113 protein-coding genes and 1 pseudogene (2 of these 114 only partly in view) are annotated in these 111,748 nt (G+C 69.9%); 33 read left to right on the top strand and 81 right to left on the bottom strand.

Annotation, left to right across the window (positions count from 1 at the left end; translation table 11 throughout):
* Both DT019_RS09185 and DT019_RS09180 read right to left on the bottom strand, forming a co-directional pair.
* A protein-coding gene (locus DT019_RS09185) for a helix-turn-helix domain-containing protein (RefSeq protein ID WP_114036211.1) crosses the window boundary here: on the bottom strand, window positions 1–62 show its 5' end (the start). The gene continues 199 nt to the left of window position 1, outside the view; 62 of the gene's 261 nt are visible here — the first part of the coding sequence; its start codon is at window positions 60–62; its stop codon lies off the left edge, out of view.
* Window positions 63–122: 60 nt separating this feature from the next.
* Window positions 123–632, bottom strand: coding sequence for a winged helix-turn-helix transcriptional regulator (locus tag DT019_RS09180; RefSeq protein ID WP_114036210.1), 510 nt, complete (start codon window positions 630–632; stop codon window positions 123–125).
* Window positions 633–741: 109 nt separating this feature from the next.
* On the opposite strand from DT019_RS09180, the gene DT019_RS09175 reads away from it, so the two are divergent.
* Window positions 742–1,911, top strand: a complete 1,170-nt coding sequence (locus DT019_RS09175) for a thiolase family protein (protein ID WP_114036209.1) — start codon at window positions 742–744, stop codon at window positions 1,909–1,911.
* Between the two features lie 58 nt (window positions 1,912–1,969).
* Window positions 1,970–2,737: a type I methionyl aminopeptidase gene (map, locus tag DT019_RS09170; protein WP_114036208.1), complete on the top strand. Its 768-nt coding sequence runs from the start codon at window positions 1,970–1,972 to the stop codon at window positions 2,735–2,737.
* Between the two features lie 86 nt (window positions 2,738–2,823).
* On the opposite strand, the gene DT019_RS09165 is transcribed toward map, so the two are convergent.
* Window positions 2,824–3,528: a glycoside hydrolase family 75 protein gene (locus DT019_RS09165; protein ID WP_114036207.1), complete on the bottom strand. Its 705-nt coding sequence runs from the start codon at window positions 3,526–3,528 to the stop codon at window positions 2,824–2,826.
* 154 nt (window positions 3,529–3,682) lie between these two features.
* Window positions 3,683–5,497 carry a gamma-glutamyltransferase gene (gene ggt, locus DT019_RS09160; protein WP_114036206.1) on the bottom strand — a complete coding sequence of 605 codons (1,815 nt, stop codon included), beginning with the start codon at window positions 5,495–5,497 and terminating at the stop codon, window positions 3,683–3,685.
* Window positions 5,498–5,600: 103 nt separating this feature from the next.
* On the opposite strand from ggt, the gene DT019_RS09155 reads away from it, so the two are divergent.
* Window positions 5,601–6,344: a hypothetical protein gene (locus tag DT019_RS09155; RefSeq protein WP_114036205.1), complete on the top strand. Its 744-nt coding sequence runs from the start codon at window positions 5,601–5,603 to the stop codon at window positions 6,342–6,344.
* On the opposite strand, the gene DT019_RS09150 is transcribed toward DT019_RS09155, so the two are convergent.
* From DT019_RS09150 to DT019_RS09115, 8 genes are all read right to left on the bottom strand, one after another.
* Window positions 6,341–7,612, bottom strand: a complete 1,272-nt coding sequence (locus DT019_RS09150) for a cytochrome P450 (RefSeq protein WP_114036525.1) — start codon at window positions 7,610–7,612, stop codon at window positions 6,341–6,343. The two genes, DT019_RS09155 and DT019_RS09150, sit on opposite strands and share 4 nt — an antisense overlap.
* 11 nt (window positions 7,613–7,623) lie before the next feature.
* Window positions 7,624–8,397, bottom strand: a complete 774-nt coding sequence (locus tag DT019_RS09145) for an alpha/beta fold hydrolase (protein WP_114036524.1) — start codon at window positions 8,395–8,397, stop codon at window positions 7,624–7,626.
* A gap of 116 nt (window positions 8,398–8,513) precedes the next feature.
* Window positions 8,514–9,116 carry a hypothetical protein gene (locus DT019_RS09140; protein ID WP_114036204.1) on the bottom strand — a complete coding sequence of 201 codons (603 nt, stop codon included), beginning with the start codon at window positions 9,114–9,116 and terminating at the stop codon, window positions 8,514–8,516.
* 97 nt (window positions 9,117–9,213) lie between these two features.
* Window positions 9,214–9,708, bottom strand: a complete 495-nt coding sequence (locus tag DT019_RS09135; RefSeq protein ID WP_114036203.1) for a hypothetical protein — start codon at window positions 9,706–9,708, stop codon at window positions 9,214–9,216.
* Window positions 9,705–11,171, bottom strand: a complete 1,467-nt coding sequence (locus tag DT019_RS09130; protein ID WP_114036202.1) for a sensor histidine kinase — start codon at window positions 11,169–11,171, stop codon at window positions 9,705–9,707. Before DT019_RS09130 ends, DT019_RS09135 begins: the two co-directional genes overlap by 4 nt.
* Window positions 11,168–11,860 carry a response regulator transcription factor gene (locus DT019_RS09125; RefSeq protein ID WP_114036201.1) on the bottom strand — a complete coding sequence of 231 codons (693 nt, stop codon included), beginning with the start codon at window positions 11,858–11,860 and terminating at the stop codon, window positions 11,168–11,170. Before DT019_RS09125 ends, DT019_RS09130 begins: the two co-directional genes overlap by 4 nt.
* Before the next feature lie 33 nt (window positions 11,861–11,893).
* The gene (gene murJ, locus DT019_RS09120) at window positions 11,894–13,534 is read right to left on the bottom strand and encodes a murein biosynthesis integral membrane protein MurJ (RefSeq protein ID WP_223279365.1); all 1,641 of its coding nucleotides are present in this window, start codon (window positions 13,532–13,534) and stop codon (window positions 11,894–11,896) included.
* Window positions 13,531–14,685: a lipid II:glycine glycyltransferase FemX gene (locus tag DT019_RS09115; protein ID WP_114036523.1), complete on the bottom strand. Its 1,155-nt coding sequence runs from the start codon at window positions 14,683–14,685 to the stop codon at window positions 13,531–13,533. Before DT019_RS09115 ends, murJ begins: the two co-directional genes overlap by 4 nt.
* A gap of 202 nt (window positions 14,686–14,887) precedes the next feature.
* On the opposite strand from DT019_RS09115, the gene DT019_RS09110 reads away from it, so the two are divergent.
* Both DT019_RS09110 and DT019_RS09105 read left to right on the top strand, forming a co-directional pair.
* On the top strand, window positions 14,888–16,132 hold the full coding sequence (locus DT019_RS09110; RefSeq protein WP_114036199.1) for an Ig-like domain-containing protein: 1,245 nt from the start codon (window positions 14,888–14,890) through the stop codon (window positions 16,130–16,132).
* Window positions 16,133–16,241: 109 nt separating this feature from the next.
* A complete protein-coding gene (locus DT019_RS09105) occupies window positions 16,242–17,849 on the top strand; it encodes an alpha/beta fold hydrolase (RefSeq protein ID WP_114036198.1) in 1,608 nt (535 codons plus the stop codon).
* A 55-nt stretch (window positions 17,850–17,904) separates the two neighbouring features.
* Here DT019_RS09105 and DT019_RS09100 read toward each other — a convergent pair whose 3' ends face one another.
* The 20 genes from DT019_RS09100 to DT019_RS09005 form a co-directional block, all read right to left on the bottom strand.
* The gene (locus DT019_RS09100; protein ID WP_114036197.1) at window positions 17,905–18,789 is read right to left on the bottom strand and encodes an amino acid ABC transporter permease; all 885 of its coding nucleotides are present in this window, start codon (window positions 18,787–18,789) and stop codon (window positions 17,905–17,907) included.
* The gene (locus DT019_RS09095) at window positions 18,786–19,430 is read right to left on the bottom strand and encodes an amino acid ABC transporter permease (RefSeq protein WP_114036196.1); all 645 of its coding nucleotides are present in this window, start codon (window positions 19,428–19,430) and stop codon (window positions 18,786–18,788) included. The genes DT019_RS09100 and DT019_RS09095 overlap by 4 nt, the downstream gene beginning before the upstream one ends.
* A gap of 7 nt (window positions 19,431–19,437) precedes the next feature.
* Complete coding sequence (locus tag DT019_RS09090; RefSeq protein WP_114036522.1) at window positions 19,438–20,343, bottom strand: glutamate ABC transporter substrate-binding protein; 906 nt, start codon at window positions 20,341–20,343, stop codon at window positions 19,438–19,440.
* 18 nt (window positions 20,344–20,361) lie between these two features.
* Window positions 20,362–21,105, bottom strand: a complete 744-nt coding sequence (locus tag DT019_RS09085) for an amino acid ABC transporter ATP-binding protein (protein WP_114036195.1) — start codon at window positions 21,103–21,105, stop codon at window positions 20,362–20,364.
* A gap of 148 nt (window positions 21,106–21,253) precedes the next feature.
* The gene (locus DT019_RS09080) at window positions 21,254–21,688 is read right to left on the bottom strand and encodes a DUF6278 family protein (RefSeq protein WP_114036194.1); all 435 of its coding nucleotides are present in this window, start codon (window positions 21,686–21,688) and stop codon (window positions 21,254–21,256) included.
* Window positions 21,689–21,771: 83 nt separating this feature from the next.
* Entirely contained in the window at window positions 21,772–22,551 is a 780-nt protein-coding gene (locus DT019_RS09075; protein WP_114036193.1) for an exodeoxyribonuclease III, read from the bottom strand.
* A gap of 30 nt (window positions 22,552–22,581) precedes the next feature.
* A complete protein-coding gene (locus DT019_RS09070; protein ID WP_114036192.1) occupies window positions 22,582–23,220 on the bottom strand; it encodes an MBL fold metallo-hydrolase in 639 nt (212 codons plus the stop codon).
* 44 nt (window positions 23,221–23,264) lie between these two features.
* On the bottom strand, window positions 23,265–24,569 hold the full coding sequence (locus DT019_RS09065) for an alpha/beta fold hydrolase (protein ID WP_189389351.1): 1,305 nt from the start codon (window positions 24,567–24,569) through the stop codon (window positions 23,265–23,267).
* Between the two features lie 102 nt (window positions 24,570–24,671).
* Entirely contained in the window at window positions 24,672–25,967 is a 1,296-nt protein-coding gene (locus tag DT019_RS09060; protein ID WP_114036190.1) for a DUF6177 family protein, read from the bottom strand.
* Window positions 25,968–26,443: 476 nt separating this feature from the next.
* A complete protein-coding gene (locus tag DT019_RS09055) occupies window positions 26,444–27,094 on the bottom strand; it encodes a hypothetical protein (protein ID WP_189389348.1) in 651 nt (216 codons plus the stop codon).
* Window positions 27,095–27,103: 9 nt separating this feature from the next.
* The gene (locus DT019_RS09050; RefSeq protein ID WP_114036189.1) at window positions 27,104–29,383 is read right to left on the bottom strand and encodes a hypothetical protein; all 2,280 of its coding nucleotides are present in this window, start codon (window positions 29,381–29,383) and stop codon (window positions 27,104–27,106) included.
* The gene (locus DT019_RS09045; RefSeq protein WP_223279364.1) at window positions 29,380–29,976 is read right to left on the bottom strand and encodes a DUF6507 family protein; all 597 of its coding nucleotides are present in this window, start codon (window positions 29,974–29,976) and stop codon (window positions 29,380–29,382) included. The genes DT019_RS09050 and DT019_RS09045 overlap by 4 nt, the downstream gene beginning before the upstream one ends.
* A gap of 434 nt (window positions 29,977–30,410) precedes the next feature.
* Window positions 30,411–31,145 (bottom strand): dienelactone hydrolase family protein, encoded by a 735-nt coding sequence (locus tag DT019_RS09040; protein WP_114036188.1) that lies wholly within the window; start codon window positions 31,143–31,145, stop codon window positions 30,411–30,413.
* A gap of 197 nt (window positions 31,146–31,342) precedes the next feature.
* Entirely contained in the window at window positions 31,343–31,930 is a 588-nt protein-coding gene (locus tag DT019_RS09035) for a hypothetical protein (protein ID WP_114036187.1), read from the bottom strand.
* Window positions 31,930–33,099, bottom strand: coding sequence for an ROK family glucokinase (locus DT019_RS09030; protein WP_114036186.1), 1,170 nt, complete (start codon window positions 33,097–33,099; stop codon window positions 31,930–31,932). The genes DT019_RS09035 and DT019_RS09030 overlap by 1 nt, the downstream gene beginning before the upstream one ends.
* A 76-nt stretch (window positions 33,100–33,175) precedes the next feature.
* A complete protein-coding gene (locus DT019_RS09025) occupies window positions 33,176–34,030 on the bottom strand; it encodes an ATP-binding cassette domain-containing protein (RefSeq protein ID WP_114036185.1) in 855 nt (284 codons plus the stop codon).
* Entirely contained in the window at window positions 34,027–35,064 is a 1,038-nt protein-coding gene (locus DT019_RS09020; RefSeq protein ID WP_114036184.1) for an ABC transporter permease, read from the bottom strand. The genes DT019_RS09025 and DT019_RS09020 overlap by 4 nt, the downstream gene beginning before the upstream one ends.
* Entirely contained in the window at window positions 35,061–36,074 is a 1,014-nt protein-coding gene (locus DT019_RS09015) for a sugar ABC transporter substrate-binding protein (RefSeq protein ID WP_388973804.1), read from the bottom strand. Before DT019_RS09015 ends, DT019_RS09020 begins: the two co-directional genes overlap by 4 nt.
* A 98-nt stretch (window positions 36,075–36,172) precedes the next feature.
* Window positions 36,173–37,177, bottom strand: a complete 1,005-nt coding sequence (locus tag DT019_RS09010; protein ID WP_114036182.1) for a sugar ABC transporter substrate-binding protein — start codon at window positions 37,175–37,177, stop codon at window positions 36,173–36,175.
* A 121-nt stretch (window positions 37,178–37,298) separates the two neighbouring features.
* Entirely contained in the window at window positions 37,299–38,018 is a 720-nt protein-coding gene (locus tag DT019_RS09005) for a GntR family transcriptional regulator (protein ID WP_114036519.1), read from the bottom strand.
* A gap of 155 nt (window positions 38,019–38,173) precedes the next feature.
* On the opposite strand from DT019_RS09005, the gene DT019_RS09000 reads away from it, so the two are divergent.
* Entirely contained in the window at window positions 38,174–39,175 is a 1,002-nt protein-coding gene (locus tag DT019_RS09000) for a Gfo/Idh/MocA family oxidoreductase (RefSeq protein ID WP_114036518.1), read from the top strand.
* Window position 39,176: 1 nt separating this feature from the next.
* Here the strand turns inward: DT019_RS09000 and DT019_RS08995 are convergent, their stop codons facing one another.
* Together DT019_RS08995 and DT019_RS08990 are read right to left on the bottom strand one after the other, a co-directional pair.
* Window positions 39,177–40,379 carry a cytochrome P450 family protein gene (locus DT019_RS08995; protein ID WP_114036181.1) on the bottom strand — a complete coding sequence of 401 codons (1,203 nt, stop codon included), beginning with the start codon at window positions 40,377–40,379 and terminating at the stop codon, window positions 39,177–39,179.
* Between the two features lie 11 nt (window positions 40,380–40,390).
* Window positions 40,391–40,846: a PaaI family thioesterase gene (locus DT019_RS08990; RefSeq protein ID WP_114036517.1), complete on the bottom strand. Its 456-nt coding sequence runs from the start codon at window positions 40,844–40,846 to the stop codon at window positions 40,391–40,393.
* An 88-nt stretch (window positions 40,847–40,934) separates the two neighbouring features.
* On the opposite strand from DT019_RS08990, the gene DT019_RS08985 reads away from it, so the two are divergent.
* Window positions 40,935–41,705, top strand: a complete 771-nt coding sequence (locus DT019_RS08985) for a hypothetical protein (RefSeq protein WP_147267290.1) — start codon at window positions 40,935–40,937, stop codon at window positions 41,703–41,705.
* A gap of 12 nt (window positions 41,706–41,717) precedes the next feature.
* Here DT019_RS08985 and DT019_RS08980 read toward each other — a convergent pair whose 3' ends face one another.
* Genes DT019_RS08980 through DT019_RS08970 form a run of 3 tightly spaced genes read right to left on the bottom strand, consistent with a single transcriptional unit; the run spans window position 41,718 to window position 44,834 of the window.
* Window positions 41,718–42,905, bottom strand: a complete 1,188-nt coding sequence (locus DT019_RS08980; protein ID WP_114036179.1) for a cytochrome P450 family protein — start codon at window positions 42,903–42,905, stop codon at window positions 41,718–41,720.
* A 25-nt stretch (window positions 42,906–42,930) separates the two neighbouring features.
* The gene (locus tag DT019_RS08975; RefSeq protein ID WP_189389345.1) at window positions 42,931–43,614 is read right to left on the bottom strand and encodes a response regulator transcription factor; all 684 of its coding nucleotides are present in this window, start codon (window positions 43,612–43,614) and stop codon (window positions 42,931–42,933) included.
* Window positions 43,611–44,834: a sensor histidine kinase gene (locus DT019_RS08970; protein WP_114036177.1), complete on the bottom strand. Its 1,224-nt coding sequence runs from the start codon at window positions 44,832–44,834 to the stop codon at window positions 43,611–43,613. The genes DT019_RS08975 and DT019_RS08970 overlap by 4 nt, the downstream gene beginning before the upstream one ends.
* A gap of 146 nt (window positions 44,835–44,980) precedes the next feature.
* Here DT019_RS08970 and DT019_RS08965 point away from each other — a divergent pair, with 146 nt between their 5' ends.
* On the top strand, window positions 44,981–45,187 hold the full coding sequence (locus DT019_RS08965) for a hypothetical protein (protein WP_114036176.1): 207 nt from the start codon (window positions 44,981–44,983) through the stop codon (window positions 45,185–45,187).
* On the opposite strand, the gene DT019_RS40715 is transcribed toward DT019_RS08965, so the two are convergent.
* From DT019_RS40715 to DT019_RS08950, 3 genes are all read right to left on the bottom strand, one after another.
* Window positions 45,188–45,427 carry a hypothetical protein gene (locus DT019_RS40715; RefSeq protein WP_262985319.1) on the bottom strand — a complete coding sequence of 80 codons (240 nt, stop codon included), beginning with the start codon at window positions 45,425–45,427 and terminating at the stop codon, window positions 45,188–45,190.
* A complete protein-coding gene (locus DT019_RS08955) occupies window positions 45,424–46,050 on the bottom strand; it encodes a dihydrofolate reductase family protein (protein WP_114036175.1) in 627 nt (208 codons plus the stop codon). The genes DT019_RS40715 and DT019_RS08955 overlap by 4 nt, the downstream gene beginning before the upstream one ends.
* A gap of 101 nt (window positions 46,051–46,151) precedes the next feature.
* Window positions 46,152–46,967, bottom strand: coding sequence for an AIM24 family protein (locus DT019_RS08950; protein WP_114036174.1), 816 nt, complete (start codon window positions 46,965–46,967; stop codon window positions 46,152–46,154).
* 189 nt (window positions 46,968–47,156) lie between these two features.
* On the opposite strand from DT019_RS08950, the gene DT019_RS08945 reads away from it, so the two are divergent.
* Window positions 47,157–47,897, top strand: coding sequence for an SDR family oxidoreductase (locus tag DT019_RS08945; protein ID WP_114036173.1), 741 nt, complete (start codon window positions 47,157–47,159; stop codon window positions 47,895–47,897).
* A 98-nt stretch (window positions 47,898–47,995) separates the two neighbouring features.
* Here DT019_RS08945 and alc read toward each other — a convergent pair whose 3' ends face one another.
* Window positions 47,996–49,111, bottom strand: coding sequence for an allantoicase (gene alc / locus DT019_RS08940; protein WP_114036172.1), 1,116 nt, complete (start codon window positions 49,109–49,111; stop codon window positions 47,996–47,998).
* Window positions 49,112–49,115: 4 nt separating this feature from the next.
* The gene (gene allB / locus DT019_RS08935; protein ID WP_114036171.1) at window positions 49,116–50,453 is read right to left on the bottom strand and encodes an allantoinase AllB; all 1,338 of its coding nucleotides are present in this window, start codon (window positions 50,451–50,453) and stop codon (window positions 49,116–49,118) included.
* A gap of 310 nt (window positions 50,454–50,763) precedes the next feature.
* Between allB and DT019_RS08930 the strand changes: the two genes are divergently transcribed.
* A complete protein-coding gene (locus DT019_RS08930) occupies window positions 50,764–51,567 on the top strand; it encodes an IclR family transcriptional regulator (protein ID WP_114036170.1) in 804 nt (267 codons plus the stop codon).
* A 53-nt stretch (window positions 51,568–51,620) separates the two neighbouring features.
* Here DT019_RS08930 and DT019_RS08925 read toward each other — a convergent pair whose 3' ends face one another.
* From DT019_RS08925 to DT019_RS08915, 3 genes are all read right to left on the bottom strand, one after another.
* Window positions 51,621–53,270: an alkaline phosphatase family protein gene (locus tag DT019_RS08925; RefSeq protein ID WP_223279363.1), complete on the bottom strand. Its 1,650-nt coding sequence runs from the start codon at window positions 53,268–53,270 to the stop codon at window positions 51,621–51,623.
* Between the two features lie 164 nt (window positions 53,271–53,434).
* Entirely contained in the window at window positions 53,435–54,130 is a 696-nt protein-coding gene (locus tag DT019_RS08920) for an ABC transporter ATP-binding protein (RefSeq protein WP_114036169.1), read from the bottom strand.
* Window positions 54,127–55,170: an ABC transporter permease gene (locus DT019_RS08915; protein ID WP_114036168.1), complete on the bottom strand. Its 1,044-nt coding sequence runs from the start codon at window positions 55,168–55,170 to the stop codon at window positions 54,127–54,129. Before DT019_RS08915 ends, DT019_RS08920 begins: the two co-directional genes overlap by 4 nt.
* A gap of 133 nt (window positions 55,171–55,303) precedes the next feature.
* Between DT019_RS08915 and DT019_RS08910 the strand changes: the two genes are divergently transcribed.
* Window positions 55,304–56,485 carry a sensor histidine kinase gene (locus DT019_RS08910; RefSeq protein ID WP_114036167.1) on the top strand — a complete coding sequence of 394 codons (1,182 nt, stop codon included), beginning with the start codon at window positions 55,304–55,306 and terminating at the stop codon, window positions 56,483–56,485.
* Window positions 56,482–57,123, top strand: coding sequence for a response regulator (locus DT019_RS08905; RefSeq protein WP_114036166.1), 642 nt, complete (start codon window positions 56,482–56,484; stop codon window positions 57,121–57,123). The genes DT019_RS08910 and DT019_RS08905 overlap by 4 nt, the downstream gene beginning before the upstream one ends.
* Window positions 57,124–57,213: 90 nt before the next feature.
* On the opposite strand, the gene DT019_RS08900 is transcribed toward DT019_RS08905, so the two are convergent.
* On the bottom strand, window positions 57,214–57,705 hold the full coding sequence (locus tag DT019_RS08900) for a universal stress protein (protein ID WP_189389342.1): 492 nt from the start codon (window positions 57,703–57,705) through the stop codon (window positions 57,214–57,216).
* A complete protein-coding gene (locus DT019_RS40710) occupies window positions 57,702–57,833 on the bottom strand; it encodes a hypothetical protein (protein WP_262985318.1) in 132 nt (43 codons plus the stop codon). The genes DT019_RS08900 and DT019_RS40710 overlap by 4 nt, the downstream gene beginning before the upstream one ends.
* 105 nt (window positions 57,834–57,938) lie before the next feature.
* Here DT019_RS40710 and DT019_RS08895 point away from each other — a divergent pair, with 105 nt between their 5' ends.
* On the top strand, window positions 57,939–59,426 hold the full coding sequence (locus DT019_RS08895) for a PLP-dependent aminotransferase family protein (RefSeq protein ID WP_114036164.1): 1,488 nt from the start codon (window positions 57,939–57,941) through the stop codon (window positions 59,424–59,426).
* A 49-nt stretch (window positions 59,427–59,475) separates the two neighbouring features.
* Here the strand turns inward: DT019_RS08895 and DT019_RS08890 are convergent, their stop codons facing one another.
* Window positions 59,476–59,793, bottom strand: coding sequence for a DUF5955 family protein (locus DT019_RS08890; RefSeq protein ID WP_114036163.1), 318 nt, complete (start codon window positions 59,791–59,793; stop codon window positions 59,476–59,478).
* 165 nt (window positions 59,794–59,958) lie between these two features.
* Here DT019_RS08890 and DT019_RS08885 point away from each other — a divergent pair, with 165 nt between their 5' ends.
* Window positions 59,959–60,573 carry an NTP transferase domain-containing protein gene (locus DT019_RS08885; protein ID WP_114036162.1) on the top strand — a complete coding sequence of 205 codons (615 nt, stop codon included), beginning with the start codon at window positions 59,959–59,961 and terminating at the stop codon, window positions 60,571–60,573.
* Between the two features lie 264 nt (window positions 60,574–60,837).
* Window positions 60,838–62,457: a malate synthase A gene (aceB, locus tag DT019_RS08880; RefSeq protein WP_114036161.1), complete on the top strand. Its 1,620-nt coding sequence runs from the start codon at window positions 60,838–60,840 to the stop codon at window positions 62,455–62,457.
* Window positions 62,458–62,520: 63 nt separating this feature from the next.
* On the opposite strand, the gene DT019_RS08875 is transcribed toward aceB, so the two are convergent.
* Both DT019_RS08875 and DT019_RS08870 read right to left on the bottom strand, forming a co-directional pair.
* Window positions 62,521–64,110, bottom strand: a complete 1,590-nt coding sequence (locus tag DT019_RS08875; protein WP_114036515.1) for a YfcC family protein — start codon at window positions 64,108–64,110, stop codon at window positions 62,521–62,523.
* A gap of 20 nt (window positions 64,111–64,130) precedes the next feature.
* Window positions 64,131–65,489: a M20/M25/M40 family metallo-hydrolase gene (locus DT019_RS08870; protein WP_114036160.1), complete on the bottom strand. Its 1,359-nt coding sequence runs from the start codon at window positions 65,487–65,489 to the stop codon at window positions 64,131–64,133.
* Window positions 65,490–65,655: 166 nt separating this feature from the next.
* Between DT019_RS08870 and DT019_RS08865 the strand changes: the two genes are divergently transcribed.
* Window positions 65,656–66,858: an FAD-dependent monooxygenase gene (locus DT019_RS08865; protein WP_114036159.1), complete on the top strand. Its 1,203-nt coding sequence runs from the start codon at window positions 65,656–65,658 to the stop codon at window positions 66,856–66,858.
* Between the two features lie 135 nt (window positions 66,859–66,993).
* Window positions 66,994–67,602, top strand: coding sequence for a TIGR03086 family metal-binding protein (locus DT019_RS08860; protein ID WP_114036158.1), 609 nt, complete (start codon window positions 66,994–66,996; stop codon window positions 67,600–67,602).
* A gap of 49 nt (window positions 67,603–67,651) precedes the next feature.
* Here DT019_RS08860 and DT019_RS08855 read toward each other — a convergent pair whose 3' ends face one another.
* Complete coding sequence (locus DT019_RS08855; RefSeq protein WP_114036157.1) at window positions 67,652–68,512, bottom strand: pentapeptide repeat-containing protein; 861 nt, start codon at window positions 68,510–68,512, stop codon at window positions 67,652–67,654.
* Between the two features lie 375 nt (window positions 68,513–68,887).
* On the opposite strand from DT019_RS08855, the gene DT019_RS08850 reads away from it, so the two are divergent.
* The gene (locus tag DT019_RS08850) at window positions 68,888–69,754 is read left to right on the top strand and encodes a chitosanase (RefSeq protein ID WP_114036514.1); all 867 of its coding nucleotides are present in this window, start codon (window positions 68,888–68,890) and stop codon (window positions 69,752–69,754) included.
* 187 nt (window positions 69,755–69,941) lie between these two features.
* The gene (locus DT019_RS39470) at window positions 69,942–70,361 is read left to right on the top strand and encodes an excalibur calcium-binding domain-containing protein (protein WP_189389336.1); all 420 of its coding nucleotides are present in this window, start codon (window positions 69,942–69,944) and stop codon (window positions 70,359–70,361) included.
* 5 nt (window positions 70,362–70,366) lie between these two features.
* On the opposite strand, the gene DT019_RS08835 is transcribed toward DT019_RS39470, so the two are convergent.
* The 11 genes from DT019_RS08835 to DT019_RS08785 all read right to left on the bottom strand — a co-directional run bounded on the left by DT019_RS08835 (window position 70,367) and on the right by DT019_RS08785 (window position 80,344).
* Window positions 70,367–70,615 (bottom strand): DeoR family transcriptional regulator, encoded by a 249-nt coding sequence (locus tag DT019_RS08835; RefSeq protein WP_147267289.1) that lies wholly within the window; start codon window positions 70,613–70,615, stop codon window positions 70,367–70,369.
* Window positions 70,609–71,538, bottom strand: coding sequence for a haloacid dehalogenase-like hydrolase (locus DT019_RS08830; RefSeq protein ID WP_114036153.1), 930 nt, complete (start codon window positions 71,536–71,538; stop codon window positions 70,609–70,611). The genes DT019_RS08835 and DT019_RS08830 overlap by 7 nt, the downstream gene beginning before the upstream one ends.
* A 2-nt stretch (window positions 71,539–71,540) precedes the next feature.
* Entirely contained in the window at window positions 71,541–72,809 is a 1,269-nt protein-coding gene (locus DT019_RS08825) for a PTS transporter subunit EIIC (RefSeq protein ID WP_114036152.1), read from the bottom strand.
* A gap of 205 nt (window positions 72,810–73,014) precedes the next feature.
* Window positions 73,015–74,424, bottom strand: a complete 1,410-nt coding sequence (locus DT019_RS08820) for a nucleobase:cation symporter-2 family protein (protein ID WP_223279362.1) — start codon at window positions 74,422–74,424, stop codon at window positions 73,015–73,017.
* Window positions 74,425–74,808: 384 nt separating this feature from the next.
* Complete coding sequence (locus tag DT019_RS08815) at window positions 74,809–76,200, bottom strand: 8-oxoguanine deaminase (RefSeq protein WP_114036151.1); 1,392 nt, start codon at window positions 76,198–76,200, stop codon at window positions 74,809–74,811.
* A gap of 51 nt (window positions 76,201–76,251) precedes the next feature.
* Complete coding sequence (locus DT019_RS08810) at window positions 76,252–77,652, bottom strand: nucleobase:cation symporter-2 family protein (RefSeq protein ID WP_114036150.1); 1,401 nt, start codon at window positions 77,650–77,652, stop codon at window positions 76,252–76,254.
* 68 nt (window positions 77,653–77,720) lie between these two features.
* Window positions 77,721–78,644, bottom strand: a complete 924-nt coding sequence (gene pucL, locus DT019_RS08805; protein WP_114036149.1) for a factor-independent urate hydroxylase — start codon at window positions 78,642–78,644, stop codon at window positions 77,721–77,723.
* Between the two features lie 5 nt (window positions 78,645–78,649).
* Window positions 78,650–79,039 (bottom strand): hydroxyisourate hydrolase, encoded by a 390-nt coding sequence (gene uraH, locus DT019_RS08800; RefSeq protein ID WP_114036148.1) that lies wholly within the window; start codon window positions 79,037–79,039, stop codon window positions 78,650–78,652.
* Complete coding sequence (uraD, locus tag DT019_RS08795) at window positions 79,039–79,551, bottom strand: 2-oxo-4-hydroxy-4-carboxy-5-ureidoimidazoline decarboxylase (RefSeq protein WP_189389333.1); 513 nt, start codon at window positions 79,549–79,551, stop codon at window positions 79,039–79,041. Before uraD ends, uraH begins: the two co-directional genes overlap by 1 nt.
* A gap of 167 nt (window positions 79,552–79,718) precedes the next feature.
* Window positions 79,719–80,096, bottom strand: coding sequence for a helix-turn-helix domain-containing protein (locus DT019_RS08790; RefSeq protein WP_114036146.1), 378 nt, complete (start codon window positions 80,094–80,096; stop codon window positions 79,719–79,721).
* Entirely contained in the window at window positions 80,093–80,344 is a 252-nt protein-coding gene (locus DT019_RS08785) for a hypothetical protein (protein ID WP_053725798.1), read from the bottom strand. Before DT019_RS08785 ends, DT019_RS08790 begins: the two co-directional genes overlap by 4 nt.
* Window positions 80,345–80,468: 124 nt before the next feature.
* On the opposite strand from DT019_RS08785, the gene DT019_RS08780 reads away from it, so the two are divergent.
* The 9 genes from DT019_RS08780 to DT019_RS08740 all read left to right on the top strand — a co-directional run bounded on the left by DT019_RS08780 (window position 80,469) and on the right by DT019_RS08740 (window position 88,694).
* Window positions 80,469–81,302 (top strand): TIM barrel protein, encoded by an 834-nt coding sequence (locus DT019_RS08780; RefSeq protein ID WP_114036145.1) that lies wholly within the window; start codon window positions 80,469–80,471, stop codon window positions 81,300–81,302.
* Between the two features lie 50 nt (window positions 81,303–81,352).
* The gene (locus DT019_RS08775) at window positions 81,353–82,243 is read left to right on the top strand and encodes a 2-hydroxy-3-oxopropionate reductase (RefSeq protein ID WP_114036144.1); all 891 of its coding nucleotides are present in this window, start codon (window positions 81,353–81,355) and stop codon (window positions 82,241–82,243) included.
* Window positions 82,244–82,446: 203 nt separating this feature from the next.
* The gene (locus DT019_RS08770) at window positions 82,447–83,913 is read left to right on the top strand and encodes a catalase (RefSeq protein ID WP_114036143.1); all 1,467 of its coding nucleotides are present in this window, start codon (window positions 82,447–82,449) and stop codon (window positions 83,911–83,913) included.
* Between the two features lie 505 nt (window positions 83,914–84,418).
* Window positions 84,419–85,159 (top strand): DUF6879 family protein, encoded by a 741-nt coding sequence (locus DT019_RS08765; protein WP_114036142.1) that lies wholly within the window; start codon window positions 84,419–84,421, stop codon window positions 85,157–85,159.
* Window positions 85,156–86,010, top strand: a complete 855-nt coding sequence (locus DT019_RS08760; RefSeq protein ID WP_114036141.1) for a helix-turn-helix domain-containing protein — start codon at window positions 85,156–85,158, stop codon at window positions 86,008–86,010. Before DT019_RS08765 ends, DT019_RS08760 begins: the two co-directional genes overlap by 4 nt.
* A 114-nt stretch (window positions 86,011–86,124) precedes the next feature.
* Window positions 86,125–86,634, top strand: coding sequence for a hypothetical protein (locus DT019_RS08755; protein WP_114036140.1), 510 nt, complete (start codon window positions 86,125–86,127; stop codon window positions 86,632–86,634).
* A 619-nt stretch (window positions 86,635–87,253) separates the two neighbouring features.
* Complete coding sequence (locus DT019_RS08750) at window positions 87,254–87,559, top strand: hypothetical protein (protein WP_114036139.1); 306 nt, start codon at window positions 87,254–87,256, stop codon at window positions 87,557–87,559.
* A 222-nt stretch (window positions 87,560–87,781) separates the two neighbouring features.
* Complete coding sequence (locus DT019_RS08745) at window positions 87,782–87,967, top strand: hypothetical protein (RefSeq protein WP_114036138.1); 186 nt, start codon at window positions 87,782–87,784, stop codon at window positions 87,965–87,967.
* Window positions 87,968–88,037: 70 nt separating this feature from the next.
* Complete coding sequence (locus DT019_RS08740) at window positions 88,038–88,694, top strand: HAD family hydrolase (protein WP_189389330.1); 657 nt, start codon at window positions 88,038–88,040, stop codon at window positions 88,692–88,694.
* 101 nt (window positions 88,695–88,795) lie between these two features.
* Here the strand turns inward: DT019_RS08740 and DT019_RS08735 are convergent, their stop codons facing one another.
* Window positions 88,796–89,974: an alpha/beta hydrolase family protein gene (locus DT019_RS08735; RefSeq protein WP_114036511.1), complete on the bottom strand. Its 1,179-nt coding sequence runs from the start codon at window positions 89,972–89,974 to the stop codon at window positions 88,796–88,798.
* Between the two features lie 257 nt (window positions 89,975–90,231).
* Window positions 90,232–90,453, bottom strand: a complete 222-nt coding sequence (locus DT019_RS08730; RefSeq protein ID WP_053725806.1) for a hypothetical protein — start codon at window positions 90,451–90,453, stop codon at window positions 90,232–90,234.
* Between the two features lie 185 nt (window positions 90,454–90,638).
* On the opposite strand from DT019_RS08730, the gene DT019_RS08725 reads away from it, so the two are divergent.
* Window positions 90,639–91,439: an ArsR/SmtB family transcription factor gene (locus tag DT019_RS08725; RefSeq protein ID WP_114036137.1), complete on the top strand. Its 801-nt coding sequence runs from the start codon at window positions 90,639–90,641 to the stop codon at window positions 91,437–91,439.
* Window positions 91,440–91,505: 66 nt separating this feature from the next.
* Here the strand turns inward: DT019_RS08725 and gcl are convergent, their stop codons facing one another.
* A complete protein-coding gene (gene gcl, locus DT019_RS08720; RefSeq protein WP_189389327.1) occupies window positions 91,506–93,293 on the bottom strand; it encodes a glyoxylate carboligase in 1,788 nt (595 codons plus the stop codon).
* Between the two features lie 285 nt (window positions 93,294–93,578).
* Here gcl and DT019_RS08715 point away from each other — a divergent pair, with 285 nt between their 5' ends.
* A complete protein-coding gene (locus DT019_RS08715) occupies window positions 93,579–94,310 on the top strand; it encodes a hypothetical protein (protein WP_114036135.1) in 732 nt (243 codons plus the stop codon).
* Here DT019_RS08715 and DT019_RS08710 read toward each other — a convergent pair.
* Window positions 94,298–95,200: pseudogene (locus DT019_RS08710) on the bottom strand (AMP-binding protein); the annotation flags it as partial. The gene DT019_RS08715 and the pseudogene DT019_RS08710 sit on opposite strands and share 13 nt — an antisense overlap.
* Here DT019_RS08710 and DT019_RS41035 point away from each other — a divergent pair.
* The 3 genes from DT019_RS41035 (at window position 95,200) to DT019_RS08695 (ending at window position 97,801) form a co-directional block, all read left to right on the top strand.
* Window positions 95,200–95,580 carry a DUF4429 domain-containing protein gene (locus DT019_RS41035; RefSeq protein ID WP_114036134.1) on the top strand — a complete coding sequence of 127 codons (381 nt, stop codon included), beginning with the start codon at window positions 95,200–95,202 and terminating at the stop codon, window positions 95,578–95,580. The pseudogene DT019_RS08710 and the gene DT019_RS41035 sit on opposite strands and share 1 nt — an antisense overlap.
* Before the next feature lie 1,202 nt (window positions 95,581–96,782).
* Complete coding sequence (locus DT019_RS08700) at window positions 96,783–97,613, top strand: helix-turn-helix domain-containing protein (protein WP_114036133.1); 831 nt, start codon at window positions 96,783–96,785, stop codon at window positions 97,611–97,613.
* Complete coding sequence (locus DT019_RS08695; protein WP_114036132.1) at window positions 97,610–97,801, top strand: DUF397 domain-containing protein; 192 nt, start codon at window positions 97,610–97,612, stop codon at window positions 97,799–97,801. The genes DT019_RS08700 and DT019_RS08695 overlap by 4 nt, the downstream gene beginning before the upstream one ends.
* Window positions 97,802–98,840: 1,039 nt before the next feature.
* Here the strand turns inward: DT019_RS08695 and DT019_RS08690 are convergent.
* From DT019_RS08690 to DT019_RS08620, 15 genes are all read right to left on the bottom strand, one after another.
* Complete coding sequence (locus tag DT019_RS08690) at window positions 98,841–99,047, bottom strand: hypothetical protein (RefSeq protein WP_114036131.1); 207 nt, start codon at window positions 99,045–99,047, stop codon at window positions 98,841–98,843.
* A 150-nt stretch (window positions 99,048–99,197) separates the two neighbouring features.
* Window positions 99,198–99,368 (bottom strand): hypothetical protein, encoded by a 171-nt coding sequence (locus DT019_RS39465; protein WP_189389320.1) that lies wholly within the window; start codon window positions 99,366–99,368, stop codon window positions 99,198–99,200.
* A 2-nt stretch (window positions 99,369–99,370) separates the two neighbouring features.
* Window positions 99,371–99,550, bottom strand: a complete 180-nt coding sequence (locus DT019_RS08685; RefSeq protein WP_114036130.1) for a hypothetical protein — start codon at window positions 99,548–99,550, stop codon at window positions 99,371–99,373.
* A complete protein-coding gene (locus tag DT019_RS41030; RefSeq protein ID WP_114036510.1) occupies window positions 99,547–99,753 on the bottom strand; it encodes an HNH endonuclease in 207 nt (68 codons plus the stop codon). The genes DT019_RS08685 and DT019_RS41030 overlap by 4 nt, the downstream gene beginning before the upstream one ends.
* Window positions 99,754–99,818: 65 nt before the next feature.
* Window positions 99,819–100,694, bottom strand: a complete 876-nt coding sequence (locus DT019_RS08675) for an RNA polymerase sigma factor (protein WP_114036129.1) — start codon at window positions 100,692–100,694, stop codon at window positions 99,819–99,821.
* 524 nt (window positions 100,695–101,218) lie between these two features.
* Entirely contained in the window at window positions 101,219–103,117 is a 1,899-nt protein-coding gene (locus DT019_RS08670) for a DNA polymerase (RefSeq protein WP_223279361.1), read from the bottom strand.
* Between the two features lie 20 nt (window positions 103,118–103,137).
* Complete coding sequence (locus DT019_RS08665) at window positions 103,138–105,300, bottom strand: phage/plasmid primase, P4 family (RefSeq protein ID WP_223279360.1); 2,163 nt, start codon at window positions 105,298–105,300, stop codon at window positions 103,138–103,140.
* A 307-nt stretch (window positions 105,301–105,607) separates the two neighbouring features.
* Entirely contained in the window at window positions 105,608–106,048 is a 441-nt protein-coding gene (locus tag DT019_RS08660; protein ID WP_114036126.1) for an HNH endonuclease, read from the bottom strand.
* A gap of 296 nt (window positions 106,049–106,344) precedes the next feature.
* Window positions 106,345–106,485 (bottom strand): hypothetical protein, encoded by a 141-nt coding sequence (locus tag DT019_RS39460; RefSeq protein ID WP_189389317.1) that lies wholly within the window; start codon window positions 106,483–106,485, stop codon window positions 106,345–106,347.
* Window positions 106,482–106,709: a hypothetical protein gene (locus DT019_RS08650; RefSeq protein ID WP_223279359.1), complete on the bottom strand. Its 228-nt coding sequence runs from the start codon at window positions 106,707–106,709 to the stop codon at window positions 106,482–106,484. Before DT019_RS08650 ends, DT019_RS39460 begins: the two co-directional genes overlap by 4 nt.
* 63 nt (window positions 106,710–106,772) lie before the next feature.
* Window positions 106,773–106,931 carry a hypothetical protein gene (locus tag DT019_RS39455; protein WP_189389313.1) on the bottom strand — a complete coding sequence of 53 codons (159 nt, stop codon included), beginning with the start codon at window positions 106,929–106,931 and terminating at the stop codon, window positions 106,773–106,775.
* 543 nt (window positions 106,932–107,474) lie between these two features.
* A complete protein-coding gene (locus DT019_RS08635; protein WP_114036121.1) occupies window positions 107,475–108,176 on the bottom strand; it encodes a hypothetical protein in 702 nt (233 codons plus the stop codon).
* Window positions 108,177–108,312: 136 nt separating this feature from the next.
* Window positions 108,313–108,927, bottom strand: a complete 615-nt coding sequence (locus DT019_RS08630) for an RNA ligase family protein (protein ID WP_189389310.1) — start codon at window positions 108,925–108,927, stop codon at window positions 108,313–108,315.
* A 120-nt stretch (window positions 108,928–109,047) separates the two neighbouring features.
* The gene (locus tag DT019_RS08625) at window positions 109,048–109,899 is read right to left on the bottom strand and encodes a hypothetical protein (RefSeq protein WP_114036119.1); all 852 of its coding nucleotides are present in this window, start codon (window positions 109,897–109,899) and stop codon (window positions 109,048–109,050) included.
* A gap of 577 nt (window positions 109,900–110,476) precedes the next feature.
* Window positions 110,477–111,748, bottom strand: partial view of a hypothetical protein gene (locus tag DT019_RS08620; protein ID WP_147267288.1) — the 3' portion only. It continues 21 nt past the right edge of the window; the window shows 1,272 of its 1,293 coding nt (coding positions 22–1,293); its start codon lies beyond the right edge, outside the window; the stop codon is at window positions 110,477–110,479.

Here is a 111,748-nt window from a genome sequence, read left to right as displayed (position 1 = left end):
AGCAACCGGCCGAGCCGCTCGCCGCGTTCGCGCTCTTCGGGGGTGAGTGGAGTGCGGACCATGCCGCGATTCTAGACCCGGCGCCTTGGACGGCACCCGGTCCGCCCAGCAGACCTGGGGCGTCACTCGGGGCCGAGGGCGGACCAGCCCGGGGCCTGGAACCGTACGGTCGTGTCCGCCCGGCGCACCTCCTCGCCGCAGCAGCGGCAGACCACCGTGGGGTCGAGGTCGGCCCCGCACTTGTGCCGCCACACCGTCGGCGGCACGTCCGCGAGGTGGCGGTCGCCCCAGTTCATCAGCATCAGCAGGACGGGGCGCAGCTCCTGGCCGGCCCGCGTCGCGCGGTACTCGTAGCGGGCCGGGCGCTCGCTGTAGAGGGTGCGCTCCAGGACGCCCGCGTCGACCAGGGTGCGCAGCCGGGTGGTGAGGATGTCGCGGGGCGCCCCGGTGTTCTTGGCGATCGCGTCGAAGCGGTGGACACCGAAGAAGACCTCGCGCAGCACGAGCAGGGAGTACTTCTCGCCGACCACCCCGAGGGCGTCGGCGATCGAGCAGGGCCGGGGGTTCTTGCCCCTCGGGGCACGGGCGGCGCTCGGGCGGGGCTGGTGCTGCGGCTGCTCGGACACGTTCATGCGCCCACGGTAATCGAGCCGGACGGGGTCCGTTGGATTTTCCTACTCACCGGGCTAGAGTGAGTCCAGTTTTCCAACCTACTCACGAGTAGAGCCGAGGGAGCGCATCATGCGTGACGCCGTGATCGCGGAAGCCGTACGCACACCGATCGGCAGGGGGAAGCCGGGCGGGGCCCTGTCGGGGACCCATCCGGTCGAGCTGCTGGCCCACACCCTGCGCGCCCTCGTGGAGCGCAGCGGCATCGACCCGGCCCTCGTCGACGACGTCATCGGCGGCACCGTCGACCAGGTCGGCGAGCAGGCCATGAACACCACGCGGTACGCCTGGCTGTCGGCCGGGTTCCCGGACTCCGTGCCCGCGACGACGGTCGACCGCCAGTGCGGCTCCTCGCAGCAGGCCGTGCACTTCGCCGCGCAGGGCGTGATGTCGGGCGCGTACGACCTGGTCGTGGCGTGCGGGGTCGAGTCGATGAGCCGGGTGCCGATGTGGTCCAACGTGCCCGCGGGCGCGGACCCGTTCGGGCCAGGCGTCACCGCGCGCTACCCCGAGGGGCTGGTGCCGCAGGGGATCAGCGCCGAACTCATCGCGGCCAAGTGGTCGATCGGGCGCGAGCGCATGGACGAGTTCGCCACCGCCTCGCACCACAAGGCCGCGCGCGCCTGGGAGGACGGCCTCTTCGCGGCGCAGACCGCGCCGATCGCCGGGCTCACTCGGGACGAGTCGGTGCGCCCGGCCACCAGCCCCGAGATCCTCGCGGGGCTCAGGCCCTCGTTCGTGGACCCGGCCTTCGCCGAGCGCTTCCCCCAGATCGAGTGGTCGGTGACGGCGGGCAACAGCAGCCCGGTCAACGACGGCGCGTCCGCGGTCCTCATCACCTCCAGCGAGACGGCGGCCCGTCTCGGGCTGCGCCCGGTCGCGCGGCTGCACAGCTTCGCCGTGACCGGCTCCGACCCCGTCCTGATGCTGACCGGGATCATCCCGGCGACCGAGAAGGTGCTGCGCAGGGCGGGCCTCGACCTCGGCGACATCGACCTCTTCGAGGTCAACGAGGCGTTCGCGAGCGTGGTCCTGGCCTGGCAGCAGGAGACCGGCGCCGACCCGGCCAAGGTCAACGTGCACGGCGGCGCGATCGCGCTGGGCCACCCGCTCGGCGCGAGCGGCACCCGGCTGATGACCACCCTGGTGCACGCGCTGCGCGAACGCGGCGCGCGCTACGGGCTGCAGACCATGTGCGAGGCGGGCGGCCTCGCCAACGCGACCGTTCTGGAGGCCCTCTGATCACCTCCGGACCCGCCCGCCGCACCGACCCCATTCAAATACCGGTATAGTAATTGGAATGGTGGAGATCAAGAGCGATACCCAGATGGATGCGATGCGCGAGGCGGGCCGTGTGGTCGCCCGGGCCCTGGCCGCGGCGAAGGAGGCGGCCGCCGTCGGCGTCAGCCTCACCGAACTCGACGCCGCGGCGCGGGAGATCCTGGTCGAGGCGGGCGCGACGTCGCCGTTCCTCGACTACCATCCCGAGTTCGCGCCCGTCCCCTTCCCGGCCACCGCCTGCGTCTCCGTCAACGACGCGATCGTGCACGGCATCCCGGACGGCTACCGGCTGCGCGACGGCGACCTGGTCAGCGTCGACTTCGGGGCCGTGCTCGACGGCTGGGCCGGCGACTCGGCGATCAGCTTCACGGTGGGCCGCGCCCGGCCCGAGGACGTACGGCTCGTCGAGACGGCGTTCCGGGCCCTGGACGCCGGGATCGCGGCCGCGGTCGTCGGCAACCGCATCGGCGACATCGCGCACGCGATCGGCCGGGTCTGCCGCGGCGCGGGCTACGGCATCCCCGACGGGTTCGCCGGCCACGGCATCGGCCGGCACATGCACGAGGACCCGGGCGTGCCCAACGAGGGGCGCGCCGGGCGGGGCATGGTGCTGCGGCACGGGATGGTGCTCGCGATCGAGCCGATGCTGATCGCCGACGGGAGCGACGAGTACTACGCGGCGGCCGACGGCTGGACGCTGTGCACATCCAGCGGCGCGCGGGCCGCGCACGCCGAGCACACGGTGGCCATCACCCACGCCGGTCCCCGCGTCCTGACCCGGGTCTAGCGCCGGGCCCGCCGGACGACCGGCCGCGACGCCCGCTCCCCCGGGGTACGGGCGCCGCGGCCCGTCACGCCCGTTGACGGGTACGTCTAGTTGCTCGCCAGGAACCGCTGGGCGAGGCCCGCGCCGAGGGCCGCCGCCGCGCTGTGGCTCTCGATCGGCTCGACCTGGGAGTTCTTGAACAGGATGTACGTGACGCCCGACTCGGCTCCGCCCGTCCTCGGATCGGGGTCCATGCCGAGCGACTTGGCGGTGGCGTACGACGCCTCGCCGATCACGGCGCTGGGGCCCGTGTCGCCGACCACCGCGTACTCGACCTTGTCGTTGTAGACGACGGCGACCACACCGCCCCCCTTGATGCCCGCCGAGGCGTAGTCCCAGATCGGGCTGGGGCTCGGCACCACCACGTACGGCAGCTTCTCCGCGCTCAGCGGCTTGCCGTTCGACTGGTGGAAGCGGGTCTCGGGCTGGAACCACGGGTCGGTGCTCCTGTTGCAGGCCGTGGTGATCTGCCCGTCGCAGTCGACGTCGAGGTCGGCCTTCCAGAACACGGCCCCGTTCGTGCCGCAGACCGGGACGGTGGCCGACGTCCCGGTGTGCGTCCTGTACCTGCCGTGGGAGATCTGGTCGCAGGTCTTCACCTTGGCGAGGAGCGCGGCCGCGCTGACCGAACCCTCGTCCGCCCTGGCGGGCGCGTGGGAGGCGTGGCCGCCCTGGGCGGTGGCGGGGAGCGCCACGGTGGCGAGCAGGGCGGCGCCGGACGAGGCGGCGAGGGCGAACGTTCTGGTACGCACAGGGGGACCCTTCTGTCAGGAAAAATCCCTTACCCGTTGTGCGGACGATCTTCCCTCTCGCCATGGCCGCATCACCCCCCGCGCGACAAGAGGCGCACGGTTCCCGGCCGTTCAGGCTGGGGTCCATGGGCCTCTTGGGCAACGTCGGCCGGGGCTACTGCTTTCCACTCGGATGGACCACCAGCGCCGAGCCGCCACCGCGCCGCACCTTCTCCGCCGCGGCGAGCCAGCGCCCGTCCGGCAGGCGCTGCACCCCGGTCGCCGCCCCGATCTCGGGGTTCAGCGAGAACGCGTGGCCGAGCGCCTCCAACCGGGCCCTCAAGGGGCTGCTGTAGAGAGCGGGTTCGAGCTCGGTCCTGGCCGCGTTGCGCTGGCTGGCGCGCGGCGCCGCGATCGCGTCGACCAGCGGCATCCCCCGGTCCAGATGGTTGATCAGGGTCTGGAGCACGGTGGTGATGATGGTCGCGCCGCCCGGCGACCCGAGGGCGAGCACCGGCTTGCCGTGCCGGTCGAGCACGATCGTCGGCGAGATGGAGGAGCGCGGCCGCTTGCCCGGGCCCGGCAGGTTCGGGTCGTGGACGGCCGGGTTCGCCGGGGCGAAGGAGAAGTCGGTCAGCTCATTGTTGAGCAGGAAGCCGCGGCCCGGCACGGTGATGGCGCTGCCGCCGGTCTGCTCGATGGTGAGGGTGTACGCGACGACGTTGCCCCACTTGTCGGCCACCGTGAGGTGCGTGGTGTTGTCGCCCTCGTACGTCGTCTCGGCCGCCGGGCCCGTTGTCCCGCACGCCGCCGGATGGCGCGGGTCGCCGGGCGCGAGCGGGCTGGTGAGGACCGCGTCGTCCTTGATCAGGCAGGCCCGCGAGTCGGCGAAGCGCTGCGAGAGGAGGCCCTTGACCGGCACGTTCTCGAAGTCCGGGTCGCCGACCCAGCGGCCCCGGTCCGCGAACGCGATACGGCTCGCCTCGATGTAGTGGTGCAGGAACTGCACGTCCGAGGCCTTGGACAGATCGGTGTTCTCCAGGATGTTGAGCGCCTCGCCGACCGCCGTGCCGCCGGAGGTGGAGGGGGCCATCCCGTAGACGTCGAGCCCGCGGTAGCCGACCTTGGTGGGGGCCTGGAACTTCGCCTCGTAGCCGCGCAGGTCCTTCTCGGTCAGGTCGCCCGCGCGCACCTTGCGGGTCGACTTCGGGTCGACCGGCGGCTTGCGGACCGTGCGGACGATGTCCTCGCCGAGGTCGCCGCGGTAGATCGCGTCGACGCCCTCGCGGCCCAACTCCTCGTACGTGCGCGCCAGATCGGGGTTCTTGAAGGTGGAGCCGACCACCGGGAGCTGCCCGCCGGGCAGGAACAGCTTGGCGGTGTCGGGGAAGTCGGCGAACCGGGCCTGGTTGTCCCTGGTCTGCGCGCGGAAGGTGTCGTCGACGGTGAACCCGTCGCGGGCGAGCCGCTCCGCCGGCTTCAGGAGCGTGCGCAGCGGCTTGCTGCCCCAGGCGTCGAGCGCACGGTCCCAGGTGGCCGGGGTGCCCGGGGTGCCGACGCCGAGCCCGCTGGTCACCGCGTCCGCGAAGGGCAGCGGCTTGCCGTTCTCCAGGAAGAGCGAGGAGGTGGCCGAGGCCGGCGCGGTCTCGCGGCCGTCGAGGGTGTGCACGGAGCGGGACGCGGCGTCGTAGTAGACGAAGTAGCCGCCTCCGCCGATGCCCGAGGAGTACGGCTCGGTGACGCCGAGGGCCGCCGCGGTGGCGACGGCCGCGTCCACCGCGTTGCCGCCGTTCTTGAGGACCTCCAGGCCCGCGGCGGACGCGTCCGCGTCCACGCTGGAGACCGCTCCCCCGTAGCCGACGGCCTCGGGCACCTTGGCGGGGGTGCGACCCGGGGGCGCGGCCGTGGTGGGCGGGGCGGCGGCGACCGAGGCAGCCACCGCGGCCGCCGCGGCGAGGAGGGACAGGGTGCGGGCGGCAGGACGACGCATGCATACCTCCGTAGGCGAAACTCCGCGCAGCGTAACGCCGTCCCCGGGCTCACGTCATGAGCACGTCGAACACGGGGGCGAACTCCCGCTAGCATGCCCGCCCATGAACGACGACGTACGCAACATCGTCCTCGGCGTGGTGGCCGCGGGCATAAGCGCCGCCTTCGGCTGGCTCACCCGCACCTACCTCTGGAAGCGCAGACTCCGCCGCAAGCAGGCGTTCTTCGGGCTGCCGACCCATTCCGAGTGCCTGCTGGTCGTCAACCGGGCCGCGGGGCACGAGGGGTCCGTGCACCGCTTCGACGTGTTCGCGCTGCTCGAACTCTCCTCGCTCATCAAGGACTGCGGAGCGCACGCCCAGATCATCCAGCACGACCTGGCACAGCAGGGCTTCGGCGAACGCACCGAGTTCTGCCTGGGCGGGCCCTACTCGAACCGCCGGATGGCGGCCCACCTCGCCTCGCTGCTGCCCGGTGTCACGATGAACGTGGACCCCGAGCCGACCCCCGACCGGGGCGCCTTCCAGATCGGCTCGGAGCGCTATCGGCTGGAGAACGGGGTGGTCGAGTACGTGATCCTGGCCCGGGTCACACCCGGCCGGGACTCCCGTCCCGTCTTCCTCTTCTGCGGCCAGTCCGCGATCACCAACCAGGCGGCCACCCGCTATCTGGCCCGCAACGCCGAGAAGCTCGCCCGCAAGCACGGGAACACGTCGTTCTGCCTGCTCCTCAAGGTCGTCAACTCGCAGGCGTACGGCCCCGATGTCGTGGAGGTCGTCGCCGATGTCACCCGGGCCGCCCAGGAACCGGCCCCCGTGGTCCGCACCTCCCACCGCGCGGGCGGCTAACCGACCCTCAACGGGAGGGACTTGACGCCGTTGATGAAGTTGGAGACGAGACGGCGCGGCGGGGCCGCGAGTTCGGCGGCGGGCAGGAGGCGCAGCGCCTCCTCGTGCAGGACCCGCAGTTGCAGCCGCGCGAAGTGGGCCCCGAGGCAGACGTGCGGCCCGTCGCCGAACGCGACGTGCGGATTGGGGCCGCGGGCCAGGTCCAGGCGGTCCGGCTCGGCGAAGACGCGCTCGTCGCGGTGGGCGGAGGCGTGGAAGACGACGACCTTGTCCCCGGCCGCGAGGAGCTGCCCGGCCAGGACGGTGGCGTGGCGGGCGGTCCGCCGGAAGCTCAGCACCGGCGGATGCCACCGCAGGAGCTCCTCGATCGCGGTGTCCACGGAAACCTGACGCCCTCTCAACCTGGCCTGCTCGCCGGGGTGTTCGGCGAGCGCGAGGAATCCGCCCGGCGCCGCCGCGCGCACGGTGTCGTTGCCCGCCACCGTCAGCAGGAAGAAGAACATCTCCAGCTCGGCGTCGGCGAGTTCGCAGTGGGCGAGCGAGGTCATGATGTCGTCCGCCGGACACGCGCGTTTGTACGCGGCGAGCTGCTGGGCGTACGCGAACATCTCCGCCAGCATCGCGGGCGAGCGCGGGTTGACCGGCCGCCCGTCGGGGCCGAGGACCGATGGTTCGTCCGGGTCCTGGTAGGCGATGACGCGCTCGGTCCACTCCAGCAGGAGGCCCCGGTCGCCGGGCGGCACCCCGAGCAGGTCGGTGAGGTTGAGCAGCGCGTAGTCGTCGGTGACGTCGGCGACCAGGTCGAACACGCCGTCCTCCGCGCCGTCGCGGGCCGCGCCGAGCAGGGCCCGGGCCCGCTCGCGCGCCAGCGCCTCGAAGCGGTCGACCCGGCCGGGCGTGAAGGCCCGGCTCACCAGTCGGCGCAGCCTCCCGTGATCCTGGCCTCCTCCCTCGCCGGGGCGCGGCCGCGCCTGCGCGGCGGGGTCCTGGTTGAGCATCATGCGGCGGATGAACGGCAGGTCGGCCGGGTCGGGGTCGCGGATCTGGGTGGCGCCGAGCGCCGAGGAGAAAGTGCCCGCGTCCTTGAGGACCCGTACGACGTCGGCGTGCCGGGTGACCGCCCAGAAGCCGGGTCCGGCCGGCCAGCCCAGCACCTCGGGCTCCGCCTGCCACGCGACCGGCCGGTGTTCGCGCAGCTCGCGGTAGGCGGCGTACGGGGGCCCGGCCGCGTACAGCCGGGGGTCGAAGACGTCGGGTGGTTCAGCCATGGTGGGCACGGTCAGACATGATCCGCCCGCAGGAAGTCCTCGACGGTGCGGATCAGGTCGAGCGGCGCCTCGTCCATGGCGTGGTGCCCGGCATGGGGCAGTTCCACGAGCTGTCCCGCCGGATACCAGCGCAGCCAGGTGGCGCGCAGGAACGTGGCGTTGAGGGCCGGGTCGAGCGCGCCGGTCACCGCGAGGGCGGGCACCGGCGAGCCCTCGGTCTCCTCGTGGAAGTCCTCGCCCGACCACGAGTCGAGCCAGGCGCGGAACGCCTTGGGGTCGCTGCGCTCCACCGAGCGCCGGGTCATCCGGTCCAGCCAGGCGTCGGGGCGCTCGCCCCCGGTGGTGAGGTCGATGATGGCCCGGCGCCGGGCGGGGTGCTCGGCGGCCTCGGTGAACAGTTCGCGGGTCGCCTCGTCCATCGGCATCCCGCTCGCCGGGACCGGCGAGATGCCGACCATGCGCCGCACCCGGTCGGGGGCGGCGGCCAGGACGCGCTGCACGACCGCGCCGCCCATCGAGTGCCCGATCAGCGAGAAGCGGTGCCAGCCGAGCCGGTCGGCGAGCGCCAGGACGTCCTCGGCGCCCTCGCTGGTGGTGTAGGCGCCGGGTGCGTCCCTGGCCTCGCCGTAGCCGCGCAGGTCGACGAAGGCGTAGGTGAAGGCGGCGGCGTCGAGATCGGGCAGGACGGCCGCGTAGTCGCCGCGGTCGGCGAGCCAGCCGTGCACGGCGACGACCCGGTGGGCGCCGTCGCCGTGCAGCGTATGGGGCAGCGTGAAGGGGGCCATGGGCACTCCGGTTCCGGGGCAGCGGTCGTCGGCGTACGGACTCGCGGTGGTGCTGTCGGCGTGCGAGACGTACGCGTACACGGTGGCGCTCGCCCTGCCACGAGGCAAGAAGCCGGTCAGAACTCCCAGGGACTGTCGGCCGGTTCCACCGTGCGGTTCTCGACGGCGACCTCGTCGGGCGCGAACGCGGCCACCACGCCGAGCAGTTCGGCCGCGTCGAAGTCGAAGACCTGCTCCTCGAAGCAGAGCCCGTGCGCGTGCTCGGCGCGGCCGAGCGCGGGCGCCAGGCGCCGGTACATCGACCGCGGGCGGCTGATGTAGGGAAGCGCGGGCGAGCGCAGGTCCACGACGAGGAAGCGGCGCACCCGGGTCCCGGTCCGCACCGCGAGGGCGGTCACGGCGGTGACGTCGTCCCAGTCGATGCGACCCGCGAGCCAGGTCGGCAGCCGCACGGTGAGGGCGTCGGCGTCCACGTCGATCCGCAGCGGGCGCACCAGATAGCCCGCGAAGGTGGCCGCGGCGACCAGGACGGCGACGCCCGAGACGGCCATCACCGGGCCCGCGAAGCCGCCGTTCGGCCCGTCGAAGACGGAGGCGGCGGCGACGCACCAGAGCACGGCCACCGCGATCGCGGCGAGCGGGACCCAGATCAGAGTGCGCCGCAGCCGCAGGACGACCGGGCGGGCCGCCGGCTGCGCTGGGCTGGCTGAATTCTCCACACGCAGAGCTTGGCCCGTCGCCGGGCCGCGCGCCAGAGTGTTACCCATGGGTTTACTGAATTGAAGTCAACAGTCCCGTGGACGCACCGACGCCTCCTCAGAGCGGGCAGCCCAGCGGGCTCAGCGAGCTCGGGCCGCCGGAGCCGGTGATCGTCACCCTCAGCCGCGCGCCCCGCGAAACCGCCTGGAGGACGGTGCAGGCGATCTGCCGCTGGGCGGTGGGGGTGAGCCCTGTGACGTCCTGGCCGAGCGCGACCGTCACCCCGCCCTCGGACACGCCCAGCTTCAACGCGCCCTTGGCCGGGGGCAGTTCGGTGCGGAGCCCGGCCGCCTGCTCGTCCTGGTCCGGGCCCGCGAAGAGCAGCGGCAGCGGCGGCCGGTGGCCGCCGGGGCGGACCACGGGCATCAGCCCGTCGGGGCCCGTGAAGTAGAGCACGGTGGAGCCGTCGTCGGGCGGAAACGCCTGCACGCTCGCGGGCCCGCCCACCGCGATGACATCGGTGGACTGGATGCCGCAGCCCGCGGCGAGCAGACCGGCCGACAGCAGGGCGAGCGCGGCCAGCGCACGGGGCCCGGTCGTCCTCGGTCTCATCGCGCCGCCTCCGCGGACGCCGGCGCGAGGAGACCGGTGGGCAGCTCGACCGTGAAGACGGCTCCGCCGTCCGGCGCGTTCGCCGCGCTCACGGTGCCGCCGTGCAGCCGGACGTTCTCCAGGGTGATCGCGAGGCCGAGGCCGCTGCCCGCCGAACGGGTACGGGCCGCGTCCGCCTTGAAGAAGCGGTCGAAGATGTGCGGCAGCACCGCCGCGTCGATGCCAGGACCGCGGTCGGCGACCTCCACGACCAGGGGCCCCTGCCCCGCGCCCGGGCGCAGCCGCACGGTCACCGGCTCCGCACCGTGCCGCAGCGCGTTGCCGACGAGGTTGGCCACCACGATGTCGAAGCGCCGGGGATCGATCATCGCCCGTACGCCGTCGGGGAGTTCGGTGATCACACGGTCCTCCCAGCGCCGCCGCTGGAGGGTCTTGCGGATGGTCTCGGCGACGTCGACCTCGTCGGTGTTGAGCTCGGCGGCCTTGGCGTCGAAGCGGGAGATCTCCATCAGGTCCTCGACGAGTGTGGCGAGCTTGCCGGTCTCGGCGGAGATGAGGCGCACGGCGCGCGCGGTGTCCGGGTCGAGCCCGTCGGCGTCCTCGTCGAGCACCTCGGTCACCGCGAGCATGCCGGCCAGCGGGGTGCGCAGCTCGTGCGAGACGTCGGCGGCGAAGCGCCGGGCGCGCGCCTCGGCCTTCTGCAACTCCTCGACGGAGCGCTCCAGTTCCTCGGCCGACTCGTTGAACGTCCAGGCCAGGTCGGCCAGTTCGTCCGAGCCCTTGACCTCGATCCGGGTGTCGAGCCTGCCCTTGCCCATGCTGCTCGCGGCCCGGCGCAGGTCGCGCACCGGCCGCAGCACGCTGCGCGCGGCGAGCAGGGCGGGCACCACGGCGACGGCGAGGGCGGGCAGCGCGCCGTTCTTGGCCGCCGAGACCATGGCCTGGATGGTGACGCCCTCGGGCCGGAGATCCATCACGGCGTACAGGTAGACCCCGGTGCGCTGCTGGACGCCGCTCCGCTCGAACATCACCGGCATGCCGATGGTCAGGTACGGGGTGCCGTCCTGCACGACCCGCTGGAACGAGCCGTGCGCGTTGGCGTGGGTCTGCCGGCGCAGGTCGTCGGTGATCACGGTGGAGGTGGGCCGCATGGTGGAGGACGCGCGCAGGCTGCCGTACTCGGCGAACACGTACCAGGGGCGCGGCTTGCCCGCCCGGGCCAGTGACTGGCAGACGTTCTTCATCGCCGCGGTGGAGGTGGGCAGCGCGAAGTACTGCTGGGCGATCTGTTCGCGGAACTGGTCGACGGCCTGGTCCTGGGCCTGCTGGAGGATGGCCGAGCGCGCCGACTGGTAGGTGAGGGCCGCCGTGGTGACCGCGCTGACCGCGGCCACCAGGAGGAACGCGGCGATCAGCCGGCCCCGCAACCCCAGGCGCGGGGTGCGGCGGGCCGGGAACCTCACAGCGGCCCGAACCGGTAGCCGAAGCCGCGTACGGTCTGGATGTAGCGGGGGGCTCCGTCAGGGCCCGAGGTGTCGCCGAGCTTCTGCCGCAGCCGCCGTACACAGGCGTCCACCAGGCGGGCGTCGCCGTGGTAGCTGTGCTCCCACACCGATTCGAGGAGTTGCTGGCGGCTGAAGACCTGCTCGGGCGAGGCCGCGAGGTGGAGCAGGAGCTTCAGTTCGGAGGGGGCCAGCGCGAGCCGTTCGCCGTTCTTGGCGGCGGTGAGCCCGGCCCGGTCGAGGGCGAGCTCGCCGTGGAACTCGGGGCCGGGACGGACCGCGGCCGGGTCGGCGAGGCGGCGCAGTACCGCCCGGATGCGGGCCTCGATGACCTCGGTGCGGGCGGGTTTGACGATGTAGTCGTCGGCGCCCGCCTCCAGGCCGACCACCACGTCGAAGTCGTCGCCGCGCGCGGTGAGCATGATGATCGGCAGCTGGCTGGTCTCGCGTATCCGGCGGCAGACCTGGACGCCGTTCATGCCGGGCAGCATCAGGTCGAGCAGCACCAGCTCGGGCTGGAAGGCCTTCAGCGAGGCGAGTCCGGCCTCGCCGGTCCCGGCCGCCCGCACCTCGTGGCCGCGTCGCCGCAGCCCGAGCTCGACCCCTTCGCGCACCGAGGGGTCGTCTTCTATGAGGAGCACGCGTGGCATGGCGTCAGTATCCCAACCGTCTCTTTTGTCCCGTCACCGGGCTCGGTGGCGGCCGCCGCGGCGCACCTTGCCGAGCACGGTGTTGATGTCGTCGAGGCCGAGCGGCCGGGCGAGCAGGGCGAGGGCCACGACGAGCGTGACGGCTCCGGCGCCGGCCGCCGCGACGCTGCCGAGCGGGTCGGCCGCGCGGGCCGCCGCGAAGCCGAGCGCCGCCGCGGGCAGGCAGCCCAGGAGCAGCCGCAGCTGCGCGCGCAGCGCGCGCGAGCGGAACAGCGGGCCGCCGCCGAGCCTGCGGTTGAGGGTGTACGCGGTGACGGCGAGACCGGCGAAGAGCGCCACGGTGTAGGCCCCGGCGATCCCGGTCACCGCCCAGCGCGCGGGCAGCACCAGGTAAGCGACCACGGTGAGGCCCGCGTTCGCCCCGGCGATGACGAGGTTGAGCAGGAACGGGGTGCGGGTGTCGCCGAGCGCGTAGAAGCCGCGGGACAGGACGTACTGTCCGGAGAGCGCGATCAGGCCCGGCGCGAACGCCATGAGCATGCCCGCCATCACCGTGATGTCGCCCGCGCCCGTCCTGCCGTACTCGTAGACCGAGCCGAGGATCCAGGGCGCGAGCGCGAACAGCGCGCAGGCGGCGGGGACGATCACCGCCGCGCAGGTCCGCAGCCCGTACGAGAGGTCCGCGCGCACCCCCGCGAGGTCGCCGTCGGCCGAGGCCCGGCTCATCCGCGGCATCAGGGCGGTGACCAGGGAGACGGTGACGATGCCGTGCGGCACCATCCACAGCACGTACGCGTTGGTGTACGCCGTGTATCCCGCTCCCCCGCCGACGCCCTCGGCCGCGGCCCGGGCCCCGGCGGTGGTGGAGAGCCGGGTGACCACCCAGTAGGCGAGCTGGTTGGAGACGACGAGCAGCACCGCCCAGCCCGCCGACCTGAGCGGGCGGCCGAGTCCGCTGCCGCGCCAGTCGAACCGGGGCCGCCAGCGGAATCCGGCCGAGCGCAGCGACGGGACCAGGGCGAGGGCCTGCACGGCGATGCCCGCGGTCGTGCCCCAGCCGAGCAGCCGGGCATCGCCCGCGCCGAGCGTGCCGCCGCCGCTCGCGGCCAGCGCGAGGTAGAGCCCGAACACCCCGATGACGACGAGGTTGTTGAGCACGGGGGTCCACATCATGGCCCCGAACCGGCCGCGCGCGTTGAGGACTTGGCCGAACAGCGTGAACAGCCCGTAGAAGAGGATCTGCGGCAGGCAGTAGCGGGCGAGGGCGATGGTCAGGTCGGCCTGGGCGCCGCTGTAGTCGGTGTACGCGCCGACGATCCAGGGCGCGGCGAACACCGCGAGCGCGGTGACGGCCACCAGCGCGGTGGCGCAGGCGGTCATGAGCCGGTCGGTGTAGGCCGCGCCGCCGTCGGCGTGCTCCTTGGCGGCGCGCACCAGCTCGGGCACGAAGACCGCGTTGAGGGTGCCGCCGATGAGCAGCATGTAGAGGATGTTGGGGACGTTGTTGGCGACGGCGTAGCCGTCACCGAGCAGCCCGACGCCGAGCGCGGCCGCGATGACGGCGGAGCGCACGAAGCCGGTGGCGCGCGAGACGATCGAGCCCGCCGCCATCAGCGCGCTGCTGCGCAGCAGGCCGGACCCCTTGTCCACGGTCCGCGGGGCGGTCGCGGTCACCGGCGCGCCAGGTACGCCTGGAAGGCGCGGTACAGCGCGTTGTTGGTGGTCCCGCCCATGGATGTCTCCCACTCCCCCAGCGTCTCGACGACCTGGCCGCCCGTGCCGAGTTTCCAGCGCAGCAGGCCGAAGGGCCGGTCCTGCGGATCGAGAGTGGAGGGTACCCCGCGCATGTCGTACACCTCGGCGCCCAGCGCCCGGGCGTCCTGGATCATCTGCCACTGCAGCGCGTTGCTGGGCCGGACCTCGCGGCGGTGGTCGGCGGAGGCGCCGGTCTGGTACCAGACCCGCCGCCCGACGGTGATCATGGTGTGCGCGGCGAGCACCTCGCCCTGGTGGACGGCGAGGCAGAGCCGCATCCGGCCGGGCTGTTCGGCGTTGAGCGCGGCGTACTGGCGCTCGTAGTACGCGAGCGAGCGGCCGAGCCGGAACCCGTCGCGCTCCTCGGTGATCCTGAGCAGCCGGTAGAACTCGGGGAGGTCCGCGGCGCCGCCGACCACGATGCGCACGCCCGCCTTGCGGGCGGTGCGCACGTTGCGCCGCCACTCCTGGTTGAAGCCCGCCCACAGCTCGGCGTCGGTGCGGCCGGCCAGCGGCAGCCGGAAGACGTGGCGCGGCTGGGCGTCGCCGTCGTCGTCCCCGCCGCACCGCTTCCAGCCGCGGGTGCGCAGGCGTTCGGCGACGGCGGAGCCGAGCGGGTCGACCTCGGTGGCCAGGATGTCGCCGATTCTGCGGCCCGGACCGGTGGCAGCCTTCAGGCGGGCGGCGTCCCAGCGCCGGTAGGCGGGGGCGGGCCCGATCCGTACGGCGAAGGCGCCGGCCCGGCGCAGATGGCGCAGCAGGGGATCCAGCCAGCGGTCCATTTCGGGGTCGGACCAGTCGGCCACCGGGCCTTCCGGCAGATAGGCGAAGTATTTCCGGGTGCCAGGGAATTGGCGGTAGAGGATCTGCGCGACCCCGGCCAATTCACCGTTGTCAAGGGACCATCCGACCCTTTCCGAGACCCATTGGTCCTTCACCTCGGACCACGACGGACATTGCAGAAAGCTGACGTCGGCGCGGCCCGCGAGAAAGGCGCGGTACTCGGCGGTGCTCAGGCCGCGGACCCCGGCGTCCTGGTCGCGGTCCCCGGTCACCAGCAGTGCGGACACGTCTGTGGCCTCCCAAGTGCGCCCCGCCGTCGGCCCGTCGGGGATGCACAGGATGCTCACAGCGCTCCATGACCGGTCCGCGCGAGGCATGTGACCGGACGATGACCGTTCCTCTGCGGTCTTTGTCACACAGCGAATTCCGAGTTTGCCGCCGCTTTTCGCAACCTAAAGTCCCGCTGGTGACTCTCACCCAGGGAAAAGCATGTGCTACGGAGGTTTCCAGTTGAGCCGCATACGCCGCCACACCCTGCCCCGCCGACAGGTCCGCCTCGCCGCGATCGCCGGCACGGCAGTCCTCGCCGCCGCTCTGACCGCCTGCGGGGGCGGCGATTCCTCGTCCGGCGGCGCGAAGTCCGACCTCAAGGCCGGCAAGAAGACCGAGATATCGGTGAACCTGACGGGACAACAGGCGAAGGCGGGCGGGCCCGTGACCGTGACGCTCGCCGAAGGCAAGCTCCAGAGCGTCACGGTCACCGCAGCCAAGGACGGCGGCAGGCTCGACGGAAAGATATCCGCCGACGGCCGGACCTGGACCTCCGACCGCGTCGCCGCGCCCGGCACCTCGTACGCGATCGAGGCCAAGGACGACAAGGGCGGCAGCGCGAAGGCCGACTTCGCCACGGCGGCGCCCGAGAAGGTCAACAAGGTGAGCATGGTGCCGGGCAAGGACTCGACCGTCGGCGTCGGCCAGCCGATCTCGATCGTGTTCGACCACCCGGTGAAGAACAAGGCCGAGGTGGAGAAGCACCTGAAGGTGACGACCTCCAACAACACCGAGGGGTCCTGGGGGTGGATGGAGGACTACTCGGGCAACGCCCGGGTGGACTGGCGGCCCAAGGACTACTGGAAGTCCGGCACCCAGGTGACCCTGGAGGCCGACCTCAACGGGGTGGACTCGGGCGCCTCGGGCGGCTGGTTCGTGAAGGACTACAAGACCAACTTCACCATCGGCAAGAACCAACTCGTCAAGGTCGACCTCGACGGCCACCGCCTCAAGCTCTACCGCGACGGCCAGTTGGTGAAGGACATCGCGATGTCGGCGGGCACCCCGGGTGGCGACAAGGCGTCGTGGCGCGGCAAGACCGTCCTGATGGCCAAGGAGGGGACGATCAACATGAACTCGGAGACCGTCGGCCTCGGCAGCTCCTACAACAAGATGGTCGACTACTCGATGCGGCTCACCTGGTCGGGGATGTACGCGCACGCCGCGCCGTGGAACGCCGGCTACTTCGGCTCGGCCAACAAGAGCTCCGGCTGCATCGGCATGAGCGACGCGGACGCCAAGTTCGTGTACGACTCGGTGCAGGTCGGCGACCCGTTCGAGATCACCGGCGACGACGCCAAGGGCACCCAGGCGCTCAACAACGGCTACGGCGAGTGGAATCTGACGTACGACGCCTGGAAGGCCAAGAGCGCGCTGGCGGGCGGCGGCGTCACCGCCAACTGACGCCGCGTCCAACAATCGTTACCCTCGCGTAACTTACCGGCCAGTTACCCCGGGTAAGTCCTCGCGGTTACCGTCGGGTCACTTTGCACCGGCGAGCGAGGAGCGATGCATGACCCCCCACCACCTGTCCGGCCGGCCGTCCAGGACCACGGCCGCGGCTCTTGTGGCCGCGGCCCTGTTCGCGGGCGCGGCCCTCGGCCTCGCGCCCGCGGCCGGGGCCGCCCCGGCGAGAGCCGCGGCCATCGCCTCGTCGAGCAGCGGCCCGACGTTCCACGACATCCCGGGCTCCGGCGGGATCACCCTCAAGGGCAATGTGTTCACGCCCGCCGGAGCCAAGGCGGGCGACCGCTACCCGCTGATCGTCTTCCCCACCAGCTGGGGCATGCCGCAGATCGAGTACCTCGTGCAGGCCCAGAAGCTCGCGGACGCGGGCTACACCGTGGTCAGTTACACCTCGCGGGGCTTCTGGCTCTCGGGCCGCGAGATCGAGGTCGCGGGCCCGCCGGACATCGCCGATGTCTCCTCGGTCATCGACTGGGCGCTGGCCCACACACCCGCCGACCCGGCCAGGATCGGCATGGGCGGCGTCTCGTACGGCGCGGGCATCAGCCTCCTCGCGGCCGGACACGACAAGCGGATCAGGGCAGTTGTGGCGATGAGCGGCTGGGCCGACCTCATCCGGTCCATCTACAGCGGCCGCACCCAGCACCTCCAGGCCGCGGCCGTGCTCGGGGCCGCGGGGCAGATCACCGGCCGCCCCAGCGCCGAACTGAGCCGGATCCTCAAGGAGTTCCTCGGCTCGGACCTGGCCAAGGAACAGGACATGATCGACTGGGGTTGGAAGCGCTCCCCGGCGGCGTATCTGGACCGGATCAACCAGAACGGCGCCGCCGTCATGCTCGGCAACGCCTGGGGCGACAGCCTCTTCCCGCCCAACCAGTACGCCGACTTCTTCACCGGGCTGACCGGCCCCAAGCGCCTCGAACTCCGCCCGGGCGATCACGCGACGGCCGAGGCGACCGGCCTGCTCGGCCTGCCCAACGACGTGTGGACGGACGCCCACCGCTGGTTCGACCACTACCTCAAGGGCGCCGACAACGGCATCGACCGGGAGCAGCCCGTCCAGCTCACCTCACGGACGGACGGCTCCTACGAGGGCTATCCCACCTGGCAGGCGGTCGGCGCGGCCAAGGAGACCCTGCCGCTGTCCGGCACGAGGAAGATCTGGGCGAACGTCGACTCGGGCGCGGACGGCGGAGTCATCTTCCTGTCCAGCGTCCTGGACCAGTTCGCGAAGCTGCCGCCCATGGCGTCGATCCCGCTGCTGCCGCGCTCCTTCGCCGCGGTGTGGCAGTCGGGTACGTACGGCGAGGACCGCGCGATCCGCGGTACCGCGAAGCTGCACACCACCCTCACCTCAACCAAGGAGAGCGGCACCCTCGTCGCATACCTCTACGACGTGGGCCCGCTCGGCCTCGGCAAGCTGGTCAGCAACGCCCCCTACACCTTCCACGGACAGACGCCCGGCCGGCCGTTCCCCGTCGACCTGGAGCTCTTCTCCACGTCGTACGACGTTCCGGCCGGCCATCATCTGGCACTGGTGGTGGACACCGTCGACCCGCTCTACATCGAGCACAACCCGCTCGGCGCGCAGCTGACCTTCTCCTCGCCCGCGTCGGACCCGTCGTGGCTGACGGTCCCTCTCCGCGAGAAGTGATCACCGGCTGCTGCCGGGTGGGTTCCTGCCCCTCAGCTACTGCTCCCCCAAGGACTCACGGTCCAGGGGGGACCCCCCTCGGCAGCAGGGTCCCTGGTTCGGCCGGTGCGACGTCCACGGCCTCCGTCTTGGGATTGCGCTTCTGTCTCCTGGCCATCCAGGTGGCGAACCAGGAGAGCAGCATGCACATCCCGATGTAGATCGGCGAGATCACCATCACCACGGGGATGAACGGCAAATCGTAGTCGAGATTCGACGCGATGAGCTTCCCCGCGTGCAGGAACTCCTCATAGGTGATCAGGTAGCCGAGCGAGGTGTCCTTCAGGGCGACCACCAGCTGGCTGATGATGGTCGGCAGCATCGCCCGGACACCCTGCGGGACCAGCACGAACGTCATGACCTGCGTCTTGCGCATGCCGAGCGAGAATGCCGCCTCCTTCTGGCCGCGTTCCACGGAGTTGACGCCGGTTCTGAAGACCTCGGCGAGCACCGAGCCGTTGTAGAGCGTGAGCCCGGCCACCAGGGCGGGCAGCGGCTGCACCTTCAGCGCCACGAAGATGAAGAAGATCATCACGAGGACCGGCATCGCGCGGAAGAACTCGACGAGCAGCGTGGCGATCCAGCGCAGCGGCCGGTGGTCGGAGAGCCGCCCGGTGGCGAGCACCGCGCCGAGCGCCAGCGAGAGCACCGAGGCGAACGCGAAGGCCCGCAGCGTGTTGCCGAGCCCCCGGAGCAGCAGCTCCTGGATGCCCTTGTACTCGAAGGGCATCCACTTCGCGGCGGTGAACTGATCGGTGTCGAACAGGAGATACACCACCCAGCCGACCAGGGCGAGGATCAGAAGCGTCGAGATGACGCCGTAGACCAGGTGCCGCTGCTGGGTGCGCGGCCCGGGGAAGTCGTAGAGAGCGGTGGAGTCCTTGGCCAGTGGCGCGGTCATCGGGCGACTCCCCAGCGCTTTTCGAGAAGGTTGAAGACGGCGCTGATGAAGAGCGTGATGATCAGGTAGCCGATGGCGATCCAGACGAAGGTCCAGATGATGTTGTAGCCGAGTTCGCTCAACGTCTTGTACGTGCCGAGGAGTTCGGTGACGCTGAACGCCCCGGCGATGGCGGAGTTCTTCGCGAGTGCGATCAGCGTGGAGCCGACCGGCGGGATCACCGACCGGAACGCCTGCGGGAGCACCACCGTGGACAGGGTCTGGCCGAACGTCATCCCGAGGCTTCTGGCCGCCTCGCCCTGGCCCTTGGGCACGGTGTTGATGCCGGAGCGCAGCGCCTCGCAGATGAACGAGGAGGTGTAGCAGCCGAGCGCGATCACGGCGAACAGCTGGAAGGGCAGCACCAGGCCGAAGCGCGGCAGCCCGAGCAGCACGGCGAAGAACAGCAGGGTCAGCGGGGTGTTGCGCAGCACGGTCACCCACACCGTGCCGAGCACCCGGAACGAGCCGACGGGCGAGACCCGGCAGGACGCCATGACGAAGCCGAGCACCAGCGCGAGGACCGAGGCGTACACGGTCAGTTCGACGGTGCCGAGGAAGCCCTTGCCGTACAGCGAGAAGTTCTTGGTGAGTACGTCCATTGCGGCCTCAGCTCGCCGGGTAGCGGTCGATGGGCGGGGCGGGGGCCGCGGGGCGCCCGGACAGGCCGAGCGTCGCGGCGTAGGCCTTCTTCCAGTCGCCGTTCTTCTCGTGGGTCTCGATGGCGTCGTCGAGCGCGAACCGCAGCGTGGTGTCGCTCCGGGGGACGCCGACGCCGTACGGCTCCTTCGAGAACGGCTTGCCGACGACCTTGAGTTCGTCGGGCACCTTGGCCGCGTAGCCGCTCAGGATGGTGTCGTCGGTGGTGACGGCGGCGACCTGGAAGGTGAGCAGGTTGTCCACGCACACGGAGTACGTGTCGTAGGCGACCATGTCGACCTTCGGGTAGTCCTTCTCCATCCGCTGGTACGGGGTCGATCCCGCGGCCGAGCAGACGCGCTTGCCGTCGAAGTCCTGCGGGGCGCCGACGCCGTTCTCGTCCTTGCGGACCAGCAGTCCCTGCCCGGCCAGGTAGTACGGGCCCGCGAAGCCGACCAGCTTCTTGCGCTTGTCGTTGATGGTGTACGTGCCGACGTAGTAGTCGATCTGGCCGTTCTGCAGCGCGGTCTCGCGGTTGGCCGAGGCGATCGTCTTGAACTCGATGGTCTGGGGGTCGAAGCCGAGGGAGGCGGACATCATCTTGGCGATCTCGATGTCGAAGCCGGTGTAGACGCCGGTGGCCGGGTCCTTCTCGCCCAGGTAGGGCTGGTCCTCCTTGGCGCCGACGACCAGGTGGCCGCGGCTCTTCGCCCGCCGCCACACCGGGGACCCGGGCAGGTTGATCTCCTTGGCCACCGTGTAGTGCGGCAGCAGTTCGGCCTTGGGGCCCTTGACCGGCGGGCTGCCCGACCTGCCGCAGCCGGCCACGGCCAGCGTGAGCAGCAGGGCGGCCAGCGCGCGTCGTTTGGCCATCATCGTTGCGTACACCCCCGCTCAGTGCTTGAGGATCTTGGAGAGGAAGTCCTTGGCCCGGTCGCTCTGCGGGTTGGTGAAGAAGTCGTCGGGGGTGCGGTCCTCGATGATGCGTCCGTCGGCCATGAACACGACGCGGTTGGCCGCGGAGCGGGCGAAGCCCATCTCGTGGGTGACGACGACCATGGTCATGCCGTCCCGGGCGAGCTGCTGCATGACCTCGAGCACCTCGTTGATCATCTCCGGGTCGAGCGCCGAGGTGGGCTCGTCGAAGAGCATGACCTTGGGGTCCATGGCCAGGGCGCGGGCGATGGCCACGCGCTGCTGCTGACCGCCGGAGAGCTGGGCGGGGAGCTTCTCCGCCTGGGCGGCGAGGCCGACCCGGTCGAGCAGTTCGCGCGAGCGCCGGTCGGCGTCCTCCTTCTTGCGGCCGCGGACCTTGCTCTGGGCCAGCGAGACATTGGCGAGGACGGACTTGTGGGCGAAGAGGTTGAACGACTGGAAGACCATGCCCACTTCGGCCCGGAGCTGAGCGAGGCCCTTGCCCTCCTCCGGGAGGGGTCTGCCGTCGATCGCGATGGAACCCGACTCGATCGTCTCCAGCCGGTTCATCGTCCGGCAGAGCGTCGACTTGCCCGAGCCGGACGGCCCGATGACCACCACCACCTCACCGCGCCCGACGGTGAGGTTGATGTCCTGGAGGACGTGCAGCTTTCCGTAGTACTTGTTGACGTCACGCAGCTCGATCAACGGATCGACGGCCATACGCTGTCCTGCCCACTCATCGCTGTGTCGAGGTCAGCGCAAACTATCCAGCCGGGTAGGGGACTTCATCTCGACACGCACGAATAGGGCATAAACCGTATTTTGACCATGGCGGTCAGGTGGGCGCCCCGGGCGGCGGGGCCGCCCGTCAGGCCTCCGAGGCCTCGGCGTACACCTGGAACAGCTCGGGGGCTCCGGTCGCGGCCCAGGTCAGGCCCGCGTCCACGACGTCGATCTCGCGGCCGGAGGCGAGCCGCACCACCGGCTGGCCGCTGGGCCACACGTCCCAGCTCGCGCCGGGGATCGTCCGCACGATGACGGTGCCCAGGTACAGACCGGCGTCATTGCCCAGCCAGGGCAGCTCCTCCGGGTCCTCGCGCCAGCGCGGGGGCAGCTGGTCGAGCGCCTGCAACGACGTCGGGGTGTCGTCGAGTTCGAGCTTGTTCTGCCAGGCCCGGGTCCGCAGCAGCTCGCACTCCGCGAGCATCTCCGCGACGCCCTCCGGGTCCTCCCTGACCGCCGCGTGGACCGCCACCCCGGGCGCCGTGGTGTGCCGCTTTCGCCAGCTCTGGAGGAAGTTCATACGATCCAGACTCCCATTCGAGGTTCGGTTGCACTACCAGGCACGCGGGGTGCCGACGCGACGCCGGGAACGGCGCCCGGCCCTCACACCTCCAGGTCCACCACGACCGGCGCGTGGTCGGAGGCACCCTTGCCCTTGCGCTCCTCGCGGTCGACATAGCTGTCCTTGACCGCCTTGGCGAACGGCTGGTTCCCGTAGACCAGGTCGATGCGCATGCCGCGGTTCTTCGGGAAGGCCAGCTGGCGGTAGTCCCAGTACGTGTAGGGACGGTCGTACTTGAGCGGACGCGGCACCACGTCGGACAGGCCCGCCTCGCGCAGGGCCGCGAGCGCGGCCCGCTCGGCGGGGGTGACATGAGTGAGGCCCGCGAAGACCGCCGGGTCGTAGACGTCCTCGTCGGTCGGGGCCACGTTGAAGTCGCCCAGCACCGCGAAGGGCCGGGGGCCCGCGGCGTCCTCGGCGACGGCGGTCTTGAGGGCCTCGAACCAGCGAAGCTTGTACGCGTAGTGGTCGTGCTCGACCTCGCGGCCGTTGGGCACGTACACCGACCAGAGGCGGACCCCGCCGCAGGTCGCCGAGATGGCGCGCGGCTCCTGCGCGCCCTCGTAGTCGGGGCCGTCGGGCAGGCCGAGCACGATGTCGTCGAGGCCGACCCGGGAGACCAGGGCCACCCCGTTCCACCGGCCGGTGGCGTTGACGGCCGACTCGTAGCCGAGCTCGCGCAGCTCGGCGGCGGGGAATCCCTCGACGGTGGTCTTGGTCTCCTGGATGCACAGCACGTCCGTGCCGGTGCTCTCCAGCCAGGCCAGCAGGCGGGGCAGCCGGGCGGTGATCGAGTTGACGTTCCAGGTGGCGATGCGCATGGCTCCCAACCTACCGCCCGGCTCTGACACTCACAGTTCCGTCGAGTCCCCCGGCGTCAGGCGGGCGTGGTCGGCGCCACCCAGGCCCCCGATCTGCGCGTCGTAGATGGGCCGGGCGAGGTCGGTGAGCAGGGCGTCGTGGATGTCGATGGCACGGCGCGGCTTGACCTCGCGCACATAGTCGATGACCTCGGAGATCTTGTTCCAGGGAGCCATCACCGGCAGCATCAGGGTGTCCACCGGGTGGTCGGGGACGGTGAGCGCGTCCCCGGGGTGGAAGACCGAACCGTCCACCAGGAAACCGATGTTGGTGATGCGCGGGATGTCGGGGTGGATCACCGCGTGCAGCTCGCCGTGCACCTGCACCTCGAACCCGGCCGCGCTGAAGGCATCGCCGTGCCCGACCGTGTGGACACGGCCGGGGAAGGCCGCCGAGATCTTCTCCGCGACGCTGCGCAGGGTCCAGATCTCCGCGGCCGGGTTGGCTTCGAGGCCGCTGCGCAGCCGCTCCTCGTTGAAGTGGTCGAGGTGCTCGTGGGTGACCAGGATCGCGTCCGCACCGAGCGCCGCGTCCTGCTCACTGAAGGTGCCCGGGTCGATGACGAGGGTGCGCCCGTCCTTCTCCAGCCGAACGCAGGCATGGGTCTTCTTGGTCAGTTTCAGGCTCATGCCCCCATCCTGCTCCCGACGCCCCGCCCGGGCACGCGATCAGGTCATTCCCGGAACGTCGTTTCCTCCCGGATGACCGCGCCCGCGACGCGGAACGCGGCGCTCGCCGCGGGAACCCCGCAGTACACGCCGGTCTGGAGCAGCACTTCCTTGATCTCGTCGGGGGTGAGTCCGGCGCGCAGCGCGGCCCGGGTGTGGGCCGCGAGGTCGTCGAGGTGGCCGCCCGAGGCGAGCGCGGTCAGCGCCACCACGGCCCGGGCCCGCCGGTCGAGCCCCTCCCTCGACCACACCTCGCCCCAGGCGTGCCGGGTGGTGAGTTCCTGGAAGTCGCCGCCGAAGCCGTCGGTGGCGGCCGTCTCCGCGTCCACCTGCGCATCGCCCAGCACCTCGCGCCGGATCTTCATGCCGAGCTCGTACGGGTCCGGGCCCGCGGACGGCTCGACGGCGACGGGGGCGGCCTCCTCGGCCACGGCCTCCGGCGCGAGCGGGGCCGTGGGCGGCGCCAGGGGCACGGGGGCGGCGGGCGGCACGGGCATCGCGGTGAGCCCCGTCGTCGCCTCGGGCGCGGCCTGCCAGGCCGTCGAGAAATGGCGTACGAGGAGATCGGTGACGGCGGCCGGCTGCTCGACCGGGGCCAGGTGGGAGGCGCCGGGCACCACGGCGAGGCCGGCGCCGGGTATCCCCGCGACCAGGGTGCGCGCCTCCCCGGGACCGGTCACCCGGTCCTCGGCGCCGACCAGGGCGAGCGTGGGGGCGGTGATGCGGCCGAGCTCGGCCCGGATGTCGAAGGCGGCGAGCGCCTCGCAGGCCGCTATGTAGCAGGCAGGGTCGGTGGTGCGGACCATCTGCACGGCCCACTCGACGATCGCGGGCTGCGCCGCGGCGTACGCGGGAGTGAACCAGCGCTCGGGCGCGGAGCGCGCCATCGGGTCCATGCCGTTGGCCCGGACGATCACCCCGCGCTGACGGAACTCGTCGGCCGTGCCGAACCGGGGCGAGGCGGCGACCAGCGCCAGCGAGGCGACCCGGTGCGGGTGGCGCAGCGCCAGATCGGCACCGATCGCCCCGCCGATGGAACAGCCGGCGTACCCGAACCGCTGGACGCCGAGCCCGTCGAGGGTGGCGATCAGCCGGTCGCCGAGCTCGGCGACGGAGTGGGCCGGCTGCGCGGGCGCCCCACCGTGCCCCGGCAGATCGAACCGCACCACCCGCCAGGCCCCGGCCAGCTCGGGTATCTGGCGGTCCCACATGTGCCATGTGGTACCCAGTGAGGGACCCATGACCAGGACAGGAGCGTCTTCTGGCCCGTCAACGCGGTATTGCAAGGTGTTCATCGCTGTCTCGCTCACCCGCCCGACCCTCTCATCTGTCACCCGCAGTCCTACCGCCAGGGTCAGGAAGACCGGGCGACGCGGGCATGGACGCCTTGTGGTCTGTCTCCACGATCAAGGTCATCTGCTCCGGTACCGATGACCCAGAGCGCCGGCGCTGCCCGGAGCTGATGGTGCCGTAACCGGCGCGGGTGAGTGTTCCGCGTGCGGCGCAGCCGTGAGGTCGCGGCGTGCCGGGCGGACGGTGACGAACAGCGTGGCCAGGTTGTGCCGTGCGGTGAGGTGTCGGGCCAGTTCGGAAAGGGCGGTGTCCGGGGGCACGGTGTCGTCGGAGCGGTAGCCGAGAACGAGGGTCGTGTGTTCTTCGATGCCCGCGGGGGTGTGGAGAACCCGCGTGGTGGCAATGGCCGGCTGCTCGCGTGCACCGAGGGTGATGAAGAACGTGGGGGCGCCCTTCTGGGCGCGGGTGCGGGCGAGGTCGGTCAACTCGCGCTTGGACCAGGGCAGGTGGACGGGTTCGGCGGTGCCCCAGCCGGTGGGCCGGGCACCGGTGAGGTGCTGCCAGGCGGCTTCGAGTGCACCGCCGAGGACGAGGTCGGCTGTCGCGGGGTGGACGGTCTGGAGGGAGAGGGCGAGCTGACGCTCGCCCTCGGGGGTGGCGGCGTCGGCGGGAGCGGTGAAGGTCTCGGCGACGACCGATGCGCCGTCTGGGCCGCGCTCCTCGGTGAAGGCACCATCGCTCCACTGAAGCCGGGCGCCTCTCAGTCCGTCGTAGTAGCCGGTCTCAGGGTGTTGGACGACCCAGCGATGCGGGCCGAACGCCAGGGCGGCGCGGACGGGGAGGGTGAGCCGGCTCATAGGCGGGGTGACCAGTTGCAGGGCCCGGCCCTGCGCGGTGGTCTCTGCGAGGGCGCTCGAGAGCCAGGTGGTCAGCGCGGTGACAGGGCGGTCCTGGACGACGACGGACGCCCGATCGGTTTGGATGTCCACCGCTGGCGGCTGATGGTCGGGGACCGGCCGGAGCGTGAGGGGCGAAGGAAGCGCCACGACGTCGGTATGGGCAGTGCCAGGGGGCCAGACGGCCCCGCCCAGGACGCTGGTGAGGCGTCCGGCGAAGGAGGCGGCGAGGCGCTCGGCTTCGGGGAGGGCGCCGGTGGCACGGACCTCCGTCCACCAGAACGGGCCCTCGGGAAGCGGGACTTGGGGGCCGAGGAGACGGTGGACTTCATCTGGGTGGTGGACCAGCTGCGGCGCCTCGACGGAAAGCAGCGGGGCCCCCTCGGGGGTGCGGAGCTGGAGAACCATGCCCTCCGCGAGCGTGTTGACGGTGAGGTCGGGGCCGCCCGCGTACAGGCCCGCGAGGAGGGTGGTCGGGTCGGGCATGGAGGGGGTGAGGGCGATGACGTCTTTGGTCACGGCTGGAGTTCTTCCGGTCGGTGGGCGTCGTCGCTCACATAGGGCTGGACAAGGTGGCTCCCGCTGTGGATGAGGGCACGACGGCCAGTTGCTTGGAGGAGGCTGGGGAAATGCCGTCCTCCGATGCGGTCGCCGGTCACGTATGCCCGCCGCCCTGATGTCCGTGGACAGAAGGCAGCCCGGGGGTATCGGTGGTCCGTGAGCAAACCGCTTGAATGCGCTTCATTCCCCCTGACCGATTTTGGAGGCCCTCCAGCGAAGCAGCCGTCCACGACGAACCCGGGCTATACCGCCACCCCGTGAATCTGCACGCGGCAACGCCAGTTCACACAGTCCCTCCTGCAGGGAAGGCCGCGCAACGCTTCGCCAAATCGCGCCGGACGGAGAGCTTTGGGGCTCCCAAGACCAGCTACCAACCGGCCTTGCGCCTGTCGGGAACGAATTGGCTACGGCTGTCTTTGCTGCCGACTCGAGCGTCAGAGCCTGTCAGTGACGTTGGGGCCGGAACCGTCTTCAAGTGCGTCGGGCGTTTCCATTCCGAGATTGCCCGAGATTCCGAAGTATGTTGCTTCTCCTGGCTCGGCGTTGACGCCGAGCATTGCGTTGAGGTCGGTGAGAGCTGCTGCCAGTCGTGGTGCATTCTGCTCCTGCACCTCGGGATGCGGACGCCCGGCAAAGTCGAACCAGCCCCAGATGTCGTGAAACACAGAAAGTTCGGCGGACAGTCCGATGGGTGTGGGAGAGACGGACAAGTCGACCAACTGCGGCTCGATATGCCGGTTACCCTGTGCGTCAATCCACGTCCCCGAACCTACCACGTGAATATCGTCGACCTCCGCGGTCGAAAATCCCTGGGGCCTGCTTTGGCGGATCCGCTCAGGAAGGGAGGGACTAGGACCACTCACCGGGTTGGTCAGCATCAGAGTTGTCGTGATACCGATGCCGCCCACGTCGAGGACATACCAGTCGTATGTCAGCTTGTGGGGTGTCAGGAGATCGTGCTTGCTGAGAATTTCCGTCATCTGCGCCGCAGTGGCCAGTGCGGGCTCCAAGCCTGGCCCGACGACTTCATCAAGGTCCCAAAACCAAGATCCGCATTCGCGGGGGGCACGCATCAAAGTCGACATTATACTTCCTTACGGGAAAACAGGGGCATCGGGCGGCACGGTCATGGATCCATCCTTGAAGCGAAGATGGACGACAGCCCCACGTTTCCTGGCTTCGATTTCTACGATCTTGAACATCTTAGCGTTCATTTCCGCCAGAGGCTGATGGACGTCCAGGAAGGCGATCCTGTGTGAGGCGGAGCTGGACTTGAGCTGTGAAGTGGCCTTCTTGACGGCACTGTTGATGCCCTCAATGGTGTCGACATCCTTGAACTGGTACGCGAAGTCGGGTGTGCCATCGGAATGGAGAGTTGCGAGGTCCAGGTCGACTCCCGTCGCTTCGTTCTTCAGGTCGAACACGATGTTCGGCACGCCTCGGCCCTGTAGCTCTGTTGCGTGAGTCAGTGCCATGTACGAGGCGGGAACCATCCCCTTGTCGCGCTTGGTCGGACCCTGCTTGCAGTCATTCAGCACCTGGTCATACTTCGGCAACTCCGCTAGATGCCCCCGCGAGATCATTTCGGCAACTTGAGAGCCGTACGGGTCCTTCCGCAGGCTCTGGATCAGACGTTCTTGGTCCTGCGGCGGCATCTTCGCCCGAGAGAGGGCTTCATGGAGTGCTGACTCCTGTTCAGGCAGCACCGGGTGAGCAGCAGTGCCCGAAACATCCTCTCCCGTGCTGTACTTACCTGGAGGAATTTCATCGAGAGGGCGCCCCGGCGGCACACCCGGGTCCGGGTCATCGATGCCGTGGGCGCTCGACTCTCCGCCGCCGGTTATGCCTCCGTGACCACTGCCATGGTTGCCGCCCCCGGTTCCGTGGCCCTGCCCGCTTCCGGTGGGACGAGCGGTGTGGTCATGTGTGGGTGACGAGGCCCCGTCACGGGCCGAGCCCGCATGACCTGGCGTCTCATGTCCTGCGTTGCCTGGTGCCGGGGTCTCACCCGCATGGTTGCCATGTGAGTGGCTGGCTTCCGGACTGCGCGCCCCGACTCCTGCGAGTTCGGGCTCGTATGCCGGTGTGGTGGAGGGGACGCGCTGGTCGGCTGGGAGTTCGTGCGGGGCGGGTTTGGTGTTGGGGATCCCGTCCTTGCTGATGGTGAAACTGCCGTCGCCGATGTGGAGTTTCGAGCCGCCCTTCAGGTCGATGATGCTGTGCACGCCACTCGCCTCGGAAGTCACCTTGGTGACGGCGGCGATGTTCTTGGCGAGCTCGGAGACCTTGGGCAGGGCGCGGGCTCCGGTGCCGACGACCTTCGCTGTCGCACCGACCGGGTCGAGGACCTCGCCCACCTTGGACAGCACACCTGCCGTGCGGGCGGCGACGGAAGCTGCCTCGCCGACCTTTCCCGCAGTGCCCACCTTCGAGGCAACACCCAGGGGGCCGGAGGCAAAGGTGAGGGCATTGAAGACAACCGTGCCGGCCGCCTTGCCCGGATTGGTCTTCCAGTCGTCCCAGCCGACCAACGACTTGGCGAACGCCTTGGCGTAGGGGCGGCCTTCGGGCCCGAGCGGGTCCATCGGGCGATTGCCGTCGGGGTCGCGCAGGTAGTCCTCGGCCCCGACGATGGTCATGAGCAGGCCCTTGCGGGTGTCCTGCCCCTGCTGGCCGGGGCGGAACATGTCGACGAAGCCGGTGGCCACGCCCTTGATGTTCTCGCCCAGACTCTCGCCGAACTGCTGGAAGTGCCAGTCAAGCCCGAAGGGGAGGTAGGAGAAGTGCTCCGGGGTGCCCCAGGGGAGCTTGGCCTCCCTCTCGAGCTGCCCGGCGCTGAAACCGTAGGGGTTGCTCTGCTTCGGGCTGCCGTTCGCAAGGTGCCACTGGGTTCCGCCGACCACAGCGGTGATCCTGTCAGCGGCCGCCACCTCGGCGTCCTGGAAGGCGCGCACAGTGGCCGCCACCTCGTGCATGAGCGCATTGTGGGCGGCCATCTTGGCCTTGTCATGGTGCCACTTGGGGTCTACGTCACCCTGGCCCTGGACGGATGCGACAAACGCGGCGGCCTCGAAGCGCAGCCGCTCCAGCTTGTCCACCAGCGGCCGGATCTCAGAGGCATAGGTCTCCAGGGCGCCGGCCACCGTCTCCAGCCTCGAAGCGAAATCGGCGGAGGTGTCGTGCACGCCCTGGGTGGTCTGAAACAGATACTCGGCTTCGGGTGCCCGGTAGACGGTACTCAGGTTCCGGAAGTGGGTGTTGACGTCGCCGCCGTGCTCGCGGATGGTCTGCGCGGCCTTTCGCAACCGGCCGACCTCGACCTCCACCGCGCCGATGTCCCCGGTGTAGGAGGGCACCTTGTCCGGGCTGATCACTTCCCGGACCCCTTCTTCCGCGCCGCCTCCAGCACCGCGGCCACATCCGGCGCCAGCCCGGCCTGGCGCTGCGCGTCCGACGCCTGCTCCAGCGCCCCCCGTTGATAGCAGTTCGTTGCCTCGACCGCACCGTTGATCGAGTTACTGGTCCGCAGCGGCATGAACACCACATCGGTCTCGGTGCCCTGCATGAACTCACTCAGCGCGACGGCCACCAGACCCGCCTGGCCACTGCCGCGTCCGACCGCGCCGCTGAAGTCCAAAGTGCCCACGCAGAGAGCCGCGGCCTCCACACCCATGCCGTACAGCGCGATGCCCTCATGCAGACCGTGCTCCGCCTCCTGCACCCGCGACAGCACCGAACCAACCCCGGCCGGATCGATGTCCCACCCCGTCACGCCAACCCCCACCAATCCGTGTAACCCGCGCACTCCGCAGCCTGCTTCATCCCATCCGCCATCAGGCGGAGGGGTGGGCGTCGAGCCACGCCACCGATCGCGGTGCAAGCCTTTGGCAGGACGGTGGTGGGCGTTTTTCGACTTGCCCACCAAGTGGTCCGCCGCCTGAACCAGCAGGCCGAGGCGCTTGCCCACAGCGCCAATGGAGCCCTGCGTAGGCGCGTCAAGGGCCGACTCACCCGTGTCGGGCTTCCCGTGCGTCCCACCCTGCGAATACCGGTCAACGTCGCCGCGTGCCAGGCGTGCTGACCACCAGTCCCTGTGTGACCAGCTATCACTCACGCCTTGCAGCTGTCTGACATCCTCTCCCCAAGGCGTTGCACGCGCAACGCCTTTGCGGGCGTCGTGGCCTGATCCAGCCTACGAGAGGCGAGGTTGCGCCACACCGACTGGCTGCTCTGGGTGAAGCTCCACATGGAGCCCTGCGCCTCCTCCCCGCACCGCAGGCCATCCTCAGGCAATCCCGTAGGCGCGCACCCGCACGCCGACCGGGCTGGTCGCCGGGGCGGTACGGAACGGTCCCGCCACCCGCGCAATGTCACTGCCGACCAAGAGGGCGGCGAGCACACTCATCGGCTCAACGACCAATGCACCGGCACACACTCGGCGAGCAGGTCGACGACGTCGCGCCAGGCTCGTCGCGCGTGTCGTGGGTGGTATCCGATGCCGGGGCGCACGGTGTGGTCCACGGTCGGGTGGTGGAAGGCGTGCAGGGCGCCGCCGTAGACGACGAGGCGCCAGTCGACGCCCGCCGCCTGCATCTCGGCGGCGAACGCGTCGCGTTGGGCGTACGGCATGATCGGGTCTTCCGAGCCGACCCCGGCCCACACGGGGCAGCGTATCCGCGCCGCCTCGCCCGGTCGGCCCGTGGTCAGGGCGTTGATGGTGCCGATCGCGCGCAGGTCGGCGCCGTCGCGGCCGAGTTCCAGCGCGATCGCGCCGCCGGTGCCGTAGCCGACGGCGGCGATCCGTTCGGGGTCGGTCCGCGGTTCGGCGCGCAGCACGTCCAGGGCCGCGTGGCCCATGGCCCGCATGCGGCCGGGGTCGGCGAGCAGCGGCATGCAGCGGGCCAGCATCTCCTCGGGATCGGCCAGATAGCGCCCGCCGTGGAGGTCGAAGGCGAGCGCCACGTAGCCCAGTTCGGCGAGCGCGTCGGCCCGCCCGCGCTCGACGTCGCTGAGCCCCGTGCCTTCCGGCCCGAGCAGCACGGCGGGCCGTCGGCCGTCGCCGGCCGGGAGCGCGAGGTGACCCTTCATCGTCAGGCCGTCGGCGGGGTACTCGATCGTCCGCGTGGTGATCGTCATGCCAAGGGACCGTAGTGAGCGTGGAGCCCGGCCGGTCCGGTGTTCGTTCTCGGGGGAATCACGGAGAGCGAACAGGCCCCAGGGCCGTCGGGGCTCACCAGTGCCGGGAGTCGGGAGCGGGCGGCCCCGGCCGGGTCAGGACCCGGGAACGGGCGGCCCAGCCGGGTCAGGACCCGGGGGCGGGCGGCCCGGCCGGGTCAGGGAGTCGCCGTGGAGACCACGAAGACGACCGGCTTGTCCGGGTCGGTCTCGTCGACGGTGATGTTCTGGGTCGGCAGCGGGTCCTTCTGGACGTGGGTGGTGCCCGCCCAGTCGTGGCCCGCCGGGAACGTCCAGCCCACCTTCGCGGCGTCCTCCCGGGCGATGGTCACGTCGCCCGGCTTGAGCGCGGCCGTGCTGGTGCCGCCGTCCTTCAGGAACTCCGCGAGGCCCGCCGCGCTCGTCTTGAACTGGACGTACAGCTTGCTGACCTTCCAGCTGTTCGTCTCGTAAAAGGCGACGGCGACCGCGTCGTCGGGGACCGGTACGTCGTAGATGCGCCGCTGGGTCTTGGACGGCCAGTCGTTCTGGAGGCCGTGGGCCGCGGCCCCGGACTCCTTGTCGCGGCCGCTGGTGCGGCTCTGCTCGGCGGAGATCGCCAGGTACCCGGCGGGCACGCCGATGAGCAGCACGATGATCACGGCGGTGATCCAGCGCCGCCGGATCATGTGCTGCCGGGTCTCGGGCGGCTTCTCGTCCGGCGGCGGGGACTGGCGCGGGACCGCGGGGCGGTCGGAGGGGGTCATCAGTCGGATTCCTGGGTGGTGCGGGAGGTGCCCGTCCTGCGGACGGCTTCGGCGGCCTTGGCGTACCGCTCGTACCGCTCCACGCGGCGGCGGTTGGCGCGGCGGAAGCGGCGGGCCACCAGGCGGGCGAGGTCGGCGGCGCCGACCATGCCAGCCTCGGGGCCCAGCTGCGCCTTGGCGATCCTGGCCTCGGGGCGGTAGCCGCGGCCGGTGAGGTGGCGCTTGAAGGCGTCCCTGGCGGGGCCGATCAGCAGGTCGTCGGCGGCGCTGACACCCCCGCCGATGACGAAGCACGAGGGGTCGAGGGCGGCCGCCAGGTTGGCGATGCCGACGCCGAGCCACTGGCCGATGTCCTGGAGGAGCTCGACGCACATGGCGTCGCCCTCGCGGGCCAGCTCGGTGATGAGCGGCCCGGTGATCTCGGGGATGTTCCCGCCGACGCGCTCGATGATGTTGTACGCCACCGGGGAGTCGGCCGTGGCCAGCTCGCGGGCCTCGCGGACCAGCGCGTTGCCCGAGCTGTACTGCTCCCAGCAGCCGCGGTTGCCGCAGGCGCAGCGGTGTCCGCCGGGTACGACCTGCATGTGGCCGAACTCTCCGGCGACCCCGTACTTGCCGCGTTTGACCTGCCCGTCCTCCAGGATCGCGCCGCCGATGCCGGTGCCCAGCGTGATCATGACCAGGTGGTCCTCACCGCGTCCGGCGCCGAAGCGCCATTCGGCCCAGGCGGCCGTGTTGGCGTCGTTGTCGACCATCACGGGGACGGCGAGGCGGGCCTGGAGGGCGTCGCGCAGCGGCTCGTTGCGCCAGGCGAGGTGCGGGGCGAACAGGATGGTGGAGCGGTCCGCGTCGACCCAGCCCGCCGCGCCGATGCCCACGGCGTGCACGTCGTGCCGGTCGGAGAGGTCGAGCACCAGCTCGGTGATGGTGTCCTCGACGACCTTGGGGCTCTTGGACTTGTCCGGGGTCTCCGTGCGGAGCTTCTCCAGGATGTTCCCGTCGGCGTCCACGACGCCGGCCATCACCTTCGTACCGCCGATGTCGATGCCGACGGTGGGGACCCGGGGCGCCGTCAGGTGCGAGCGGCGTTCCCGGGTGCCTACGGTGCGCAGCACGGTGGCCCGGGCGGATCCCCGGTGGGCTAGGGCGAAGTCGCGGTACGTGGTCATCGGGGCCGATTCTGCCACCCCTGGGGAACGCGGACCTCGCGCGGAGGGGCCGCCCCGGTGGCCCGGGGCGGCCGCTTCACTCGCTGTCGGAGGGCCCGCCGAGGTGGCCGGGGGCGGGGGCGCGCTGGAGCTCGTGGCTGAGCTCCTCCAGCTCGCTGCCGCCCGCCATCTGGCGCGTGAGCTCATCCAGGGTGATGTCGGAGCGCAGGTGGCTGCCGGTCATCGTGCCGCGCTTGAGGAGGACGAAGCGGTCCCCGACGAGGTAGGCGTGGTGCGGGTTGTGCGTGATGAGAACCACGCCGAGCCCGGCGTCCCGGGCGGCCGCCACGTACTTCAGGACGACGCCGGACTGCTTCACGCCGAGCGCCGCGGTCGGCTCGTCGAGCACCAGGACCTTGGCGCCGAAGTAGACCGCGCGGGCGATGGCGACGCACTGGCGCTCGCCGCCGGACAGCGTGCCGATGGGCTGGTCGACGTCGCGCAGGTCGATGCCCATGCGCAGCAGCTCCGCGCGGGTGGTGGCGCGCATCTTCTCGACGTCGAGGCGCTTGAAGGGGCCCTTGCCCCTGGTGGGCTCGGAGCCGAGGAAGAAGTTGCGCCAGACCGGCATCAGCGGGACGACGGCCAGGTCCTGGTAGACGGTGGCGATGCCGCGGTCCAGGGCCTCGCGCGGGTTGTTCAGGGACACGTCCTCGCCCTCGATGCGGAAGGCGCCGGCGTCGTGCCGGTGCAGCCCCGCGATGATCTTGATGAGGGTCGACTTGCCGGCGCCGTTGTCACCCAGGACGCAGCTGATCTCTCCGGCGTGGACCTCCAGGGAGACCCCTTCGAGGGCGCGGATGTTGCCGTAGTACTTGCTGACGTCGTCGAGCTCGACGAGCGCGGTCCGCCCGTCCCGCGTCGCGTCCGTCTGCTCCGGGGTCGTTGTCATGCTGTCGCCTCCGCCCGCTTGCGCACCCACGCGTTGAGCAGGGTGGCCAGCAGGAGCATCGCTCCGAGGAAGAACTTGAACCAGTCCGGGTTCCACTCCGCGTACACGATGCCCTTGCTGGTCATGCCGAAGATGAAGGCGCCGACGGCGGAGCCGATCGCCGAGCCGTAGCCGCCGGTGATCAGGCAGCCGCCGATGACGGCCGCGATGATGTAGATCAGCTCGTTGCCGACGCCCTCGCCGGACTGCACCACGTCGAAGGAGAACAGCAGGTGCTGGCCGGAGACCCAGGCCGCGAAGGCGACGCCCATGTAGAGGCCGATCTTCGTCTTGAAGACCGGGACGCCGACCGCGCGGGCGGCGTCCGCCTCACCGCCGACCGCGAAGATCCAGTTGCCGAAGCGGGTCCGCAGCAGGATCCAGGTGGCGACCGCGACCAGGGCGAACCACCACAGGATGGTGACCTTCAGGTCGACGGAGCCGACGGTCAGCTGGGAGGCGAAGAGCTTCTTCGCGGACTCGAAGCCCTCCATGTCGGCGATGGACTTCGTGGAGACCGTGCCGCTGATCAGCTTGGTGAAGCCGAGGTTGAGGCCGGTCAGCATCAGGAACGTGCCGAGCGTGATGATGAAGCTCGGGAGTTTGGTGCGGGTCAGCATGAAGCCGTTGAACGCGCCGATGGCGAGGGTGACGAGCAGGGAGACGCCCACCCCCACCCAGACGTTCGCCGTCATCTGATAGCTGAACATCGAAGAGACGAGAGCGGACGTCGTCACCAGGACGCCCGCCGACAGATCGAACTCGCCGCCGATCATGAGCAGCGCCACCGGCACCGCCATGATGCCGATCGTCGAGGCCGCGTACAGGACGGTCGAGAGGCTGGAGGGTTGCAGGAAGCTGCCCGCGGCGACCGAGAAGAAGAGGAAGACGGCGCCGGCGCCGACCACCGAACCGAGTTCGGGGCGGCCGATGATCTTGCGCCAGACCGAGCGCCGCAGCAGCCGCTCGTCCCCGGCGATGTCGGTCGCGCTCATCGCGTCCCCCGCTTCGTGTACGCCTCCAGCTGGGCGGCCTGGTCCTTGGTGATGATCTGGGGTCCGGTCAGGACCGGGAGCCCGCCGCCGAGCACGTCGGCGTTGTACTTGTACAGCCAGAGCAGGTCCACGGCCTCGTACCCCTGGAGGTAGGGCTGCTGGTCGACCGCGAAGCCGAGGGTGCCGGCCTCCAGGGCGGTGGCCACCTTGGCGTTCAGGTCGAAGGTGTCGACCTCGGCCGAGCTGCCCGCCGACTGCTTGGCCTTGACGGCCGTGTCCGCGAAGGGCGCGCCGAGGGTGACCACGGCGTCGATGGAGGGATCGGCCTGGAGCTTGGCCTCGATGGAGGACTGCACGTCGGGCATGTTGGTGCCGGTGACGTAGAGGTTCTGGACCTCGCCCTTGAACGTCTTCTTGGTGCCCGCGCAGCGCTGCTCGTGGCCGACGTTGCCCTGCTCGTGCAGGACGCAGAGCGCCTTCTTCCGGCCCCGCTTGGTGAGTTCGTCGCCGACGGCCTCGCCCGCGATGGTCTCGTCCTGGCCGATGTGGGTGAGCGCCCCGAACTCCTTGGACTTCTCCGAGCCCGAGTTCACGGTGATCACCGGGATGCCGGCCTTCTCGGCCTTGGCCACGACGTCCTTGAGGGCGTCCGGCTTTGCGAGCGTGACGATGAGGGCGTCGACCTTCTGGTCGATGGCGGCCTGCACGAACTGGGCCTGCTGCTGCCCCTGGTCGCTGTGCGAGTAGAGGAAGTCGATGTTGTCCTTGACGGCGGCCTGCTTGGCGCCGCTCTGGACGATGTCCCAGAAGGTGTCGCCGTCGCCCGAGTGGGTGACCATCGCGAACTTCCAGCGGGGCGTGTTCACCGCGGCCCTGCCCTCGGCCTGCGCGGACTTGCGCGCGTCCTCGGCGCGCTTGCCGCCCGTGCTGCTGCACCCCGCCAAGGAGGCCCCGAGCACCGCTGCCAGCACCGCGCCCATGACGCGTACCCCTGTCCGAACCCTTGCCACGACGCCGTGCCCTTCTTGCTGTACCACCGGGTGCCGCCGGGACTGGTTCAGACCTGCCCCGGCCGCCCAAGTATGGGTCACGCGGGGTCGGCGGGCGATCATCGGGTACCGCGGGCGGTGTACTTCTCCAGCGTCGGCACGTCCTTCTCGGTGACGATCGCGGGCCCGGTGAGGACCGGCCGGCCGCCGCCGATCACATCCCCGTTGGTCTTGTCCAGCCACAGTTCGTCGACCGCGAGGTAGCCCTGGAGGTAGGGCTGCTGGTCGACGGCGAAGCCGATCTCCTTCGCCTTGAGCTGCCTGATCACGGCCGCGTTCAGGTCGAAAGTGTCGATCTCGGCCGTGCTGTTCGCGTCGCCCTTCGCCTTGACGGCGGCCGCCGCCATCGGCGCGCCGAGCGTGACGACCGCGTCGATGTCCTTGGCCGACTGGAGCTTCGCCTCGACGGACGAGGTGGCGGCGGGCGTGTTGGTGCCGTCCACGTTCAGGTTCTCCACGCTGCCCTGGAACGTCTTCTTCACACCCGCACAGCGCTGTTCGAGCGAGACGTTGCCCTGCTCGTGGATGACGCAGAGGACCTTCTTGCGGCCCCGCTTGGTGAGCTCGTCGCCGACCGCCTCACCGGCCACGCCCTCGTCCTGGCCGATGTGGCCGAGCGCGCCGACCGCCTTGGAGAAGTCGGCGCCCGAGTTGATGGTGACGACGGGTATCCCGGCGGCGACGGCCTTCTTGATCACGTCCTTGACGGCCTCGGGCTTGGCCAGGGTCACGACCAGGCCGTCCACCTTCTGGTCGATGGCGGCCTGCACCAGCTGCGCCTGCTGGTTGCCCTCCTTGTTCGCGGAGTACAGGAAGTCGACGTTGTCCTTGGCCGCCGCCTGTTTCGCGCCGCTCTGGACGATGTCCCAGAACGTGTCGCCCTCGCCGGAGTGGGTCACCATCGCGATCTTGAGGCGGGGAGTGCTCACGCCCTTGCCGCCGCTCGGCGACCCGGAACCCTTGTCCTCGGAGCTCTTGCCCCCCGAGCTGCTGCAGCCGCCGAGCGCGAGCGTCAGTGCGGCGACGGCCACGGCCGCCGTGGTTGCCGTGCGGGGTGTGCGCATGGGTTCCGCCTTCTGTCCCGGCCGCCCGGTTGCGGCACGTGAGTTCTAGCGGCGGTTCCGCGACACCGTCAATACTTTGTCCGAACATTCTTACGCAGGAGCGCCTTGGGCGCCGCACCGTTCACGGGCGTACGAGCAGCTGGAACTCGAAGGAGTAGCGCGAGGCCCGGTAGATGTGCGAGCCGAACTCCACCGCCCGCCCGGTGTCGTCGAAGGTGGTCCGCTCCATGGTGAGCAGCGGCGCGCCCTCGGTCTCGGTGAGCAGGTCGGCCTCCTGCGCACTGGCCGCCCGCGCCCCCACGGTCTGGCGCGCGCTGTGCAGCGTGATGCCCGCGCCCCGCATCAGCCGGTACAGGCCGGTGCCCTCCAGGTACTCGGTGTCCAGCGGCAGGAGCCCGGCCGGGAGGTGGTTGCGCAGCCGCGCCATGGGCTCGCCGTGCGCGTACCGCAGCCGCTCCACCAGATGGACGTCGCTGCCCTGCGGCACCCCGAGCGCGGCGGCGACCTGGGCGGTGGCCGGCTCGAAGGTGTTGCGCAGCACGGTGGTGGCGGGTTTCTGGCCGGCCGCCTCCAGGTCGTCGAAGAGGCTGCTCAGTTCGAGCGGGCGCTTGACCTGACTGTGCACCACCTGCGTCCCGACACCCCGGCGGCGGACCAGGAGGCCCTTGTCGACCAGCGCCTGGATGGCCTGGCGGACGGTGGGACGGGACAGGCCGAGCCGGTGGGCCAGGTCGATCTCGTTGCCGAGGAGGCTGCCGGGGGTGAGGGTGCCCTTCTCGATGGCCGCCTCCAACTGCTGCGAGAGCTGGAAGTAGAGCGGGACCGGGCTGGTGCGGTCCACGCTGAGCTGGAGCGGCTTCGGGAAGTCCGGCACGGGTCTGGGCTGCTTGGGCACGGAGCGAGCGTAGTGCGCCGGGGATGTTGACGGGAAGTCGTGAAGTTCGATTGTCAGGACAAAGTCTTGACAGGATGACCCTCCCCGGTCACGGTGTGCCCATGCGTATCGGACTGATCGGAACGGGACGGATCGGCGCCTTCCACGCGGGGGTCCTGGCCCGCCATCCCCAGGTCGGACAGCTGGTGGTCGCGGACGCCGACGCCGCGCGGGCCGCCGAGGTGGCCGCGCTGACCGGCGCCACGGCCGCCGCCACCGTGGCCCAGGCCCTCACCGATGTCGACGCGGTGGTGATCGCCTCCGCCACCGCCGCCCACGCCGGACTCATCGCGGCCGCCGCCCGCGCCGGGCTGCCCGCCTTCTGCGAGAAACCCGTCGCCCTGGACGTGCCGGGCACGCTCGACGCGCTCGGCGCGGTGGAGGCGGCGGGCACCGAGCTCCAGCTCGGCTTCATGCGCCGCTTCGACGCGGGCTACCGCAACGCCCGCGACCTCGTGCGCTCGGGGCGGCTCGGCCGGCTGCACACCGTACGGGCCGTCACCTCCGATCCGGCGCCGCCGCCCGCCGCCTACCTCCCGCTCTCCGGCGGGCTCTACCGCGACTGCCTGGTGCACGACTTCGACATCGTGCGCTGGGTGACCGGCCGCGAGGTGACCGAGGTGTACGCGATGGGCTCGGACGCCGGCCCCGCGATGTTCCGCGCCGCCGGTGACGTCGCCACGGCGGCCGTCGTCCTCACCCTGGACGACGGCACCCTCGCGACCGCGACCGCCGCGCGCTGCAACGGCGCGGGCTACGACGTACGCCTCGAACTGGCCGGAGAACACGACCAGTTCGCGGTCGGGCTCGACGACCGCACCCCGCTGACCTCGGCCGAACCGCACGGCCCCGGGCGCCCGGACAAGCCGTGGACCGGCTTCCTCGAACGCTTCGCCCCCGCCTACGAGGCCGAACTGGACGCCTTCCTCCGGCTGGTACGGGGCGAGGCGGCGAACCCCTGCGACGGCCGCGACGCCCTGCACGCCCTGCGCATCGCGGAGGCGTGCGAGGTGTCGCGCAGGGAGCGGCGGGTGGTGCGGGTGGCGGAGATCGCGGGCGGCTGAGCTACCAGCGCACCGGCAGGCTCTCCGGCCCGCGCACCAGCATCCCGGTGCGCCACTGGAGGGCCGCCGGGTGGATGTCCAGGGTCAGGTCCGGGCAGCGGTCGAGCAGGGTGCGCACCGCGATCCGGGCCTCCAGGCGGGCCAGCGGGGCGCCCAGGCAGTAGTGGATGCCGTGGCCGAAGGCGACGTGGCCCCGCGCGTCGCGGCGGATGTCGAAGCGGTGCGGGTCCTCGAAGCGCGCCGGGTCGCGGTTGGCGTCGGCCAGGGCGACGAGGACGAGCTGGCCGCCGCCCGGGATCAGCGTTCCGGCGATCTCGACGGGCTCCTGGGTGAGGCGGTACGTCGGCGTCTCGACGGGGCCGTCGTAGCGCAGCATCTCCTCGACCGCGTTGTCGATGAGCCCGTCGAAGTCTTCCCGCAGCGCGGCCAGTTGATCGGGGTGGCTCAGCAGCGCGAGCATGCCGTTGGAGATGAGGTTGACGGTGGTCTCGTGGCCCGCGACCAGCAGCAGCCAGGCCATCCCGAGCAGTTCGGGGCCGGACAGGTGGTCGCCGTCCTCCTCGTCGGCGCGCCGGATCAGCGCGCTGATGAGGTCGTCGCCGGGTGCGGCGCGCTTCTCGTCGAGCAGGTGCGTCAGATACTCGTTGATCGCCTTGGCGGCGGCCAGGCGGTCTTCGAGGGCGGGCGCGGAGACGGAGGCATTGGACCACTGGCGGAAGTTGTCCCGGTCGAGCGAGGGCACGCCGATGAGTTCGCAGATGACCGTGATGGGCAGCGGGAACGACAACGCCTCCACGAGGTCGGCCCGGCGGTCCGGCGCGGCCAGCATCGCGTCGACGAAGCCGTCGGTCATCTCCTGGATGCGCGGCGCGAGCGCCTCCACCCGGCGGGGCGTGAACTCCCGGGTCACCAGCTTGCGCAGCCGGGTGTGGACGGGCGCGTCGGAGCTCAGCATGGTGGGCCCGGAGGCGACCTGCTTCACGCCGAGGTCCGGCGAGGCGTTGGCCCACTGCTTGGAGAGCCGGTCGTCGGCGAGGGCGGCCCGGCCCGCCTCGTGTCCGACGACGAGCCAGGCGTCGGAGCCCTCGGGCATCCGGATGCGGTGCACCGGCCCGCGCTCCCGCAGCCCGGCGTAGACCGGGTAGGGGTCGCGGGTGAAGTCCTCGCCCAGCGCGGCGAGATCGACTATGACGTCGCTGGTCAACGCGTGTCCCTTCAGGACGGTTCGGCGGATGCGGCGGACGCCTCGGACACAGTGGACACCGCGGACAGTACGGTGCCCTGCGCGACGGCGCACAGCTTTTCCGTGCCGCGCGCGTCCAGGGTGAACAGGTCGCAGCGGACGGTGGCCTGGCGCCGCTCGCCGTGCACGACCGTGGCCCGCGCGATGAGGGTGCGCCCTTGCGCGGGTCGTACGTACTGGATGGAGAAGCCGCTGGTGAGCACGGCGGGGCCGAGGGCGGTCCCGGCGGCGAAGGTCAGGGCGTTGCCGGCCGCGTAGGCGAGGACCCCGCCGTGCAGGAAGCCGTTCTGCTGGTGCAGTTCCTCGCGGATGTCCACCTCGAGGACCGCGCCGCCGTCGCCGAACGCGGTGATCCGCGCGTCGAGAAGACGGCTGAACGGCTGGCTCTCCAGCGTCGCCCTGGCCGTTTCGAGATCGAGCTCCCCCATGCCGTCCACCTCTCGTCGCGTGATCGGCCACACCCTAACTCTCCAGTAGCTTAAGGGGCTTCTACCCTGGTCACGCGAGGGAGGCAAGGTGCTGAGGCGTTGGTGGTTCATGGAGAGGCTGCGCCCGGCCGTACCCGAGCAGCGGCGCGGGGAGCTGTCGAAGGAGCGGCAGCAGCTCGTCCTCGACGAGTGGGCGGCGGCCCGCGAGCGGCTCGACCGGCTGGTGTCGGCGCGGGTGACGGCCGTCGGCGACGTGCTGCGCACGGCCGAACTGCCGCCCGGCGCGGGCCCGTCGGCGCCCGACGGCTCCGATCCGCGCGCCCGGGTCGACTGCGCGTGGGTCTTCGACGCCTTCCAGGCCGCGGGCAAGCTGCTCGACGAGGCGGCCGACCTGCCGGACCTCGCGGCCGCGGCGGTCCTCGCCGACCGCGCCCTCGAACGGTTCGCCGCGGTGCACGCGCGGGCGGCGGGGCAGCCGGTGCCCAAGGCCGCCCAGCGCTGCTTCTACAACCCGCTGCACACCGCGGCCGAGGAGACCCACTCCCCGGTCCGCAAGCAGCACCGCCAACAGGCCAGGCGCCGCACCGGGCCGCGCGAGGCGGCGGCCGACCGGCGCCCGGCCTGCCCGTCGTGCCGCCGGGCGATCCTGGCCGGGCAGACCCCGGACGTCCTGCCCGCGCTCGTCCCGGTGAAGCTGTCGCGGCTGCGCACGGCCCGGGTGCTCGTGCCGTACTACTCGGTCCCCCAGCAGTGGTCGCTGTGGTCGGTCTGCGCCTGCGGGGCGTACGGGGACGAGTGGCCCGCGCTGGTGCTGCGCGGCGAGCACCGCAAGCGGGCGGCGGCCGCCCGCAAGGGGTGACTCACCCGCGGCTCACCACCGTACGGGCAGATGCCGGACGCCCCGGATGAGCAGACCGGGCAGCCAGTCCAACTCGCTTTCACCAGAGGCCCGTTGGAGGTCCGGGGCGCGCTCCAGAAGGGTGCGGATGGCGATCCGGCCCTCCATCCGGGCGAGCGGGGCGCCGAGGCAGAAGTGGATGCCGTGGCCGAAGGCGAGGTGGCCCTGCGGGGCACGACGGATGTCGAAGCGGTCCGGGTCCGGGTGGCGCTGCGGGTCGCGGCCCGCCGAGGCGAGCGAGACCAGGACGGGCATGCCCGCCGCGATGCACACGTCGCCGATCCGGAGCTCCTCGCGGGCGAAGCGGTAGGTGGCGGTCTCGACCGGGCCCTCGTAGCGGAGTATCTCCTCCACCGCGCCGTCGATGAGGCCGTCGACGTCGGCGCGCAGCGCGGCCAGTTGGTCGGGGTGGTCCAGCAGGACGCGTATGCCGTTGGAGATCAGGTTGACCGTCGTCTCGTGGCCCGCGACCAGCAGCAGGAAGGCCATGCCGATGAGCTCGTCCGGGGACAGCTGGTCGCCGTCCTCGTCGCGGGTGCGGATCAGCGCGCTCAGCAGGTCGTCGCCGGGACGGGTGGAGCGCTTGTCCTCGATCAGACCGATGAGGTACTCGCCCATCTCGCGCACGGCCGTGTTCTTGCCGTCGTCCACGGCGGGCGCGACGGCCGCGTTGGACAGCACCCGGAAGGCGTCCTGGTCCAGGTCGGGCACCCCCAGGAGCTCGCAGATCACCGTCATGGGCAGCGGGAAGGCGAGCGAGTCGACCAGGTCGGCGGTGCGGCCCGGAGCGGCCAGCATGGTGTCGAGCAGGCGGTCGGTGATCTCCTGGACGCGCGGCCGGAGCGCCTCGATGCGGCGCGGGGTGAACTCCCGCGCCACCAGCTTGCGCAGCCGGGTGTGCTGCGGCGGGTCGGTCTCCAGCATGTTGGCGCTGGCCGGCAGCGCGCCGTACTCCCAGTCGCCGTTGCTCCGCCAGTCCTTGGACAGGCGGGGGTCGGCGAGTGCGGCCCGGCCCTCCTCGTGACCGACGATCAGCCACACCTCGCCGCCCTCGGGGGTGCGCACGAGATGCGCGGGGCCCTCGGCCCGCAGCTTGGTGTAGACCGGATGGGGATCGGCGTTGAACTCCTCGCCGTACGCCCCCAGATCGATGACCTTCATGTCCCCGCCCTCCGCTCGGTTCGTCTCAGCCTACGTCGCCGTCCGCCTCGTCGAGCAGCCCGGCGTCGTGCACCAACAGGGCGATCTGTACGCGGTTGTTGAGACCGAGCTTGGCCAGGACGCGCGAGACGTGGGTCTTGACGGTGGGCACGCTCAGGTACAGCCGGGCGGAGATCTCGGCGTTGGAGTGGCCCCGGCCGACGGCCACCGCGACCTCCCGTTCGCGGTCGGCGAGCAGCGCGACGCGCTCGCGGGCGCGGGCCGCCCGGTCGCCACAGCCGGCCGCGCCGCCGGACACCTGGGCCATCAACTGCCGTGTGACGGCGGGCGACAGCACCGGGTCGCCCTGGGCGACCCGTCGTACCGCGGCGACGATCTCGGCGGGCGGGGTGTCCTTGAGGACGAATCCGGCGGCCCCGGCGCGCAGCGCCCGCAGCACCTGCTCGTCGGCGTGGAAGGTGGTCAGGACGATCACCTCGGGCGCGTCGGGGCGGGCGCGCAGCGTCTCGGTGGCGGTCAGGCCGTCGACGCGGGGCATGCGGATGTCCATGAGCACGACGTCCGGGCGCAGTTCCCCGGCCAGCCGGTCGACGCCGGAGCCGTCGGCGACCTCGCCGACGATCTCGATGTCCTCGGCGCCGCCGAGCATGAAGGTGAGTCCGGCGCGGACCAGCGGGTCGTCGTCGACGATGAGCAGGCGGATGGTCATGACGGCCACGGTAGCCAGGCCTCGACCGTGAACGAGCCGTCCGGCCCGCTTGCGTGGTCGAGCCGGCCGCCCGCCAGGGTGGCGCGTTCGGTGAGCCCGATGAGGCCCTGGCCCGAGCCGGGCACCTCCGGCACCGGGCCCGGCGGCGCGGGGTTGCGGACCTCGACGGTGAGCCCCTCCCCCGGCCGGCCCGACACGGTGACGGTGACCTCGGCGCCGGGCGCGTGCTTGCGGGCGTTGGTCAGCGCCTCCTGGGCGATGCGGTAGGCGTTGCGCCCGGTGGCGACCGGAACACCGGCCGGGTCCGGGATCCGGCTGTCCAGGGCGACCTTCATCCCGGCCTCGCGGGATTCGGCGACGAGCGCGTCCAGGGTGGCGAGCGTCGGCTGGGGCCGGTCCTCGGCGCCCTCGCCGGGACTGCGCAGCACCCCGATGATCTGCCGCAGGTCCTGGAGCGCCTCGTGGGCGCTGTCCCGGATGACCCCGGCGGCCCGGGCGACCTCGGCGGGCGGCGCGTCGGGCCGGAATTCGAGGGCGCCCGCGTGCACCGAGAGCAGGGTGAGCCGGTGGGCGAGCACGTCGTGCATCTCGCGGGCGATGGCTTCGCGGGCGAGCCGCTGCGCGTTCTCGGCCCGCAGCGCCGCCTCGGTCTCGGCGCGCGCAGCCCGTTCGCGCAGCGCCAGGACGAGCTGGCGCCGGGAGCGTACGAGCATGCCCCAGCCGGTGACCAGCAGGACCAGGACGATGCCGACGACCGCGTTGGTGAGCAGGCTGGTGGTCGGGTCGGGGCGCAGGACCGGCTGGAGGACCGTGCTCGCCGCGGCGGCGCTGCCCACCGCGAGCACGGCGGGCTTGAACGGCCGGTGCACGGCGAGGCTGAACAGGGCGACCAGGAGCCCGCCCGAGGCGACCGGCGCCACCGTCGACACCACGACGAGCACCGCGGCGAGCCCCACCGGCCGGCGCCGCCTGAGCCACACCGCGCAGCAGGCCGCGGCGCCCACCAGCTGGTCGAGGAACAGGACGGTGTCGGAGTAGCCCGGCGTCTTGTCGAGGGTGTCGGCCGTGAGCAGGGCGATCAGCCCGGCGCAGAGGAAGGCGCAGATGTCGACGACCCAGTCGCGTACGGTGCGCCGGGGCCGGGCCCGGTCACCGGGCAGCTCGGGGTCGGCCACCGCCGAGGGCAGCAGCCAGCGGAACTCGGGTCCGGCACGTGTCATGTCGACAAAGTTACGCAGCCGAGGGGCCCGGCGGCGCGGTGTGGGCGCGGGACGCTACCAAAGTCGCGCGGCCCGAGACTTTCGATGCGGCGGCGGTGTCCCTCCGGCCGACGCGGAGGCCTGTCCGGCGCGGGCAGGCTCGGGGCATGAGGAGATTCCTGGAGGTCACCGGGGGCCTGCTGCTGGTGCAGGGCGTCGGCGGACTGCTGCACGAGTGGACGGGCTGGTTCGGCCTGTGGACGCTGGTGCACCGCCCCGACGCCCTGGCCGGCCACGAGGTCTTCGCGAGCATCGTGCTCGCGGCCGCGGGCGTGGCGGTGCTGATCGCGTCCGAGCGGGCCCCGAGGCGGTAGTCAGGCCGCGGCCCGGCGCCCCCAGCCGGTGCCCGCGAGGACAAGGAGTGCCCCCAACAGGCCGGGCGCGCCCAGGCGTTCGCCGCCGAGCGCGATGCCGGCGGCCGCGGCCCACAGCGGTTCGGTGCCGAGCAGGAGGCGTCGGGTGTGGAGACGGCGGCGGCTCGCACGGGGAACGATCACCGCACTGGGCGGCGGGCGGCCCGGGAAGGGGCGTTCCGCCTCGCGGTCCTGCCTCACTCGTCGAGGTCGTAACTCCCGTACGTGGGGCGGCCGGTGGGGCGCAGCGTGGTGATGGTGACCCCGCTGGAGGTGGTGCTGGACCCGGCCACGGCGAAGGAGGTCGCCGGGACGCCGTCGGTGAACAGGCGGCGGCCCTCGCCGAGCACCACCGGGTAGGTCAGCAGGCGGTACTCGTCGATGAGGCCGTGCCCCATCAGGAACCGGGCCAGGGCGCCGCTGCCGTGCACCTGGAGTTCGCCGCCGGGCCGGTCCTTGAGCGTCCGGACCGCCGAGGCCACGTCCGCGTCGGAGCCCGCGACGACCGTGGTGCCGTGCCACTCTGGGTTCTTGAGGGTGTTGGAGACGACGTACTTGGGGAGCGCGTTCAGGGGCGCCGCGATCGGATGGTCCGGCTCGGTGACGCGCGGCCAGTACCTGGCGAAGATGTCGTAGGTGCGCCGGCCGAGCAGGAAGGCCTCAGCGCCCGCGAACCACTCGATGATCTGCCGGTCGGTCTCGTCGTCGCCGAACGGCGCCTGCCAGCCGCCGTGCGCGAAGCCGTCGCCGGGGTCCTCCTCGGGCCCTCCGGGTGCCTGGACGACGCCGTCGAGGGTGAGGAACGTGGTGAAGGTGAGCTTCATGGTCCGAGCCTTTCTGGGGGGCGCTCCGGCGCGGTCGGGCCGCGCCGGTCACACCAGCTCAGACCGCGCGCTCCCGCGGAACTCATCGCCCTCGCGGCGCGTCATCCCGCGTGCGTGGAGAACAGGCCGCCGGTGGGGCCCTGCTTGTCGCCGCCCTGCGCCTTCTTCAGGGCGTTGGCCAGGCCTTCGATGGTGAGCGACTGGAGGATGACGCGGCCGTCGCCCTCCAGGGTGGCGAGCGAGAGGCCCTCGCCGCCGAAGACGGCGTTCATCAGGCCCTGGCGGTTGAGGCCGCCGATGCGCTGCACGCCGTACTCGATGCCCTCCTCGAAGGCGACGATGCAGCCCGTGTCGACCTCGATGCGGCCGCCGAAGTCGGCCGGGTTGAGGTCGATGAAGTTGCCCGCGCCGCAGATGATCACGGTGCCGGTGCCGGTGAACTTCTCCAGGATGAAGCCCTCGCCGCCGCTCATGCCGGTGCGGCCGCCCTGGAAGGCGATGCCGAAGTCGACGGTGGACTCGGCGGCCACGAAGGCGTCCTTCTCGGCGAACCAGGCCCGGTTCCCGGTGAGTTCGAGGGCGCGCATCTCGCCCGGCAGCACGCCCGCGAAGCCGACGGTGCCCTCGCCGCCGGTGGAGGTGAAGTACTGGAAGGCGAGCGACTCGCCGGCCAGTGCGCGCTGGCCGACCTGCATCGCGGTGCCCATGGCCTGGCGCAGCATGCCGCCCATGCCGCCACCGCCCTGGCCCGCCTGGTCGCGCCCGCCCCGGTCGGGTCCGGACAGCCGGGTCTCCATCGACACGTTGGCTGTCTTGAAGAGGAACTTCCCGGCCTCGCAGTAGACGGTCTGGCCGGGAGTGAGGTTCACGACGGCCATCTGCATGGCGTTGCCGACGATCTCTTGCCGAAGGGTCACGGCGGTCTCCTGACGGGTGCGGGGTGCTTGCCGGGGGTCAACGTACGACACCGAGTGCCAGGTTCCGGCAGCGGGACTCGGTGTCCGATGGCCGCCAGCACGGGGGTCCGGTGACGGCTTTGCTTGAAGCCGCAACAACAGCCGCTCCGGGCGGACCGCACCGGACGCGCCGAAGGAAAGGACCTCACGATGAACTCGCTCAACGGCAAGAAGGCCCTGGTCACGGGCGGCAGCCGGGGCATCGGCGCCGCTACCGCGCTGCGCCTGGCCCAGCAGGGCGCCGATGTCGCCGTCACCTACGTCCGGGGCGAGGAGGGGGCCAGGGAGGTCGTCGCGAAGATCGAGGCGATGGGGCGGCGCGGGATCGCGCTGCGCGCGGACCAGGCCCTGGCGGCGGACGCCGTGGAGGGCGTCGAGCGGGCGGCCGGGGCGCTCGGCGGCCTCGACGTGCTGGTCAACAACGCGGGTGTGGGCGTGCTCGCCCCGCTCGACCAGCTGAGCCTCGCGGACGTCGACCGGGTGCTCGCGGTGAACGTGCGCGGCGTCTTTCTCGCCGCCCAGGCCGCCGCGGCCCGCATGCCGCGCGGCGGACGGATCATCACGATCGGCTCGTGCCTGACCCAGCACGCGCCGGGGCCCGGCGGTGTGCTGTACACCCTGAGCAAGTCGGCCCTCATCGGGCTCACCAGGGCGCTGGCGCGCGAGCTCGGCGCGCGGGGGATCAACGCGACAGTCGTCCACCCGGGCCCCGTCGACACCGACATGAACCCGGCGGACGGGCCGTCCGCCGCGGACCAGGCCGCGATGACCTCGCTCGGGCGGTACGGAACGGCCGACGAGGTCGCCTCGATCGTGGCGTACCTGGCGAGCGAGGAGGCGTCGTATGTGACGGGCGCCGAGCTCTCGGTGGACGGGGGCTACGCGGCCTAGCGCGCAGGGGAAAGCGCGAGGCACCCCGGTGCTGTCGGGTCGGGATGCCTCGCGCGCGGGCGGGTGTCGTGCCGCCCTGCTGTGGGGATCGGGCCGGCTCAGCCGCCCAGTTCCTGGTGGCGGGCGGTCAGCCGCGCGGCGCCCTCGGCCGTCAGGGAGCCGAAGAGGCGCAGCCGCGAGATGCCGCCGTCGGGGAAGATGTCGATCCGTACGTGGGTGCCCACGGCGGGGGCGTCCAGGACGAAGCGGTGGTTGGTGTCGGGCTGGAGGCGGGTGCGCGGCAGGACCTCAGCCCACTCCCCCGAGGCGCCGTCGCGCACCGAGAGCGCCGCCCAGCCCGCCGAGTTGCCCTTGAGGTACGCCGTGTCGATCTCGACCGCGCGGATCTCCGACTGGGCCGCCAGCTGGTAGCGGATCCAGTCGTTGCCCTTGTCGCGGCGGCGCCGGGTCTCCCAGCCGTCGTCCATCTTGCGGGAGCGGCCCGGCTGGATGGTGTTGGTGGCGGGCGAGTAGAAGCGGTCCGAGGCGTCCTCGACCTGGCCGCCGTTCTCCAGGGCCGCGAGGTCGAAGGTGCCGAGGGCGGCCAGCCAGCGCGGGTCGGGGGCTATCTCGCCGTGGACCCGCAGGCGGGCCACGCCACCGTCGGGGTGCTGGTTCAGGCGCAGGTGCGTGAAGCGCTGCTCGACGTCGACCGCGAAGCCGTTGGCCGCGTGGCCGCCAACCGCCGTACGGGGCACGAGCGTTGTCCACTTCACGTCCGGCGCGAGCAGCTCCTCGGGCGAGGGGGAGCCCGGCACCGAGGTGGCCTCGACGGAGACGGCCTGCGGGTAGTTGCCGCGGAAGTGGGCGGTGTCGACGACGACGCCGCGCACCACGCCGGGCGCGCCCAGGCGGATGAGCGCCCAGTCGTGGTCCTCGTCGGTGGGGTGCGGCTGCTCGGCCGAGACGCCGCGGCGGCGCCGGGTCTCCCAGCCGTCCATGATCTTGCCCTTGTGGCCGAAGTGCTCGGGGTCGAACTCGGCGGCCTCGGGCTTGAGGAGGTTCTCGCGCTCGGCGAAGAACTCGTCGTTGGCGGCGATCACACCCGCGCCCAGGCGCCGGTCGGCGAGGTCGACGTACCGCGTGAAGGCGAAGTCGGCGGTGCGGTAGTCCGCGTACGGGTCGCCGCCGCCGAAGGGGCTGGCGTCACCGGTGAAGGAGGGAAGGGTGCTCACGGTGTCAGTTGTTCCTTTCGAGCAGGCGGCCGGTGGGCTCGGCGATGACGCCGTCGTGCTGGATGCGCTCGCCGCGCAGCCAGGTCGACCTGACGACGCCGTGCAGCGTCTTGCCCGCGTAGGCGGTGACGCGGTTGCGGTGCTGGAGCTCGGCCGGGTCCACGGTGAAGGTCTCGTCGGGGGCGAGCACCGCGAAGTCGGCGTCGCGGCCGGCCTCGATGGCGCCCTTCTGGGTCAGCCCCACCAGGTTCGCGGTCGCGGTCGACATCCAGCGCACCACGTCCTCCAGGCTGTGGCCACGCTTGCGGGCCTCGGTCCAGATCGCGGGGAGGCTGAGCTGGAGGCCGGAGATGCCACCCCAGGCGGTCGCGAAGTCGTCGGTCTTGAGGTCGGCGGTGGACGGCGAGTGGTCGGTGACGACGCAGTCGATGGTCCCGTCGGCCAGCGCCGCCCACAGCAGGTCCTGATTGGCGGCCTCACGGATCGGCGGGCAGCACTTGAACTCGCTCGCCCCGTCCGGGACTTCCTCGGCGGTCAGGGTGAGGTAGTGCGGGCAGGTCTCGACGGTGAGCCTGACGCCCTCGCGCTTGGCGGCGGCGATCAGCGGCAGCGCGTCCGAGGACGACAGGTGCAGCACGTGGACGCGGGCGCCGACCCGCTTGGCCGCGTTGATCAGGCCCTCGATCGCGGTGTTCTCCGAGACGCGCGGCCGGGTCGCCAGGTAGTCGGCGTACTTGGGCCCGGTGAGGTGCGGGGCGGCGTCGAGCTCGTGCGGGTCCTCGGCGTGGATGATCATCAGCCCGTCGAACCCGGCGATCTCGGCGAGCGAGCGCTCCAGCTGCTTCTGGTCCAGTTCGGGGAACTCCTCGACGCCGGACGGCGAGAGGAACGCCTTGAAGCCGAAGACGCCCGCCTCGTGCAGCGGCCCCAGGTCCTTGACGTTGTCGGGCAGCGCGCCGCCCCAGAAGCCGGTGTCGATGTGCGCCTTGCTCGCGGCGACCTCCTGCTTGACGCGCAGGTTCTCGACCGTGGTGGTCGGGGGCAGCGAGTTGAGCGGCATGTCGATCAGGGTCGTGATGCCCCCGGCGGCGGCCGCTCGGGTGGCGGTCCAGAAGCCCTCCCACTCGGTGCGGCCGGGGTCGTTCACGTGCACATGGGTGTCGACGATGCCGGGCAGCAGCACGTCGTCACCGAAGTCCTCCAGGCGCGCGCCGGCCGGGACCTCGGCCTCGTACGGCAGTACGTCCGCGATCTTCCCGCCGGCGACGGCGACCGTCGCCGGGCGCGTCCCCTCGGGGGTGATGACGCGCGTCGAGCGCAGTACCAGGTTGACGTCGGACACCCGAGCCCTCACTTCCCAGCGGATTCTTCCGTACACCGGAATTCAACGATCTGTTGAAGGAGTTTGCGCGCTCGCCGAGGAAGCCGTCAAGGGTGGCCGACGAGTGACGGCCGACACGGGGGGAGTCTTGGAGGTTTCCACAGAATGGAATTAGAATTCCACCAAGCAGAATGTAGGTATCGCCACGCAGTGCCGCCGACGAACGGACAAACCCGCTCTGACCGGCGAGGACACCTGCCCCGTCCAGGGTAGGACGGACAACCGCCCGGTAGTCTGCTCCTTCGCCTGCCAGCATCGAAAGGAACGCGCCGTGCCGACGTCAAGCGCCAGCACCACCGACGCCTCCAAAACCTCCCCCGCCACCGGAGGCGTCCAGTCCCTCGAGCGCGCCTTCGATCTCCTGGAGCGGATGGCCGACGCCGGGGGCGAGGTCGGCCTCAGCGAGCTCTCCGCGAGCAGCGGCCTTCCCCTGCCGACCATCCACCGCCTGATGCGTACGCTCGTGGCCTGCGGCTACGTCCGCCAGCAGGCCAACCGGCGCTACGCGCTCGGCCCCCGCCTGATCCGGCTCGGCGAGTCCGCCTCGCGGCTGCTCGGCACGTGGGCGCGGCCGTATCTGACCCGCCTCGTCGAGGAGACCGGCGAGACCGCGAACATGGCGCTCCTCGACGGCGACGAGATCGTCTACGTCGCGCAGGTGCCCTCCAAGCACTCCATGCGGATGTTCACCGAGGTCGGCCGCCGGGTCCTGCCGCACTCCACGGGCGTGGGCAAGGCGCTGCTCGCGCACACCCCGCCGGAGGAGGTCCGCGCCCTGCTCGCCCGCACCGGCATGCCGGCCGCGACGGAGAAGACGATCACCACGGCGGACGGTTTCCTGGACGCCCTGGAGCAGGTGCGGCGCGCCGGGTACGCGGTGGACGACAACGAGCAGGAGATAGGAGTCCGCTGCCTCGCGGTGTCGGTCCCCAACTCCCCCACCGCCGCGGCCATTTCGATCTCGGGTCCGGCCGGCCGGGTCACCGAGGCGGCCACGGACCGGATCGTCCCGATCCTCCAGGGCATCGCCCAGGAGCTCTCGACGGCCCTGGCCAACACGGGCGCCCAGGCCTGAGTCGCCTTCGGTGGGCCCCCTGTCGCCGTCGCGGCAGGGGGCCCACCGGTGTTTCAGCGCACGGGCAGCACGCGGGTGTGCTCACGGCGTACGGCCTGCAGGTCCCGCGGGTCCAGGCCCAGCAGGGCCAGGATGGTGGGCGCGATCTGCGTGGTGTGGACGCGGCCCTCCTCGCGCACCCCGGCCGGGGTGCCCGCACCGGAGACGACCAGCGGGACGTCGAGGTCGTCGGCGTTGGCGCCGCCGTGCTCGGCGATCTTCTTGGTGCCGCCGGTGTAGACGACGCCCTCGCGGGCGATGCCGAAGACGTCGGGGACCCGGGCGTCGCCCGTCCGCACACCGAAGTAGCGCGCGGCTTCCCGGCCCGCGTACCCCTTGGTCAGGCCGGACGCGGTGAAGGGCTTCGGCTTGGCGTCGATGTCGGTGCCGGTGCCGTGCTGGGCCAGGAGGTAGGCCTTGGCGAAGTCGGCGGCGGCCTGCGAGTGGTCGGTGAGCCACAGCATCATGCCGTCGTCGTCCGCGGAGTGCGCGACGAGGGGACCCGCGCCGGGGTGGGCCTTCTTCCACGCCGCGTCGAGACCGGCGAGCAGCGGGGCGTCGTCGATCCGGGTCAGCGCGGCCGGGTCGGTGGGCGACTGGCCGTGCTTGGCGGACAGGATGACGGTCGTGCTGGTGTCGAGGTGGCGGGCCTTGAGCTCGGCGACCAGCGAGCCGAGTTCGGAGTCGACGAAGTCGATGCTCGCCTCGACCAGCGGCCCGGGAACGCCCTTGGCCGTGTACCCGCCCTTGAGACCGTCGGAGGCGGGCAGCTTCTGCGCGGTCGATACGGACTGGAAGTTGAGGCCGAAGACGGCCGGGGTGCCGGTGCGGTGGCCGCGGCTGTGGTCGTAGCCGTCGATCTCGTTGCGGACGGCCTGGACCTTGTAGTCGTCGTACTGGCGCGTGGCCTTGTTGTCCTTCGTCCAGTCGGTGCCCTTGGCATAGCCGGTGGCGTCGGAGTTGATCTCGGGCGTGAAGAGGTCCTGGATGCCCTGGCCCGAGGGCCCCTGCAGGATGTCGTACGCCGCGTGTTTGTCCGACCAGGCCGTGCGCAGCCCCGCCCGGCGGGCCACGTCGAAGACGGTGTTGACGCGCAGGTAGGAGTGCGGGGCGAGCGGCTTGCACGTCTTCGGGTCGACGGGCAGCGCGGCCGGGTTGAGCAGCGTGCCCGGGTTGCCGGTCATGCGCAGGATGCTGCCCGGCAGTCCGGTCAGGCCCTGGCCCGCGTCGAGGGCCGACTTGTCCTTGTCGAGGTCCTCGGTGAGGTCGACCTCGGCGCCCGGCACGGCCTTCGCGCAGTCGGTGGTGCCGGCCGGGAGCAGGGTGCGGTCGTAGGAGTCGTCGTAGTAGACCCCGGTGGTGCCCGGGCCGCCGCCGGTGACCTGGGCGGTCATGCCGGGGAAGGAGTCCGAGGGCGTGGTGGTGCTCGCGTGGGTGTACTGCACACCGCCGTGCGCGAGCCGGGCCAGCGCGGAGTGCGGGTGCCGGGCGGTGTAGCGGTCGAGGTCGGCCTGGTGCAGTCCGTCCACGGAGATGAGCAGGACGTGCTGGGCGGCGACGCGGTGCGGGCGCGCCGGGGTGGCGTCGGCGTGCAGCACGGTCGTTCCGGCGAGCGCGCCGGCGGCGCCGAAGGTCGCGGCCAGCCGGAGGAGCGGGCGGTTCACAGGTATCCCCTGACGTTGATGGAACCGGGGTGCGGGGGGTGCGCGCTCATGAGTAGTGGCGCCCTGTGTACCGCCGTCGCCGCGCAGGTGAACCCCCGGCGCACGGGCGGTATGGAGCCCCCCATGCGCCGGCCAAGAGTGTGCCGCGGTCGCCCCCCGGGGGCTCAGCCCGCGACCGCCCGCGCCTCGCTGAGCCGCCCGTCGGCCATGGTCACCACGGCATCCATCCGCTCCAGGTGGGCGCGGTCGTGGGTGACCAGGACGGTGGCCGTGCCGCGGTCGCGGGTGAGCGTGAGCAGGAGGTCGAGTACCGCGGCACCGCGCTCGTGGTCGAGGGCGCTGGTCGGCTCGTCGACCAGGAGCACCGCGGGCTCGTTCATGAGGGCGCGGGCGATGTTGACGCGCTGGCGCTGGCCGCCGGAGAGCTGGTGGGGGCGGCGGTGGGCCTGGTCGCCGAGACCGACGGCGGCCAGGAGTTCCAGGGCGCGCCCGCGCGCCTCGCGCGGCCTGCGGCCCGCGAGGTGGGCCATCACCTGGAGCTGCTCGGCCGCGGTCAGCGAGGGCAGCAGGTTGGGCTGCTGGAAGACGATGCCGATGGAGTCGCGGCGCAGCGCCGCCTTCTCGCCGGGGCCGAGCCCGGCGGTGTCGGTCCCGGCCACCACGACGCGCCCGCTGTCCGGGGTCACCAGGGTCGCGGCGACCGCGAGGAGGCTGGACTTGCCGGATCCGGAGGGGCCGACGCAGGCCGTCACCGTGCCGGCGCCGACCGCGAGCGAGACCGCGTCCAGGGCGGTGAGGCGTCCTTCGCCGTCGGCGTAGGTCAGGGTGATGTCGTCGAGGACAAGTGTGGAGGGGTTCACCGGGCACTCCCGAGCGCGGTCAGCGGGTCGACGGCGGTGATGCGCCGGATGGACAGGGCGGCGCCGATCACGCCGAGCACGATGAGCACGGCGGCCGGGGCGAGCGTGGTGGCGGGGTCGAGCACGAAGGGCACCGCGCCGCCGACGAGCCCCCCGGCGAGCGAGGCGAGCCCGGTGCCGAGCAGCGTGCCCGCCGTCAGCATCACGACGGCCTGGCCGAGCGCGTCCTTGAGGAGATGGGGCGTCGAGGCGCCGAGCGCCTTCAGTACGGCGATGTCGCCGCTGCGCTGGATCGTCCAGACGGTGAAGAACGCGCCGACGACCAGCGCCGAGATGACGAAGAGGAAGCCGCGCATGAGCTGGAGCGAGCCGTTCTCGGCCTGGTAGGAGGGCAGCGCGGAGAGCGCGTCGGAGAGCGTCAGGCTCTCGGTGCCGAGCCGTCGGTCGGTGGCCGCGAGGTCCGCGCCGCCGTCGAGGGTGAGCGCGACGACGGTGGCGGGCGCGTCGTCGGCCAGCGCCGTCCACACCACGGGGGTGTGGCTGTAGGAGTCCTCGCCCTCCACCGCCGACACGGTCAGCGTCCGGCCGCCCAGCGTCAGACGGTCGCCCGCCTTCGCGCGCAGGTCCCCGGCCGCGCCGTGCGAGAGGACGACGGACCCGGCGCGTACCGCGGACGGGGCCAGGCCGGACCCCGCCGGTACCGCGAACGAGGACACCGCGGCCGTGTGCTCGCCCGCCTTCGCGTTCAGCGTGGAGATGCCGATCGGCTGGGCCTCCTCGACTCCCGGCGCCTGCTGCCACCGGTGCCAAGTGCCGCTCGGCACCACGGAGTTGGTGAAGGACGCCGACTGCCCGGAGGGCGGCGCGGCGAAGGCGAGCCGGTCGGCGGGCAGCGCGCTGACGGCCGAGGTGTTGTCCCTGGCCAGCCCGGCGGTGAGCCCGGAAAGCAGCCCCACCAGCAGGGTGATGAGCACCACGACCGTACCCATCAGCGCGAACCGGCCCTTGGCGAACCGGAGGTCTCTCCATGCGACGAACATGGGCTCAAGCCTGGTCTCCGGGGGTCCGGGGCACATCGCGCCCGGGCATGCGTCCGCGGATCGAAGGATGCATCCGCACATCAAACTTTCGGTTGACCGGGGCCGCCCGGCGGGCCCGTACGCTGGAAGTCCTATGGATCCCGCACGCCCCCACACCCCCGTCGCCGCCCTGCTGCGGCTGTGCCTGCACGCGCTGCTCGGCGGGCTGCTCGCGCTCTCCGCGGTACGCGCCGCGGGCGGTGGCGCGCCGCATCCGGGGGCCGTTTTCGGGGCGGTCGTCCTGATGGCCGCGGTGTACGCGGTGGGCGTCGCCCTGCCCGCGGTGCGGCCGCGGTCCCCGGCGGCCGCGCTGTGGCTCGGGGCGCTCGGCGCGTCCTGGCTGCTGCTGCTCGCGCTCTCCCCCGACGCGCTGTGGGCCGCCTTCCCGCTCTACTTCCTGCTGCTCCACCTGCTGCCGCTGCGCTGGGCGCTGCCCGCCGTGCTCGCGACGGCGGGCGCGGCCATCGCGAGCTTCCTGCTGCACGGGCAGCAGGTCACGCCGGGAGCCTTCATAGGGCCGCTGCTCGGCGCGGCGGTCGCCGTGGCGACCGTGCTCGGGTACGACGCGCTGTACCGCGAGAGCGAGCGGCGCCGCGAGCTGATCGACGAGCTGGTGGCGACGCGGGCCGAGCTCGCCGAGGCCGAGCGCACGGCCGGCACCCTCGCCGAGCGCGAGCGGCTGGCCCGCGAGATCCACGACACGCTCGCCCAGGGCCTCTCCTCGATCCAGCTGCTGCTGCGCGCGGCCGAACGCGCGCTGCCCGCCGGCGACCCGGCCCGCGACCACGTCGAGCAGGCCCGCCGCGCGGCCCAGGACAACCTGGCCGAGGCCCGCCGCTTCGTGCAGGCGCTCACCCCGCCCGACCTGGAGCACGGCTCGCTGTCCGGCGCCCTGGAGCGGCTGTGCGCGGCGGCCCCCGGCCCGGCCGTGCAGTTCGGCGTGAGCGGCACCCCGGTCGCGCTGCCGACCCCGTACGAGGTGGCGCTCCTGCGCATCGCCCAGTCGGCGCTCGCCAACACCGTGCAGCACGCGGGGGCGGACCGCGCCGAGATCACCCTCAGCTTCATGGAGACCTCGGTGGCCCTGGACGTCGTGGACGACGGGCGCGGGTTCGACCCGGCGGACCGCCGCCCGCGGGAGAGCGGCGGCTTCGGCCTGCCCGCGATGCGCTCGCGGGCCCAGTCGCTCGGCGGCACCCTGAGCGTGGAGTCCGCGCCGGGCCAGGGCACGGCCGTCGCGATCACGCTGCCGCTGCCCGTGGCGGGCGCCCGGTGAGCGCGGCGCCGATCCGGCTGCTCCTCGCCGACGACCATCCCATCGTGCGGGCGGGGCTGCGCGCGGTCCTCGACACCGAGCCGGACTTCGCGGTGGCCGGGGAGGCCGCCACCGCCGAGCGCGCGGTGGAGCTGGCCTCCTCCGGCGCGTACGACGTGGTCCTGATGGACCTCCAGTTCGGCGCCGGGATGCACGGCGCGCAGGCGACGGCGGCCATCACCGCCCGCCCGGGCGCCCCGCGTGTCCTGGTGCTCACCACCTATGACACCGACGCGGACATCCTGGCCGCGGTGGAGGCGGGCGCGGCGGGCTATCTGCTCAAGGACGCCCCGCCGGAGGAGCTGGCGGCGGCGGTCCGCACCGCGGCCGCGGGCCAGTCGGCGCTCGCCCCCGCGGTGGCACACCGGTTGATGGACCGGATGCGCACGCCCGCGGAGGCGCTGACGCGGCGCGAGCTGGAGGTCCTCCAGCTGGTCGGCGACGGGCTCTCCAACCAGCAGATCAGCAAGCGGCTGTTCCTCAGCCAGGCCACCGTCAAGTCCCATCTGGTCCACATCTACGCGAAGTTGGGCGTGGACTCGCGCACGGCGGCGGTCGCCGCCGCGAGCGCGCGCCGCCTGATCCGCCAGCCAGGCTGAACCCTCGCGCCCGTCCCGGACGACGACCGCGGCGCGGCCGGGCGATCGCGGGGCCGGGCCGTCCCCCGTACGGTCCGGCCCCCGCTCTCCTCACCCGTGCAGGGCGAAGTCCTCGGCCCTCGCGTGCCGCAGGGCTCGCGCCGCGCGCCGCGGCAGCGGGGGCGCCGGCGCCGTCAGGACGGCGGCGCGCGCGTGCTGGTGGACGTGGCGGCGCACCGGCGCCCGCCGCGCACCCGGCCGCGCGCCGATGACGAGCAGGTCCTCGGGCCGCGCGGCCAGCGCGCACAGCACCCGTCCCGCCCTGCCCCGGACGACGAGCCTGCGCACAGGCACGTCCTCGGGCAGGGCGCCCAGGGCCTGCTCGACGGCGCGGTCCAGCGTCTCGCGGGCCAGCCCCTCGTGGTGGGCGGCCCACGCGGCGTCCGGGTTGCGTGCGAAGAGGAACTCGCCCTCCGGCGGCTCCCAGGCGGTGACGACCAGCAGTGCGCGGCCGCCGCGGCGGGCCTCGTCGACCGCCGTCCGCAGCGCGGCGAGGCTGCCGAGCGACCCGCTGACGCCCACCACCACGCGGCCCCCGGTCACTTCGCGCGCCCCTTGCGCAGCCGTCGAAGGCCGCGGAAGCGGAGCAGCGAGACGCCGCGCGGGCCCTCCTCGCGACGCCGCTGCATCTCCCGCTCGAACCGGTCCGTGACCGCCACATCGCGTTCCATGACAACTCACCCTTCTCGGCCCCTGCGTGCAGGCCAATGCGCTGACAGAATCCGAGTCTGTACGCTGATTGGCCTGGAAGGCAGGGCCAATTCACGGAGGTTGGTATGGCAGGCATGCGGGTGGTCCGGTCCGTGGACACCGTGAGCAGCACCGCCCGCACGCTGGGCAGCCGTCAGCTCGCCGGTCAGGTCACCGCCATCACGGGCCCGCGCCCCGGCTACCGCGCACTCGCCCAGGGCGTGCGCTCACTGCTCCTGGACGGCCGCATCCCGCTGCACACCCGGCTGCCCGCCGAGCGTGAGCTCGCCACCGCCCTGGAGGTCAGCCGGGCCACCATCACGGCGGCGTACGACCTGCTGCGCGAGGGGGGCTACGCGCTCAGCCGACGCGGCTCGGGCACCTGGACCGAGCTGCCCGAGGGCACGACCCCGGCCAATGTGGCCCGCTATCAGGCGCCCGACGGCGTCATCGACCTGGCGATGGCCTCACCCGCCGCCCCCGCGGCGGAGCTGGCCGCGGCCTACGCACTGGCCGGGCCGGAAGTGGCCTGCCACGCCGCCACCAACGGCTACCACCCGCTCGGCCTGCCCGAACTGCGCGCCGCCGTCGCCGAGCGCTACACCCGGCGCGGCCTGCCCACCCTGCCCGAGCAGATCCTGATCACCACGGGCGCCCAGTCCGCGGTGTCGCTGGTGGTGAACCTCCTCGGGCGGCCGGGCGACCGGGCCCTCGTGGAGAGCCCCTCGTATCCCAACGCCCTCGACGCGGTGCGCCACGCGGGGCTGAGGATCACCCCCGTGCCCGTGACCGAGGACGGCTGGGACATCGAGCTCCTGGAGTGCACCCTGCGCCAGACCGCGCCCCGGCTCGCCTACCTCATCCCGGACTTTCAGAACCCGACCGGCGCCCTGATGAGCACCGAGCAGCGCACCCGGCTGCTGCGCGCGGCCCGGGCGACGGGCACCTGGCTGCTCATCGACGAGACCATGGCCGAGATGTCCCTGGAGGGCCCGGCTCCGGCGCCCTTCGTGTCCCTCGCCCACCAGGGCGAGTCCGAGCAGATCGTCACGGTCGGCTCGCTCAGCAAGACGCACTGGGGCGGGCTGCGCACCGGCTGGGTGCGGGCGAGCTCCCGGCTCGTCAACGAGCTGGCCGCGCTGCGCATCCATGTGGACCTGGCGCCCTCGCTCGTCGACCAGGTGCTCGCCAAGACGCTGCTGCCCGGCATGGACGACGTCCTGCGCACCCGGCTGCCGCAGCTGCGCGAGCGGCGCGACGCGCTGGCCGCGTCCCTGGCCCGCCATCTCCCCGAGTGGCGCTGGCAGTCGCCGGCCGGCGGGCTCTGCCTCTGGGTCGATCTGGGCCGGCCGGTCGCGGGGGTGCTGGCCCAGGCGGCCCTGGCCCACGGGGTGAACCTCCAGCCGGGTTCGCGCTTCGCCGCCGATCCCGGCACCCACGAACACCGGCTGCGCATCCCCTTCGTGCACGAGCCGGAGCGAGCGGAGGAGGCGGTCCGCCGCCTGGCCGCCACCCTGGACGCGGGCCTGCCCGCCGTCATCGGCGAGCAGAACCGCCCGCACTGGGTGGCGTGAACCCGCCCTGGCGGGGCGGAAGTTCACGCCGGGGCCCCGGGGCGGCCGCTCAGGTGCGGCCCGGCGGCTCGCCGAACAACTCGACCGCCTTGCGTACGTCACTCACCGCGGCCGCCAGCGCGCTGACCGAGCCGATCGAGCCCGCGATCAACAGCAGCGAGCGGCGCAGCCGGGGAACCTCCGGGACGCCACTGATCGCCATCGCGTCCAGCGCGGCCAGCTCGTCCTCGGCCACGGCCCGGTCGGGAAACTCCGCCGGATGACCGGCCAGCTCCCGGCGCAGCCGCGACACGGCCGCCCGCAACTCGCTCACCCTGGGGTCCTCACCACTGCCCGCCACGGCCCTCTGCTCCACGCCTCGCAACAAAAGCCCTCCCCCACGCACGTCCTTGTGCAGGTGTTGAGAACCCGCGCAGCGAAGGTCAACTGCCGGGATTCGCGGGTCAGTTAACGCCATGCGGTGTGCCGTGCGCCACTGCGCGGACGGAATTCGGCAGAAGCATTGGGTATATCTGGGGCCATGACACAACCGATGACAAATGCCGCACAGGTCACAGGGCTGCTGCTCGCGGCGGGCGGCGGCCGGCGGCTCGGCGGCCGCCCCAAGGCGCTGCTGCCGCACCGGGGCCGTCCGCTGGTGGAGAACGCGGTCCGGGTGCTGCGCGAGGGCGGCTGCCGCACCGTGTACGTGGTGCTCGGAGCCGCCGCCGACGAGGTGCGGGCCCGCGCGGACCTGGCGGGCTGCGTGCTGGTCGACAATCCGGACTGGTCCGAGGGGATGGGCTCCTCGCTGCGGGCCGGCCTGGAGGCGCTGGCCACGTCGGACCCCGGCGCCGAAGGCGGGCCGGGGGCGGCGCTGGTCTCGCTGGTGGACCAGCCCGGCATCGGCGCCGAGGCGGTGGCCCGGGTGCTCGCCGCCCACCGTTCGGGCGATGCGCTCGCGGCCGCCTCGTACGACGGCAAGCGCGGCCATCCGGTGCTGTTCGGCGCGGGCCGCTGGGCGGACATCGCGACGAGCGCGACCGGCGACCGCGGTGCCCGCGCCTATCTGAAGGCCCATGAGAGTGAGATCGTCCTGGTCGAGTGCGGGGACGTGGCGGAGCCGTACGACATCGACACGGAGGCGGATCTGGGCCGTCTCGCCTAGATGTGGAGTACACAGGAAGGGCGTGGAGTCCGGTGGAGACGTGGAGTGAACGGGGTGGCACCCAGCGCCATGGTCTGTCGACCCGGAGAATCTCGACATCAACAAACCATTGAACTTCCACCATGAGGAAACTAGTATCCACTGTTCAGAAGCGCCCGTCAGATCAGCCGGCGCCCGCAGTCGTATCTCGGAGCCCTGGCACTGAGTGCCATGTTGGGTGACCCGGCGGCCGTCAGGGCACCGCCCGCGAAGGAGTGACAGCTCATGTCCGCACCAGCGCCGTCCCCGCTGGCCATCGTCGATGCCGAGCCCCTGCCCCGGCAGGAGGAGGTACTCACCGACGCGGCCCTCGCCTTCGTGGCCGAGCTGCACCGGAACTTCACGGCCCGCCGTGACGAGCTCCTCACCCGCCGCCAGGACCGCCGGGCCGAAATCGCCCGCACCTCCACGCTCGACTTCCGCCCCGAGACGGCCGAGATCCGCGCGGCCGACTGGAAGGTGGCGCCGGCCCCGGCCGCGCTGAACGACCGCCGCGTGGAGATCACCGGTCCGACCGACCGCAAGATGACCATCAACGCCCTGAACTCGGGCGCGAAGGTCTGGCTCGCCGACTTCGAGGACGCCTCGGCTCCCACCTGGGAGAACGTCGTCCTCGGCCAGCTCAATCTGATCGACGCGTACGAACGCCGCATCGACTTCACCGACGCGAAGTCCGGCAAGTCGTACGCCCTCAAGGACGCCGACCAGCTCGCGACCGTCGTCATGCGCCCGCGTGGCTGGCACCTGGAGGAGCGCCACCTCCAGTTCGACGGCCGCCCGGTCCCCGGCGCGCTCGTCGACTTCGGCCTGTACTTCTTCCACAACGCCCAGCGCCTGATCGACCTCGGCAAGGGCCCGTACTTCTACCTCCCCAAGACGGAGTCGTACCTGGAGGCCCGCCTCTGGAACGACATCTTCGTCTTCGCGCAGGACTACGTGGGCATCCCGCAGGGCACCGTCCGCGCCACCGTCCTGATCGAGACGATCACGGCCGCGTACGAGATGGAAGAGATCCTCTTCGAGCTCAAGGACCACGCGGCGGGCCTGAACGCGGGCCGCTGGGACTACCTCTTCTCCATCGTGAAGAACTTCCGCGACGGCGGCGAGAAGTTCGTCCTGCCGGACCGCAACGCGGTGACGATGACGGCGCCCTTCATGCGCGCCTACACCGAGCTCCTGGTCCGCACCTGCCACAAGCGCGGCGCGCACGCGATCGGCGGCATGGCCGCGTTCATCCCCTCGCGCCGGGACGCCGAGGTGAACAAGGTCGCCTTCGAGAAGGTCAAGGCCGACAAGGACCGCGAGGCGGGCGACGGCTTCGACGGCTCGTGGGTGGCCCACCCCGACCTGGTCCCGATCGCGATGGCCTCCTTCGACGCGGTCCTCGGCGACAAGCCGAACCAGAAGGACCGGCTGCGCGAGGACGTCTCGGTGGCCCCCGGCGACCTGATCGCCATCGACTCCCTCGACGCCAAGCCCACCTACGCGGGCCTGGTCTCGGCCGTCCAGGTCGGCACCCGCTACATCGAGGCGTGGCTGCGCGGCCTCGGCGCGGTCGCCATCTTCAACCTCATGGAGGACGCGGCCACCGCCGAGATCTCGCGCTCGCAGATCTGGCAGTGGATCAACGCCGGGGTGGTCTTCGAGAACGGTGAGAAGGCCACGGCAGACCTCGCCCGCAAGGTCGCGGCCGAGGAACTCGCCGCGATCCGCGCGGAGATCGGCGAGGAGGCCTTCGCCGCCGGCAAGTGGCAGCAGGCCCACGACCTCCTCCTGAAGGTCTCCCTGGACGCCGACTACGCCGACTTCCTGACCCTCCCGGCCTACGAGCAACTCGTCGGCTGACCAACCTGGTCGGACTCTCCGGCTGGACCCCCGGTACCGCACAGCACCGGGGGCCCAGCCGTGTCACGTCAGGGCCGCGCCCGCCGCCACGAACGCGCAGACCAGGATGAACAGGATGGCGAGCAGCGGCGCCACGAAGCGCAGGTACTTGTTGTAGCCGACCTTCGCCAGGGCCACGCCGCCGATGGTGACGGCGGTCGTGGGGACCCACAGGTTCATCCAGCCGCTCGCCGCCTGCCAGGCGGTCACCACCACCGCGCGCGAGACGCCCGCGAAGTCGGCCAGCGGGGCCAGGATCGGCATCGCGAGGGTCGCGTGGCCCGAGGTCGAGGGGATCAGGAAGGCCAGCGGAAGGTTCACCACGAAGACGATCACCGCGAACAGCGTGGACGGGGCGCCCTTCACCACGCCCTCGATCGAATGCAGCACCGTGTCCGTGATCTGCGCGTTGTTCATGATGACCGTGACGCCGCGGGCCAGCACGATGACGAGCGCCGGGGAGATGAAGTCGGCGGCTCCCTGGATGATCGTCGAGCTCAGTGCGGCCTCGCCGAGCCGGGCCGCCACCCCCACCAGGACCGCGGCCACCAGGAACAGGGCCGCCAACTGCGGGAAGGACCAGCCCAGTTCCCAGCCGTACGGGGTCGCGTCAGCCCTGCCCGTCAGCGCGCTGGACCACGGCACCACCGAGAAGATCATGAAGGCGAAGACGAGGGCGAGGAGGGCGAGGACCAGTCGGTGGGTCCGGGTCAGCTCCGGGGGTTGGTCCGCCGGACCCGCCGGCGAGGCCCCTTCCGGTGCTGACCGGGGCTCGTCGCCGGCGTCCGCCGACGGCGCCGCCGCTTCCCGGTGGTCCAGGTCTCCCGGCAGGAAACCCGTGAGGGACTTCGACGGGTCCCGCTGCACGCGCCGCCCGTAACGGACCACGTACAGGATCGACACCGCCGTGAGGACCGCCCACATCACGAAGCGCAGGACGATGCCGTCGCCCAGGGAGATCCCGGCCGCCGAGGACGCGACGCCCGTCGCGAACGGGTTGACCGTCGAGCACAGCACACCGATGCCCGCGCCCACGATGATGGTGCCGGTCGCCACCAGCCGGTCGTAGCCGAGCGCCAGCATCAGCGGCACGATCAGTCCGTAGAAGCCGAGGGTCTCCTCCGCGAAGCCCTCGACCGTGCCGAGCACCGAGAAGACCGTCATCACGCCCGCGATGAGCAGCGCGCCGCGCTCGCGCAGCCGGTGCGCGAGCAGACCGATCCCGCGGTCGAGCGCGCCGGTCCTGAAGACCACGGTGATGAACGCGCCGATGGCCAGGACGAAGAGGAACACCCCGGCGCTGCCGTACAGTTCACCGGCCATCGTGGGGCCGACCCGGCCCGACTTGGCGTCCTGGACGCCGTACAGGCCGTTGACCGGGGAGAGGAAGAGGTCGCCCAGGCGGTCCGTGAAGCTCTGGCCGTTGTCGACCCGGTGGTAGGTGCCCTCGACCGGCGCCCCCTTGTCGTTGCGGTCGTACGCGCCGGACGGGATGACGAACGCGAGGACCCACACGGCCAGCGTGACGATCGCGAGGATCGTCAGCGCACTCGGGAAGCGCAGTCCTCCGCTCTTGGCCGGCGGCTCCTCGAAGGGCGGGTCCGGGGGCGGCACCGCGGACGGGGCCGGCGCCGTCACGCCCCGGCTCCGAACGCCGCCGCGTACTCCCGCAGGAAGGCCGCCTCCGCGATCACGGCGCCGCGCAGCTCGGAGAAGAGGACGCGTTCGTTCGGGGCGTGCAGGGCGCACATGCTGTCCTGCGCCCCGAAGAGCAGCACCTCCGCCCCGGGCGCCGCCTTCGCGAGCCCGTTGACCAGGGGGATCGAGCCGCCGCTCGCCGCGAAGGCGGGCTCCGCGCCCCAGCCCTCGCGCAGCGCGGTGAGCGCCGCGCGGTAGGCGGGGCCGCCGGTCGCGGGCTCGAAGCCGGGCCCGGCGTCGCCCGCGGTGACGGTGAGCGCGATGCCGAAGGGACGCAGTGCCTCCAGATGGGCGACCAGCCTGCCCTGCGCCTCCTTCGGATCCTGCTGCGGATGGACGCGGAGGTTCAGCTTGGCGCGGGCGTAGGGGACCACCGCGGACGCGGCGTGGTCGACGGTCGGGGCGTCCAGGCCGATGACGGTGACGGCCGGCCCGCTCCACAGGCGTTCGCCGAGGCTCCCGGTGCCCAGGAGCGGCACCCCCTCGCAGACGGCCGCGAGCTCGCGGAACTCCGCGTCGGTGTACGAGGTGCCGGACCACTCCTCACGGCGCAGCCCCGCGACGGCCACGTCGCCCCCGGCGTCGTGGAGGGTGGCGAGGGCGTGCAGCAGCACGAGCAGGGCGTCGGGCGCCGCGCCGCCGAACTCTCCGCTGTGCCGCGCCTCGGCCAGGGTGCGCACCTCGACGACCACCTCGCAGGCGCCGCGCAGCCCGGTGGTGAGGGTGGGTGAGCCGGGGCGGATGTTGCCCATGTCCGCGATGACCATGGCGTCGCAGGCGAAGCGTTCGGGATCGGTGGGCGGATAGTCGTCGAAGGCGCTGCCGTACTCCTCCTGGCCCTCGATCACGATCTTGATGCCGGTGGGCGGGCGGCCGCCGTACGCCCGCAGCATGCCCACGTGGACGAGGACGTTGGCCTTGTCGTCCGCGATGCCCCGCGCCCGCAGTCCGCCCTCGACCGGGGTCGGCTCGAAGGGCGGCGAGAGCCACAGCGCGGGATCGCCGGGCGGCTGGACGTCGTAGTGGCCGTACAGCAGCACCGTCGGGGCGGCCGGGTGCGGCGGCGGGATCTCGGCATAGACGACGGGGGCGGTACCGGGCAGGTCGAGCCGTTCGATGCGCTCGACACCGGCGCCCCGCAGCAGCTCCACCACCAGGTCGTGCGCCTGGCGCACCGGTTCGGGAGGGAAGCCCGGGAAGGCGATGGAGGGGATGCGGGCCAGCCGTTCCAGGTCTGCCCGCAGCCCGTCCATCAGTGCGTCGACCCTCGCTCGCAGGTCCTGGTCCGCGTCCATGGGACTCAATGGACCACGCGGGGCACGGCGGCGCATCCCGTGATCGCCCGAGTGCCCCCTCCCCACGCCCCCTGCGCGGTCCGCGCCTTGCTGCGACAATCCGGCGGGGGACGTCCGCCGGGCCGGGGGGCTCGGCACCCCTGACGAGAATGCGAGGACGCTGGGGATGCGTGGAGGGCGAGTGGCCGTCGTGGGCGGGAGCGTCGCGGGGTGCGCCGCGGCACTGGCCGCGCACCGCGGGGGCGCCGAGGGGATCACGGTGTACGAGCGGGCCGCGGGGCAGCTGGCCGACCGCGGGGTGGGGCTCGCGATGCACAACGTCCGCTACGCCGAACTGGAGGCGGCCGGGTACGTGGACGCGTCGATGCCGTGGATCCAACTCACCCGGCGCAGTTGGTACGTTCGCGACGGCGCGGCCCCGCTCGGCCGTCTGGTCGGGGCGCTGCCGTTCCCCTTCCGCACCTACAACTGGGGCCCGCTCTGGCGCGAACTGCGGGCCCGGGTGCCTCAGTCGGTGGAGTTCCGCGCGGGCACGGCGGTCGACCGGCTCGATGTCACCGGGCACGAGGTGCGGTTGAGCACGGCCGGGGGCGGCACCGAGCGGTTCGACTTCGTCGTGGGCGCGGACGGCTACCGCTCGGTGGTCCGCACCGCCGCCTGCCCCGAGGTGGGCCCGGCCTACGCGGGCTATCTCGCCTGGCGCGGCGCCTTCCCCGCCGAGCGGCTCCCCGATTCCGGCCTGTGGCCGGTGGAGGACTGCGTGTACGCCGTCTTCGCGGGCGGGCACGCGATCATCTACCGGATCCCGGACGGCCGGGGCGGCCACCGCGTGAACTGGGTGCTGTACGGGGCCCCGCCGGCCGATCACGGACTGCCGCTGGACTCCCCCACCAGCCTGCCGCCCGGCACCCTCACCGACGCGCTCCGGGCCCGGGCCCTGGAGATCGCGGACACCCAACTCGCACCCTACTGGGGCCGGTTGATGCACCTGACGGCGCCGGAGGAGCTCTTCGTCCAGCCGATGTACGACTTCACCGCGCCCCGGTACGCGGTCGGCCGGCTCGTGCTGGCCGGGGACGCCGCCACGGTGGCCCGCCCGCACACCGGCGGCGGCGCGGTCAAGGCGCTCCAGGACGCGACCGCCCTGGAGTCCGCGCTGACATCGGCCGCGAGCTGGCCCGAGGCGCTGGCCGCCTACGACGCCGGTCGCTCGGCGGTCGGGCGCACCATGGTCGACCTCGGCCGCAGCCTGGGTCGCGGGCTCGTCCAGGAGAGCCCGGACTGGCGCGCCATGGACGGGCCGGGCCTGGAGAAGTGGTGGCAACAGGCGGACGGATCGGGCGCGTTCGGCGGCCGCAAGCTCGCCTGAAGCACGGTCGGCCCCGCCGTACGCGCTGAGCGGGGGTAGGGCGACGACCTGTTCGGTGACCGCCCCGGCCGGACGACGGGCGAACGCGCGGGGCGCCGGGCGATGAGTTTCCGGTCCGCGCGCCGTCTTCCCTGCATGAGCAGCGACACGAACGCCCCCGCACCCCTGCCCGACCTCGGCCACGCGGCGGCCGAGCTGACCCGCCTTCTCGCAGGCGTACGCGACGATCAGCTGAAGGGCCCCACGCCCTGTCCCGAGTACACCCTGCGCGACCTGCTCGCCCACATCGCGGGGCTCAGCGTCGCCTTCCAGGACGCCGCCCGCAAGAACCTCGGCCCGACCACCGGCACCGCCCCGAGCAGCACCCGCCCGCCCGAGCTGCCCGCCGACTGGCGCGGCTCGCTGCCCCTCGCCCTGGCCGCGATGGCCGCCGCCTGGCGGGACCCGGCGGCGTGGGCGGGCACCACCCAGGCCGGCGGTCTCACCCTGCCCGCCTCGGTCGCCGGGTGCGTCGCCCTCGACGAGCTCGTGGTCCACGCCTGGGACGTGGCCCGGGCCACCGGTCAGGCCTACCGGCCCGCCCCGGCCGACCTGGAGGTCTCCTACGCGTTCCTCGCCCCGTCGAAGGACGACCCCGCCTCCCGCGGCGACGCCTTCGGCCCGGCCGTCGACGTCCCGGCCGACGCTCCGCCGCTCGACCGCCTCATCGGCATGAGCGGCCGGGACCCGGGCTGGACGCCCTAGCTCCCGGCCCCGGCCGGGCGCCGACCGCCCGCGGCGACGCCCTGGGCGGCTACCAGTGGGCGGGCCGGGTCAGCGACGGCGGGAGCTTGGTCGTCGCGTCGCCCTTCGCCGCGTTCAGCTGGGCCTGGGTGAGGAAGAACGCCTCGGTGAGGTCGGCGCCGGCCAGCCGCGCGTCGCGGAAGTCCGCGCCGATCAGGTCGGCCAGGCGCAGGTCGGCGCCGCGCAGATCGGCGGCGATCAGGAAGGCGCCCCGCAGGTTCGCGCCGCGCAGATCGGCGCCCTTCAGCCTGGCGCCCATCAGGTCGGCGCCGCGCCGGTCCTTCTTCCTGCCCTTGAAGTCGGCCCTGACCAGCTCGCTCGCCCGCAGCAGGAGCTGGTTGACCCGGCCCCGGTGGGCGGGCACGTCCAGCCCTGCCAGCGCCTCGGGGGCCAGTGCCGTGAACGCCTCGGTCTCCTCCAGCGCGGCGCGCAGCTCGGCGTGGACGGGCCCCGCCTTCGGCAGGGCGAGCGCTTCGGTGACGTACCAGAGCAGCTCGTGGAGCTGGCGCATCACCGGGAAGACCGCGAACATCGACGCGGCGGTTTCGGGCGCCGTACGCCAGTCGCGGCCCTCGAAGGTCTGCTGGGAGACCTTCTGGCCGGCGCCGAAGCAGTCGTACACCGTGCAGCCCTGGAAGCCGCTCGTGCGCAGCTCGCGGTGGATGCCGCAGCGGAAGTCCTGCTGGAGGTTCGGGCAGGGCTTTCCGGCCGGCTTGTCGATCGCGAAGTCCGCGGACTTCGCGTAGGCGAGGGCGACGCAGCACAGGCCGAAGCAGCTGCCGCAGTCGGAGACGAGGGCGAGCCGGGTCGCGCCGGGGGCCGGAGCGGCCGGCTCGGGGTGCTCGGACAACGTGCGGGACTCCTCTGACATGCGGTGACAGCAGCCCGTCACTCTACCCGGGGAGCCCCGCCCCGCGCGCCCGCGAGCGGCGCCTCGGCCGGTCGGCCCGGCGACCGTCCGTGCGCGACCGGGGCGAGGAGGCCCGGGATGAGCGCCGAGGCCCCGCCCCTGCGCACCCCCGGTTCGTCCGGCGCGCATCCGGTCGGCACGACGACCCGCCGGACCTTTCCGGGCGTCCCTCCAACTCCCCCTTGTCCAGGCCCCGTTCGGTGACCGCGACAGGGCGCCCCGGTGTCCGGACACTTCAACTTCCTTGTGCCGCAGGGGTGTACGGCCGCTTCACGACAATGGTAGGAAAGTTTCCTAACAGAACACCGGAGCGACCAACTCCTTTTGGAGGTCCAGGTGCACACCCCCCACCGCAAGACCACCGCACGCCGCACCAAGATCGCCGTACGCGCCCTGCTCGGCACCGCGCTCCTCGCGGTGCCGGTCACGGCCTACGCCGCCGAGAACCCGGCCGTCGCGACAGCGGACAATGCGACGGTGAACAACGCCGCCGCGACCGGGCTCGACGACCCGGCGAAGAAGGACATAGCCATGCAGCTCGTCTCCAGTGCGGAGAACTCCTCGCTGAACTGGAAGGCGCAGTACAAGTACATCGAGGACATCAAGGACGGGCGCGGCTACACCGCCGGCATCATCGGATTCTGTTCCGGTACCGGCGACATGCTCGACCTCGTCAAGCTCTACACCGCGCGCAACCCCGGCAACGTCCTCGCGAAGTACCTGCCGGCCCTGGAGAAGGTCAACGGGACCGACTCGCACAAGGGGCTCGACCCGGGCTTCACCAAGGACTGGAAGACCGCCGCCTCGGAGACCGCCTTCAAGGAGGCCCAGAACGACGAGCGGGACCGGGTGTACTTCAACCCGGCCGTCAGCCAGGGCAAGTCCGACGGGGTCGGCACGCTCGGGCAGTTCATCTACTACGACGCCATCGTGATGCACGGCGACGGAAGCGACCCCACCAGCTTCAGCTCCATCCGCAAGAAGGCGCTCGCCAAGGCCAAGCCGCCGTCGCAGGGCGGCAACGAGACGACGTACCTGAACGCGTTCCTGGACGCCCGGGTGTGGGCGATGAAGCAGGAGGAGGCACACAGCGACACCAGCCGCGTCGACACCGAGCAGCGGGTCTTCCTGAAGAAGGGGAACCTGAGCCTGGACACCCCGCTCGACTGGAAGGTGTACGGCGACCCGTACCACATCGGGTAACGGCCCCCACGGGAACGGCGGGTGGGGCAGCGGAGGGCTGCCTCACCCGCCTTCTCCGTACGTTCCCGAACGTAGTGCGGCTGAATTCGGCCGAGTTGACCCATCTCCCTTTACGAAACCTTTGCGGCCCGTATTCTCTCCTTCACCGGATCATCACAAGCGCCCGATCGTTCGAGAGAGCCGCCGCATGCGCATATCCAGCCCCGCCGTCCGCACTCTGCTCCTGACCGGCGTGCTCGGTGCGCTCGCCCTCACCACGACCGGCTGCGACGACGACAAGCCCGAGCCGAAAAAGCCGCCCGTCGTGAGCACCCCGGCCGCGACACCTTCGCCGTCGCCCTCACCGACGCTCCCGGCGAGCCCGAGCGCGACTCCGCCCGCCACTCCGACGCCTCCGGCGACCAGGACCCCGCCGAAGCCCAAGCCGGCGGCCCCCAGCCTCCCGCCGCCGATGGACGGGGCTGGGGACAAGGGCGGCGACAGCACCGTGTACTACAAGAACTGCGCCGCCGCCCGCGCCGCCGGAGTGACCCCGCTCCACCGCGGCGACCCCGGCTACGCTGCCCACCTGGACCGGGACGGCGACGGCATCGCCTGCGAGCGGTGACTCGCTCAGGCCGCCTGTCCGTTGGCGAGCCGCCAGGTCATCCAGTCCGCGCCGTCCTCGAACTGGGCGCTCGGGAAGGCGCGGGCGCCGCAGCGCACCCGGCGCAGCCGCCCCTCCGCCTCCAGGAGCGCCAGATCGCGGTAGACGGTCATCCGGCTCACCCGCATGTCACGGATCAGCTCGGCGACCGAGACGTGACCCTGGTACTCGACCCGGGCCGCGATGCGGGCCCGGCGCCGGTCGGCGGTCAGCATGCGCCGCACCGGGTGCCGCGGCCGCCGAGCGCCATCCGGTTCCAGGTGTGGCGACGCCCCCGGATCGCGACCGAGTACGCGTAGAGCAGCTCCGGGTCGCACATGCCGGGGATGAAGGAGTCCCCGAAGTGATGGGCGTCGACCCCGATCTCCTTTGCCGTCAGGGCGAGTTGGGGCACGACGTCGGTGTGCGAACCCTCCTGGCTGGTGCCGATCGCGCCCATCACCACGGCGCCCGCGTCCTGCACGGCCGCGACCGCCTCGGCGGCCAGCTCCCTGGTGACGCCGGGCATGGTGCCGGGCAGCGGCAGGACGACGCCGTCGGCGCCCGCCTCGACGAGCGAGGCGAGGCGGCCCGCGGTGACCCGCTCGGGATGCCCGGCGTGGTGCATCTTGCCGCTCCACAACGCCACATCGTCCCCGAGCCCCTTGCGCAGCTCCTCGGTCACGCGGGCCAGGCCCTCGTACGAGCCGCCGGTTCCGGGGTTCGCGGTGAGGCAGAGCATGGCGGCGCCCATGTCGACGAGCCGCTTGGCGTGCTCGGGCCTGGCCCGGCGGATCTCGGGTACGTCGCCGGGTTCGAGGTTGACGGCGACCGGGCGGCCGATGTGCGCCGCCAGGTCACCGATGGAGGTGAAGGTCCCGAGGCCGGGCAGCGTCAACTTCCTGCCGTCCCAGGCCCGTTCGATGAGATTGAGGACGACGATGTCGGCCCCGAAGGCCGCGACGAGCTCCATGTTGTGGACGCCCCGGCCGTCCTCCCCCGGGATGAGCGCGGCCCGCTCGGCGAAGACCTCGGCGACCACGGTGCGGCCCTCGGCGGCCGCCACGGCGGCGGTGAGCCTCTTGCCGCGCAGGGCGGCCAGCCTCTCCCGGTCGAGGTCGAGGATGCGCGTGGTCGTTTCAACCGCTGGATTCTTCATGGCTACTTGGCCTCCGCCTTCATGAGTTCGGCCAGTTCCTCGTCGGATTCCCGGCCCGGTGTCGGCAGGTTGAACCGGGTGATCGCGAAGCGGAAGACGGCGTAGTAGAGGGCGGCGAAGCAGACGCCGATCAGGGCGAGCAGCCAGGGGTGGTGCGCGATGCCGAGGTTGAGGAAGAAGTCGATGGCTCCCGCCGAGAAACCGAAGCCGTCCTTCATGCCGAGGGCCCAGGTCAGCGCCATGGAGACACCGGTGAGCACCGCGTGGATCGCGTACAGGACCGGCGCGATGAACATGAAGCTGAACTCGATCGGCTCGGTGATGCCGGTGATGAACGCGGTGAGCGCGAGCGAGAGCATCATGCCGCCGACGACCTTGCGGCGCTCGGGGCGCGCGCAGTGCGTGATCGCGAGGCAGGCCGCCGGAAGGGCGAACATCATGATCGGGAAGAAGCCGGTCATGAACTGCCCGGCGCTCGGGTCCCCGGCCAGGAAGCGCGGGATGTCGCCGTGCTTGCCGTTGTAGTCGCCCGCCTGCCACCAGGGGAAGGAATTCAGGAGGTGGTGCATGCCGACGGGGATGAGGCCGCGGTTGGCGACGCCGAAGATCCCGGCACCGACCGCGCCCGAACCGACCAGCCACTCACCGAAGTTGTGCAGGCCCGCGCCGAGGACGGGCCAGATCAGGCCGAAGACGATGCCGATGAGCAGGCCCGCGAAGGAGGAGAGGATCGGGACGAGACGGCGGCCGCCGAAGAAGCCCGCCCAGTCCGGCAGCTTGGTCCGGTAGAACTTCTGGTACAGCAGCGCGACGACGATGCCCATGACGACACCGCCGAGCACTCCGGCGTTGACCGGGGCCTCGTTCATGACGATCTTGCCGTCGACGACGGCCGCCACCTTCGGCAGGGTGCTGTCGGTGAAGGTGGCGAGCACCTTCTGGAAGACCAGGTATCCGGCGACGGCCGCGAGCGCGGTCGAGCCGTCCGACTTCCTGGCGAACCCGATGGCGATGCCGACGCAGAACAGCAGCGCGATGTTGTCGATGATCGCGCCGCCGCCGGCCGCCATGTATCCGGCGATCTTGGTGACGACGGTCGGGAAGGAGTCCCGGCCGAGCATGTCGGTGTTGCCGAGGCGTACGAGAAGGGCCGCGGCCGGCATCACGGCCACCGGCAGCATCAGGCTCCGGCCGATGCGCTGCATCACGGCCATCACGCCTGAGCCCTTTTTCTTCTTCTCGGTCGCGTCCGTCGGGGCGGCCGTACTCATCTGCTTCCTCCACGGAAAGGGTGTTGCCGTGGCAGGGAGCGCAACATCCGGACGGGCCGCACCCGTGACGGGATACGGCCCTTCCGTTCTAACACCGTGAACCGGCGCTCGGCGGGGCGAGCGGGCAACGGGCGACCTAAGGCCCGGCAGGTGGAGCCACAGGTCCCGCGACCGGCCGGGACCTGCCCGGCCGAACGGCCGATCCTCAGTGCAGGGCGACCGCCGGTTCGGCCGCCTGGAGCGCCTCGACCTCGCTCTCGTCCCGCTTCTTGCCGAAGTGGTTGAAGGCCAGGTTGAGGACGATGGCCACCACGCATCCGGTGGAGATCCCGGAGTCGAGCACGACCAGGAGCTTGTCGGGGAAGGCGTGGTAGAAGCCGGGCTTGGCGATGGGGATCAGTCCGATGCCGACCGAGGCGGCCACGATCAGCGCGTTCTCCCCCTTCTCCAGGGCCGCCGTCGACAGCGTCTGGATGCCGCTCGCGGCGACCGAGCCGAACAGCACGATGCCCGCGCCGCCGAGCACCGGCAGCGGTACGAGGGAGATCACCGAGGCGGCCACGGGGCACAGGCCGATGACGACCAGGATGAGGCCGCCGGTCGCGACGACGAAGCGGCTGCGCACCTTGGTCATCGCGACGAGCCCGATGTTCTGGGCGAAGGCGCTGGCCATGAAGCCGTTGAACACGGTGCTCAGCGCGGATCCCAGGGTGTCGGCGCGCAGACCGGCCGCGATGGTCTCCTGGTCCGCGGGGCGCTCGACGATCTTCCCGAGGGCCAGCATGTCGGCGGTGGACTCGGTCATGCAGACCAGCATCACGATGCACATGGACACGATCGCGGCGATGTCGAACTGCGGGGCGCCGAAGTGGAACGGCGTCGGGAAGCCGATGACGTCGGCGTGCTTGATGGTGTCCAGGCTGGTCTTGCCCATCGGGATCGCGATGACCGAACCGGCCACCAGACCGAGCAGGATCGCGATCTGCTGCAGGAACCCGCGCAGCATCCTGCGCAGTGCGAGCACGATGACCAGGGTGATCCCCGCCAGCGCGAGGTTGGAGAGCGAGCCGTAGTCGGCGGCCTTCTCGTTGCCGCCGGAGGACCAGTTGAAGGCCACGGGAAGCAGCGAGACACCGATCAGGGTGATCACGGTGCCGGTGACGACCGGCGGGAAGAACCGGACGAGCCGGCCGAAGTACGGGGCGGCTATGAAGCCGAGCAGTCCGGCGACGATGACACCGCCGAGGATGACGGGGATCGCGTTGGTGCCGTGCTCCTTGCCGATGGCGATCATCGGGGTGACCCCGGCGAACGAGACTCCGTTCACGAAGGGCAGCTTGGCGCCGATCTTCCAGATCCCGAGGGTCTGGAGCAGGGTGGCGAGGCCCGCGGTGAACAGGCTCGCGGCGACCAGAAAGGCGGTTTCCTTGGTACTGAGCCCCACGGCGGGGCCAACGATCATGGGCGGGGCCACCACACCCGCGTACATGGCGGCCACGTGCTGAAGGCCGCTGGTGAACATTTTCAGCGGGGGGAGTGTCTCGTCGACCGGGTGCTTCTCGCCGGTCTGGGCGGGGCTGACTGCGAAGTTGCGAAACCTGGGCTGTGCGGCCACGGCGGTTCCTCCGGTCGGTTACACGTCGGCGGTGGACGCGGGTGTCAGGGAGGTGGTGCGGTGTGGTGCGTCGAGCAGGTGGTGCAGGCAGTGCGGACAGCGCGGCTCTGCTGTCGGGCGGGGCGCGGGGGCCCGGACGGCGCGGGGTGGCGACTGCCGGTGCGGGCGGGTCCCGGTCGGGCGGGGGCGTGGGTGGCGCCGGGGTGTGCGATGTGACGGAACGTCAACTGCTGTCGTGTGCACGGTGGTTCGGGACGGGTTTTCACCGTTCCGGGGGGTGCGTACGTCCTTGTAGTACGCACCCCCCGGCCCAGCTTCCGTGGGCCCCGCTCGGGTCCACGGCGACCGGCCGAGGGCCGTCCCCCTCGGCCGGACTCCTTGGGGTCAGGCCTGCGCCGCGATCCGGGCGAGGCGCTGGGCCTCCTCGCGGGTCGCCACGGCGATGGCGTCCTCGTCGACCGTGGTGAGACGGCTGTTCTCGACGATCTGCCGGCCGTTCACGAACGAGGCCGTGACCGGGGCCGCCGCGCCGAAGACCAGCGCGGTGACCGGGTCGGCGATGGAGGCGTGGGCGAGGGTGTCCAGCTTCCACAGCACGAAGTCGGCGAGCTTGCCCGCCTCCAGCGAACCGATCTGGTCGGCGCGGCCGAGCACCTGGGCGCCGCCGTAGGTGCCGAGCCGCAGCGCCTGGCGGGCGTTGAGCGCGGCCTCGCGGTGCTGGGCGTTGAGGCGGTTGATGAGCAGCGCGTTGCGCAGTTCGGTGTGCAGCTCGCCCGACTCGTTGGAGGCGGTGCCGTCCACACCGAGGCCGACCGGGACGCCCGCCTTCAGCATGTCCGGGACGCGGGCGATGCCCGCGGCCAGCCGCGCGTTGGAGGACGGGCAGTGGGCGACGCCGGTGCCGGTGCGGGCGAAGGCGGCGATGTCGGAGTCGTTCATGTGGACGCAGTGCGCCATCCACACGTCGTTGCCGAGCCAGCCGGTCGACTCGAAGTAGTCGGTCGGGCCCATGCCGAACAGTTCCTTGCAGAACTGCTCCTCCTCCACGGTCTCCGAGCCGTGGGTGTGCAGGCGTACGCCCTTGGCACGGGCCAACTCGGCGCCCTGCTTCATGAGTTCGGTGGAGACCGAGAAGGGCGAGCACGGCGCGACGGCGACCTGGGTCATCGAGCCGAAGGAGGCGTCGTGGAAGCGGTCGACGGTCTCGGCGGTCGCCGACAGGGCGCCGTCGAGGGTCTCGACGGCGAAGTCCGGCGGCAGGCCGCCGTCCTTCTCGCTGCGGTCCATGGAGCCGCGGGCCAGGGTGAAGCGCACACCCATCTCGGAGGCCGCGCCGATGATCGCGCCGGACAGGTCGCCCGAGTTCCGCGGGTAGACGTAATGGTGGTCCATCGCGGTGGTCACACCACCGCGGGCCATCATCGCCAGCGAGCCCTGGGCCGCGACGCGCCCCATCTGCTCGTCGATGCGCGCCCACGTCGGGTAGAGGGCGACCAGCCAGTTGAAGAGGTTGTGGTCGGTGGCCAGACCACGCGTGATCCACTGGTAGAAGTGGTGGTGCGTGTTGACCAGGCCCGGGGTGACCAGGTGGCCGGTGCCGTCGATGCGGCGGACCACATTCTCCAGGCCCTTCGGGGCCTGGCCGGCTCCGATCGACTCGATCTTGTTGTCGGCGACGACCAGGTAGCCGGAGGCGTACTCGGTGTCATTCGCGTCCACGGTGGCGATCGCACAGTTCTCGATGACGATGCGCTGGGGGGCTGCCGAAGGTGCCATGGTGCTTCCTTCTTCGTTCAGTGGCGGCTGCAGATTGGGCACGGCAGGACCCTACGAGGATTTGAGTGCCGGGGCCGCGACGCGGCTCCGGGTGCCGAGATGGTGGAAGAAAAGGTTGAGCAGGACCGCGGTGAGCGCTCCCGCGCTGATGCCGGAGCCGAGCACCGTCTGTGCCCAGGCGGGGAATCCGGCGTAGAAGGTGGGCGCGGCCAGCGGGATGATGCCCGCCCCGAGCGCCACGGCCACCAGGATGATGTTGGAGCTGTCGTCGAGCCCGGCCTCGGAGAGGGTGCGGATGCCGCTCACCGCGATCGAGCCGAACAGGACGATTCCGGCGCCGCCGAGGACGGGCATCGGGACCAGCGAGACGACCGCGCCGAGCACCGGGAACGCGCCGAGCACGAGGAGCGCTCCGCCCGCGACGGCCACCACGTACCGGCTGCGTACGCGGGTCAGCGAGACCACGCCGACGTTCTGGGCGAACGCGCTGGTCGGGAAGCCGCCGAAGACGGGGCCGAGCAGGGTGGCGAGGCCGTCGGTGCGCAGCCCGCGGGCGATGGTGCGCCCGTCGGTGCGGCGCTCGCAGATCTCGCCGATGGCCAGCATCCCGGCGCTGGACTCGGTCATCAGGACCAGCATGACGATGCAGAGCGAGAGGACGGCGGCGGGCTGGAACTCGGGGGCGCCGAAGGCGAAGGGCGTCGGCAGGGCGGCGACGGGCGCGGACCTCAGGGCGGAGAAGTCGGCCATGCCGAAGGGGATCGCCGCGAGCGTGCCGATCAACAGGCCGAGCAGCAGAGCGACTTGGCGCAGGAAGCCGCGGCCGAAGCGCTGGAAGAGCAGGATCACGACGAGCGTGAAGGCGGCGAGCGCCAGGTGGCTCATGGACCCGAAGTCGGCGGCGTTCTTGTCGCCGCCCTGGGCCCAGGACACGGGTACGGGCATCAGCGTGACGCCGATGAGCGTGATCACCACACCGGTCACCAGCGGCGGGAAGAAGCGCAGCAGCCGGCCGAAGAACGGCCCCACCAGGAGGCAGAAGACTCCGGCGACCATCACCGCGCCGTAGATGGCGGGGAGTTGATGGCCCTTGGCGCTGGTCTCGGCGATCGCGAGCATGGGCGCGATGCCGGCCGAGGAGGCGGCGTTGACGAACGGGAGGCGGTTCCCGGCGAAGTTGGCGATGCCGAGGGTCTGCAGGACGGTGGCGAGCCCGGCGATGAGCAGGCTGGCCGCGATCAGACGGGTCTGTCCCGCGGTGTCCAGGCCGACGGCCTGGCCGATGATGAGCGGAGGGGTGACGACGCCCGCGTACATGGCGGCGATGTGCTGGAGCGCGGCGGGGACGAGCCGCGCGGCAGGAAGCTTTTCGTCCACCGGGTGCACGGCACCTTCAGGTGGGGTGGGACATGGGCCGTCGGCTGATGCCGGCCCCATTGCGGGCTGTGCCATGGGATTTCCCTCCGGTCTGGCCGGCCCCCGCCCGACTGCGGGCGGGCGGGGGCGGGCTCAGTGCCGCGTCAGAGGTTGGTCATGTCGACCGGGATCTGCGGCTCGACGCCGTCGCGCAGGACGGTCGCCTCGATCAGACCGTACGGACGGTCGGCCGCGAAGTAGACCTCGTTGTCGTTCTTGAGCCCGAACGGCTCGAGGTCCACCAGGAAGTGGTGCTTGTTCGGCAGCGAGAAGCGAACCTCGTCGATCTCGGACCGGTTGTTGATGATGCGCGAACCCATCTGGTACAGGGTCTGCTGGAGGGAGAGCGAGTACGTCTCGGCGAAGGCCTGCAGCATGTGCTTGCGCACCTGCTCGTAGGACTTCTCCCAGTTGGGCGCCTTCTGCTCGTCGTCGCTCCAGTTGAAGCGCCAGCGGGCCGAGACCTGCGTCGCCAGGATGCGGTCGTAGGCCTCCTGGAGCGTCGTGTACTTGTCCTTGACGTAGCCCCAGAACTCGGAGTTCGTCGAGTTCATCACGACCAGGTCCTTGAGGCCCGAGATGACCTCCCACTTCTCACCGTCGTAGGTGATCTGGGTGACCCGGGTCTCCTGGCCCTTGCGGACGAAGGAGTGCTTGACGTCGTCGGAGCCGATGAACTTCGAGTTGGCCTCGGAGGTCTCGATGCGCTCCCAGGAGTACTCCTCGATCCGGATGCGCGCGACCTTGATCGGCTCCTGCGAGGTCACGAAGTGCCGCGCGAGGTGGATGCCGAACTGCTCGGCGGACTCGATGCCGTACTCCTTGGCGAACGCGTACACCGTGTTCTTGGTGGTGTCGGTCGGGAGCACATTGGCGTTCGAGCCGGAGTAGTGCACGTCCTCCATGTCGCCGGACAGGGCGACGGAGACGTTGAGGTCCTTGATGTGGTGCGTGTCGCCGTCCCGCGTGATCTTGACGACGCGGTTCTCTGCTTTGCCGTACTGGTTCTGGCCGAGAATCGTGGGCATGTCTGCTAGCTCCCTCGGTAAACGGAGTAGCCGAACGGGTTGAGCAGCAGCGGTACGTGATAGTGCTCGCCCGGCGTGACGGCGAACGTGATCGCCACCTCCGGGAAGAACGCACCGCTGTCCCTTACGCGGGGGGCGTCCTGCTGCGCCTCGGCTTGCTTCTTTGCGAAGTACGACTCGACCTCGAAGTCGAGCCGTACGTGGGTGGTGCCTTCCGGCAGCGCCGGCAGGTCCTTGCAGCGCCCGTCCGCGTCGGTGGCCGAGCCGCCGAGCGCCACCCACTCGGCCTCGGAGCCCGAGCGGGCCGCGAGCGAGATGGCGACGCCCTCGGCGGGGCGTCCGATGCTGGTGTCCAGGATGTGCGTGGACACCGAGGCCGTGGTCGCGGTACTCATCAGTCCTTGTCCTCTTCTACGAGACGGGTCAGCCGGATTCGGTTGATCTTCCCGAGTTCGGTGCGCACGATCTCGCGCTCCTCCTCGGCGGTGTTGCCGATCCGGGTCTTCACCGCGTCGCGCATCTGCTCGCCGGTGGCACCGGTCGCGCAGATCAGGAAGACATGACCGAACTTCTCCTGGTAGGCCAGGTTCAGTTCGAGCAGCTCGGCCTTGAGGGCCTCGGAGGCCCCGGCCATGCCGCGCTGTTCACGCGCGGAGGTGGGGTCACCCGGCTTCGGGCGGCCGATCGGCGGGTGCCCGGCCATCGCCTCTTCCAGGTCCTCAACACCGAGCTCGGCCAGAGCGGCGTCACTGGCGGCGAAGAGGTCCTCTGCGGTGGCGTACGGGCGCTGGGCGAGCAGCTTGCTCCCCCACGCCGAACTGGCGCACACCTCGTGGAGCTCGGCGAGCGCCGCGCTGTCCTGTGAGGTGTTGAACCGGGCGAGGCCCGGTGTCGAAGTCGAAGTCACGGCGGCCTCCGTGGCCTTGGTGCTGAACGGGCTGCGGATAGCTAACGCCCTGAGAAACATCCCGTCAACACTTTGTTGAAAACTTGGGGTTACAAAAACCGCCGCCCGATGTCCGGACGGCGGTTCGTTGCGCGGGGGGTGCCCAGACCGGCACCGAGGGTGCTCGCTCAGTCGTCCTTGGCGGCGTTTTCCCTGTTCAGGTAGTTGTACACGGTGAACCGGCTGACCCCGAGGGCCGAGGCGACGGTCTCGACGCCGTGTCGCACCGAGAAGGCGCCCCGCGCCTCCAGGGTCCGTACGGCGGACTGCTTGGCCTTGCGGTCCAGGGACGCGAGCGGCATCCCGTGGCGGCGCTCCATGGCGGCCAGGATGTGGTCCAGGGAGTCCGAGAGCTGCGGGAGGCGCACGGCGACGACGTCCTCGCCCTCCCAGGCCAGCAGCACGTCGTCGGGCCGGGCGCGCTCGGGCGCGAGTATCTCGGCGCCCATGGCGTCGACGAGCGGCTTGACGGCCTGGATCAGCGGGTGGTCCGTCGGTTCGGTCACTTCTCGCCCTCCCCGATCACGTTGACCTGGAGCGAGACCCGGGTGGCGCCCGCCGCCAGAGCCTTGCGCAGCAGCGCGTCCACCGCGGTCAGCACCTCGTCGGCGCCGCCTTCCGCGGTATTGCCGAAGGGGCCGACGTCGACCGCGTCGAGCCGGGCCGCCTGGATGACGTCGCGGGCGACCACGGCATGCGGGGGCGCCTCGTCGAGGTCGAAGGGCTCGGTCGTGAACTCCACTCTCAATCGCACGCGCTCAACCTACTGCGAGGTCGACGAAATCCGGGAGGGCCCCTTGACAAGCTCGCAGGTCCCCCTGCAACCTTCCATCAAGCAGAAAATAACTTCCGCAATACGGAAGGAGCGCACACCCCTCATGGGATACACGGACCAGCGCTTCGATGTGAACCTCTCGATCCTCTTCACGGAACTCCCGCTCCTGGAGCGTCCCGCGGCAGCCGCCGCGGCGGGCTTCACGGCGGTCGAGCTGTGGTGGCCCTGGATCGAGACCCCCACCCCCGAGCAGGCAGAGCTCGACGCCCTCAAGAAGGCGCTCGACGACGCCGGCACCCAGCTGGTGGGCCTCAACTTCTACGCCGGCGCCCTGCCGGGCCCGGACCGCGGCGCGCTGTCGATTCCCGGCGAGGAGTCCGACCGCTTCCGCGCCAACATCGAGGTGGCGGCCGGCTTCGCCGCCTCGGTGGGCTGCAAGGCGCTCAACGCGCTCTACGGCAACCGCGTCGAGGGCGCCGACCCGCAGGTGCAGGACAGCCTCGCCCTGGAGAACCTCGTCCTGGCGGCCCGCGCGGCCGACCGGGTCGGCGCGATCCTCCTGGTCGAGACCCTCAACAAGCCGGAGTCGCCGCTCTACCCGCTGGTGAGCGCACCCTCGGCCATCGAGGTCATCGACAAGGTGAACGCGGCGACGGGTCTTGGCAACGCCAAGTTCCTCCTCGACATCTACCACCTGTCGATGAACGGCGAGAACGTCGGCGAGGTCATCGAGGCGTACGCCGACAAGACCGGCCATGTGCAGATCGCCGACAACCCGGGCCGTGGCGCTCCGGGCACCGGCTCGCTGCCCCTCGAGGAGCTGCTCGACCAGCTCAAGAAGGCCGGCTACGACGGCTGGGTGGGTCTGGAGTACAAGGCCGCCGACGCCGCCGCCTCCTTCGGGTGGCTCCCCGCCGAGGCCCGCGCGGCGAACTGACCGCGCACCCGAACTTCTTGACGTACCACCGTAGTGAGAGAGGCACCCTCATGAGCAACACCCCCAAGATCGCATGGGTCGGCCTCGGCATCATGGGCTCCCCCATGTCCGAGAACCTGATCAAGGCCGGCTACTCGGTCACCGGCTTCACCCTGGAGCAGGACAAGCTGGACCGCCTCGCGGCGGCCGGCGGCACCGCGGCGGGTTCGATCGCCGAGGCCGTCAAGGACGCCGACGTGATCATCACGATGGTTCCGGCGTCCCCCCAGGTGGAGGCCATCGCCTACGGCGAGGCCGGCATCCTGGCCAACGCCAGGCGGGGCGCGCTGATCATCGACATGTCGTCGATCACCCCGCAGACCTCGGTCGACCTCGCGAAGAACGCCGCGGAGAAGGGCATCCGCGTCCTGGACGCCCCCGTCTCCGGCGGCGAGGCCGGCGCCATCGAGGCCGTCCTGTCGATCATGGTGGGTGGCGAGCAGGCCGACTTCGACGAGGCGCTGCCGATCCTCCAGGCCCTCGGCAAGACCATCGTGCTCTGCGGTCCGCACGGCTCCGGCCAGACGGTGAAGGCCGCCAACCAGCTCATCGTCGCGGTCAACATCCAGGCCTGCGCCGAGGCCGTCGTCTTCCTGGAGAAGTCCGGCGTGAACCTCACGGCCGCCCTGGACGTGCTCAACGGCGGTCTGGCCGGCTCGACCGTGCTGACCCGCAAGAAGGACAACTTCCTGAACCGGGACTTCAAGCCCGGCTTCCGGATCGACCTGCACCACAAGGACATGGGCATCGTCACCGACGCCGCCCGCAACGTGGGCGCGGCCCTTCCGGTCGGCGCGGTCGTGGCCCAGCTGGTGGCCTCGCTGCGCGCCCAGGGCGACGGCGGCCTGGACCACTCCGCCCTGCTCCGGGCCGTCGAGCGCCTCTCGGGTTCGCAGGTCTGACCTGCGAAAACACCCCTTCGGGGGCCACTGATTTCCGGGCGGCGGCGGTGCTGACACCTGTCCTGTCGCGCCCAGGCACCGCCGCCGCCCGGAAGCTCACATCTCGTTTTTCAACAAACTGTTGACGTTCCCTTCCAGGCGTCCCTACGCTCCAGGAACCGCGGAACACAGTCAGCGGTGCAGCTCCAGTACGGAAGGTCACGATGTCGAAGCGCGTGCTTACGACCGAGTCCGGCGCCCCCGTCGCCGACAACCAGAACTCCGCCACCGCCGGCGTCGGTGGCCCCATCCTGCTCCAGGACCAGCACCTCCTGGAGAAGCTCGCGCGCTTCAACCGTGAGCGCATCCCGGAGCGTGTGGTGCACGCCCGCGGCTCCGGCGCGTACGGCTACTTCGAGGTGACGGACGACGTCACCGGCTTCACCAAGGCCGACTTCCTGAAGGAGGTGGGCAAGCGGACCGAGACGTTCATCCGCTTCTCCACCGTGGCCGACTCGCTCGGCGGCGCGGACGCGGTCCGCGACCCCCGCGGCTTCGCCCTGAAGTTCTACACCGAAGAGGGCAACTACGACCTCGTCGGCAACAACACCCCGGTGTTCTTCATCAAGGACCCGATCAAGTTCCCCGACTTCATCCACTCCCAGAAGCGCGACCCGTTCACGGGCAAGCAGGAGCCGGACAACGTCTGGGACTTCTGGGCGCACGCCCCCGAGGCCACCCACCAGATCACCTGGCTCATGGGCGACCGCGGCATCCCGGCCTCGTACCGCCACATGAACGGCTACGGCTCGCACACCTACCAGTGGACGAACGCGCAGGGCGAGGCCTTCTTCGTCAAGTACCACTTCAAGACGAACCAGGGCATCCGCTGCCTCTCCTCGGAGCAGGCCGCCGAGCAGGTCGGCAAGGACGCGAACAGCCACCAGACCGATCTCCTCCAGGCGATCGAGCGCGGTGTGAACCCGTCCTGGACGCTGTACGTCCAGATCATGCCCGCCGCCGAGGCCGCGGACTACCGCTTCAACCCGTTCGACCTCACCAAGGTGTGGCCGCACGCCGACTACCCGCTGCAGCGCGTGGGCCGCCTGGTCCTGGACCGCAACCCGGACAACGTGTTCCAGGAGGTCGAGCAGTCGGCCTTCTCCCCGAACAACTTCGTCCCCGGCATCGGCCCCTCGCCGGACAAGATGCTCCAGGGCCGCCTGTTCGCCTACGCGGACGCGCACCGCTACCGCCTGGGCGTCAACCACACCCAGCTGCCGGTCAACGCCCCGAAGGCTGTCTCTGGGGGGAGTGCGGACAACTACGGCCGTGACGGCCTGATGGCGACCCGCAACGGCCGCCGCACCGACAAGAACTACGAGCCCAACTCGTACTCGGGTCCGGCCCAGACCGACGCGGCCCTGTCGGCCCCGCTCGCGATCCACGGCTACACGGGCACGCACGCCGCCCCGGCCCACGTGAAGGACGACGACTTCTTCCAGGCGGGCGAGCTGTACCGCCTGATGTCGGACGACGAGAAGTCCCGCCTCATCGCGAACATCGCCGGTGGCCTCTCGCAGGTCTCCCGCGACGACGTCATCGAGAAGAACCTGGCCCACTTCCACGCCGCCGACCCCGAGTACGGCAAGCGCGTCGAGGAGGCCGTCCGCGCTCTGCGCGAGGACTAGCCGGTTCGACTCCCAGACCGTGCAAGGGAATTGACGGGAGGTCAACTTTCTTGCACAGTCCGATCCGCCGACCCGGATGAGGGGTGGTCGGCGGATATGGACAACCCGAGGATCGCGGCGGTGTGGCGATGCCAGTGCGGTGGTGAAGGCGTGTGTGCCTCCCTTCCTGACCTGAAGGAAGGGCCCGTGGCGCCCACACCAATCGCCGCCGCCGCGATCCCGGCAGACTCCGCCCGGCGGTGCGAACGTCCTGTCGCGCCAGCCTCGCCCCGCCGGGCGGTCACCACCCCCATGCCAGGACGCTGGGTTCGGTTTACGGTCCCGAACCGAGCGTCCGCTGATCAAGGCCCTGCCCGTGTGTTCGGGTGGGGCCTTGATCGTTGTATGAGGTTGTCCGCAATCCGACGTGCGGACACACGCGATGTGCAATCTGTCGCAATCACCCGGCGTGCACGGGGCCGCACATCACATCCTGGTTCTCCAACAAGTTCGGATGGAGGGCGATATGACGCTCCGGCTCATCGGCACCACCAGCGACGACGGCGACCGTCCCACGCTGTACGAAATCGAAGGGACCGAAAACGTCCTCGTGCAGGGAGAGCGAGTCACGGACCCGGAGCACCTGGCCCAACTGCGCGACGTGAAGGAGTCCGAAACCTTCGTCACCGTGCCCCGGGATCTACTCGCCCGGTTCGCTCCCCGGGCTGCGGCGAACGACCTCATCCCCTTCTCCGAAGTGGCCCACCTGTTCTCGGACTTCCAGCACACGGCGTGGCGCCTGGAGACGCGCCGGGGGTACGCGTCCGACCGCAAGGGCACCAAATGGCAGCGCTGGCAGGCGGGTGGAGACATCGCCGCCGAGCCGTTCGACGCCTGGCGCACCAACGTCCGTGAGCAGACCGGGCAAGGGAAACGGTTCGAGCGAGTACGCCTGGTCGACGCCCCGCCGACGGAGGGGCAGCGGTACCTCCTCGCCTCTGGGCTCGGCAACGTGGCCGCGGGTGAGGACATCCGCAACCTTCCCCGTGCGGACGCAGAGAAGCTGGGCCTGCCCGACTGGGACTTCTGGCTCTTCGACTCCCGCACCCTGGTCCGCTTCGTCTTCGACGACCTGGACAACACCCTCGGTGTGATCGTCAGCGAAGATCCCGCCGAAGTCGTCGCCGCCTGCCAGACGCGTGACAAGGCATGGCACTACGCGACCCGTACCGAGGAGTTCGTGAGGCAGGTACGTTCCACCATGTGAGCACGGACTTTCAGAACGCCAGGATCGCCTTGGGGGCGCGGCTGCGCGAGCTGCGTAGGGCGGCCGGCTTCGATGGGAAAGGGATCGCGGAACGGCTCGGCTGGCAGCGCTCCAAGGTGCCCCGCCTGGAGCTCGGAAAACAGACCCCCACCCCGGGCGACCTCGGCGCATGGGCGGAGGCCGTCGGCCGACCTGAGCTGGCGGGCGAGCTGACCGGGCGCCTGTCCGGCGTCGAGACCAGGTACCGGTCCTGGCGCCGGCAGCTGGCAACGGGACACCGTGCCAGACAGGAGTTGGCCCTCGCGGAAACGGCGGACACCACGGCGATCCGGGGCCTGGAAGTCGCCCGCATCCCGGGCCTGTTCCAGACGCCGGACTACGCCCGGGCGATCTTCACCGCGAACTCCGAGTTCCGTCAGGTCGTCACAGACGTCGACGACGCCGTACGCATGCGCATGCGCATGCGCATGCGCCGCCGGCAGGCCCTTTACGAACCGGGCAAGAGCTTTCGCTTCCTCGTGTGGGAGGCCGCCCTCCATGTGCGGATGTGCTCGCATGATGTTCATGCGGCCCAGTTGGACCAGCTCATCAGCCTGATCGGCCTCGACACGATCGAACTTGGCATCGTGCCGCTGAGCGCGCACGTGCGCCGCACCCCTGCCCACGGCTTCTGGATCTACGACAGACGTCTGGTGATCGCCGAGACGATCGACACCGAGATGTGGCTCGACGACGAGGACTCGCTCCGCCTGTACGAGCGCGCCTGGGACTGGCTGGCGGAGTCGGCTGTGTACGGCCCGCAGGCGCACCGCGTCATCACACGCGCCAGGGCATCCCTCAGCGCCGTCTGAGCAATCTCGGCGAACTCCGCTCCCCCCACCGGCAATCGCGCGCAATCGACAAGCGGCTCCGGACTCCGCCTCCATACGTTGCTGGCGACGTAGCAACCAACGGCGGAGGCACCCATGAACACCGTTGACCCTCCCCTCGCCCACTCCCTCAGCCGGGCCGAGCGGGACACGATCCGCGACTGGCTCGCCGCCAGTCTCAACCGGCCTGGTGACGCGCACCAGCAGTGGAAGGACGGTCACATCGCCGTCCTCGCCCTCGGGCGCCGCTTCTCGGCCGTCCGTCTGCCCGAGGCGCTGGTGTGCGCCGTGGCCGCCGCCGAGGGCTCGACCGTGTCCTCGATCCTGCGCACGCTGAACGGGCCCGTCATCCACGACCCGTACGGCCACCGGTTCTACGCCCTGGTGCCCTCCTCACCCGGCTCGGAGCTTGGCCCCTACGCGAAACACCTGGGCCTCGGCCACTATCTGGGCGTTCCGCGCGTCGGCGACCACGAGCCGGACGGGACCCACGCGAGTTACTGGGTCGTCCCCCTGCGCGCACCCCACGCCCTCTGCGACCCGGCCCGGCTGGCCACGCTGATCGAGACCGGCGCCGCGGCGCTCGGCAGCGAGGACCAGGCGTGACACAGCCCCGGGCCGGCACGGCCTACGTGACACCCGAATGCCGCGAGGCCCGCAAACTCACCTGGGACGAGGGCCACTTGCACTGCCCCGGCCCCCTCGAAGTACGCCAGACGCCGGGCACCGTGGCCGTCGAAGTACTCCGATGTGCCTGCCCCTGTCACACCCACATGCCCGCAGACACCGGGCCGCCCCTCCCGGGCGGCGTCGAGGACAGCCACTCGTGCCTCGGGCCGGGTTCCGGAGGACACGGCCCGGCGCTGCCGTCAGTGACGTCCTGACACTGACACTCGTCATGCCCGAGGTGGAGCCCCCGCTGTCACCATTTCGGGGCATTCAGCCCCAAAGGGCGCGACCCCGCGCCCCTGGCGAGCCATCCTCTTCCCTGAGCGCAGACACCCGTTCTGCCTGGTCCGAGCACCCTCGGAGGGGTCTTGAAGACGCACATGACGCACATGACGCAGACAACGAAGACGACAACGCCTGCGAAGGCATCCGCGCGCCTGGCCGCACCGCTCGCCTGGGGCTGGTCCTCGCCGCCGGGACCGCGGCCGTTCCGGCGACCGCCAGCCCGCACCTCACCCCCGCACCCTCCACGCGGCCCGCGGCGGTCAAGCGTGTCGTGCTGACGAACGCGGACGACGGGCGGGCCGTGGCGCTGGCCCTCGGCGATGACTTGGAGGTCCGCCTCACCGGCTCCCGCTCCCAGGGGCTCAACTACACCTGGCGCGTTCCTCAGAGCAGTGACCCGAGCAATCTTCAGCGGGCTACGGGCGGCACCACACCGACAGGCAGCGCCACCGCGGTCTTCCGCGCCCAGCACCCCGGCACGGCCACCATCACCTCGGCACGCGCCTGCCGCCCGGACCCCAGCCGCGTCTGCCCCATGGTCGTCGCGCCCTGGAAGGTCACCGTAGAGGTGAAGTGAGGTGACTCTCGACCTCGCCCAACCCCGCGTGTGACGCGTCGGTCCGGCCACCATCAACGGCAACTACACACCCTTGGCGCCTCGTTGTGGCGTGTCGGCCGTGCACACGCACACCGGGTGGGCCTACGTCACCTCCACGCTCGTCCCAACGACCCGCACCCGCAACCCACTTGAGACCACCGAAACGTGCTCCGCGCACGACTTCGCCATGCACAATGAGGCATGACTACGAAGCTCGTGTCCGCCGCATCCCGCCGCCCCCTCCCGGTCGCCGCGACCGGCCACCGAGTGGCGCTCGCCGCCCGCGCCGCCGCGCAGCACGCCGGACGCGCCCCCGCCGTCCTCGATCGCGTCACCGAGGCGGGCGGCACGGCGCCGTCCGCCTCGGCCTTCCAGTCCGCGCTGTAGTGCGCGCCACGGCCCGCCCGGCCGCGGCGTCGTCCCACGGAATGGGCCCCACCACCTAGGATCGGCCTCGATGATTGAGACCATCGTGTTCGACATGGGCGAGACACTGGTACGCGACGACCGCTACTGGGCATCGTGGGCCGACTGGATCGGCGTGCCACGACACACCCTCGCCGCCCTGGTCGGGGCGGTCGTCACGCAGGGGCGCGACTGCTCGGACGCGTTGCGCATCCTCAAACCCGGCATGGACGTGGGCGAGGCCCAGCTGGCCCGGGAGGCCGCCGGGCGCGGTGAGCACCTCGACGAGACCGACCTGTACGACGACGTGCGGCCCGCGCTCGGCGGGCTCCGCAAGCTCGGGATCCGGGTCGTCGTCGCCGGGAACCAGACCGCACGGGCGGGTGAGCTGCTGCGCGGGCTCGACCTGCCCGCCGACCTGGTGGTCACCTCCGCCGAGTGGGGCGTAGTCAAACCCCAACCTGCCTTCTACGAGCGGGTGTTGGAGGCGGCCGAGGCGGCTCCTCACGAGACCGTGTATGTCGGTGACCATCCCGCGAACGACGTGTTCCCCGCCAAGGCGGCCGGGCTGCGCGTCGCCCATCTCAGGCGCGGGCCGTGGGGGCACTGGTGGGCGGACGACCCGGAGGTCGTCGCGGCGGCGGACTGGCGCATCGACTCACTCGTCCACCTCACGTCCATCGTCGCCGAGGAAGCAGCGGCCGGGTAGCCGAGCCAGGGCACTTCGGGCCTCACCCGCTGGTGCGGGCGAGGCCCTGCCGTGGTAGCCGTTTCACGCCTGGGCGCGCGGCTGTCTCCGGCCGCCCGCCCTCACGGGTGGTGGAACGTCACCTCCGGGTTGGCCGCGGTCGGCCCCGCGAGGACCGGGCGGTCGATGCCCCGCAACTCCTGGTCGAAGAAGGCGCCGACGTACGTCCGGATCAGGGCGACGGAGCGATGCGCGGGCAGCGGGGAGTGCGGGAGACCGAAGTGGTCGTCGATGACGGGCGCGTCAGAGAAGGTCATGTGCTCGGCGCCGGCGACGGTCAGCCAGCGTTTCCAGCCGTCCAGCGTGGGCCATGTCGCGTCCCACGTCCTGTCCTTGCCGCCCGGGCGGTGCGTCTCGTCGTCGGCGCCCAGCATCATGAACGGCCGCCCGCCGAGCCCCTGGGGCGACGGGGCAGTCCAGAACGCCCCGTCCATGTTGACGCCGGCGCCGATGCGCCCGTCGCGCGCCATGGCGGCGAGTGCGGAGGCCCCGCCGATGGAGTGCCCCGCCATGCCGATGCGCTGCTCGTCGATCGCGGCGGAGTACCGCCAGGCCGGGTGCCGTCCGGTGAGGCGGTCCAGAAGGTAGGAGACGTCCGCCGCTCGGGTCGAGGTGACCCGGCTGCCGGGGGCGCCGTCCTCCAGCGCCTTGCAGGCCACGCAGGTCAGGACGCGTCCGCCCGGGAAGCTGGTGCCGAACGACTCGTAGGCGTGGTCCACCGACGCCACGACGTAGCCGCGGCTCGCGAGGTCTTCGGCGAGGGTGGTGAGCGAGTAGCGCGGGGCGCCGAAGCCGGGTGAGAGCACGACGAGGGGGTGGCTGCCGGGCGCGGGCCGTGCCCCCGGCCGGGCGTGCGTGCGGGTGCCGGTCACCTCGCCCACCCGCTCGGAGTCGACTCCGAGGGCCTTGAGGAGGGCCGGGGCTTCGGCGGTGGTGGTGTAGGGGGTGGGACGGCCCGCGCCGGGGCGGGCCGCCGGGTAGGTGAGGGTGACCATGAGCTCGCGGTCCTGGGTCGGCACCCAGGGGTCCCGGCGGGAGTGGTCGACGAGATGGAGGGTGTCCGCGCCGATCGCGTACGGGCCGGTGGGGCGCGGGAGTTCGATCGGCAGGGCCTCGGCGGTCGCCGTGGCGCGACCGGGGACCGGGGCGGCCTGGGCGGCGGTGGCGGCGGCCAGGGGGGCCGCGAGGGCTAAGGACAGCGCGACGGCGGCCGCGCGGGAGAAGCGGGAGAAGTTGACCATGGACGACACGCTAAGGGGGCGTGGCGAACCGGCACATCCGGCTCAGGTCTCACGGCGTCCGCGACGACCTCCACCCCAGGGCGGCCCGGCCCGTACGCCCGCGGTCGGATGCGGGACGTGGGTGCGGGATGTACGGCTCGGTCTGGGGACGTGGAGTCGGGGTTTCACCCGGAAGGGCAGTGCGCGCGGCGGGGACGCGCCCCCGGGCCGGGTCGCGAGGGCGATCCGGGCCCGGGGCTCTCCCCTGGGGGCGAGGTTTAGAGCTTGTCCATGCGGGTGTACGGGCTGACGATTCGGGCCTGGCGGGAGCCGAAGTCGACGAGCATCGCGACGCCGTCCTCGACCCCGATGATGGTGCCCAGGCCGAACTGGTCGTGTGTGACCCGGTCTCCCAGGATGAAGTGCTTGGCCGCCGGAGCGTCCGGGGCTTTGAAGGGGCTGGTGGGCAGGTGGCGCCGGGGCGCGGATGGCTTCGTCATCGTCACCCCAGTATGCGCCGCCGAACGGCCCGAAGGGCAGGCCCGCCGGATGACGATGGGGAATCGATCCGGTATCTGCCCCGACCGGAACGCATCCAGGTGCGAAATTCGTCACGAATTGACACGCAACCCGCAGGTTGCAAATCTGGAGTGGAAGCCCTGTACGCACGGCGTCGGAGGTGGGTGTGGACGACGTCTTCAGGGCGCTGGCCGACGCCAGTCGGCGGCGCCTGCTCGACCGGCTTCAGGCGCGGAACGGGCAGACGTTGCGCGAGCTGGGCGAGGGCCTGGCCATGTCACGGCAGGCGGTGAGCAAGCATCTCGCGGTGCTCGAAGCGGCCGGCCTGGTCACGTCGGCGCGGCAGGGCCGGGAGAAGCTCCACTACCTCGATCCGGCGCCGATCCACGAGCTGTCCGACCGCTGGATCGGCAAGTACGAACACGGCGGACCCGACGCGCACGGCCGGACCAAGCGGAGCATGAAGGAGCGACGCACCATGGACAAGCCCGAGTTCAGTTACGTGATCTACATCCAGGCCACCCCGGAGCGGGTCTACGAGGCCCTGACGGACGCGGAGTTCGCCCAGCGGTACTTCGGCGGCTGGGGGCCCATGTCCGACTGGCAGGTGGGTTCGCCGGTGCTCTGGAAGATGGGCCCGGAGGGGGCTTACGAGGATCTCGGACAGGCGGTGCTCGAAGCGGTGCCGGGCCGCAAGCTCGCGTACACCTGGCACCGGCTTCTTCCGATGCACCGTCAGCTCTTCGACACGGAGCAGGAGTTCGAGGCCGCGAGGACGGAGCAGTCCCAGGTCGCGTTCGACATCGAGCCCGCCGATCCGTCCTCGCTCGGGGTGCGGCTCACCATCACGCACGACGGTTTCGACAGCCCGGACAGCGAGATGCTCAAGGGGGTCAGCGGCGGCTGGGTGATGATCCTCTCCACGCTCAAGACGCTGTTGGAGCACGAGGAGACCACGCTCGGGTGAGCCACACGCGTCCGGCCCCCGTTCCCCAGTGCGGGGGAACGGGGGCCGGACCGCTCGCGGGGCGGCTCAGACGGTGAGCGGGCGGATCGCCGTCGGGGCGTGGCCCGGCTCGGTCGCGAGCTCCTCGAACTCCTTGACCGCGCTGATGTCGGACGTCGGGCTCATCGCGATGTTGGTGACCCGCTCCAGGATCGCCTCGACGACGACCGGGACGCGGAACTCGGCGGCCAGCTTCTTGGCCTCCTCGAACGCGGGCAGCAGCTGGTCCGGCTCGGTGACGCGGATCGCCTTGCAGCCCAGGCCCTCGACGACCTTGACGTGGTCGACGCCGTAGACGCCCAGCTCGGGGGAGTTGATGTTCTCGAACTCCAGGTTGACCTGGAAGTTGATGTCCAGGCCGACCTGCGCCTGACGGATCAGACCAAGGTAGGCGTTGTTCACGAGGACGTGGACGTACGGGATCTTGTGCTGCGCGCCGACCGCCAGCTCCTCCAGCATGAACTGGAAGTCGTAGTCGCCGGACAGGGCGACGACCGGGGTCTCCGGGTCGGCGGTGGCGGCACCGAGCGCGGCCGGGATGGTCCAGCCGAGCGGGCCGGCCTGGCCGCAGTTGATCCAGTGGCGCGGCTTGTAGACGTGCAGCATCTGCGCGCCGGCGATCTGGGAGAGGCCGATGGTGGTGACGTAGCGCGTCTCCGGGCCGAAGGCCCTGTTCATCTCCTCGTAGACCCGCTGCGGCTTCATCGGGACGTTGTCGAAGTGCGTGCGGCGCAGCAGCGTCGACTTGCGCTCCAGGTGGGAGGCGACCCAGGCGGAGCGGTCGGGCAGCTTGCCCGCGGCCTTCAGCTCTTTGGCGACCTCGACGAAGAGCTCCAGGGCGGCCTTGGCGTCGGAGGCGATGCCGTAGTCCGGCGCGAAGATCTTGCCGATCTGGGTGGGCTCGATGTCGACGTGGACGAACTTGCGGCCCTGGGTGTAGACGTCGAGCTTGTACCCGGTGTGGCGGTTGGCCCAACGGTTCCCGATGCCCAGGACGAAGTCCGACTCCAGGAATGTCGCGTTGCCGTAGCGGTGGGCGGTCTGCTGGCCGACCATGCCCGCGTTCAGCTCGTGGTCGTCCGCGATCGTGCCCCAGCCCATGAGGGTCGGGACGACCGGCGTGTTGGTGATCTCGGCGAACTCGACCAGGAGGTCACTGGCGTCCGCGTTGATGATGCCGCCACCGGCGACGATCAGCGGGCGCTCGGACTCCAGCAGGAAGCTGATGGCCTTCTCGATCTGGGCGCGGGTCGCGGCCGGCTTGTAGACCGGCAGCGGCTCGTAGGTGTCCGGGTCGAAGTCGATCTCGGTGAGCTGGACGTCGATCGGCAGGTCGATGAGGACCGGGCCGGGACGGCCGGAGCGCATCAGGTGGAAGGCCTGCTGGAAGACGCCGGGGACCTGCGCGGCCTCCAGGACGGTCGTCGCGGCCTTGGTGACCGGTCCGGCGATCGAGGCGATGTCGACCGCCTGGAAGTCCTCCTTGTGGATCACCGCGACCGGGGCCTGGCCGGTGATGCAGAGGATCGGGATCGAGTCGCCGATCGCGGAGTACAGGCCGGTGATCATGTCGGTGCCCGCGGGGCCCGACGTGCCGATGCAGACACCGATGTTGCCCGGGTTGGAGCGCGTGTATCCCTCCGCCATGTGGGAGGCGCCTTCGACGTGGCGGGCGAGCGTGTGGTCGATGCCACCGCCCTCCTTGAGCGCCTTGTAGAAGGGGTTGATCGCCGCGCCCGGCACACCGAAGGCGTGGCTGACGCCTTCGCGCTTGAGGATCTCAACTGCCGCTCGGGCAGCGGTCATACGAGGCATGGGGTGCTCCTGCTTCGGCCGGCGAAATCGGCTCCGACGCGCCACCTGGCCGCGCCACCTACGAACCTGATTCCGTAATGCGGAAGTTTCATTCTGCTATGTGGAAGCAATGTAGGACGGGCTTGGCCGACCCGTCAAGGGAGTGCCGGGATGTACGAATGCGCCACGCCGCGGTCGCGGTTGATGGACCATGGACCGCGGAACCCCCCGGGCGGGCCGCCGGGGGCCTCGTCCGGCGCGGACCCGACCCCGATACGGGCCGCGTCGTCATGAAGGTGGGGGCGGATGAGCGGTGAGGGCGTGCCGGTGCGCTGTCCAACCTGTCGGCGCGATCACGTCTACGTGCCACCCGCGTACCCGTGCGCCTGCGGGGCCCCGCTCGCGCCGCCCATCCAGCGCGGCGCCGCACCCTCGCCGATCACCCACCGGACCTGGACGGACACCTGGGTCACGGTCCGGTGCCGGGCCTGCGGCAGGCAGAGCCAGTGGCCGCAGCCCGAGCTCGGCTGCTCCTGCGGAGCGGTCCTCAAGGTGCCCGTACGACCGGTGACGGCGCCGCCAGCGCCTGCTTCCGCGAGCGCGCCGCCGCGGCCGCCGGGGGCGCGGGAGCGCCGGACGTTCCGGCCGCTCACGATCCGTACCGCGCGGGACGCGGTGACGGCGGCCGGGCTCTATCTGACCTGGCTCGGCTTCAGCGACATACTCCAGGCCGAACCGCCCGCCGCCTCCGGCATCGACCTGCGGGGCCGGGGCCTGGTGGCGCAGGTGGACCCGACGACGCGGCCGGCGTCGCTCAAGGCCGTCGAGTGCCTGTGGTTGCACGGGATGACCGCGTCCGCGCGCAGCGTCCACTTCTCGCTCGCCGGGTACACGCGGGACGCCAGGGAGCGCGCCGACCAGCTGCGCGTTCCGCTGTTCGTCCTGGATCTGACGGGCACGCCCCAGCCGGTGAACCAGGCGGCTCGGGAGCTGGTCTCCCGGGGCGCCGGGGCCGCCCCCGGCCCTCAGGCGCCGTAGCCCTCCCGCAGCTCCACCTTGCGGACCTTGCCGCTGACCGTCATCGGGAAGGAGTCGAGAACCCGCAGGTGGCGCGGGACCTTGTAGTGGGCCAGCCGCTCGCGGCAGTACGCGGCGATCTCGTCCAGGGTGGGCGGGTCCGCCGGGTCGCGCGGGATGACACAGGCCAGGATCTCCTCGCCGTACCGCTCGTCCGGCACCCCGACGACCTGCACGTCGGTGATCTTGGGATGCCGGTACAGGAACTCCTCGATCTCCCGCGGGTACACGTTCTCACCACCGCGGATGATCATGTCCTTGATGCGGCCGACGATCTCGACGTACCCGTCCTCGCGCATCACCGCCAGATCGCCGGTGTGCATCCAGCGCCCCGCGTCGATGGTCTCGGCGGTCCGCTCCGGCTCGTCCCAGTAGCCCAGCATCACGCTGTAGCCGCGGGTGCACAGCTCGCCCGGCTCGCCGCGCGGGACGGTGACGCCGGTGGCCGGGTCGACGACCTTCACCTCGACGTGCGGCATGACCCGGCCGACCGTGCCGGTGCGCCGCTCCAGGTCGTCGTCCGCGCGGGTCTGGGTGGAGACCGGGGAGGTCTCGGTCATGCCGTAGCAGATGGACACCTCGGCCATGTGCATCTCGGCGACCACCCGCTTCATCACCTCCGCCGGGCACGGTGAGCCCGCCATGATTCCGGTACGCAGCGAGGAGAGGTCGTACGCGGCGAAGCCGGGGAGGTTCAGTTCGGCGATGAACATCGTCGGCACGCCGTACAGCGAGGTGCAGCGCTCCCGCTCGACGGCCCGCAGCGTCGCCTCCGGGTCGAAGGACGCCGCCGGGATCACCACGCAGGCCCCGTGCGAGGTGGCGGCCAGATTCCCCATGACCATGCCGAATGGTATGGGAACACCTATGGACTGTCCACAAGCCCATCAGAACACCTGCACGGCGTAGGATTCCGCCCAACATCCAAGGGGAGGCAACGCACATGGACGCTCAGGGGCGCACTGGCCGTATGCAGTGGGACGGAGCCGCCATCACAATCAGTCGGCGGTCTGGTGAGATCCGCGTACCGGTCGAGCAGATCAGCGCTGTGGAGTGGCACCAGGCGGGGGCGCTGTCCGTGGGCTGGCTCCGGCTGATAGTGCCTGGCACTCCCCCGCCGCGCGTGCAGCGCAGACCCGCGCAGATGGCACGCATTGATCGTTACGCCGTTGTGTTTTCTCGGGCGCAGCAGCCCGCGTTTGAAAAGCTGCGACACGCGTTGGGCATGTAGGCAGCGAAAAGCCCCACCTGATGTGACGTCAGGTGGGGCGTCTTGTTGCTCGGGCCGCCTAGTTGCTGATCCAGATTGCAATCTGGATCAGCAACCGCCGCTGACGGCAGGCAGGCCGTAACACGACGTGGGCATCGGCCATGAAGGCGGGTAACCGAGTGGCCGGTGCTCACCCATCGAGATGAGACTAGTGGGGCAGACTTCGCCCTGTACGGCAAACCGGAAGCTCCGCCCTGGTTGATCACTGGGCGGGGTTGACTAGTTGGTGCCGTACAGGGGTTCTTTGCAACCTGTTGGGCAGTGGCCCCGCACTTGTACCTCTGGGAGTCCCTTGCCGGACTCTTGCACAGCTTCGCGGACAGTGATGACTAGCGCAGCACCACAAGTTCGGCACTGCCGGGGTTGGTCGCCACTGTCCTGTACTGCCGCCTGAAGAATGCGATCAAGGCTTGCGTCGCCATCCATTGAGGTTCCTCCGTGTACCCGGGGTACCAGCGGTAGCTACACACCATGCACGTCCACGCTCCGCCACCAGTGGAAGTGACGTTAGTGCTTCCGCACTGCGGGCAAGCCATCCTTCTACTCCTTCCGCTCGATTGGGGTACAACGGGCCCTGAGGAACGCCCCTCAGGGCCCGTCGCTGGTACCGCCTACCGGATGCACACCGGATCATGGGCGGCCATACCGCGCGGGCAAACGATCAGAAAGCCGCGCGGGGTCTCAGGGTTTGTGGCCCGTGGAGTGCTGTCGAATGGCTTCGGTTGCTCTTTGCACGTCCGCAGGGCGGCCCGACATGTGGGCGGCGGCTCGCTGCCTGCTCGCCTCAGTGCATGTTGGACAGTCAGGCATTGGCACCGGTTCGAGCCTAGGTACGTACACCGATGGATTCACGCGCGCCGACCACCAACCGGGGTGTCCAGAACGCGAACACGTGCCTCCTCTTCGCGGGTCAGGTGCCTGAGCCTTTCCGGCGGTACAGCCCATTCAGTTCCGCCGCCGGGAGGACGTAGGTACACGCTCCCCGCGTATCGCTCTTGAATCACTCCGACTTTGCCGGTTGCGGTGTCTACCGCGTACCGCGTGCCATCGTCACGGGGCATGATCACTCCTCCGTGTAGCGGAATCACTACCAGGTACCTTGAGGTTCCCCTACACTCACAAAGTCTTCAACTTGCGCCTTCTGTTTAGGGAGTTGAGTGGCCATGGTCAACCGCAAAGATCTAGACCCCACCGCTTCCCCCCGTGCTCGGTTTGGCCAGCGACTACGGGAGCTGCGCGACGAACGGGGATGGACCCAGGATGAGTTAGCCGAGCGTATGGGGTGCTCAGGCACGCACATTTCTGCGGTAGAAACTGGGCGCCGCTCTCCAACTCTTCGCTTCGCCGCAAGTGCTGACAGGGCGCTGGGAACGGGTGATCGGCTCCAACGGCAAACGCGTGCCGTCCGACACACAGCGCTGTTGGAGGGCTTCTCGGAGTACCTGACACACGAAGCGCGCGCCGCTGAGATCCGCCTGTACGAAGTGGGGGTGATCCCGGGTCTACTTCAGACGCCGGAGTACGCAACAACACTGGAAGCGGACGCAGTGCGGCGGCAGGCTATTACGCCTGATCAGGCACAAGAGCGAGTCGCCCTAGTAGCGCGTCGGCAAGCCGCCCTGAACCGCTTCCCGGTGCCCCTGCTCTTCGTCGTACTCGATGAGGGCTGCATCCGGCGTCCCATGGGCGAACCGTCCGTCATGGATGCCCAGCTAGAGCGCTTGATCAACTTCGCTGAGCTGCCCAACACGACCCTCCAGGTTGCACCGTTCAGCATGGGAGCCAGGCGCCCCTTCAACCTGCCCATAACCGTGCTGACAGCGCCAGACCGGACGCTGATGTCCTACGCCGAGTCATCGCAGCGTGGCCACCTGGAGCGCGAATCCCCTTCGGTGCTTCCCCACTTGACGGCTTACCATCAGCTACAGGCTGAGTCGCTGTCACAGGCGGCTTCGGTCGCCATGATCCAAGAACTTCGAAAGGGCACCCCGTGACAACTGATAGCCCCCAGTGGGTCAAGTCTTCGTACAGCGGCAATGGTGGCCAGTGTGTAGAGGCTGCCCTGAACCTTGCCAGCACTGGCGTTGTTCCCGTGCGGGACAGCAAGCAACCTGAGGGTCCGTCCCTCATGCTGGCGCCGCAGGCCTTTGCTGGGCTTGTGCAGTTCGCCAAGCAGGCCTAGCCACCTGAGCCCCGCCAGCCTGACACAGGGCTGGCGGGGCTTCGCCATGTCTAGGCGGCAGCTCTGTTCAGCAGTGAGGATGCCAAGCGGTTCCGGCGAGCGTCCAGCTTCACGGCATCACGCACGATGGGAAGGCGCCCTGAGCGTTCAAACCGTTGCGCGCCAATTAGCTGCCCAGTGGCCTCCCAGTAGGCCCGTGCGGCCACCCTCCAGCCGTCCAGGGGCTCACCGTGGGCTGCATACGTGTGGGCATGGTCGTCCCACACCCACTCAGCACGCCGCAGAATCAGACCAGTTACGCGACCACGGACCGTGATGCAGAACCGATCCGCCTCGCATGTCCGAATCATGCGGCTCATCATCGTGCCGTAGGTATTGACAACTGATGCGCACTCGGCTGCGTCGTAGACGTACTCTCGCGCCAGCACCGTTCCGAGTCTCGGCAACTCGCCCCAGGACCATCCGCCTGCCCCCCACGACACGGGAACTGCCAAGAGCACGTTGACAGTTGGTACCGGCGCAAGATCAATAAATGCGACCATGACCTAATCCCCCCTCAGATCTGGCCAAGTTGGATGGGCCAGATCGTATGACTCTCACGTACGTGTGGTCTAGAAGTGAACAGAGGTTGGCGGAGTATGTAGTTCCTGTGAAGGCGGGACGCGATGATCTACACCCAGCTTCCGAGCGAGCACACATTGTTACTCGAACACCCATACGAGCGCAAGGGAATATGCCCATACTTGACATGGACACGTCACGCTACCTACGCGAAAGAGGCCCCCATTTCTGGGGGCCTCTCTATGACTATCTACCGGCGCGTACGGCTGCACGGAATCGCTCCGCACGGTCTTCAGCAGGTCGCTTAGCTAGGCACTCTGCGATCTGCGAAGCCAACCAGGATGCGTCAGCCTCTGTCATGCGCAGTAGCTTCTGAATGCCCCCAGCGGTTGTCACCTCTGCTTCCAGCACGTGGAAGTCACCTTCCAGTCGCATGGCCACTGCCCCTACGCTGCGGATTGAGTCGGCGTGTCGCACCTCAGTTGCTCCATGCGCTCTCATATCCGAACAGACGAGCCACACGATCAGCCTCGCGCTGAATGATCTCGCGGAACTCGGCCAGCTCAGCCTCTGTCATTTCAACCCCGCAATCCCTAGGGTCGTAGTAACCAAGGGTATTCGCGATCCCGTTCATGAGAGCGTCTTGAGCCTTCCGCTTGAGTTCGGTCCGCGTCATCTTCGGCATGGTTCCTCCAGACGGTTACCTGAGCGCTTCGGCGCCGAGACCACTATGGGGCACGGCTACGCCTCAGCGCAAGCACCTACAGGAAACTGCATGTGGTACCTGAGAGGTAGGGGCACATGCAGTTTCCTGTACATGACCCGTTGCCCGCGATCAGAAGTCGTCGCCAGCGAGCCACTCTGTCAGCCTGAGGATGTCGTCAGGCTCGACGCCCTGCGGCACGTTTGCTCGAATCAGTGCTGCCGCAATCGTGTAGACGTCCACCCGATCGGCCAGACGGGAGACGGCCGTAGGCTCATCCACGGAAGCGTCAATCTTGGCCATATCTAGCGCCCTCTCAGGCATTGCAGCACACGAAGGCTGATCTTCAGGTCGGCTGCCTCGACTCCATGCAGGTTAACCACGCTGGTGGTTTCACCTTCGGCGTTTAGCATCTCGAACTCGGTCATGCCGTGGGCAAGCTCAGCCACATGGACGCTGTAGCCGTTTGTCAGGGTGTACCTCATACCGTCACGCTCTCTTTTTCACGTGCGCCAAATGTTGCTGCCCACTGAGCTAGCGTCAGCGTGCCCTTAGACGTGTTACAGGGTGCGCAAGCCGGGAGCACGTTCCGAAGAACGTCAGTCCCGCCCTTCGCGATGGGCTTGATGTGGTCTAGGTGCTCCGCTGGCGCGTCACAATAGGCACAGCGGGTTCCCCATCGGGCCATGACGTCAGCGCGCCTGTACGGGACTTCCCTTACCCTTCGGTGTGCCCAGTACAGGGCCGCGTAGCTCACTTGCGACCGCCACGACCGAGACGCTCCGCAGCGATAGCGGTCAGCTCTTCAGCCTCTGCGTCGTCGCGGGCCACTGCCTTGATGTAGCGCTTGGCGAACGTCTTGTGACCCTTCACGCGGGCATCACGCGCCGGAATGATCCCCAGCCCCAGCGCCGCAGCCAGCCCGGGAAGGTCACCGGCTTCGCCCGTACCGAAACACTGTGCTCCGCCGATTCCGTAGGAGAGTCGCAGCGCATTCGCTTGGTTGTCACTCATGGAATCCAGCACAGCATTCACGGTGGCTATCTTGGCTGCGCGATCTTCGCCGTTGAGGTCTTCCGCCGTTACCAGGTCACCCGGCACGCCCCATGGGCTAGTCAGGTTCGTGTCAGACCACGGCAGCTCAGTCTCAGACATCTGACTGTCCAGCGACGTTGTTCCCTGCCACGCCAGGCGGGCCGCACGGGCACGGTCAGCGCCGAGCCGTATTCCCTTGGGCGGAACGCTCTGGGCGAGTTGCTCAGCAAGGTGCTGGTCACCATCTGCCCGTTCGAGCATGGAGGCAAAGACCTTGATTGCGTCCTTGTCGATTCCGGCGTTCATCTCGCTGCGGCTCTTGTCCTTGAGTCTGTTGTCCATGGACGAGTACATGAAGGCGAAGAACGAATCGACCGTTTCGCCAGCGAAACGGGGCAGCGCCTCCCACAGCGCCAAGCTGGCTTCTTGCGAGGCATCTTCGTAGTGGTCACTGAAGTGTGAGCCAGTGAGCTTCATGCGGTTGGCTGCGGCCCTTGCCAGCGTGGCTATTCGGCCTTCGAGGGCTTCAAGCACCGCCTTGATCCCGTCAAGGTCGTTGCGCTGGGCTGCGTGGATGAGGTCCATGTTCAACATGGCTGGTTCCTTCCGTTCGCTGGTCTCAGATGGAGAGAGAGCGAGTCGAATGCCTGGAAGGGGTTAGCCATCGGCCGGTAGACGAGTGACGTGGGTCACGGCATGGGGGTGCCCAGGGTCATCAGGTCATGGAAGGCGGAGCGGACTAGCCCCCTCAGATCGGGGGTTCCGCTTGTACGAAGGTCCGGCCGGAGCCTTCGTCGTCGCTGGGGTGAGTAGACGCTTTTTCCTGTAGGTGGTCAATAAGGTTCGCGCTTGAGCTACCCAGTAGACCCGTGCAAGGCAGTAGAAGTTGTTCGAAGATTCGAAGGCGTGACCCGGTTCGTCCCTTGGGATGACAGGGCGGGCATATGCCAAACCGGACGATGACCTATCGAACGAAGGTCGTGACCTTAGGCGGCTCAGCACCACAACCGATCAAAAAATCATGGAAACTGGCCGCTCCGCAGCCACTTGCAGTTTCCTGTATGTGACCTCTGCGTAACCAACCGATCAGCAGAGAGTCACACAGGGACTAGTTCAGGTCACACGTCGGCACCGTAGAGGCTGCCCCAACTACGCCGACCAATCTCCGCCTCAGCCTCAATGGGGACGCCGAACAGATCGAACGTCATAGCTTCGCGGATGGACTCGGCGAACGCCCCGGCATCAGCCTCAGGCACGCTGCACAAAACCTCGTCATGGATGGGCAGTCGCATGTACGGCAAAAGCCCCTGTTCCTCCATGTTGATGAGGCTTTGTCCCAAACAGTCGCGCGCAACGCTCTGACAGGCGTAGTTCACAACGGCGTACATGCGCTCTCTGTCGAGGGGCAGGCGCCGCCCAGTGACGCTCAGGTGCACCATGCCAGTCTCGTACGCTTCGCGCTGCCAGCGGTTGGACATGCGCTTGACTTCCGGGTACACGCGGTCATACGCGGCAAGCGCGCGCCTTACCTCTTCCATGGGCGCGCCGGTTTGCCGCTGAATGGTCGCAGCCCCTCCCCCGTACACCTTGCCGAAGGCAATTCCCTTGGAGATCTTCCGGTGCTTTGGGGTGAAGTCTTCGCCGAATACCATTCGCGCTGTGAAGGAATGCAGATCCTCGCCAGCGTTGATGGCCCGCTTCATCTGCGTCACATCTGCCAGCGCAGCAAGCACGCGAAGCTCAACCGCAGCGAAGTCGGTCGAGACCATTACGTGATTTGGCTCCGCCAACAGACAGCGCCGGATCATGGCGTCACCGGATGGGAGCGTTTGCAGCGCCGGACGGGTGATGCTCATACGGCCCGTGCGCGCCTGCATTGAATTTATAAAGCAGTGAACGCGGCCCTCAGCGTCCGCAGCTCCCAAGAATGTCTGCGTGTATGTGCTGCGCCACTTTCCAGCCCGCTTGCTGCGCAGAATGGCTTCAGCGAGCGGATTGGGCTTTCGCAGGTTCAGGCGCTCACCTTGTAGGCTGACATCAGCAAGCGCACTCAGTACGGCCTTATCGACTTTCAGGGCTCCGCTGGCCGTGCGCTCCGTGAGGGTTTCCCCCATGCCCACCAGGGCTTCAGAGATTTGCCGAATGCTGTTGACACTGGATACTCCATAGCGGAGTGCCTGAGCTTCGAAATGCACAGCCTCTTCGCCTAGCTGCGCGTCCAGCGCCCGGGTGTAATCCACATCGAGCACCATTCCCGTTCGCTGCATGATGGCGCAGATGCGAGCTATCTCGTGCTCGTAGGCGATAAGGCGGGGTCGTACGTCCAGCTTCGCCAGCTCAGCGTCAAGGGCCACGTTCAGGCGCGCTGTCAGTAGCACGTCCAGACCCGCGTACAGAAGATATGTTGGGTGCTCCAGCGGAATGCCAGCCCATCCCGTGGCCTTCGTGAGCTTCAGCGACCGGAAGACAGCCGTCAGGTCACCCTGAGTGTCAGGCGAAGCCGGATCAATATAGTAGGCGCTGAGCGGCTTGAGGGCAGTACCACGTCCACCTTCTTGGGGCTGACGCGGGTCAACAAGTCCGGCCTTTAGCCGAGTGTCTACAGTGCGTGGCGCCAGGCTCTCAATGGGCATGTCCGCGTGGCGATCCAACACGGCCCAATCGAACGGCGCGTTGTGGATCAGAAACTGTTGCCCGTGATGCAGGGCCCACTCAGCGGTGCCAGCATGGTAGCCGCCGTACTCGTACAGAAGCACCCACGCGTTAAACCGGTCGCCAAACTGCACTGTCCGCAGTCGATACCCGGGCGAATAGATGTCGAGCCCCGTAGTCTCTGTGTCAAGCGCAATGGGTCCAGCGTCGTTAGCGCGCTTAAACCACGCTTTGAATTCCTGCAAGTCGGCGTAGCTCTCAGGCACCTTGACTGTGACCGATGAGCCAGCGATCTCGTACGGGTATACCTTCATACCGCCTCTTTGTGTGCAGCAAAAAGGGGTCACATACAGTTTCCTGTACATGACCCCTTCTGCGTGTTGTGTTAATCCTGGGCGAAGATGCCCGGACCCGATGGCTTCGCAGTGCTCTGCGCAAGCCGGATTCCTACCAGCGCCATACCCTTAGCCACGCGCACCCGCTGAATGCCACGCTCTTCCATGGCTCCATAGAACGCGCGACGCGACCAAACTTCCTTGGACGGAAGGCCTTCAGCTTCACACCAGTCGCGGTAGCAGTTGTAGGCTTCCGCCCCATCCAAGCGGGCACCATCGTCACGCGTCAGCACCCCAGGAAAGAAGCCAGCCAGCGTGTCTGACGTTTCCTTGTACTCTCGCGTAGCTGCACTAATGCACTCAGGGTCGGCCAAGCCTTCGGCAAACCAGCGGGCTGCACCTCGAACTGCCCACGCTGCAATGCCCTGTGCTTCCGCCATGAGCTTTTTGTCAAGGTCGTGGTCACGCTCATGCGGAGCAAAGAACCGCTTGAAGGGGATCATTTTCACGCGTCGCCAAAGCCCGTCATCCTGCCCCCGGAATTTCGGCTTGTGATTCGTCGCCAGCATGAGCAGAAAGGACGGCTTGAACTCGAAGAATTCCTGCCGAAGGAAGCGGGCCGCGATCATGTCCTTACCCGTGACCCGCTTCAGAACCGCTTCGCTCATAGGCTTGCCTGACTCGCCCTCAGAGGCCATAACCAGCCGGGCCCCGCGCAACGCGGCAATATCGTTCGGGATTCCTCCGCTGGCCTTTTCTTCGAAAGTGGCGAACGGCGTAGTCTTCGACACGCTTCGAAAGACCTCAGACAGCGTGTCAGTAAGCACACTCTTGCCGTTCGCACCTTTGCCCCAGAGCACAGCGAAACACTGCTCATCGGTATACCCCGTGACGCCGTACCCGCAGAGGCGCTGAATGTACGGCACCAACTCAGGGTCATCGGGAAAGATTTCCGCAAGAAAGTCCTCCCAACGAGGACATTCCGCTGAAGGTTCGTATTCGAGATCAAGGCAGTACGTAATCATGTCGCTCTTCGCATGTGGTCTCAGGCGCCCAGTGCGAAGCTCAACGGTGCCATTGCGAAAGCTGAGCAGATCCGGGCGAGCATCAAAGTCGCCAGCGGCCACATACACCGATGGCACGGCTTTCAACTCAGTCATTAGGTCGTCTATCCGCGATGTGGTCGCGAACGGTTTCGCCTCTTTGACCTTGCCAGCGAGCATGAGAGCAGCGGCCATGCGGTGGATTTCCTGCCGCACCTTGACTTGGCTCGGCTCCCAGACGCGCCCGTTCCAGACATAGAAGCCGAGCCCCTTTGCCCAGCGAATACGTCCGTCACACCAAGCAACCAGCGCATGCGCATTCATGGCGTCCGTGTCGCCGTAGCGTTCCAAGAGCCCCGCGAGAATACGCGCCGCTTCATGACCCTGATCACTCGACACAATGTCTGCGCCGGTTGCTTCGTTCAGTTCCTCGCTGACGGCTTCGCGCTGGGCTTCGCGGGCATCTGCTACAGGCTTCGCGCCCTTGACCGCCTTGTGCAGTGCCGGGGCAAAGATTAGCGGGTCTGCCTCACGCCACGCTGTTAGATCAGTCTTCGGGCCATAGTCGGGTATGCGCAACTCGAAGACCGGAGTGCCATAGGGCTTAAGTCCTTCGGCCAACAGCCTGTTGAAACGAAGCCCAGCTTCGTCATTGTCCCCACATGCGATGATCTGAGTACCGCGAAGCCCTTCGGCAAGCTCAGCTAGCAACTCCGGGCTACCCGCCAGCGCAGCACCCCGAACCATAACCACGTCGTAGCCGACTGCAACCGCTGTAAGGCCATCTCCGGGCCCTTCGGTCACCAGCGTGACCCCGTAGCCACCCTGTCCATGGAACACGCCGTAGGGTGCCCAGCGTCGCCCCTTCGGATTCATCAGGGATACCCAGCGCCCGGGGCATTCGCCGCTGATATCCCGACCCTGCAAGCCGCGAGGCACACCGTCAAAATCACATAGTGGAACTACCAGGCGCGGAAAACGATCAAATGCATCGCTGGTGTAAGCGAAACCAGTACCCTCGTCATATCCCAGCCCCAGCCCCACGGCATCATCTACGGAAAGCCCGAACCGCCGACTCATGTAGTCAATGGCTCGCTTGCTATTTGGCAACCGCGTTGTGGACTCATCCACGTACATGGCCAAAGCCGCAATGTGCGCAATGCCCACCATCGCAGGTCGCTCCTTTGGCACTGTTGCCCCTTCCCCCTCAACATCGAAGAAGGCAGAAGATCTCAGCCCAGCCGCGCCAGCGATAGCGTCAAAGGTGCAACCCGCTCGGCAATGTACCCGAACTTTGTTGTCATCCCCCCGCCAAATCCGAAGAGACGGACGGGAATCACTGTGCGCCGGACACGCCGCAAGGTAACCCCCGTCCGCCTCTTCGCTCACTTCGCTGAATCGGTCAAGGATGTCCCTGAACAGCATGATTGACCCCTCTCTTTTGATTTCAGCGATAGGAGAGGCAGTCGGTAGCGCGCTAGAAGGGGTAGCCGTTACCGGGCGTCTCGTCGCGCTTGAATGTCAGCGCCCATTCCGCCAGCGTCTTAGCACCCTTGGAAAGGTTGCAGCGTTGACAGGCAGGCACAATGTTGCGCTCCGCATCCACCCCGCCCCTACTCAGCGGGCGAACGTGGTCAAGATGGGTGGCGTGGGCACCGCAATAGGCACAGGCATAACCCCAGCGCGTGAAAATGGCGGTACGCGAATACGCCTCATGGACCACGCCATACGCCTCTGCACGCCGCTTATGGGTCAGCCTGTGACGCTCATCTGGCGACAGCGACCGGTAATAGCCCTTGATGTGCTGCTGTTGCTTTTTGCGGCGACACGTGGCGCAAGCAGAGCTTGGTTTCTTGGCTTTGCCTGCCAAAAACTGTTCAGCGGGTTTGGCCCGCCCACATAGCCGACAGATTTTCATTGCTACGCACCTGCCAGAACGGCCATCCATAGACCGAAGAACATGAGCCACGTCACTGCCACTACGACGAAAATGACTAGCACTGCCTTGAGTGTTTCAAGCATGAAACCACCTAACGTCAGCGCCCCGCGCAATGGCTGTGGCCAGTGCATCGGCGTAGCGTGTCCAGTCCTTGCGCTGTCGCGCGTCGGCTTGCAGCCAGATTGTGTCACCGTGCCCCAATTTCCGAAGGTCTCCCAGCGCTGGGGCTGTGTCATGCGAGACGCGCCTGTCCACCTACGGTTTCCTGTATGTGGTCACCGCTGACACAGCCCCTTGACAACAACCAGCGTCATTGCGAATGCCTCAGCGGGAGAGAATCCCGCGAAGATGTACGCGTCATAGAACTCGCGCATCTGCACGGCATGCTTGCGGCATTCGCTAAACGGATCGTTCATACGGCGAATCCGGGGGTGATCAGTCGCACGTGCTCCGTGGTGATCCATTGTGGCGTCAGCGTCTTGCGCCTGGTGAAGCCGGATTCCGTGCCCGTGGGCTGAATATGCAGTACGGGAATCAGCACGTTGCCGACACCCTCAACGGATGTGCTGCGTGCGGTGGCTTCCAGCACGATTGCGTCAGCTACACGCACCCGGTTGCCCTGTCTGGCCGAATAGGCCACGAGGTCACCTGCATGAAGCTCTTCGCCTGCATAGTCGGTTACGACCCCTCTTTTACCCATGGGTTACTCTCCGCTCAGTTCTGCAAGAAGGGTTTGTACCGCAGCGTCTTCCTTCGCGGTAGACGTCTCGTACGTGATCAGCGCTTTGAGGCCGCGCAAAATCAGCGCAAGTTCCTCGTAGGACGCTTCGAGCACAATTGAACTGGTCGACAGCTTCGCCATACTTCCTCCCTAGCTTCCTACTGCCTCAGGCCCGGCACCCGCGCGACAGCGCAAGTGCCGGGCAATCGGCGGAGCTCTTAAAACTCAGGGAAGGCGTCAAGCGTGTCAGGCTGCGCAGGCTCCCGCTCATCAAAGTAGGTCGACAGAATCGAAACGTCAGCGACAACGTCAGTCCGCTTAGCCTGCACATTCTTCGCTGTCACACCCTCAAAGTGCCTGACAGCATTTCGTGCCTGTGCCGCGCCACCAGCAATGACAAGGGCGCTGACAAACTCGCCAGGCTGAACGTCGTCAGTGCGGGAAACCGCATAAAGGGCCATAGCTTCGCTCCTAGTGTTAGCTGTATTCGGGATCGCCAATAGGCTCAGGGTCGGTGCTCAGGAATCCGCGCCGGGCACGCTCAGAAAGTACAGTCAGGCGCTGGCGCGGAGGAAACTCCCACAAGGGGCGCTGAACAAGTTCGTCCGGCGCCGCCTTGAAGAGTTGTGCGTCTGTGGTCACGCACTCTTCAGAAATGGTTGTCCACTGTGCCATTAGCCTTGCTCAGCGCTCTTCGCCGATGGCATCGTTGTAGCTGCCGAGCACAGTAATTACCGGCTTGTGATAGCTCACGCGGCCGAACTTTGGCGAGTCATATTCGACATGCTCAAGCTTCAGCTCACACAGCGCGGGGCCATCCACAGCGTCTAGCGCATCCTTGACTTCGTGAATGACCTCAGCCAGCGTCCAGGCAGTGGCGATCATCTTGCCCACGCCCAGCTCATAGCCCAGACCAGCGAGCCGGAAAGTCACGTTGATGGAGGGTGCCGGACCGCGCTTCTTCTTGGCCCGCTCCTTGCGCTCAGTCATCAGCTCGGGGCAGCCGCACGGCTCTCCCTTGTCTTCAGGCAGAAGGGAGTACTGGCCATCACACTCGTGGATGGGGCCGACCGGACCCCAGAGAATGAGTTTGTCCTCAATGGCTGCGCTACCGTCGATGACGATTTCAACCGCGTTGGCTTCAGTAAGGACATGCAGGTTCATGTCCTTCGTTGCGTCGTACTCTTCGGGCGTGCCGCCGTACAACTCAGCAATGCCAGCGGCTATGGCCGGGTCGTCGGTCAGCACGCGCCAGGCGCTCAGGCTTACCGGCTTCTTGTCGCGCTGCATACCGGACCGGAACTGAAAGGCCGGACGCTCGAACGATGTAGTCTCGCGCTTTACGGGCTTAGCGTCGGGGTCGGTGTCGAAAATGCGAAGAGCCATGCGGGCCGCCTTGTCTGTGAGAGTGATCAGAGGGGCGGAGCAGGGTCACCACGTCTTATGGCTAGTGCGCCAGCGCGGGCTATTCCTGCCGCTCCGTCCCCCTTCAAATGGGCTCTAGCGAGTCGAATGCCAGCCGCTACGCCTCCCACTTGCCCGCGTCGTTGTTGTCTAGCGTGACCTTGCTGACGCTGCGCGAAGCCGTGTGATAGACGCAGATGCCCTCAGGGCGCATGAAATGCGGTGCGGCAACTGACCCAGACGCAGCAAGGTTCCCCAGCGCTGTGCCAATCGCCTTTTCGCTGAACATGCCTACGTACAGCGTCGGAACAACACCCAGCGTTGCGGTACCAACCGTTTCCCGAATACCCGCATACCGCTCTGTGTTGAATAGAGAGAAGCTGCGCAAGTCGCGGGCATAGCCTCGCTGAATTCCTTGGCCCCACCATTCGCCGAAATGCAACCCTTCCCCGAGCAGGGTCACGAGCTGTGCGGCATTTTCGTAAACCCATGCGGCAAAACCGAAATTGTCGGTGGTCTTGCCGGGCGTGATGATGCGCTTGCGGCTCTGTGCAGAAACTATGTACCGAGTGCCACCCACAACAGTGGTGTACGCGGTACCTGGGTATGGCGACTGCGCGCGCTTATCAAAAGCGCTGATATGGATTGCTGCGTTCGTGCCGTCCAGCTTTTCCGTGACGATGATGTCCCGAAAAAGGCGAGTGGTCTTGGGCCATGCAACGAACTCGTGCATCGTCTCTCCTCGCGTAGCCATCTGCCTTCAAAGGGAGCTCTAGCGAGTCGAATGACAGGCTGCGCCGGACAGAAAAAAGCCCCCGGCATCCCACGAGGGACACCAGGGGCTCACAACGGGCTAGGCGCGGCGCTGAGTACCAGTAGCCACGCGGGAGGCTGCCAGCGGGGCACCCAGAGCCTTACGGCTGCAACTCTGCTCCCAATCAAAGGTCTGGCGCAGGTACACGAAGTGGCTGAACGCCTCAGCGAGCTGCGGAGCATACACAGGATGCAGCGTCCAGCCTTCCGGCGTGATGTGAAGTACGACTGCGCCGCTGAATGTGGGCATGCGCTCTTCAGCGCCAGACGGATCAATGAGCTTGTCAGCGCTGGCGTATGCCGCCATCTGAAGTGCGACGCTGGGCCACACGCTCTTGGATGTCTTCCAGTCAGCTATGACGTTTACCCAAACGGCCGCACCACTGGCATTGGCAGGGTCCATCGTCCATGTGCCATCAGCGTTTGTGACCACGCGCAGCCGCAGCCAGGCATCAAAGCTGCCCGCATAGCGGTAGGTGTCGGACCATGCGACGTCCTCAGCGCGCACAAGCTCCGGCCGCACACGCTCCAAGAAATCGGCAAATCCCCGCCGGTACGGCTCTAGATCAGGGTGTACCCGCCCAATGGGCTCACGCCGAATCTGACGCTCAAACAGGTCGTGTGCCTGGCTGCCAATCTTGCTCCGCGCGCTGGTGTATCGCGGGGCAGCGCCAGCAAGGTACTTCTTGGCCCCTTCGCGGTCGCGCTCAGCCATGGCAGCGATGAAGTCCAGCGAGTCAATGGCAAGCTCAGCAGACATGTTCGCGTACCAGCGCTGAAGGAACGGCTTAGGCAACATGTCCACGATGCGGGTAACGCCCGGGTACTTGGTGTCCGGCTCCGCTTCCTTGTAGTAGAAGCGGTTCTGTCCTGGCGTGGTCTTGATCGGCATGTGATCCCCTTTCGAAGAGGATCTAGCGAGTGGAGTGCGCATGTAGGAATGTAGTTTTGCGGGGTACTTCTGTTTTCCTATAGGGTTTTCTAAGGGATTACAGAAACAGGGTCTGTAACTACACTTCTACATCGCGGCGCTGTGTAGCTCGCTGAAGCCATGCGAAAGCCCCGCCCGACCACTGGGGCCGAACGGGGCTCAGAGCCGCTGAGGCGAGAACTACAGGGTTAGATCAACACGGAACCTGACCACGCTGACGATCGTGCCGAAATTATTTCGGGTTGCTGCGTCTACAGCGTCTCCGAGATGCTCCGTGTTGTCACAGGCGAAGAACTCAGCCGTTTCATGCACGTTGGCGTCACACTCGCTCTCTCCCTCGGGGACTGTGATACGCACGCCATACCGCATGGGCCCGCCAGCCTTGCCACAGGTATAGCAGTCCCGCTCACCCTCGTACCGCTCTTGACCCTGCACACGTGTATTCATTCCGGACCTTTCTGTTTCCCTGTGAGTCGAATGACTACAGCAGAGCCCCGGGGCACTGTGAGTACGATCCGGGGCTCTGGGTGACTATCCGTCAAATGGTGGCCTTGAGCATTTCCTTAGCCAGTTCGATGATGTTCTCCAGACGCTCCCGCTCCTTGGTTCGCACTTCGTCAGACGCTGCGGCGATCTCTTCAGCGCTAAAGTGCTTTCCAACCTTCTTTGCTGCTGCTTCCAGAACATCTACAGCAGCGGTCAGCTTGACGTCCGGGCTTTCAAGCTCGGCCGCTGACTTGGGCTCCAGCATGGCAGGCTCAAACTCGACCAGCGCCCGGAGACGCGCGGGCAGAGCATCTAGAACGAGAACTCCGTCATTCTTCTTGATGTGGTACTCGATGGCGTCACGCTCACTAGCCCCGATGAGACTGGTGTTGTACTGGTCGGCCACCCAGCGCGACGCCGGTACATCGTCGGGCTTACCCTTGAGTACAGCAGCGAACCGCTTACGGTCCGCCTGTGCCTGTTCGTTGTCGCTGTCGAGGTTGCGGAGCCTCTGTGCGCGCACATCGGTCCGCTTCGCCTGTACGAGACGCCAGAGCTTTTCTAGCTCCTTCTCGGCGTCGTACGCGTCCATACCAGAGCGGGCCAGCGCTTCGCCTGCCGCTTGCTTGAGCGCGCCGGAAGCCTTCTTGGCTTGGTCGCTGTCTCCCATCACGTCGGGCAGATCCTTCGAGTTGGGAATCAGCGTCCACATGTCGAAACCGATGGTCGCGATTTCCTCCGCCATGGCGCTTGCCTTGACGTGAAGCTGAACGCCCTCAACGACCTTCTCGGCGCCAAGGTTTACCAGCTCCTGCACACCCTCAAACTGGTCGTAGGTCTTGACCGGCGGGGCCTCTTCCTTCGGAGCTACGCTCTTACTCTTAGCCTTCGGCTTTTCCTGCACGGTGGCAGCCGCTCGCCAGTCATCACGCGCCTTCTTCTTGGCCTTGATGCTGTCCTTGCCGCGCAGGCTTGTAATCAGCGCCTCAGTCTCGGCCCCGAGCTCTTCGAGCGCTTCGACGTTCTCAGCCTCAGCCAGCGAAGCGGCCCGCTCGATGTTGGCTGCGATCTGCTCAAGCGTAGCTTTACCTTCGGGCGTGTTGATGTCGTTCTTTTCCGCTGCCATGGTCTCTCCTTCGTCGGTTGCACTGTCGGTGCTGACAGTAGCAGATTTGCGACGCTCAGCGTAGGTAAGGCACGTTTTGCACGTCAGAGGCGCGTCGATGGTGCGGAACTGGGTCAAGTTCTGGTTCATGCCTCCGCCACGGCACAGCGGGTACGGGTGCTCTTCCTGCCCCGGCGTCATCGTGTGCACCTTGCCGCC

The sequence above is a fragment of the Streptomyces sp. SDr-06 genome, assembly GCF_003324565.1.
GTDB lineage: Bacteria > Actinomycetota > Actinomycetes > Streptomycetales > Streptomycetaceae > Streptomyces.
The sequence above is the reverse complement of the archived record's forward strand: the minus strand, read 5'-3'. Positions and strand labels throughout refer to the sequence as shown.

Coding starts and splice junctions, on each gene's coding strand:
- DT019_RS08815 (WP_114036151.1), bottom strand. CDS start 76,200: ATGGCACCTTCGGCAGCCCCCCAGCGCATCGTCATCGAGAACTGTGCG.
- DT019_RS09010 (WP_114036182.1), bottom strand. CDS start 37,177: ATGCGCACACCCCGCACGGCAACCACGGCGGCCGTGGCCGTCGCCGCA.
- DT019_RS08915 (WP_114036168.1), bottom strand. CDS start 55,170: ATGTTCGTCGCATGGAGAGACCTCCGGTTCGCCAAGGGCCGGTTCGCG.
- DT019_RS09075 (WP_114036193.1), bottom strand. CDS start 22,551: ATGCGCATCGCCACCTGGAACGTCAACTCGATCACCGCCCGGCTGCCC.
- DT019_RS08830 (WP_114036153.1), bottom strand. CDS start 71,538: ATGAAGAATCCAGCGGTTGAAACGACCACGCGCATCCTCGACCTCGAC.
- DT019_RS39460 (WP_189389317.1), bottom strand. CDS start 106,485: ATGAACGATCCGTTTAGCGAATGCCGCAAGCATGCCGTGCAGATGCGC.
- DT019_RS39465 (WP_189389320.1), bottom strand. CDS start 99,368: ATGGCCAAGATTGACGCTTCCGTGGATGAGCCTACGGCCGTCTCCCGT.
- DT019_RS41030 (WP_114036510.1), bottom strand. CDS start 99,753: ATGGCCCGATGGGGAACCCGCTGTGCCTATTGTGACGCGCCAGCGGAG.
- DT019_RS09035 (WP_114036187.1), bottom strand. CDS start 31,930: ATGACCCCCTCCGACCGCCCCGCGGTCCCGCGCCAGTCCCCGCCGCCG.
- DT019_RS08625 (WP_114036119.1), bottom strand. CDS start 109,899: ATGCCGATCAAGACCACGCCAGGACAGAACCGCTTCTACTACAAGGAA.
- gcl (WP_189389327.1), bottom strand. CDS start 93,293: ATGCCTCGTATGACCGCTGCCCGAGCGGCAGTTGAGATCCTCAAGCGC.
- DT019_RS08740 (WP_189389330.1), top strand. CDS start 88,038: ATGATTGAGACCATCGTGTTCGACATGGGCGAGACACTGGTACGCGAC.
- uraH (WP_114036148.1), bottom strand. CDS start 79,039: ATGAGTACCGCGACCACGGCCTCGGTGTCCACGCACATCCTGGACACC.
- DT019_RS08870 (WP_114036160.1), bottom strand. CDS start 65,489: ATGGACGCGGACCAGGACCTGCGAGCGAGGGTCGACGCACTGATGGAC.
- DT019_RS08955 (WP_114036175.1), bottom strand. CDS start 46,050: ATGAAGCTCACCTTCACCACGTTCCTCACCCTCGACGGCGTCGTCCAG.
- DT019_RS41035 (WP_114036134.1), top strand. CDS start 95,200: ATGGTATGGGAACACCTATGGACTGTCCACAAGCCCATCAGAACACCT.
- DT019_RS08990 (WP_114036517.1), bottom strand. CDS start 40,846: ATGGGGGAGCTCGATCTCGAAACGGCCAGGGCGACGCTGGAGAGCCAG.
- aceB (WP_114036161.1), top strand. CDS start 60,838: ATGTCCGCACCAGCGCCGTCCCCGCTGGCCATCGTCGATGCCGAGCCC.
- DT019_RS09100 (WP_114036197.1), bottom strand. CDS start 18,789: ATGACCGCGCCACTGGCCAAGGACTCCACCGCTCTCTACGACTTCCCC.
- DT019_RS08635 (WP_114036121.1), bottom strand. CDS start 108,176: ATGGCTCTTCGCATTTTCGACACCGACCCCGACGCTAAGCCCGTAAAG.
- DT019_RS08665 (WP_223279360.1), bottom strand. CDS start 105,300: ATGGTGGGCATTGCGCACATTGCGGCTTTGGCCATGTACGTGGATGAG.
- DT019_RS08745 (WP_114036138.1), top strand. CDS start 87,782: ATGACTACGAAGCTCGTGTCCGCCGCATCCCGCCGCCCCCTCCCGGTC.
- DT019_RS09125 (WP_114036201.1), bottom strand. CDS start 11,860: ATGCCACGCGTGCTCCTCATAGAAGACGACCCCTCGGTGCGCGAAGGG.
- DT019_RS09040 (WP_114036188.1), bottom strand. CDS start 31,145: ATGACGATCACCACGCGGACGATCGAGTACCCCGCCGACGGCCTGACG.
- DT019_RS08860 (WP_114036158.1), top strand. CDS start 66,994: ATGAGCAGCGACACGAACGCCCCCGCACCCCTGCCCGACCTCGGCCAC.
- pucL (WP_114036149.1), bottom strand. CDS start 78,644: ATGCCCACGATTCTCGGCCAGAACCAGTACGGCAAAGCAGAGAACCGC.
- DT019_RS09135 (WP_114036203.1), bottom strand. CDS start 9,708: ATGAGACCGAGGACGACCGGGCCCCGTGCGCTGGCCGCGCTCGCCCTG.
- DT019_RS08675 (WP_114036129.1), bottom strand. CDS start 100,694: ATGTTGAACATGGACCTCATCCACGCAGCCCAGCGCAACGACCTTGAC.
- DT019_RS08735 (WP_114036511.1), bottom strand. CDS start 89,974: ATGGTCAACTTCTCCCGCTTCTCCCGCGCGGCCGCCGTCGCGCTGTCC.
- DT019_RS09090 (WP_114036522.1), bottom strand. CDS start 20,343: ATGATGGCCAAACGACGCGCGCTGGCCGCCCTGCTGCTCACGCTGGCC.
- DT019_RS09080 (WP_114036194.1), bottom strand. CDS start 21,688: ATGAACTTCCTCCAGAGCTGGCGAAAGCGGCACACCACGGCGCCCGGG.
- DT019_RS08810 (WP_114036150.1), bottom strand. CDS start 77,652: ATGGCACAGCCCGCAATGGGGCCGGCATCAGCCGACGGCCCATGTCCC.
- DT019_RS08700 (WP_114036133.1), top strand. CDS start 96,783: ATGGTCAACCGCAAAGATCTAGACCCCACCGCTTCCCCCCGTGCTCGG.
- DT019_RS09150 (WP_114036525.1), bottom strand. CDS start 7,612: ATGGCTGAACCACCCGACGTCTTCGACCCCCGGCTGTACGCGGCCGGG.
- DT019_RS09095 (WP_114036196.1), bottom strand. CDS start 19,430: ATGGACGTACTCACCAAGAACTTCTCGCTGTACGGCAAGGGCTTCCTC.
- DT019_RS08775 (WP_114036144.1), top strand. CDS start 81,353: ATGAGCAACACCCCCAAGATCGCATGGGTCGGCCTCGGCATCATGGGC.
- DT019_RS39470 (WP_189389336.1), top strand. CDS start 69,942: ATGCGCATATCCAGCCCCGCCGTCCGCACTCTGCTCCTGACCGGCGTG.
- DT019_RS39455 (WP_189389313.1), bottom strand. CDS start 106,931: ATGGCGAAGCTGTCGACCAGTTCAATTGTGCTCGAAGCGTCCTACGAG.
- DT019_RS08730 (WP_053725806.1), bottom strand. CDS start 90,453: ATGACGAAGCCATCCGCGCCCCGGCGCCACCTGCCCACCAGCCCCTTC.
- DT019_RS09145 (WP_114036524.1), bottom strand. CDS start 8,397: ATGGCCCCCTTCACGCTGCCCCATACGCTGCACGGCGACGGCGCCCAC.
- DT019_RS08965 (WP_114036176.1), top strand. CDS start 44,981: ATGAGGAGATTCCTGGAGGTCACCGGGGGCCTGCTGCTGGTGCAGGGC.
- DT019_RS09155 (WP_114036205.1), top strand. CDS start 5,601: ATGAACGACGACGTACGCAACATCGTCCTCGGCGTGGTGGCCGCGGGC.
- DT019_RS09070 (WP_114036192.1), bottom strand. CDS start 23,220: ATGAGCCTGAAACTGACCAAGAAGACCCATGCCTGCGTTCGGCTGGAG.
- DT019_RS08630 (WP_189389310.1), bottom strand. CDS start 108,927: ATGCACGAGTTCGTTGCATGGCCCAAGACCACTCGCCTTTTTCGGGAC.
- DT019_RS08770 (WP_114036143.1), top strand. CDS start 82,447: ATGTCGAAGCGCGTGCTTACGACCGAGTCCGGCGCCCCCGTCGCCGAC.
- DT019_RS09180 (WP_114036210.1), bottom strand. CDS start 632: ATGAACGTGTCCGAGCAGCCGCAGCACCAGCCCCGCCCGAGCGCCGCC.
- DT019_RS08895 (WP_114036164.1), top strand. CDS start 57,939: ATGGCAGGCATGCGGGTGGTCCGGTCCGTGGACACCGTGAGCAGCACC.
- DT019_RS09055 (WP_189389348.1), bottom strand. CDS start 27,094: ATGTCGACTTTGATGCGTGCCCCCCGCGAATGCGGATCTTGGTTTTGG.
- DT019_RS09020 (WP_114036184.1), bottom strand. CDS start 35,064: ATGAGCGCGACCGACATCGCCGGGGACGAGCGGCTGCTGCGGCGCTCG.
- DT019_RS08715 (WP_114036135.1), top strand. CDS start 93,579: ATGAGCGGTGAGGGCGTGCCGGTGCGCTGTCCAACCTGTCGGCGCGAT.
- DT019_RS08690 (WP_114036131.1), bottom strand. CDS start 99,047: ATGCCGAAGATGACGCGGACCGAACTCAAGCGGAAGGCTCAAGACGCT.
- DT019_RS08660 (WP_114036126.1), bottom strand. CDS start 106,048: ATGAAAATCTGTCGGCTATGTGGGCGGGCCAAACCCGCTGAACAGTTT.
- DT019_RS09030 (WP_114036186.1), bottom strand. CDS start 33,099: ATGACCACGTACCGCGACTTCGCCCTAGCCCACCGGGGATCCGCCCGG.
- map (WP_114036208.1), top strand. CDS start 1,970: ATGGTGGAGATCAAGAGCGATACCCAGATGGATGCGATGCGCGAGGCG.
- DT019_RS09000 (WP_114036518.1), top strand. CDS start 38,174: ATGCGTATCGGACTGATCGGAACGGGACGGATCGGCGCCTTCCACGCG.
- DT019_RS09110 (WP_114036199.1), top strand. CDS start 14,888: ATGTGCTACGGAGGTTTCCAGTTGAGCCGCATACGCCGCCACACCCTG.
- DT019_RS08975 (WP_189389345.1), bottom strand. CDS start 43,614: ATGACCATCCGCCTGCTCATCGTCGACGACGACCCGCTGGTCCGCGCC.
- DT019_RS08865 (WP_114036159.1), top strand. CDS start 65,656: ATGCGTGGAGGGCGAGTGGCCGTCGTGGGCGGGAGCGTCGCGGGGTGC.
- DT019_RS08780 (WP_114036145.1), top strand. CDS start 80,469: ATGGGATACACGGACCAGCGCTTCGATGTGAACCTCTCGATCCTCTTC.
- DT019_RS08970 (WP_114036177.1), bottom strand. CDS start 44,834: ATGACACGTGCCGGACCCGAGTTCCGCTGGCTGCTGCCCTCGGCGGTG.
- DT019_RS08765 (WP_114036142.1), top strand. CDS start 84,419: ATGACGCTCCGGCTCATCGGCACCACCAGCGACGACGGCGACCGTCCC.
- DT019_RS08945 (WP_114036173.1), top strand. CDS start 47,157: ATGAACTCGCTCAACGGCAAGAAGGCCCTGGTCACGGGCGGCAGCCGG.
- DT019_RS09105 (WP_114036198.1), top strand. CDS start 16,242: ATGACCCCCCACCACCTGTCCGGCCGGCCGTCCAGGACCACGGCCGCG.
- DT019_RS08755 (WP_114036140.1), top strand. CDS start 86,125: ATGAACACCGTTGACCCTCCCCTCGCCCACTCCCTCAGCCGGGCCGAG.
- DT019_RS09175 (WP_114036209.1), top strand. CDS start 742: ATGCGTGACGCCGTGATCGCGGAAGCCGTACGCACACCGATCGGCAGG.
- DT019_RS08855 (WP_114036157.1), bottom strand. CDS start 68,512: ATGTCAGAGGAGTCCCGCACGTTGTCCGAGCACCCCGAGCCGGCCGCT.
- ggt (WP_114036206.1), bottom strand. CDS start 5,497: ATGCGTCGTCCTGCCGCCCGCACCCTGTCCCTCCTCGCCGCGGCGGCC.
- DT019_RS08685 (WP_114036130.1), bottom strand. CDS start 99,550: ATGAGGTACACCCTGACAAACGGCTACAGCGTCCATGTGGCTGAGCTT.
- DT019_RS08910 (WP_114036167.1), top strand. CDS start 55,304: ATGGATCCCGCACGCCCCCACACCCCCGTCGCCGCCCTGCTGCGGCTG.
- DT019_RS09025 (WP_114036185.1), bottom strand. CDS start 34,030: ATGACAACGACCCCGGAGCAGACGGACGCGACGCGGGACGGGCGGACC.
- DT019_RS09085 (WP_114036195.1), bottom strand. CDS start 21,105: ATGGCCGTCGATCCGTTGATCGAGCTGCGTGACGTCAACAAGTACTAC.
- DT019_RS40710 (WP_262985318.1), bottom strand. CDS start 57,833: ATGGAACGCGATGTGGCGGTCACGGACCGGTTCGAGCGGGAGATGCAG.
- DT019_RS08885 (WP_114036162.1), top strand. CDS start 59,959: ATGACAAATGCCGCACAGGTCACAGGGCTGCTGCTCGCGGCGGGCGGC.
- DT019_RS08980 (WP_114036179.1), bottom strand. CDS start 42,905: ATGAAGGTCATCGATCTGGGGGCGTACGGCGAGGAGTTCAACGCCGAT.
- DT019_RS08670 (WP_223279361.1), bottom strand. CDS start 103,117: ATGTACAGGAAACTGTATGTGACCCCTTTTTGCTGCACACAAAGAGGC.
- DT019_RS08835 (WP_147267289.1), bottom strand. CDS start 70,615: ATGCTGACCGCCGACCGGCGCCGGGCCCGCATCGCGGCCCGGGTCGAG.
- DT019_RS08825 (WP_114036152.1), bottom strand. CDS start 72,809: ATGAGTACGGCCGCCCCGACGGACGCGACCGAGAAGAAGAAAAAGGGC.